Origin of the sequence: Streptomyces sp. NPDC102402 (assembly GCF_044765765.1) — a bacterium.
Classification (GTDB): Bacteria; Actinomycetota; Actinomycetes; order Streptomycetales; family Streptomycetaceae; genus Streptomyces.
Genome location: NZ_JBIWKR010000002.1, coordinates 848,386 through 960,765, shown reverse-complemented (window position 1 = coordinate 960,765; position 112,380 = coordinate 848,386). Strand labels below are relative to the sequence as shown.

102 protein-coding genes, 2 tRNA genes, 3 pseudogenes and 1 riboswitch (1 of these 108 only partly in view) are annotated in these 112,380 nt (G+C 71.2%); of the genes and pseudogenes, 46 read left to right on the top strand and 61 right to left on the bottom strand.

Going from position 1 to position 112,380, the window contains the following annotated elements; translation table 11 throughout:
• The 5 genes from ACIRJR_RS09305 to ACIRJR_RS09285 all read left to right on the top strand — a co-directional run.
• Positions 1–1,069, top strand: the 3' portion of a protein-coding gene (locus tag ACIRJR_RS09305) for a glycerophosphodiester phosphodiesterase (RefSeq protein WP_403776158.1). The gene continues 740 nt to the left of window position 1, outside the view; only the last 1,069 of its 1,809 coding nucleotides appear in the window; its start codon lies off the left edge, out of view; the stop codon is at positions 1,067–1,069.
• 61 nt (positions 1,070–1,130) lie between these two features.
• Positions 1,131–2,000, top strand: coding sequence for an N-acetylmuramoyl-L-alanine amidase (locus tag ACIRJR_RS09300; protein ID WP_403776155.1), 870 nt, complete (start codon positions 1,131–1,133; stop codon positions 1,998–2,000).
• Positions 2,001–2,003: 3 nt separating this feature from the next.
• Positions 2,004–2,210, top strand: coding sequence for a hypothetical protein (locus tag ACIRJR_RS09295; protein ID WP_403776153.1), 207 nt, complete (start codon positions 2,004–2,006; stop codon positions 2,208–2,210).
• Between the two features lie 27 nt (positions 2,211–2,237).
• Positions 2,238–2,549, top strand: coding sequence for a hypothetical protein (locus tag ACIRJR_RS09290; RefSeq protein ID WP_403776150.1), 312 nt, complete (start codon positions 2,238–2,240; stop codon positions 2,547–2,549).
• Between the two features lie 783 nt (positions 2,550–3,332).
• Positions 3,333–3,995, top strand: a complete 663-nt coding sequence (locus tag ACIRJR_RS09285) for an HAD family hydrolase (RefSeq protein WP_403776147.1) — start codon at positions 3,333–3,335, stop codon at positions 3,993–3,995.
• Here ACIRJR_RS09285 and ACIRJR_RS09280 read toward each other — a convergent pair.
• Entirely contained in the window at positions 3,976–5,202 is a 1,227-nt protein-coding gene (locus tag ACIRJR_RS09280; protein ID WP_403776144.1) for a helix-turn-helix domain-containing protein, read from the bottom strand. The two genes, ACIRJR_RS09285 and ACIRJR_RS09280, sit on opposite strands and share 20 nt — an antisense overlap.
• A 253-nt stretch (positions 5,203–5,455) precedes the next feature.
• On the opposite strand from ACIRJR_RS09280, the gene ACIRJR_RS09275 reads away from it, so the two are divergent.
• Positions 5,456–5,764 (top strand): hypothetical protein, encoded by a 309-nt coding sequence (locus ACIRJR_RS09275; RefSeq protein WP_403776142.1) that lies wholly within the window; start codon positions 5,456–5,458, stop codon positions 5,762–5,764.
• Positions 5,765–6,096: 332 nt separating this feature from the next.
• Here the strand turns inward: ACIRJR_RS09275 and ACIRJR_RS09270 are convergent, their stop codons facing one another.
• The 5 genes from ACIRJR_RS09270 to ACIRJR_RS09250 all read right to left on the bottom strand — a co-directional run bounded on the left by ACIRJR_RS09270 (position 6,097) and on the right by ACIRJR_RS09250 (position 10,082).
• Entirely contained in the window at positions 6,097–6,330 is a 234-nt protein-coding gene (locus ACIRJR_RS09270) for a helix-turn-helix transcriptional regulator (RefSeq protein ID WP_403776139.1), read from the bottom strand.
• 470 nt (positions 6,331–6,800) lie between these two features.
• The gene (locus ACIRJR_RS09265; RefSeq protein WP_403776136.1) at positions 6,801–7,682 is read right to left on the bottom strand and encodes an SDR family oxidoreductase; all 882 of its coding nucleotides are present in this window, start codon (positions 7,680–7,682) and stop codon (positions 6,801–6,803) included.
• The gene (locus ACIRJR_RS09260; protein ID WP_403776133.1) at positions 7,679–8,041 is read right to left on the bottom strand and encodes a DUF952 domain-containing protein; all 363 of its coding nucleotides are present in this window, start codon (positions 8,039–8,041) and stop codon (positions 7,679–7,681) included. Before ACIRJR_RS09260 ends, ACIRJR_RS09265 begins: the two co-directional genes overlap by 4 nt.
• Before the next feature lie 9 nt (positions 8,042–8,050).
• Positions 8,051–9,055: an NAD-dependent epimerase/dehydratase family protein gene (locus ACIRJR_RS09255; protein WP_403776131.1), complete on the bottom strand. Its 1,005-nt coding sequence runs from the start codon at positions 9,053–9,055 to the stop codon at positions 8,051–8,053.
• A gap of 73 nt (positions 9,056–9,128) precedes the next feature.
• Entirely contained in the window at positions 9,129–10,082 is a 954-nt protein-coding gene (locus ACIRJR_RS09250; RefSeq protein WP_403776129.1) for a LysR substrate-binding domain-containing protein, read from the bottom strand.
• Positions 10,083–10,337: 255 nt separating this feature from the next.
• On the opposite strand from ACIRJR_RS09250, the gene snpA reads away from it, so the two are divergent.
• The gene (snpA, locus tag ACIRJR_RS09245; protein WP_403776126.1) at positions 10,338–11,009 is read left to right on the top strand and encodes a snapalysin; all 672 of its coding nucleotides are present in this window, start codon (positions 10,338–10,340) and stop codon (positions 11,007–11,009) included.
• Between the two features lie 97 nt (positions 11,010–11,106).
• Here snpA and ACIRJR_RS09240 read toward each other — a convergent pair.
• From ACIRJR_RS09240 to ACIRJR_RS09230, 3 genes and pseudogenes are all read right to left on the bottom strand, one after another.
• A pseudogene (locus ACIRJR_RS09240) lies at positions 11,107–11,235 on the bottom strand (TetR family transcriptional regulator); the annotation flags it as partial.
• 59 nt (positions 11,236–11,294) lie between these two features.
• Positions 11,295–11,654, bottom strand: coding sequence for a DoxX family protein (locus ACIRJR_RS09235; protein WP_403776123.1), 360 nt, complete (start codon positions 11,652–11,654; stop codon positions 11,295–11,297).
• Positions 11,655–11,717: 63 nt separating this feature from the next.
• Entirely contained in the window at positions 11,718–12,212 is a 495-nt protein-coding gene (locus tag ACIRJR_RS09230; RefSeq protein WP_403776120.1) for a cupin domain-containing protein, read from the bottom strand.
• 81 nt (positions 12,213–12,293) lie between these two features.
• Here ACIRJR_RS09230 and ACIRJR_RS09225 point away from each other — a divergent pair, with 81 nt between their 5' ends.
• Entirely contained in the window at positions 12,294–13,145 is an 852-nt protein-coding gene (locus tag ACIRJR_RS09225; RefSeq protein WP_403776117.1) for a LysR family transcriptional regulator, read from the top strand.
• A 149-nt stretch (positions 13,146–13,294) separates the two neighbouring features.
• Here the strand turns inward: ACIRJR_RS09225 and ACIRJR_RS09220 are convergent, their stop codons facing one another.
• From ACIRJR_RS09220 to ACIRJR_RS09205, 4 genes are all read right to left on the bottom strand, one after another.
• Entirely contained in the window at positions 13,295–13,963 is a 669-nt protein-coding gene (locus tag ACIRJR_RS09220; protein WP_403776114.1) for a DUF6304 family protein, read from the bottom strand.
• Positions 13,964–14,041: 78 nt separating this feature from the next.
• Complete coding sequence (locus ACIRJR_RS09215; protein ID WP_403776111.1) at positions 14,042–14,638, bottom strand: GNAT family N-acetyltransferase; 597 nt, start codon at positions 14,636–14,638, stop codon at positions 14,042–14,044.
• 93 nt (positions 14,639–14,731) lie between these two features.
• Positions 14,732–15,775, bottom strand: a complete 1,044-nt coding sequence (locus ACIRJR_RS09210; protein WP_403776108.1) for a family 2 encapsulin nanocompartment cargo protein polyprenyl transferase — start codon at positions 15,773–15,775, stop codon at positions 14,732–14,734.
• Positions 15,776–15,867: 92 nt separating this feature from the next.
• Entirely contained in the window at positions 15,868–17,274 is a 1,407-nt protein-coding gene (locus ACIRJR_RS09205) for a family 2B encapsulin nanocompartment shell protein (protein WP_403776105.1), read from the bottom strand.
• Positions 17,275–17,542: 268 nt separating this feature from the next.
• Between ACIRJR_RS09205 and ACIRJR_RS09200 the strand changes: the two genes are divergently transcribed.
• A complete protein-coding gene (locus ACIRJR_RS09200) occupies positions 17,543–18,553 on the top strand; it encodes a questin oxidase family protein (RefSeq protein WP_403776102.1) in 1,011 nt (336 codons plus the stop codon).
• Between the two features lie 5 nt (positions 18,554–18,558).
• On the opposite strand, the gene ACIRJR_RS09195 is transcribed toward ACIRJR_RS09200, so the two are convergent.
• On the bottom strand, positions 18,559–19,947 hold the full coding sequence (locus ACIRJR_RS09195; protein ID WP_403776099.1) for an FAD-binding oxidoreductase: 1,389 nt from the start codon (positions 19,945–19,947) through the stop codon (positions 18,559–18,561).
• Between the two features lie 138 nt (positions 19,948–20,085).
• On the opposite strand from ACIRJR_RS09195, the gene ACIRJR_RS09190 reads away from it, so the two are divergent.
• The 4 genes from ACIRJR_RS09190 to ACIRJR_RS09175 all read left to right on the top strand — a co-directional run bounded on the left by ACIRJR_RS09190 (position 20,086) and on the right by ACIRJR_RS09175 (position 23,565).
• The gene (locus tag ACIRJR_RS09190) at positions 20,086–20,538 is read left to right on the top strand and encodes an RrF2 family transcriptional regulator (protein ID WP_403776096.1); all 453 of its coding nucleotides are present in this window, start codon (positions 20,086–20,088) and stop codon (positions 20,536–20,538) included.
• Between the two features lie 131 nt (positions 20,539–20,669).
• On the top strand, positions 20,670–21,866 hold the full coding sequence (locus ACIRJR_RS09185; protein ID WP_403776093.1) for a globin domain-containing protein: 1,197 nt from the start codon (positions 20,670–20,672) through the stop codon (positions 21,864–21,866).
• A 146-nt stretch (positions 21,867–22,012) separates the two neighbouring features.
• Positions 22,013–22,603, top strand: coding sequence for an N-acetylmuramoyl-L-alanine amidase (locus tag ACIRJR_RS09180; protein ID WP_386856236.1), 591 nt, complete (start codon positions 22,013–22,015; stop codon positions 22,601–22,603).
• Between the two features lie 29 nt (positions 22,604–22,632).
• Positions 22,633–23,565, top strand: coding sequence for a 1-aminocyclopropane-1-carboxylate deaminase/D-cysteine desulfhydrase (locus tag ACIRJR_RS09175; RefSeq protein WP_403776090.1), 933 nt, complete (start codon positions 22,633–22,635; stop codon positions 23,563–23,565).
• Here the strand turns inward: ACIRJR_RS09175 and ACIRJR_RS09170 are convergent.
• Positions 23,541–25,142: a Na+/H+ antiporter gene (locus ACIRJR_RS09170; RefSeq protein WP_403776087.1), complete on the bottom strand. Its 1,602-nt coding sequence runs from the start codon at positions 25,140–25,142 to the stop codon at positions 23,541–23,543. The genes ACIRJR_RS09175 and ACIRJR_RS09170 overlap by 25 nt on opposite strands.
• Before the next feature lie 35 nt (positions 25,143–25,177).
• Here ACIRJR_RS09170 and ACIRJR_RS09165 point away from each other — a divergent pair, with 35 nt between their 5' ends.
• From ACIRJR_RS09165 to ACIRJR_RS09155, 3 genes are all read left to right on the top strand, one after another.
• Positions 25,178–25,438 carry a UBP-type zinc finger domain-containing protein gene (locus ACIRJR_RS09165; protein ID WP_403776084.1) on the top strand — a complete coding sequence of 87 codons (261 nt, stop codon included), beginning with the start codon at positions 25,178–25,180 and terminating at the stop codon, positions 25,436–25,438.
• Positions 25,439–25,668: 230 nt separating this feature from the next.
• On the top strand, positions 25,669–26,082 hold the full coding sequence (locus ACIRJR_RS09160) for an anti-sigma regulatory factor (RefSeq protein ID WP_014154139.1): 414 nt from the start codon (positions 25,669–25,671) through the stop codon (positions 26,080–26,082).
• Positions 26,083–26,105: 23 nt separating this feature from the next.
• Entirely contained in the window at positions 26,106–27,041 is a 936-nt protein-coding gene (locus ACIRJR_RS09155) for an RNA polymerase sigma factor SigF (RefSeq protein ID WP_403776456.1), read from the top strand.
• Between the two features lie 156 nt (positions 27,042–27,197).
• On the opposite strand, the gene ACIRJR_RS09150 is transcribed toward ACIRJR_RS09155, so the two are convergent.
• Positions 27,198–27,647, bottom strand: a complete 450-nt coding sequence (locus ACIRJR_RS09150) for a hypothetical protein (RefSeq protein WP_403776081.1) — start codon at positions 27,645–27,647, stop codon at positions 27,198–27,200.
• Positions 27,648–27,796: 149 nt separating this feature from the next.
• Between ACIRJR_RS09150 and ACIRJR_RS09145 the strand changes: the two genes are divergently transcribed.
• Both ACIRJR_RS09145 and ACIRJR_RS09140 read left to right on the top strand, forming a co-directional pair.
• Positions 27,797–28,765, top strand: coding sequence for a diacylglycerol/lipid kinase family protein (locus ACIRJR_RS09145; protein WP_403776078.1), 969 nt, complete (start codon positions 27,797–27,799; stop codon positions 28,763–28,765).
• Positions 28,766–29,085: 320 nt separating this feature from the next.
• Complete coding sequence (locus tag ACIRJR_RS09140; RefSeq protein ID WP_003953983.1) at positions 29,086–29,343, top strand: WhiB family transcriptional regulator; 258 nt, start codon at positions 29,086–29,088, stop codon at positions 29,341–29,343.
• A gap of 221 nt (positions 29,344–29,564) precedes the next feature.
• On the opposite strand, the gene ACIRJR_RS09135 is transcribed toward ACIRJR_RS09140, so the two are convergent.
• A complete protein-coding gene (locus ACIRJR_RS09135; protein ID WP_403776453.1) occupies positions 29,565–31,031 on the bottom strand; it encodes a sensor histidine kinase in 1,467 nt (488 codons plus the stop codon).
• Between the two features lie 529 nt (positions 31,032–31,560).
• On the opposite strand from ACIRJR_RS09135, the gene nagB reads away from it, so the two are divergent.
• Positions 31,561–32,346 carry a glucosamine-6-phosphate deaminase gene (nagB, locus tag ACIRJR_RS09130; protein WP_403776075.1) on the top strand — a complete coding sequence of 262 codons (786 nt, stop codon included), beginning with the start codon at positions 31,561–31,563 and terminating at the stop codon, positions 32,344–32,346.
• A gap of 74 nt (positions 32,347–32,420) precedes the next feature.
• On the opposite strand, the gene ACIRJR_RS09125 is transcribed toward nagB, so the two are convergent.
• The 4 genes from ACIRJR_RS09125 to ACIRJR_RS09110 form a co-directional block, all read right to left on the bottom strand.
• Positions 32,421–33,944, bottom strand: coding sequence for a glycoside hydrolase family 3 protein (locus ACIRJR_RS09125; protein ID WP_403776072.1), 1,524 nt, complete (start codon positions 33,942–33,944; stop codon positions 32,421–32,423).
• 9 nt (positions 33,945–33,953) lie between these two features.
• Positions 33,954–34,826: a carbohydrate ABC transporter permease gene (locus ACIRJR_RS09120; protein WP_403776069.1), complete on the bottom strand. Its 873-nt coding sequence runs from the start codon at positions 34,824–34,826 to the stop codon at positions 33,954–33,956.
• Positions 34,823–35,839: a carbohydrate ABC transporter permease gene (locus ACIRJR_RS09115; RefSeq protein ID WP_403776066.1), complete on the bottom strand. Its 1,017-nt coding sequence runs from the start codon at positions 35,837–35,839 to the stop codon at positions 34,823–34,825. The genes ACIRJR_RS09120 and ACIRJR_RS09115 overlap by 4 nt, the downstream gene beginning before the upstream one ends.
• Before the next feature lie 123 nt (positions 35,840–35,962).
• Positions 35,963–37,261: a sugar ABC transporter substrate-binding protein gene (locus tag ACIRJR_RS09110; RefSeq protein ID WP_403776063.1), complete on the bottom strand. Its 1,299-nt coding sequence runs from the start codon at positions 37,259–37,261 to the stop codon at positions 35,963–35,965.
• A 285-nt stretch (positions 37,262–37,546) separates the two neighbouring features.
• Between ACIRJR_RS09110 and ACIRJR_RS09105 the strand changes: the two genes are divergently transcribed.
• The 6 genes from ACIRJR_RS09105 to ACIRJR_RS09080 all read left to right on the top strand — a co-directional run bounded on the left by ACIRJR_RS09105 (position 37,547) and on the right by ACIRJR_RS09080 (position 44,769).
• The gene (locus ACIRJR_RS09105) at positions 37,547–38,311 is read left to right on the top strand and encodes a GntR family transcriptional regulator (protein ID WP_403776450.1); all 765 of its coding nucleotides are present in this window, start codon (positions 37,547–37,549) and stop codon (positions 38,309–38,311) included.
• A gap of 286 nt (positions 38,312–38,597) precedes the next feature.
• Positions 38,598–38,765 carry a DUF3311 domain-containing protein gene (locus ACIRJR_RS09100; RefSeq protein ID WP_329238983.1) on the top strand — a complete coding sequence of 56 codons (168 nt, stop codon included), beginning with the start codon at positions 38,598–38,600 and terminating at the stop codon, positions 38,763–38,765.
• Positions 38,762–40,396: a monocarboxylate uptake permease MctP gene (gene mctP, locus ACIRJR_RS09095; protein WP_403776060.1), complete on the top strand. Its 1,635-nt coding sequence runs from the start codon at positions 38,762–38,764 to the stop codon at positions 40,394–40,396. Before ACIRJR_RS09100 ends, mctP begins: the two co-directional genes overlap by 4 nt.
• A gap of 148 nt (positions 40,397–40,544) precedes the next feature.
• Positions 40,545–41,048 carry a GNAT family N-acetyltransferase gene (locus tag ACIRJR_RS09090; RefSeq protein ID WP_403776057.1) on the top strand — a complete coding sequence of 168 codons (504 nt, stop codon included), beginning with the start codon at positions 40,545–40,547 and terminating at the stop codon, positions 41,046–41,048.
• 39 nt (positions 41,049–41,087) lie between these two features.
• Positions 41,088–41,224: riboswitch (cobalamin riboswitch) on the top strand.
• 132 nt (positions 41,225–41,356) lie between these two features.
• A complete protein-coding gene (locus ACIRJR_RS09085; RefSeq protein ID WP_403776054.1) occupies positions 41,357–43,753 on the top strand; it encodes a ribonucleoside-diphosphate reductase subunit alpha in 2,397 nt (798 codons plus the stop codon).
• Positions 43,753–44,769, top strand: coding sequence for a ribonucleotide-diphosphate reductase subunit beta (locus tag ACIRJR_RS09080; RefSeq protein ID WP_403776051.1), 1,017 nt, complete (start codon positions 43,753–43,755; stop codon positions 44,767–44,769). Before ACIRJR_RS09085 ends, ACIRJR_RS09080 begins: the two co-directional genes overlap by 1 nt.
• On the opposite strand, the gene ACIRJR_RS09075 is transcribed toward ACIRJR_RS09080, so the two are convergent.
• Complete coding sequence (locus ACIRJR_RS09075; protein WP_403776048.1) at positions 44,766–44,978, bottom strand: hypothetical protein; 213 nt, start codon at positions 44,976–44,978, stop codon at positions 44,766–44,768. The genes ACIRJR_RS09080 and ACIRJR_RS09075 overlap by 4 nt on opposite strands.
• Positions 44,979–45,059: 81 nt before the next feature.
• Between ACIRJR_RS09075 and ACIRJR_RS09070 the strand changes: the two genes are divergently transcribed.
• The gene (locus tag ACIRJR_RS09070; protein WP_403776045.1) at positions 45,060–46,034 is read left to right on the top strand and encodes a GlxA family transcriptional regulator; all 975 of its coding nucleotides are present in this window, start codon (positions 45,060–45,062) and stop codon (positions 46,032–46,034) included.
• Positions 46,035–46,057: 23 nt separating this feature from the next.
• Here the strand turns inward: ACIRJR_RS09070 and ACIRJR_RS09065 are convergent, their stop codons facing one another.
• The 9 genes from ACIRJR_RS09065 to ACIRJR_RS09025 all read right to left on the bottom strand — a co-directional run bounded on the left by ACIRJR_RS09065 (position 46,058) and on the right by ACIRJR_RS09025 (position 54,358).
• The gene (locus ACIRJR_RS09065; RefSeq protein ID WP_403776042.1) at positions 46,058–46,795 is read right to left on the bottom strand and encodes a D-Ala-D-Ala carboxypeptidase family metallohydrolase; all 738 of its coding nucleotides are present in this window, start codon (positions 46,793–46,795) and stop codon (positions 46,058–46,060) included.
• A 184-nt stretch (positions 46,796–46,979) separates the two neighbouring features.
• Entirely contained in the window at positions 46,980–47,618 is a 639-nt protein-coding gene (def, locus tag ACIRJR_RS09060; RefSeq protein WP_376377141.1) for a peptide deformylase, read from the bottom strand.
• A gap of 79 nt (positions 47,619–47,697) precedes the next feature.
• Positions 47,698–48,690, bottom strand: coding sequence for a hypothetical protein (locus ACIRJR_RS09055; RefSeq protein WP_103516132.1), 993 nt, complete (start codon positions 48,688–48,690; stop codon positions 47,698–47,700).
• 91 nt (positions 48,691–48,781) lie between these two features.
• On the bottom strand, positions 48,782–50,029 hold the full coding sequence (locus ACIRJR_RS09050; RefSeq protein ID WP_403776038.1) for an HD-GYP domain-containing protein: 1,248 nt from the start codon (positions 50,027–50,029) through the stop codon (positions 48,782–48,784).
• Positions 50,026–51,390: an HD-GYP domain-containing protein gene (locus tag ACIRJR_RS09045; RefSeq protein WP_403776035.1), complete on the bottom strand. Its 1,365-nt coding sequence runs from the start codon at positions 51,388–51,390 to the stop codon at positions 50,026–50,028. The genes ACIRJR_RS09050 and ACIRJR_RS09045 overlap by 4 nt, the downstream gene beginning before the upstream one ends.
• Before the next feature lie 208 nt (positions 51,391–51,598).
• Positions 51,599–51,919, bottom strand: coding sequence for a mycothiol system anti-sigma-R factor (rsrA, locus tag ACIRJR_RS09040; protein ID WP_403776032.1), 321 nt, complete (start codon positions 51,917–51,919; stop codon positions 51,599–51,601).
• Positions 51,916–52,572 carry a sigma-70 family RNA polymerase sigma factor gene (locus tag ACIRJR_RS09035; RefSeq protein ID WP_190174995.1) on the bottom strand — a complete coding sequence of 219 codons (657 nt, stop codon included), beginning with the start codon at positions 52,570–52,572 and terminating at the stop codon, positions 51,916–51,918. The genes rsrA and ACIRJR_RS09035 overlap by 4 nt, the downstream gene beginning before the upstream one ends.
• A gap of 302 nt (positions 52,573–52,874) precedes the next feature.
• Positions 52,875–53,492 (bottom strand): alpha/beta family hydrolase, encoded by a 618-nt coding sequence (locus tag ACIRJR_RS09030; RefSeq protein ID WP_403776447.1) that lies wholly within the window; start codon positions 53,490–53,492, stop codon positions 52,875–52,877.
• A gap of 50 nt (positions 53,493–53,542) precedes the next feature.
• Positions 53,543–54,358 (bottom strand): SOS response-associated peptidase, encoded by an 816-nt coding sequence (locus ACIRJR_RS09025; RefSeq protein ID WP_403776028.1) that lies wholly within the window; start codon positions 54,356–54,358, stop codon positions 53,543–53,545.
• A 75-nt stretch (positions 54,359–54,433) separates the two neighbouring features.
• On the opposite strand from ACIRJR_RS09025, the gene ACIRJR_RS09020 reads away from it, so the two are divergent.
• The 4 genes from ACIRJR_RS09020 (at position 54,434) to ACIRJR_RS09005 (ending at position 58,098) form a co-directional block, all read left to right on the top strand.
• Positions 54,434–55,147, top strand: a complete 714-nt coding sequence (locus ACIRJR_RS09020) for a M50 family metallopeptidase (protein WP_403776025.1) — start codon at positions 54,434–54,436, stop codon at positions 55,145–55,147.
• Between the two features lie 114 nt (positions 55,148–55,261).
• Positions 55,262–56,641 carry a 3-phosphoshikimate 1-carboxyvinyltransferase gene (gene aroA / locus ACIRJR_RS09015; protein ID WP_403776022.1) on the top strand — a complete coding sequence of 460 codons (1,380 nt, stop codon included), beginning with the start codon at positions 55,262–55,264 and terminating at the stop codon, positions 56,639–56,641.
• A gap of 4 nt (positions 56,642–56,645) precedes the next feature.
• Positions 56,646–57,662: a ribosome small subunit-dependent GTPase A gene (gene rsgA / locus ACIRJR_RS09010; protein WP_403776019.1), complete on the top strand. Its 1,017-nt coding sequence runs from the start codon at positions 56,646–56,648 to the stop codon at positions 57,660–57,662.
• A gap of 112 nt (positions 57,663–57,774) precedes the next feature.
• Positions 57,775–58,098 (top strand): multidrug efflux SMR transporter, encoded by a 324-nt coding sequence (locus ACIRJR_RS09005; RefSeq protein ID WP_104788939.1) that lies wholly within the window; start codon positions 57,775–57,777, stop codon positions 58,096–58,098.
• Here the strand turns inward: ACIRJR_RS09005 and ACIRJR_RS09000 are convergent.
• A complete protein-coding gene (locus tag ACIRJR_RS09000; RefSeq protein ID WP_403776015.1) occupies positions 57,990–58,628 on the bottom strand; it encodes a TetR/AcrR family transcriptional regulator in 639 nt (212 codons plus the stop codon). The two genes, ACIRJR_RS09005 and ACIRJR_RS09000, sit on opposite strands and share 109 nt — an antisense overlap.
• A 129-nt stretch (positions 58,629–58,757) precedes the next feature.
• Here ACIRJR_RS09000 and hisN point away from each other — a divergent pair, with 129 nt between their 5' ends.
• Both hisN and ACIRJR_RS08990 read left to right on the top strand, forming a co-directional pair.
• Positions 58,758–59,558 (top strand): histidinol-phosphatase, encoded by an 801-nt coding sequence (gene hisN / locus ACIRJR_RS08995; RefSeq protein WP_403776012.1) that lies wholly within the window; start codon positions 58,758–58,760, stop codon positions 59,556–59,558.
• A 303-nt stretch (positions 59,559–59,861) separates the two neighbouring features.
• Positions 59,862–60,263: a cyclic nucleotide-binding/CBS domain-containing protein gene (locus ACIRJR_RS08990; protein ID WP_403776009.1), complete on the top strand. Its 402-nt coding sequence runs from the start codon at positions 59,862–59,864 to the stop codon at positions 60,261–60,263.
• Positions 60,264–60,618: 355 nt separating this feature from the next.
• Here the strand turns inward: ACIRJR_RS08990 and ACIRJR_RS08985 are convergent, their stop codons facing one another.
• Positions 60,619–62,088: a catalase gene (locus tag ACIRJR_RS08985; RefSeq protein WP_403776006.1), complete on the bottom strand. Its 1,470-nt coding sequence runs from the start codon at positions 62,086–62,088 to the stop codon at positions 60,619–60,621.
• A gap of 157 nt (positions 62,089–62,245) precedes the next feature.
• Here ACIRJR_RS08985 and ACIRJR_RS08980 point away from each other — a divergent pair, with 157 nt between their 5' ends.
• Complete coding sequence (locus tag ACIRJR_RS08980) at positions 62,246–62,665, top strand: Fur family transcriptional regulator (RefSeq protein WP_403776003.1); 420 nt, start codon at positions 62,246–62,248, stop codon at positions 62,663–62,665.
• Between the two features lie 94 nt (positions 62,666–62,759).
• Here ACIRJR_RS08980 and ACIRJR_RS08975 read toward each other — a convergent pair.
• The 4 genes from ACIRJR_RS08975 to ACIRJR_RS08960 form a co-directional block, all read right to left on the bottom strand.
• A tRNA-Met gene (locus ACIRJR_RS08975) sits at positions 62,760–62,833 on the bottom strand.
• Between the two features lie 92 nt (positions 62,834–62,925).
• Positions 62,926–65,028, bottom strand: coding sequence for a sel1 repeat family protein (locus tag ACIRJR_RS08970; protein WP_403776000.1), 2,103 nt, complete (start codon positions 65,026–65,028; stop codon positions 62,926–62,928).
• Positions 65,029–65,240: 212 nt separating this feature from the next.
• Positions 65,241–65,314, bottom strand: a tRNA-Met gene (locus tag ACIRJR_RS08965).
• Positions 65,315–65,356: 42 nt separating this feature from the next.
• A complete protein-coding gene (locus ACIRJR_RS08960) occupies positions 65,357–68,284 on the bottom strand; it encodes a UPF0182 family protein (protein ID WP_403776445.1) in 2,928 nt (975 codons plus the stop codon).
• Positions 68,285–68,411: 127 nt separating this feature from the next.
• Between ACIRJR_RS08960 and ACIRJR_RS08955 the strand changes: the two genes are divergently transcribed.
• Positions 68,412–68,981: a PPA1309 family protein gene (locus ACIRJR_RS08955; protein WP_403775997.1), complete on the top strand. Its 570-nt coding sequence runs from the start codon at positions 68,412–68,414 to the stop codon at positions 68,979–68,981.
• 21 nt (positions 68,982–69,002) lie between these two features.
• Here ACIRJR_RS08955 and ACIRJR_RS08950 read toward each other — a convergent pair whose 3' ends face one another.
• The 4 genes from ACIRJR_RS08950 to ACIRJR_RS08935 form a co-directional block, all read right to left on the bottom strand.
• The gene (locus ACIRJR_RS08950; RefSeq protein WP_403775994.1) at positions 69,003–70,109 is read right to left on the bottom strand and encodes a PDZ domain-containing protein; all 1,107 of its coding nucleotides are present in this window, start codon (positions 70,107–70,109) and stop codon (positions 69,003–69,005) included.
• 203 nt (positions 70,110–70,312) lie between these two features.
• Complete coding sequence (locus ACIRJR_RS08945) at positions 70,313–70,483, bottom strand: hypothetical protein (RefSeq protein ID WP_014048224.1); 171 nt, start codon at positions 70,481–70,483, stop codon at positions 70,313–70,315.
• A gap of 127 nt (positions 70,484–70,610) precedes the next feature.
• The gene (locus ACIRJR_RS08940; protein WP_403775991.1) at positions 70,611–71,072 is read right to left on the bottom strand and encodes a molybdenum cofactor biosynthesis protein MoaE; all 462 of its coding nucleotides are present in this window, start codon (positions 71,070–71,072) and stop codon (positions 70,611–70,613) included.
• A gap of 112 nt (positions 71,073–71,184) precedes the next feature.
• A complete protein-coding gene (locus ACIRJR_RS08935; RefSeq protein WP_403775988.1) occupies positions 71,185–72,327 on the bottom strand; it encodes an SDR family oxidoreductase in 1,143 nt (380 codons plus the stop codon).
• Between the two features lie 191 nt (positions 72,328–72,518).
• Between ACIRJR_RS08935 and ACIRJR_RS08930 the strand changes: the two genes are divergently transcribed.
• Together ACIRJR_RS08930 and ACIRJR_RS08925 are read left to right on the top strand one after the other, a co-directional pair.
• Positions 72,519–73,979, top strand: coding sequence for a zinc-dependent metalloprotease (locus ACIRJR_RS08930; RefSeq protein WP_403775985.1), 1,461 nt, complete (start codon positions 72,519–72,521; stop codon positions 73,977–73,979).
• Positions 73,976–74,518 carry an NUDIX hydrolase gene (locus ACIRJR_RS08925; protein ID WP_403775982.1) on the top strand — a complete coding sequence of 181 codons (543 nt, stop codon included), beginning with the start codon at positions 73,976–73,978 and terminating at the stop codon, positions 74,516–74,518. Before ACIRJR_RS08930 ends, ACIRJR_RS08925 begins: the two co-directional genes overlap by 4 nt.
• A gap of 70 nt (positions 74,519–74,588) precedes the next feature.
• On the opposite strand, the gene ACIRJR_RS08920 is transcribed toward ACIRJR_RS08925, so the two are convergent.
• The 4 genes from ACIRJR_RS08920 to ACIRJR_RS08905 form a co-directional block, all read right to left on the bottom strand.
• Positions 74,589–75,344 (bottom strand): AIM24 family protein, encoded by a 756-nt coding sequence (locus tag ACIRJR_RS08920; protein WP_403775979.1) that lies wholly within the window; start codon positions 75,342–75,344, stop codon positions 74,589–74,591.
• Between the two features lie 18 nt (positions 75,345–75,362).
• Positions 75,363–76,043, bottom strand: coding sequence for an AIM24 family protein (locus ACIRJR_RS08915; protein ID WP_403775976.1), 681 nt, complete (start codon positions 76,041–76,043; stop codon positions 75,363–75,365).
• 11 nt (positions 76,044–76,054) lie between these two features.
• Positions 76,055–77,629: a TerD family protein gene (locus tag ACIRJR_RS08910; RefSeq protein WP_403775973.1), complete on the bottom strand. Its 1,575-nt coding sequence runs from the start codon at positions 77,627–77,629 to the stop codon at positions 76,055–76,057.
• A 106-nt stretch (positions 77,630–77,735) separates the two neighbouring features.
• Complete coding sequence (locus ACIRJR_RS08905; protein WP_403775970.1) at positions 77,736–78,359, bottom strand: M48 family metallopeptidase; 624 nt, start codon at positions 78,357–78,359, stop codon at positions 77,736–77,738.
• A gap of 179 nt (positions 78,360–78,538) precedes the next feature.
• On the opposite strand from ACIRJR_RS08905, the gene ACIRJR_RS08900 reads away from it, so the two are divergent.
• Positions 78,539–79,684: a ThiF family adenylyltransferase gene (locus tag ACIRJR_RS08900; RefSeq protein ID WP_403775967.1), complete on the top strand. Its 1,146-nt coding sequence runs from the start codon at positions 78,539–78,541 to the stop codon at positions 79,682–79,684.
• A gap of 61 nt (positions 79,685–79,745) precedes the next feature.
• Positions 79,746–81,407: an ABC1 kinase family protein gene (locus ACIRJR_RS08895; RefSeq protein ID WP_403775964.1), complete on the top strand. Its 1,662-nt coding sequence runs from the start codon at positions 79,746–79,748 to the stop codon at positions 81,405–81,407.
• Between the two features lie 27 nt (positions 81,408–81,434).
• On the opposite strand, the gene ACIRJR_RS08890 is transcribed toward ACIRJR_RS08895, so the two are convergent.
• The 5 genes from ACIRJR_RS08890 to ACIRJR_RS08870 form a co-directional block, all read right to left on the bottom strand.
• On the bottom strand, positions 81,435–81,638 hold the full coding sequence (locus ACIRJR_RS08890) for a hypothetical protein (RefSeq protein ID WP_403775961.1): 204 nt from the start codon (positions 81,636–81,638) through the stop codon (positions 81,435–81,437).
• 144 nt (positions 81,639–81,782) lie between these two features.
• On the bottom strand, positions 81,783–82,121 hold the full coding sequence (locus ACIRJR_RS08885) for a hypothetical protein (RefSeq protein ID WP_403776442.1): 339 nt from the start codon (positions 82,119–82,121) through the stop codon (positions 81,783–81,785).
• Positions 82,122–82,138: 17 nt separating this feature from the next.
• Positions 82,139–82,507, bottom strand: a complete 369-nt coding sequence (locus ACIRJR_RS08880) for a WhiB family transcriptional regulator (protein ID WP_403775958.1) — start codon at positions 82,505–82,507, stop codon at positions 82,139–82,141.
• A gap of 170 nt (positions 82,508–82,677) precedes the next feature.
• Positions 82,678–83,010 carry a hypothetical protein gene (locus ACIRJR_RS08875; RefSeq protein WP_403775955.1) on the bottom strand — a complete coding sequence of 111 codons (333 nt, stop codon included), beginning with the start codon at positions 83,008–83,010 and terminating at the stop codon, positions 82,678–82,680.
• Positions 83,011–83,177: 167 nt separating this feature from the next.
• On the bottom strand, positions 83,178–85,400 hold the full coding sequence (locus ACIRJR_RS08870; RefSeq protein ID WP_403775952.1) for an ATP-dependent DNA helicase UvrD2: 2,223 nt from the start codon (positions 85,398–85,400) through the stop codon (positions 83,178–83,180).
• Positions 85,401–85,626: 226 nt separating this feature from the next.
• Between ACIRJR_RS08870 and ACIRJR_RS08865 the strand changes: the two genes are divergently transcribed.
• From ACIRJR_RS08865 to ACIRJR_RS08850, 4 genes and pseudogenes are all read left to right on the top strand, one after another.
• A complete protein-coding gene (locus tag ACIRJR_RS08865) occupies positions 85,627–85,884 on the top strand; it encodes a mycoredoxin (RefSeq protein ID WP_403775949.1) in 258 nt (85 codons plus the stop codon).
• Positions 85,885–86,139: 255 nt separating this feature from the next.
• Positions 86,140–86,340, top strand: a complete 201-nt coding sequence (locus tag ACIRJR_RS08860; RefSeq protein ID WP_403775946.1) for a hypothetical protein — start codon at positions 86,140–86,142, stop codon at positions 86,338–86,340.
• A gap of 8 nt (positions 86,341–86,348) precedes the next feature.
• The gene (locus ACIRJR_RS08855) at positions 86,349–86,855 is read left to right on the top strand and encodes a DUF6879 family protein (protein ID WP_403776439.1); all 507 of its coding nucleotides are present in this window, start codon (positions 86,349–86,351) and stop codon (positions 86,853–86,855) included.
• Positions 86,852–87,274: pseudogene (locus ACIRJR_RS08850) on the top strand (Scr1 family TA system antitoxin-like transcriptional regulator); the annotation flags it as partial. The gene ACIRJR_RS08855 and the pseudogene ACIRJR_RS08850, both read left to right, overlap by 4 nt.
• A gap of 363 nt (positions 87,275–87,637) precedes the next feature.
• Here the strand turns inward: ACIRJR_RS08850 and ACIRJR_RS08845 are convergent.
• Complete coding sequence (locus ACIRJR_RS08845; RefSeq protein ID WP_403775944.1) at positions 87,638–89,311, bottom strand: recombinase family protein; 1,674 nt, start codon at positions 89,309–89,311, stop codon at positions 87,638–87,640.
• Between the two features lie 54 nt (positions 89,312–89,365).
• On the opposite strand from ACIRJR_RS08845, the pseudogene ACIRJR_RS08840 reads away from it, so the two are divergent.
• Positions 89,366–89,461: pseudogene (locus tag ACIRJR_RS08840) on the top strand (NrdH-redoxin); the annotation flags it as partial.
• Between the two features lie 80 nt (positions 89,462–89,541).
• Here the strand turns inward: ACIRJR_RS08840 and nudC are convergent.
• The 5 genes from nudC to ACIRJR_RS08815 all read right to left on the bottom strand — a co-directional run bounded on the left by nudC (position 89,542) and on the right by ACIRJR_RS08815 (position 99,686).
• Positions 89,542–90,489, bottom strand: a complete 948-nt coding sequence (nudC, locus tag ACIRJR_RS08835) for an NAD(+) diphosphatase (protein ID WP_403775941.1) — start codon at positions 90,487–90,489, stop codon at positions 89,542–89,544.
• A 45-nt stretch (positions 90,490–90,534) separates the two neighbouring features.
• Positions 90,535–91,929: a dipeptidase gene (locus ACIRJR_RS08830; protein WP_403775938.1), complete on the bottom strand. Its 1,395-nt coding sequence runs from the start codon at positions 91,927–91,929 to the stop codon at positions 90,535–90,537.
• Positions 91,930–91,939: 10 nt separating this feature from the next.
• Positions 91,940–95,452, bottom strand: coding sequence for a UvrD-helicase domain-containing protein (locus ACIRJR_RS08825; protein WP_403775935.1), 3,513 nt, complete (start codon positions 95,450–95,452; stop codon positions 91,940–91,942).
• Between the two features lie 60 nt (positions 95,453–95,512).
• Positions 95,513–98,875, bottom strand: coding sequence for an ATP-dependent helicase (locus ACIRJR_RS08820; RefSeq protein ID WP_403775932.1), 3,363 nt, complete (start codon positions 98,873–98,875; stop codon positions 95,513–95,515).
• Positions 98,876–99,275: 400 nt separating this feature from the next.
• The gene (locus ACIRJR_RS08815; RefSeq protein ID WP_403775929.1) at positions 99,276–99,686 is read right to left on the bottom strand and encodes an MGMT family protein; all 411 of its coding nucleotides are present in this window, start codon (positions 99,684–99,686) and stop codon (positions 99,276–99,278) included.
• Positions 99,687–99,901: 215 nt separating this feature from the next.
• On the opposite strand from ACIRJR_RS08815, the gene ACIRJR_RS08810 reads away from it, so the two are divergent.
• From ACIRJR_RS08810 to ACIRJR_RS08800, 3 genes are all read left to right on the top strand, one after another.
• Positions 99,902–102,652 (top strand): lysylphosphatidylglycerol synthase domain-containing protein, encoded by a 2,751-nt coding sequence (locus ACIRJR_RS08810; protein ID WP_403775926.1) that lies wholly within the window; start codon positions 99,902–99,904, stop codon positions 102,650–102,652.
• 77 nt (positions 102,653–102,729) lie between these two features.
• On the top strand, positions 102,730–104,322 hold the full coding sequence (locus ACIRJR_RS08805; protein ID WP_403775923.1) for an alpha/beta hydrolase: 1,593 nt from the start codon (positions 102,730–102,732) through the stop codon (positions 104,320–104,322).
• Positions 104,323–104,400: 78 nt separating this feature from the next.
• Complete coding sequence (locus ACIRJR_RS08800; RefSeq protein WP_403775920.1) at positions 104,401–105,921, top strand: alpha/beta hydrolase; 1,521 nt, start codon at positions 104,401–104,403, stop codon at positions 105,919–105,921.
• Between the two features lie 70 nt (positions 105,922–105,991).
• Here the strand turns inward: ACIRJR_RS08800 and moeZ are convergent, their stop codons facing one another.
• The 5 genes from moeZ to ACIRJR_RS08775 all read right to left on the bottom strand — a co-directional run bounded on the left by moeZ (position 105,992) and on the right by ACIRJR_RS08775 (position 112,212).
• Positions 105,992–107,170, bottom strand: a complete 1,179-nt coding sequence (gene moeZ / locus ACIRJR_RS08795; RefSeq protein WP_403775917.1) for an adenylyltransferase/sulfurtransferase MoeZ — start codon at positions 107,168–107,170, stop codon at positions 105,992–105,994.
• An 84-nt stretch (positions 107,171–107,254) separates the two neighbouring features.
• The gene (locus ACIRJR_RS08790; RefSeq protein ID WP_403775914.1) at positions 107,255–108,082 is read right to left on the bottom strand and encodes a spherulation-specific family 4 protein; all 828 of its coding nucleotides are present in this window, start codon (positions 108,080–108,082) and stop codon (positions 107,255–107,257) included.
• Positions 108,070–109,035 carry an NAD-dependent epimerase/dehydratase family protein gene (locus tag ACIRJR_RS08785; RefSeq protein ID WP_403775911.1) on the bottom strand — a complete coding sequence of 322 codons (966 nt, stop codon included), beginning with the start codon at positions 109,033–109,035 and terminating at the stop codon, positions 108,070–108,072. The genes ACIRJR_RS08790 and ACIRJR_RS08785 overlap by 13 nt, the downstream gene beginning before the upstream one ends.
• Positions 109,036–109,169: 134 nt before the next feature.
• Complete coding sequence (locus ACIRJR_RS08780) at positions 109,170–110,369, bottom strand: hypothetical protein (protein ID WP_403775908.1); 1,200 nt, start codon at positions 110,367–110,369, stop codon at positions 109,170–109,172.
• A 34-nt stretch (positions 110,370–110,403) separates the two neighbouring features.
• Positions 110,404–112,212 (bottom strand): DUF3492 domain-containing protein, encoded by a 1,809-nt coding sequence (locus ACIRJR_RS08775; RefSeq protein WP_403776436.1) that lies wholly within the window; start codon positions 112,210–112,212, stop codon positions 110,404–110,406.
• Between the last annotated feature and the right edge of the window lie 168 nt (positions 112,213–112,380).

The window sequence follows — 112,380 nt, the reverse complement described above, 5'->3', positions numbered from 1 at the left end:
CTGGTTCGCCGCCGGGTACCCGGACCTCCCGATCCCCACGGTCGAGGACCTCCTGGACCTGTTCGGTGGCCGCTACGTCCTCACCGTCGAAGCGAAGGACGCCGCCTCGGTCCCCGCCCTGGCCACCATGATCAAGGCCAGGCGCCTCGAGCGCTCGGTACTCATCAACAGCAACAGCACCTCGGTCATGAGCACCATCAAGACCAACGGCTGCTTGGCCCACCTGTGGCGGTCCGCCGCACAGATGGCCACCGACAACGCGGCCACCATCAAGAACACCGGCGCGGACCTCCTGGACCTCGACATCGCCGGGACGGACGCCCAGATCACCGCGGCGATCGCGCAGTCCTATCCGCTCGGCGTCTACGCCCACACCCTGACCCGCCGCCTCCAACGCGACCGGGCCCTGGCCCTCGGCTGCCGCGGCATCATCACCGACTACCCCGCCTACGTGTCCGGCGCCGTACCCCGCCGCACCGCGAGCACGTTCTCCACGGGCACATGGGGGCCCGGATACGTGCCATCCGGTGCAGTCCGCCCGGTCCTGGACGCGCAGGGCCGGATCCCGCTGCCGCCGCCCGCCTCCTCGGCGCCCGCCGACGCCGTGGTCCTCCTCGCCGGAGAGCTAGGTCCCGCACCCGCCACCGGCACCTGGGAAGTCAAGTTCAGCGTTCCGACGGCCGGGTCCGCCGGCTGGTCCCACCTGTCCCTGCACCTGGGAATCGACGACGACGGCACCGTTCTGTCCGGCTCCGACATCCGCCACAACGGCTACACCGTCCAGGTCAGTGCGACGCGGTCCCTGAAAATCTACCGGGACGACAAGACGGCCGGGACGAGCACCCAGCTGGCCAACACGGCGGCGGGCGCGGACATCCCCGCGAACACCGTCTACACGCTGCGCCTGGTCCTGACCGGGACGCAGCTCACCCTGTCCGTGCCCGAGCTGTCACTGACCACCACGGTCACGGACAGCACCCACCGAGCCCCTTGGTCCGTGTTCGTCGGACGGAACTACTCCGCGACCGCTGGCGGGCTGATCAACATCGTCAGCATCAGCACCCCCTGAACCGCTTACTCGAGCTGCCCCGCGCCGATCGGCCCGGGGCTCCTGCATGTCTGGAGACCTGATGGCCTGGTACCCGAGGGCTACGAAGTACGAGCTGCAGCCGGAGTCGGACAGCCAAGCAGCGATCCGGCCGACGCAGCTGATCGTCCACTCGATCATCGCCCCGTGGACCGCGAAGCGCGTCTACGAATACTGGCGCGACAGCACCAACCTGGAGAGCCACTTCGGTCTCGGCTACGAGGGCGACCTCGGCCAGTTCATCGGGACGGAGACCCGGGCCGACGCGAACGCCGGCGCGAACCGGCGCTCCGACGGAACTGGCGCGGTGTCCGTCGAGACCGCGTCGAACCTTCAGGGCACCGACCCGTGGACCGACGAGCAGGTCGAGGAGCTCATCAAGCTCGGCGTGTGGCTGCACCAGAAGCACGGCGTGCCACTGCGGATCTGCCGCACCCACGACGACCCGGGGTTCGGGTACCACTCGATGTTCTCCCAGTGGTCAACCTCGGGCACCGCCTGCCCCGGCAAGGCCCGCATCGCCCAGTTCAAGACCGTGGTGTTCCCGGGCATCGTCGCCCGCGCCAACGGCAAGACCACCGACACGTCCGAGGAGGACGACATGCCACTGACCACGGACGACCTCAAGCTGCTGTGCACCAAGGACGGGATCTGGCCCGCGCCGAAGGACGCCTCCGACTACGACCCGAACCCCAAGAACAAGGGGCACTACTGGGCGCTGGGCACGCACATCGCCGTGCAGAGCGAGGGCATCCGCGCGGTCCGCCGCGAAGTCGCCGCGAACACGGCGGCCATCACGACGCTCGCCGGGCTCATCGGCACCGGCGTCGACACCGCGGCGGTTGTCGCCGCTGTCGAGGCCGCCATCAAGGACGCCGTCATCACCGTCGACATCAACAGCCAGGAGGACTGACCCATGAAGATCAGCAGCGCTGCCAAGGCGGTCGTCGCCGGTCTCGCGGCCGGCGCGACCGCCGCCGCCACCGCCGTTCAGGACGGGGCGTTCACGACCGGAGAGGCGGTCACCACAGTGCTCGCCGTCCTCGGCGCTCTCGGCATCACGTACGCGGTGCCCAACCGCACGGCAGGGACCGACCGGGTCACCCCCGGCCAGGGGATCTGACCGCCCCTCGCACCAGGAGGCATGCACGTGGACGCTGCGACGCTCGGCGCCGTCGGAACCATCGTCGTCGGGCTCGCAGCGGCCGCGGCCGCGCTGATCGGACAGCGCGCGGGCGCCCGGGCCACCCACCAGGGCGCCGTCATGACCGGATACGGCGGGCTCGTCAACGAGCTCCAGGAGGAGCGCGCCGCGATGCGCACCGAACTCACTGCCGTCTACTCCGAGCTCGCGAGGGAGCGCGCCGACAAGGCCGCGCTGCATCTGCGCGTCGCCGAGCTCGAGGCGGGCATCGCCGACCGTGACCGACAGATCGCCGCCCTGGGAGGGACGACACCGTGACGACCCACCTCGAGCCCCGCCACCGCGCTGCGGGAATCCTTGCCAGGCGCTGGCGCTCGCTGGCCGTGACAGCGGTCCTCGCCGTCCTGGCGGGGGCGATCGTCCTGGTGTGGCTGCGGATCGATGCCGAGGCGCAACGCACCGCGAACGTGGCGGCCGAGGCCGACCGGCGTGGTGATGCGGTAGGCACCCTCGCCGGGGACGTGCGGACACTACGTGCGCAGATCCAGGCCGAGGGTGGGACCCCGGCGGCACCCGATCCTGCTGCGGCGGTCAATGACCTGCCGGACAGAGTCGAGGTACCTGTGCCGATCCCTGGTCCGTCTGGTCCTGCTGGCGCGAAGGGAGAGCGCGGCCCGGCCGGTCCGGCGGCGTCCCCTGTGCCAGGCCCATCGGGTGCAGCAGGCACGGACGGGGCGTCAGTGATCGGTCCTGCCGGTCCGGCTGGGCCACAGGGTGAACCGGGCCCGGCTGGCCCAGCCGGGCCTGCGGGCGAGGGCGGGAAGGACGGAAAGGACGGGGCGGATGGGCGCGACGGGCGGACCTGCCCTGACGGGTACAGCCTCCAGCCGCCGCCCGGTGACCCGGACGGGCTGATGTGCCGTCGTGATAGGGCACCCGCGCCCGACCCGGAGCCGAGCCAGGAAACCGCCGGGCCACTCGCCCTGGACCCGTTCCGCCGGCAGTACCCATGACGAACGAAAGATCCCCCTGCCCGCCCCTCGCCAGGGGCCGGGCAGGGGGATCTTTCGTGCGCCTGGATTCCCCCTCTACGATCACCGCATGATTCGTGCGGTTGTGTTCGATGTGGGCGAGTGTCTGGTGGACGAGACCAGGGAGTACGGCACCTGGGCGGACTGGCTGGGGGTGCCACGGCATACGTTCGCCGCGATGTTCGGGGCGGTGATTGCCCAGGGCCTGGACTACCGCGAGACGTTCCAGGTGTTCCGGCCCGGGTTCGACCTCTACGAGGAGAGGGAGCTCCGGGCCGAGGCCGGGCATCCGGAGCGCTTCGGCGAGGAGGACCTCTATCCCGATGTCCGCGACTCGCTCAAGGCTCTGCGCGCAGACGGGCTCTGGCTCGGCATCGCGGGCAACCAGACGGTGCGCGCTGGCCGAATCCTCCGGGAGCTATTCTCCCCGGACGTCGATCTGATCGGCACCTCGGACGACTGGGGGGCAAGCAAGCCCGACCAGGCGTTCTTCGACCGGGTCGCCGAGGTCGTCCCGGCCGGGCCTGCTGAGATCCTGTACGTGGGCGACCGTGTCGACAACGACCTACGCCCCGCCGTCGCGGCCGGGATGCGCACGGCCCTCGTACGCCGGGGGCCGTGGGGCACGATCCAATGGCACACCCCAGAAGCGCAGGAGCTCCCGACGTTCCGGGTAGAGAGCCTCCTCGAGCTGTCGCCACTGATCCAAACGTTCAACGCGCCAGCGCGCTGACGGTCGTTGACCACCCGTAGAGGCGCTCGTCCAGGGCACGCACACACGGCTCATGCTGGTGCGCGGTGAGGGACTGCCGAACATCACGGATCCGGTCCATGCCCGTCGCGTACCAAGTGCGCTCGAGCTGGTCGAGTGCCTGCAGCGCGTAGTCGCACGCCGCATCGGGGGCTCCGGCTGCAGCCTCGACGGCGGCCAGGTCGCCGAGGATCACCGACCTCTGTTTCTCCTCGGCGGCCGGCAGCTGCTCAAGCACAGCAGACAGGGTGGCGCGGGCCTGGGGCAGGTGGCCAGCGCGCAGTTCCGTGTTGCCGCGGAAGGCAGCCAGGCGCACCGGGCTGAACCAGTCCAGCCACTCGGGAACGGGGAGGTCCTCGGCTGCGGCCAGGAGGTCCTCGCCGTGGCCGATGAGGTGGAGGGCCGTCCGGTAGTTCCCGGCGCGGGTCTCACACTCTGCCTCCACTGCGTCCAGCCAGGTGAGCAGCAGGGCAGGGGCGGGCCCGCGTCTCGCGTACGTTCGGGCGGCGACCAGTCGTTGCACTGCGTCGTCCCGCCGTCCTTCCCAGGCAGGGATGAACGCGGTGTGCGCGAGGACCGCCGAGCCGAGCAGTTGGTCATCTGCCTCGCCCGCCGCCTGCAGGGCGCGCAGCAGCGTGGCGGCCGCGCGCTCCGGCTCCTGCAGGTCGAAGAACTCAATGCGGCCGGCGAGGAGCCAGCTCTCTCCCAGCGCTGCAGCTACCGTCACGCGGGTTTGGCCTGCCGTCTCCTGGAGCAGGGCACAGCCGAGCGTGGCGTGAGCGAGTGCGGCGGGGTGGAGTGTTGCCGGGGCAACAGACCAGTACAGGCGCCGGTGTGCCCGGGTCACCGATCCGTAGTCGGCTGCAGCTGTGGCCGGTTGCATGGCGGCTACGGACTGGACGGGAACCGTGGCCAGGCCGGCGGGCGGTGTCGCCCGCTGCTGTGCGCGCGGCTCGGAGGTGCTGTCATGCCCGGGCGGGCGGCGGAACCCGAGAGCCTCCATCGTCTGGCCCGTTGCCCGGGTGAGGGCGCCCTGCAGGTCCGCGTGCGGCCAGGGCGGGTTCTCCGACTCCCAGCGTCGCACCTGCCGCACTCCGACGCCCAGGGTGGCGGCAAAGGCGGTCTGTGTGCGGAACCCGGCGGCAAGCCGAGCTGCTTTCAATCGCGTGTTGCTGGCCGGTTGTGGCACGACGTACCTCCGTGTTGGGCAATCAGGCCAGTGTTGCAGTAGGCCCTATTCGAGGCTAGCTGTCACCCGTTCGAACGCATGAAAGTCCTGTTTTAGCGCGCGAAGAGTCCTCTGTAAGCCCTCGTTTCGGCAGGCCCTGAGGGCCAGTCTGAACGGACTGTTGGCGGGCCTGCCGAGGAGATAGCCCATGGGTGTGCGCACGATTCGGGATTGCAGAGTCGAGGCTGCGGGTGAGGTTTGGGAGGCGGTCAGGGTGCCGCGCAGCGCGGGCCTGGACGCTCTGGGCATCCTCGGCCGTCGGTCGGGGGCCGTCCTCGAGGACCCGCTGAACGCGGCCCTCTATTTCTTCATCCCCCGCGGGGCCGCAGTCGACTGGGACGTGGACGGTACCCGTGTGCTCGGAGAGGACGACCACCTGGTCGTCCCGCCGGACCGGCGCACTCAGGGGCCGGGCCCTCACTGGCGGATCTGCCCCGCCCCCGACGCGTGGACCACCGACCCCGCCGCGTTACAGGCCGCCCTGCAGGACGCCGTGTCCACTCGCGTGGGACACAGCCGATGACCGCCCGCGCCCGGGCTGCGGCCTACACCTCGCCGGAGTGCCGTGCCGCCGTCGGTTGGCCCGAGGCTCACAGGCACTGCGCGGGGAACGGACAGATCGTCGCGGGGGCGGCAGTGGCCGAGCGGCTGCGCTGCGCCTGCACTTGCCACGGGGAGGCGCGCCGATGAGCGACACGAAGCCGCAGCAGCCCAAGCGGCCCGAACAAGACCCGGTGCTCGCCGATCTGATCTGGTTGCAACGCACTCGCGAGCGGCGCCTCACGGACGCGCGCCGCACCCAGTGAGCTCCCTGTCCGTACCCGAGGTCGGCGGCGGCCGGGGTGCGGGCAGGGCCTATTCCTGGACGAGGTCGGACACGGTCATCTCGAGAGCTCGGGCGATCAGGAGCAAGTCACTGAACCGCGGGTCACTGGTGCCTCGCTCGATGCGCTGCAGGGTGCGCCGGTCGATACCGGTCATCTCCGCGAAAGCTTCCTGTGTCTTGCGCGCTCCGGAGCGTAAGACCCGGATGCGTTCCCCCAGGTCCCGACGCTGTTGATGGATCTGTTCCGGGAGATCGCGGGGCACTCGACAAAACTCTGACCTGCGTGATCTCGTGTCAGCGTCAGGCCTGACGCATTCTCGGGATCCCCCACATCGACCGCCCGTCCGCCGAGCACCCCCGGCGGGCGGGCGGTCTCTTGCCGTGCAGACCCGCACGCGTGGGAGAAGTGGGAGACCGGTTGGGAGATGATCATGGCTAATCGTTGCGGGCGAATGCTAGATACTGCTAGATAGAGCCAGATAAGGGTAGGGCGTTCATGCAGGTCAGCGAGATATGCGCAGGTCAACTAACCGCGCAGACGGCACCCCCGTGGAACGACAAGATCTTCTGGGAGACCAAGAAGGCCTGATCTCCGGCCAGGAGGTACGACCCGCGATTCCGCCGGTCATGCCGCCTGCCTGTCCGCACCCGGTCCGCGGGACGCCGAGCAAGGCGTCCCGCACGGACCGGGTGCGGTCTTCTTTCCCGGCGGCGAAGCCCCGGCACGCCCGGATCAGGCGTCCACCAGCAGGTGGCGGTAACTCTCCGGGTTCTTCCTGAGGTAGGCGGCCAGGCTCTGGGCCGGGCGGCCCGTCAGCGTGGGAACGGCGTCCGAGACCCTGTCCAGCTCACCGGCGGCGATCGCCTCGTACGAGGTGACCCAGCCGGCCACCTCCCACTCCTCGGCTCCGTGGTGGGCTCGTGAGGCGTAGGCCTCCTCCCGTGTCTCGGGGACGTATCTGATCTCGCGTCCGGTTCGGCGGCTCAGCTCGACGGCGGCCTCCGCCAGCGTGATCGCCTCGGGGCCCGTGAGGTCGTACGTCACGCCGTCGTGGCCGGTTCCCTCGTCCAGCAGAACGGCTGACGCCGAGTCCGCGATGTCCTCGTGGGAGACGGCCGAGACCCTCCCCTCGCCTCCGGGGCCGCGCAGGACGCCGTCCGCGCCGGTCATCGCGGGCAGCCCCGCCAGGTACCAGCCGTCCCGCAGGAAGGTGTGGCGCACTCCCGTCATCCTGATGTGCGCCTCGGTGTGCCAGTGGTCCCGGGCGAACGTGAACGTCGCGTCCGGTGCCGCACCCAGGAACGACACGTACACGACGCGTTCGACCCCCGCGGCGAGGGCGGCGTCCACAGCCGTGGTGTGCTCCAGCACCCGGTCCGGGCTCTCGTGCGCCGAGACGAGGAACAGCGTGTGAGCGCCGTCGAGTGCGCGGCGCATGGACTCCCCGTCCCCGTACGCGGCGGGAGGCGCGGCGGCCGTGCCGGGGAGCCTGGGCAGCCGGTCGGGGTCCCGGCCGAGGAGGCGAACGGGGACACCGGTGCGGGCCAGCCGCGCGGCCACCCGGCCGCCGACCGCTCCGCTCGCTCCGGTCACCGCGATGAGTGGGCTGATCACCGGGACACGCCCTCCTCACCCGCGGCGCGCGCGGTGTGCTCGGCCAAGGTGCGCACCTCCACGACCGCGTCGGCGGGCAGCGGTCCGTAGAGGTGCGGGAACTCCTCGCCGCCGGGCTTCATGGCCTCGTACCGCACGGGCGCCGGGAGCCGTCCCGCGTCGATGACCAGGACCACCAGGCCCTCCTGGCCGGATCCGTACAACGCCCGGGCGACCGCCGGGAGCTGATGGGGCAGCGAGCAGTGGATGAAGCCCTCCTCCCGCAGTGTCCGGCCCTTCGTGGACATCTCGTACGTCCCCGCTCTGCGGGCGGCCTCCCACAGGGACTCTTCGGTGAGGTGCAGCAGCTGTTCGGTCATCGGGCCACGCTACGGGCTGCCGGGCGACGCGAGGAGCTTCGCCTCGGTCCGCGCGTCGAGACCGACGGCCGGCCGGTCGGGCCGCTGCGGGGCCGCGCCTCCCAGACCGCGCAGCCAGGCCCACGTGTCCGCGACGGTCTCACCGACCGGTCTGCACCGCAGCCCGGCGGCGTGCGCCTTGGTGACATCGCCCTGGTGCAGGGTGTCGTGGAGCTCTCCGGCGGGCAGCCAGACCGGCAGGTCCGTCCACGGCTCGACACCCGCCGCGAGGAGCACCTCGGGGTCGGTCCAGCGCAGGCGGGTACGGGAACCGGTGACACGGACACAGGCGTCCAGGAACTCGCCCATGGTCGCGTGCCCGGGATGGCTCACCGTGTTGTACGCGCCCGACAGGCCGTCGGCCGCGGCGTCCAGCAGCCAGTCCGCCAGATCGCGGGCGTCGATGTACTGGAGGGCGGCATCCGGTGGTCCCGGCGCGACCATGTCTCCGCCCCGGGCCGCACGGCCCAGCCACCACGGCAGCCGGCCGATGTTCTCCCGGGGACCGAGGATCAGCCCGGCCCGCGCCAGCAGCGCCCGCTCGCCGAAGGCCTCCAGGGCCGCGAGCTCCCCTCCGCGCTTGGCCAGGGCGTACGAGACGTCGGGGCCGTCGCCTGGAGAGGCCCCGGCGACGAGCGGGCCGTCCTCCCCCAGTCCGGCGGGAGCGGGGTACTCGTACACGGATCTGCTGGAGACGTAGCTGAAGTGCCCCGCCCTGCCCGACAGCAGCCGGGCGGCGTCCCGCACGGCCGAAGGTGCGCCGCTCCAGGTGTCGACCACCAGGTCCCAGGCGCCGTCGGCCAGCTCCGCGAGCCCCGCGGCGCCCGCCGTGCGGTCACCTGTCAGGGCCCGCACCCCCGGCGGTGCCGCGTGGCGGCCCCGGTGCAGGACGGTGACCTCCCACCCGCGTCCGAGGGCGGCGTCGGCGACCGCACGCCCCACGAATTCCGTACCGCCCAGGATCAAGAGCCTCATGCGGTGGTCCTGCCCGTCGTGAGGTGCGCGGGAAACCGGACGTCGCTCTCGGCAGAACGGGGAACTCCCGGGCTCAGGACGTGTACGCGAGGGGGCTGCTGTGGCGCAGCAGCCACCGGTGGTACTGCTCGGCCCGCCGTGCCGCGTCGCGGTAGGCCGTCTCCAGTTCCTCGTACACGGCGTCCATGTCCGCTCCCGGCCTGGAGACCAGCAGCAGCCGCACCGCCAGCGGGTCGCCGCGCAGCGGGCGGATCGCCATGTCGTCGCGCGGGCCCGAGGTCGGCTGGCACGGGGCGACCGCTTCCCCGAGGACGACGAGGGAGGCCGCCGTGAGGTAGTCGCCGTGCAGCACGGGCGGATCGAGACCCGCGGCACCGAGGACGCGGCGCACCCCGTCCCATTCGCCGTCCACCGAAGGGTCGACCATCCACCGGTCGCCCGCCAGGTCCCCGAGGTCGACGACCGGCCGTCCGGCCGCCGGATGGTCCCGGGCCAGGGAGATGAACTGCGGTTCGCGTTCCACGAGTACCCGCTGGGCGAGCCCGCCCGGAACGGGGAGCGGCGAGCCTTCGACCTCGTGCACGAAGGCCACGTCGAGCCGGCCGGCCGCCACCGCTCCGAGCAGCGCCCGGGCCGAGACGTCCACCCGGAGCGAGATGTCGGTGCCGGGCATCCTCACCCGGAGTCCGCGCAGCCACCCGCCGATGACCCGGCTCGCCGTCGATCCGATCCGCAGGCGGGGGCCACCGGACCGGGCCGCTTCTGCCTCCGCCAGCGCCGCACCCACCAGGGCGGACATGCCGTCCAGCAGGGGGCGGGCGCGGCTGAGGACGGCGCGGCCCAGCAGGGTGGGCCGGCAGCCGGTCCTCTCCCGGCGGAACAGCTCCGCCCCCAACGTCCGCTCGATCCGCTGGAGCTGAGTGGTCAGGGAGGGCTGGCTGACGCCCAGGCTCCGCGCCGCCCGGTGCAGGCTGCCCGTGTCCGCGATGGCGCAGAGCGCCCTGAGGTGTCTCACCTCGAGCTCCATGACGGCGAGGGTATGGCTGTTCGCACGTCGAGCACCAGATGTCCCAACCCCACCAAACAGGGACGGTTCAGGGGGTGTCGGGGCGACCGGAACGTGCTGATTCCGTGCGCCTTCCGCCGGACGATAGGGCGGCGCTATCGCCGGTTGACATCATCCGCTGCGGCCCGGCCGGGCCGAGACTCTGTCCGTACCCCCCACCCGTTCCCCGTCCGGCTCCCCGGGCGGGGTTCTTCGGACAGGCAGGAGACACCCCCCATGAGACACCCCAGGACAGCCGTCATGTCGGCCGTGGCCGGTCTCGGACTCGCACTCGCCGCCGCTCTGGGCACCGCGCCCGCAGTCGCCGCCGCCCCGGCTCCCGTGTCCTCCCAGGCCACGGCCCAGGCAGGCTTCGCCGCGTACGCCGGCTCGAGCGAGAACGCCGCCGCCAACAAGGCCTTCTTCGACGCCGTCATGAAGTCCGTGGCCGAGAAGCGGGCCGCGAACCCTGGCGCCCAGGCCGTCACCGTGGTCTACAGCACCACCAACGCCCCCAGTTTCCGTGGCCAGATAGCGAGCAGCACCAGCATCTGGAACAGCTCGGTCAGCAACGTCAAGCTGCAGGAGGGCTCGAACGCGGACTTCGCCTACTACGAGGGGAACGACTCCCGGGGCTCGTACGCGAGCACCGACGGGCACGGCAGCGGCTACATCTTCCTCGACTACGCGCAGAACCAGCAGTACAACTCGACCCGCGTCACCGCCCACGAGACCGGGCACGTGCTCGGACTGCCGGACCACTACACCGGGCCGTGCAGCGAACTCATGTCGGGTGGCGGCCCCGGCACCTCCTGCACGAACGCCTACCCGAACGCCACCGAGCGCTCACGGGTGAACTCCCTCTGGCAGAACGGCCTCGCGGCCGCCCTGGCCCGCGCCACCTCCTGACAGCCGCACCACGTACCAGGAGCTGTCGGTAAATCGGGTGCAGGCGTGACGACGGCCTGCACGACCCCTCTGGGTTGTGCAGGCCGATCAGCTGTTCCTCGTCCTCGAAGCGGCGGTGGATCGTACCGACGACGACGCCGGCGCGCTTGGCGACACCGGCGATCGTCATTTCCTCCGGGCCGGATTCGGAGGCGGTCTCCTCGGCCGCCCGCAGCGCACGGGCCATGGACACCCCCTCCCCTCCCCTCCCGTCCCCTCCACGCACTGCGTCCGCGGCGGCTTCGATCACAGCCCGGTGGACAGCCGGACGGCCACGGCCGCCGCGGCGATGAGGGCGGCGTTGAGCGCGATCCGGCGGTCACCGCCGGTCAGGTGTACGGCGATCGCACCGATCTGCAGGAGGACGAAGCCGCCGGCCGCGGCCGTCGCCAGCGAGGGCGCGATGCCTGTCAGCGGTGGCAGGACCAGGCCGGCCGCACCGGCTGTCTCGACCGTCCCCAGCGCCCTGAGGGCAGGCAGGGGCATACGGTCGACCCAGGCCATCATCGGGCGGAGCTGATCGCGGCCGCGGATCACCTTCAGCGTTCCGGCATAGCAGTAGAAGAGGGCGAGCGGCCCGGCGACGATCCAGTAGGCGATCTTCATGGTTCCCGTTCATGGGCCACCGGGTTCGCGGGGGCCCGTCGATGACGTCGATTGCGTTCGGCTTCAGGTGAGTTCGGTGGCGGGCTCGGTCGCGTAGCGGCTCATCACCTCGGTGCGGGCCTGTCGCGTCGGCGTCCGGCCGTCGGCGAATGCCTCCTGGAGGTCCCGGAAGTAGTGGACGTACAGGTCGGGAGTGAAGGTGCTGAGCATGACCGCGGGCTCGTCGGTCAGGTCGGCGAAGGTGTGCGGGGCGCCCGGCGGAACATCACGAGCGTCCCCGCGGTGGCGTCGTGTTCCTCGTCCCCGACGGTGAAACCGCGCCGTGCCGGAGAGGACGTGGAAGCCCTCGTCGTGCTGGGCGTGGCGGTGCCGCGGCGGTCCCTGGGTACGCGGGGCGAGGCCGGACTCGGCGATCCAGAGGCGGTGCCCGGTGTGCCTGCCGTCCTCCAGGACGCGCATGCGCGTGGTGCCCAGAACGATCGTCTCGCCGTCGCCGGGACCCACCACCGATACGGCCGGGCCGCTCCGCCGCCCGCTGGTCCTCGCTTCTTCGGTCATGCTCACGAGTGCACCGCCGGGGCCCCGCCTGTGTCCAAGACCCATTCCGCGTAGCCGATACCTCATGGGTATCGTTGCAGCATGGAGCTACGGACCCTGCGCTACTTCGTGGCGGTCGCCGAGGAACTCCACTTCGGCCGGGCCGCCACCCGGCTGCACATGAGCCAGCCGCCGCTGAGCCGGGCGGTCAAGCAGCTGGAGGCCGACGTCGGAGCCCTGCTCCTCGTCCGCTCACCCGCCGGTGTCACGCTCACGCCGGTGGGTGCGGTGCTGCTCGACGAGGCGCGGGCCCTGCTCGACCACGCCGACCGTGTGCGTGTGCGCGTGTGCGCGGCGGCCGGTGCCGCGACCATCACCGTCGGCATCCTGGGAGACGGCACCGACCCGGGAGTGTCCAGGCTGGCCGCCGCCTACCGCCGGAACCACCCCGGCATCGACGTCCGCATCCGGGACACCGACCTGACCGACCCGACGTGCGGGCTGCGTGCCGGGCTGGTGGACGTGGCTCTCACCCGGGCGCCGTTCGACGAGACCGCCCTGGCGGTGCGTGTGCTGCGAACCGACCCCGTCGGCGTGGTCCTGCGCGCCGACGATCCGCTGGCCCGCCGCGACCGGCTGCGACTGGCCGACCTGAGCGACCGCCGCTGGTTCCAGTTCCCGCAGGGCACCGACCCCGTCTGGCAGAAGTACTGGAACGGCGGCAGGCTGCGCGAGGGTCCCGTGGTGCGCGCTGTCCAGGAATGCCTGCAGGCCGTGCTGTGGAACGGCACCGTCGGTCTGGCGCCGTTCGGTCACGACCTGCCCGGCGAGTTCACCGTGGTGCCTCTGACCGACATGCCGCCGAGCCGCGTGGTGGCCGTGTGGAACGAAGGAGACACCAACGCGTTGGTCCGGTCCTTCGTCGAGATCGCGACAGACGCGTACCGCCGCTGAGTGGCTGCGACCGGTGCTGCCGCGTCCGGTGAGGACCGAGTCCCGCAAGTGGTGGCCTTCCGCTGCCCCTCCTGGCGTGCAGGGCGGGGGCCGGGCGGACCGACAGCGTCCGCCGGGGCGGATGCGCGGGCCCCGCCGGGCAGGAGCCGTCAGGCGAGCTCCAGGGGGAAGGCGCCGCGATGACCGGTGCCCGCGCCGTGCGCCGGGCGCGGTTCGAACTCCCGGCAGCTCCATATCTCCTGGACGAATCCGGTGCGCCGGTCCCACAGGCCCGCGACGTCCTCCGCGTCCGCCACGTCCCGGTAGGCGTCCTTGGCGCCACGGAAGCAGGCGAGGCCACCGGACAGGCCCCGGACCGGGGCCGGGAAGTAGTCGGAGAAGGCGCAGGCTATACAGGTCTGCAGGTGCATGCCCGGGGGCAGGATCCGCTGGATCGTGGCCAGCGCGGCGGCGAAGTCGCCCTCGGCGCGGTTCGACTCGTAGACCGCGCCGTCCAGATGGAGGGCGAGGTAGAGATCCGGGTCCGCCCTGCGCAGGGACAGCAGACAGCCGAGTGTGGCCTGGCGGACCACGCCGGACACGAGGACCGGGATCGGGAGGTCCCACTCCAGCACGCAGTCGTCGAGCACGCCGTCGACCAGGTCGAACAGGCCGTCCGCGGCCGGCGCGCCCGCCGCTGGGCCCAGGCTGTCGAAGCTCTCGCCCTCGAAGTCCGTGCCCCGGACGCGGATACGGAGTTGCTGTCCGTCCGTGGTGAGAACGACGGCCTCGGAACCATGTCGGTCCCGGTACCAGCCTGCCCACGACTCATCTGTCATGAGCAGGGACTGTAGCCCGTGCCCCGGGGTCCCCCCGGGGGCACCCTCCCCTTCCGGGCCCCGGTGACCCGGGCACGCTCATCCGCCCTGCGGCTCACGCCACATGGGCCACATCGGCGGTCCGCCGGGAAGGTCCACGGTCCGCCCCGTGAAGGTGAAGCCGAGGCGCTCGTAGAGACCGCGGCTGCGCGCGCTGCTCGCCTCCAGATAGGCGGGGGTCCCCTCCCGGTCGCACCGGTCCAGGACCCCCCGCATCAGCGCCTCGCCGATGCCCTCGCCCTGACGCTCCGGAGAGACGCCGATCATCAGCAGGTACGCGTGGGCCCGGTCGTGGGGATGGACGGCGCCCGTCAGTCTCCCGACCAGCTCGGCCCGCTCGTTGCCGGGGTCCGCGGTCTCCCTCATGAGCGCGGGGGTGTCGTCGTCCTCCTGAGGTGCGCCCGCCGGCACGGAGAGCCAGAGAGCCGCCGCCGTACCGTCCTCCAGCAGGTCGATACGGCCTCCTTCCAGCGTGATGTCGGCGAAGACCCCGAGGAACTTCCCGTGGACCGCGCGCCGGTGCTCCTCGTCCGGGAAGACCCAGCTGCTCACCGGGTCGTCGTGGAACGCCTCGTCCAGAATCCGTACGACCTGATCCCTGTCCCGCCCGTCCGCCTGCCGCACGCGTACGCCCATGACCGGCCCCGCCCCTTCGTCCCGCGGTGGTGATCCCAACCGACGCACGGAATACTAGAGTTGGGTCTCGGAGCCGGTCACAGGCGGCCCGCTTCAGTGCGTTCTGCGGGTGACGAATTCGGCCAGTGCCAGGAGGTCCCCGGCACCGTCCGGCGCGGGCACGGCACGGGACAGATGGTGGACGGCCCGGGCCATCCGGTCCGCCGCGGCGGTCTGGGCCCAGTCCCGGCCACCGGCCCGGTCGACGGCGTCGGCCGCGCTCCTCACCTCCCCCGGAGTGCTCATGGTCCCCCGGTAGAGCGTCGCGAGTTCGGCGGCGGCCGGGGTGCCCGAGGTGAGCGCCGCCACCACCGGCAGGGACTTCTTGTGGGCGGCCAGATCCGCCCCGACCGGCTTGCCCGTGCGGGCCGTGTCCCCCCAGATACCGATCAGGTCGTCGATCAGCTGGAAGGCGAGGCCCGCCTCCCGGCCGAAGCCGTCCATGGCCCGGACCTCCCGCTCACCGGCCCCGGCGTAGAGCGCGCCCAGGGCGCAGGCGCAGCCGAGCAGGGCTCCCGTCTTGGCCATGGCCATGGCCAAGCACTCGTCCAGCGTGACGTCGTCGGGCCCACGCTCCTCCAGGGCGCAGTCGGCCTGCTGTCCCGCGCAGAGCTCGATGACGCAGGCGGAGAGCCGGACCGCGGCCTCCGCGGACGCGGGGTGCGGGTCCTCCGCGAGCAACCGCAGGGCGAGGGAGGACATGGCGTCCCCGGTGATCACGGCGTCCGGCACCCCGAACACCGCCCAGGCCGTGGGCCGGTGCCGCCGGGTGGTGTCCTCATCGATGACGTCGTCGTGCAGCAGGGTGAAGTTGTGTGCCAGTTCGACGGCGACGGCCGCCCGTATCGCCGCCTCGGGGTCGCCTCCCAGGGCGCGGGCGGCGGCCAGGACGAGTGCGGGTCTGATGGCCTTGCCGGCCTCCCCGGACGCGGGGGTGCCGTCGGCGTTCTGCCAGCCGAAGTGGTACATGGCGACCCTGCGGATCGCCCCGGGCAGCGTCTCGACGGCTGCGCGGAGGTGCGGATCGACGGCGTTACGGGTGTGCTCGAGCAGCGCGGCGGCCTTACGCCCCTCCATCGCGGCATCCGTACTGGTCATGGTCACGGTCACTCCTTCCGGGCGCCACGGGGCACCTTGGTCGCGGCCTCGGCCTGCCGGGCCCGGGCGGTCGGCGCCCGGGCCCGGGAGCGTCACCGCCAGCGGCTCACCTCCACGTTCTCCAGGACGCCGAGGGCGTCGGGCACCAGGACGGCGGCGGAGTAGTAGGCCGTCACGAGGTACGAGACGATCGCCTGCTCGTCGATACCCATGAAGCGGGCCGAGAGGCTCGGTTCGATCTCGTCGGGGATGCCGCTCTGCTGGAGTCCGATGACTCCCTGGTCCGCCTCACCGGTCCTCATGCAGATGATCGATGTGGTGCGGGCGTCGGTGACCGGGATCTTGTCGCACGGGAAGATCGGCACACCTCGCCAGGAGGACACGCGGTCCCCCCCGACCTCGACGGTCTCCGGCACCAGGCCCCGCTTGCTGCACTCGCGGCCGAAGGCGGCGATGGCCCGCGGGTGGGCGAGGAAGAGCTTCGATCCGCGCCTTCGCGAAAGGAGTTCGTCCATGTCGTCGGGTCCGGGCGCCCCGTCGTGGGGCTGGAGCCGCTGCCCGTAGTCGCAGTTGTTGAGCAGGCCGAACTCCCGGTTGTTGACGAGCTCGTGCTCCTGGCGCTCGCGCAGCGCCTCGACCGTGAGCCGCAACTGCTGCTCGGTCTGGTTCATCGGCTGGTTGTAGAGGTCGGCCACCCGGCTGTGGACCTTCAGCACCGTCTGGGCGACGCTCAGTTCGTACTCACGCGGCGCCGACTCGTAGTCGACGAAGGTGTGCGGGACCACGCTCTCCCCCACGTGGCCCGCCGACAGGTCGATCTCCGCCTCGCCGTACTTGTTGGTGCGCTGGTGCGGGATGGCGAGGAGCCCCGCGAGGTGGTCGCGGAGCGAGTCCGCGCGGGCCGCGAGGTTGAGCACGTCCGACCGGCGCAGGGTCAGCAGCGTGCAGGCGGTCACCGCGCGCGCCGTGTACTCCCAGCTCGCGTCCCCGTCGATCAGGACGTGGTCGCCGAAGTAGGCGCCGTCGGCCAGGACTCCGAGCACGGTCTCGTCGCCGTACGGCCCGGTCCCGATCTTCTCGATCTTGCCGTGGGCCAGGAGGTGGACGCGGTCCGCCGCGTCGCCCGCCGTGGCGAGCACCTCTCCGGCGGCGACGTCGCGCTGTTCACACCTGCGCGCCAGTTCGGCCAGCACCTCCTCGTCGCCGAAGTCGCGCAGCGCGGGGAGTTCACCGAGCTCGGCCGGGATGACCGTGACCCGGTCGCCTGTCTGGACGAAGGTCACCCTGCCGTCCCCGACCGAGTAGCTCAGCCGGCGGTTCACCCGGTAGGTGCCACCCTGCACCTGTACCCACGGCAGCATGCGCAGCAGCCACCGCGAGGTGATCTCCTGCATCTGCGGGGCGGACTTGGTCGTCGTCGCGAGGTTCCGCGCAGCCGCTGTGCCGAGACTCTGCTGCGGCGGTGACTGCGTGTCGCGAACCTCTTCACCAACGGACATCCGACATCCTCTCGATCATGGGCTGACCTGCGAGAAGCACACTTCCAGCCCGAGGACACCGCGCGCTATTACACAAAAGAGTGTGACTATTCGGGCGTGGGACGGGAACGTTGCCCGCATCCGGGCACCCGCATACGGACCGGCGCAAACAGTGCGAGACGGTCACGGACACGGGCGGCCGGGCCCTGGGACCTAGGTCTTCGGCCCGTCCCGGATACCGGACCTCCGCCCGTTACGGCTCCGCGGACGGCCGCCTAGCGTTCCCGCCATGGATACGACAGGCACCCTCGACGAGGCACTCCAGCGGTTGCACGCCTCCGGACCCGAGCGCCTCGGCAGGCTCACCAACCACGCGCCGATGGCCGTCGAGGCCCTCGCGGCCAACGGCCGGCCGGAGGCCGTGCACCGCTGGCTCGACGGGTACGCCTCCCGGCTCGAGGAGTTCCCGTCCGCCGTGGAGCCGGTCACGGACGCCGACTGGCGTTCGGCGCTGGGCGATCCGCGCCGCGCCGCCGACTGGATCGTCTACTTCGGCCGGGCGCTCGCCGAGCGTCCCTGGCGCGAGGTGCTCGCCCTGTGGTGGCCCCGCCTCCTGCCCGGCATGTACGGCGGATCGACGCACCCAGTGATCCGCGTGGGCCACGCCGTGCGCACGCTCCTGGCCGGCGAGAGCACCGGGCCCCGGCTGGACGAGCTCGCGCACGGCCTCGGCTACTGGGCGGCCCGCCACCGATCCGTCACCGGCCTCGCCCCCGTGGCGGGTGCCGACAGCGCCGGCGCGGCCCTCGACGCGGTACGGCCCATCGCCGAGCGGAAGGGCGGCTTCCCGGACCGGCTCGGCAACGTCACGAGTGAACCGGTGTGGGCGGCCTCGGTCACGGACCCGGACGAGGCTCACCGCCGGCTCACCGAGCTGGTCCGCGCGGCCACCCACCGGTACGCCACCCACGGCCACGGCGACGAGACGATGCTGGTCCACGCGGCCACGGCGCCCAACGCCGTCCTGCGGACCCTCCCCGCCCTCCCGCGGGACCTGTGGGTGCCGAGCCTCCGGGCCGCCTGGACCGCCTCGGCGGCCGTGACGGCCATGTACGCCCCCGACGCCCCCGTGGCTCCTGTCCCGCCGGGCCAGGTCACCCCCGACGAGGTCTTCGAACGGGCCATGGCCCACGGCGACGAACACGTCATCAAGCTGACCGACACGGCCCTCGACGTCGGTGACGGGCAGGCGCTCGCGGCGGCCCTGCGGGCCATCGGGCTCATCGAGCCCATGCGGTAGGGCGGTCAGCCCGACAGCGGGGCCCCCGACACGACGACCTTGCCCGGGTTGAGAATCCCGTACGGGTCAAGGGCCGCCTTGACGGCCCGCTGCATGGCGAGGTTGACGGGGCCCACCTCGCGGTCCATGCCGCCCATCTTCAGCAGGCCCACGCCGTGCTCACCGGTGACCGTACCGCCGAGGGCGATCGCCGCGTCCAGGATGTCCTCGAAGGCGAGCTGTGCGCGGGCACGGGCCGCCTCGTCCCCCGGCTCGGTGATGATCAGGGGGTGGAGGTTGCCGTCACCGGCGTGGGCGATGTTGGCGATCAGGACGTCGCGCTCCCCCGCGATCTCCTCGACACGGGCCAGCATCCGGGGGACCTGGGACCGCGGCACGACCACGTCCTCGGTCAGCACGGGCCCCAGCCGTTCCAGGGCGGGATAGGCGAGGCGCCGGGCCCGGAACAGCGCGTCCGCCTCCGCCTGGTCGGTGGAGACCTCGGCCCAGGCGGCACCGGCCTCCGCGAAGCAGGCCCGTACGGCCTCGGCCTCGGCGTCGCCGGCAGCGCCCGGAGTGTCCACCCGCCCGAGCAGGATCGCGTTCGCGTCCGCCGACAGGCCCATGTTCTTCCACTCGTCGACGGCCTTCAGGCAGTGCCGGTCGAGCAGTTCGAGCGCGGAGGGCACGATGCCCGCCGCCGTCACCCTGCTGACCGCGTCGCCCGCCGCGACGACGGAGTCGAAGAAGCCCGCCACCGTCCGCTCGGCGGGTCGCGCGCCGCGCAGCCTCACGGTGATCTCGGTGATCACGCCGAGGGTGCCCTCGGAGCCGACGAACAGCCCGCACAGGTCGTAACCGGCGACGCCCTTGGCGGTCTGCCGCCCCAACCGCACGATCTCGCCGAGGCCGTTGACGGCCTCGATTCCGAGCACGTAGTCACGGGTCACGCCGTACTTGACGCAGCACATGCCCCCCGCGTTGGTGGCCGTGTTGCCGCCGATGGTGGACCAGGGCGAGCTCGCCGGGTCCGGTGGGTACCAGAGGCCTTCGGCGGCGCAGGCGGCGCGCAGATCGTCGTTGACGACGCCCGGCTGGACGACGGCGAGGCGTTCCACCGGGTCGATGCGCAGGATCCGGTTCATGTCCTCGAACGAGAGGACGACGGCGCCGTCCACCGCGTTGGCCCCGCCCGACAGCCCCGTACCGGCACCGCGCGGGACCACCGGGATCCGGTGGTCCGCGCAGTACGCCACGACGGCCCGCACCTCGTCGGTGTTCTGGGGGCGCACGACGGCGAGGGGCAGCCCCGCCGGGGCCCACTCCGCCTCGTCGCGCGCGTAACGGCCCAGGCTGTCCGGGTCTGTGATGACCCTGGCCGCCGGTATCCCGTCGGCTGCGTTCGGATTCGGCACGGCCGCTGACCACCTTTCTCACGCCACACGTGCCCCGCATCCGTCACGGAGCCGCACCCCCCATCATGGCCCTCCCCCTCGAACCGAGGACGGCCACCCTAAGTTGCATCTGGAATGCAACTTACCTAGGCTGCGGCCATGCGGCTGACGCGATTCACCGATGTGGCACTCCGGGTACTCATGCGCCTGACCGCCACCGCGGAGGGCGAGGACCCGCCGACCACCCGCGAGGTGGCGGCCACCATGCAGGTGCCTTACACCCATGCCGCGAAGGTCGTCGCCCGCCTCCAGCACCTCGGCCTGGTCGACGCGCGACGCGGCCGGGGCGGAGGCCTCTCCCTCACCACCGCCGGGCGGTCGGCGTCGATCGGCGCCCTGGTGAGACAGCTGGAAGGACCCGGCGAGGTCGTCGAATGCGAGGGCGGCACCCCGTGCCCCCTGCGCTCCGCGTGCCTGCTCCGCTCCGCGCTGCGCCGGGCCGAGGAGGCGTTCCACGCCTCGCTCGACCCCCTCACCGTCGCCGATCTCGTCTCCTCACCCACCGGCCCGCTGCTGCTCGGCATCAGCCGCGGCCGGCCCGCACCCGGCTGATCAGCCGCAGTCCGGCCGGACCCGCCTCGCCGCGCCCACGGCCGGGCACACCCGGTCCGAAAATACGCATCCGATATCCCAATTAACGACCGCGTACGCGCGGTCCGCCCTCCCTACCGAGGAGTCGCCCCATGCTCTCCGACACGTCGACCGCCACCGTCCGAGCCACGCTGCCCGCGGTGGGGGCGGCCGTCGAGGACATCGCCGACCTCTTCTACAGGAAGTTGTTCGACGCCCACCCGGAGCTCCACCGGGACGTGTTCAACCGGGGCAACCAGGCTTCCGGAACCCAGCGCAAGGCGCTCGCCGGGTCCATGGCCGCCTTCGCCACGCACCTGGTCGAACACCCCGGCACCCGGCCCGACGTGATGCTGGCCCGCATCGCCAACAAGCACGCCTCGCTGGGCATCACCGCCCCGCAGTACGCGATCGTGCACACCCACCTCTTCGCCGCGATCGCCGAGGTGCTCGGCGACGCGGTCACCCCCGAGGTCGCCGCGGCCTGGGACGAGGTCTACTGGCTGATGGCCAACGCCCTGATCGCCGCCGAGGAGCGGCTCTACGCGCAGCAGGACGTGACGGCGGGCGACGTGTGGCGCGAGTGGACGGTGACCTCCCGCACCGAGGACACCCCCGACGTCGCCACCTTCCTGATCACCCCCGCCGACGGCGCACCGGCACCCGCCTTCCGGCCGGGTCAGTACGTCTCCGTCCAGGTGGAACTCACCGACGGGGCCCGCCAGATACGCCAGTACAGCCTCACCGGGGCGCCCGGCCCCGGCCCGCGCTCCTTCTCGGTCAAGCGGGTGCGGGGCGGCGGGGGCCCGGAGGGTGAGGTCTCCGCCCACCTGCACTCGGCGCTGCGCGCGGGCGGCCGGCTGCGCGTCTCGGCACCGTACGGCGACCTGGTGCTCGACGGCTCCGACGCCCCGCTGCTCCTCGCCTCGGCCGGTATCGGCTGCACCCCGATCCTGGCGATGCTGGAGCACCTGGCCGGCAAGGGGCACCGTTCATCCGTCACGGTGGTGCACGGTGACCGGTCGCCCGCCGACCACGCGCTGCGCGCCCGCCACGAGGCACTCACCGGCGAACTCCCCCGCGGATCGTCCCACTTCTGGTACGAGGCCCCGGAGCCCGGACACCCCGCCGAGCGCACCGGGAGGGTCCGCCTGGACGGGCTGGAGGTCGCGCCGGGTACCCGGGCCTACCTCTGCGGCCCGCTGCCCTTCATGCGTTCGGTCCGCACCCAGCTCCTGGACAGGGGTGTGGCTCCGGCCGACGTCCACTACGAGGTGTTCGGCCCCGACCTCTGGCTCGCCCAGGACTGAACACGGCCCGCCGTGGCCACGTACGGAGTGTCCGGATCGAATCGCACACGACGCGAACAGTGCCCGAACAGGTTTGACGGAGCCTCCTGTTCCGGTACAAGCGCTTTACGGGACACACGCTCCACCCCGTGACGAAGGAGTTGGCCATGTCCTCACCGATGTCCGCGAGCAGCTTCCTCAAGGCCCTGAAGGACGAAGGGCTCACCGTCGTCCAGGTGGGCGACTGGCGTACGCACAACCGCAACCACAAGGGCCCCTGGGGGCCGGTGCACGGAGTGATGCTCCACCACACCGTCACGAAGGGCACCGCCCGCACGGTCGAGATCTGCCGGGACGGGTACTCGGGGCTGCCGGGTCCTCTGTGCCACGGCGTGATCGCCAAGGACGGCCGGGTCCACCTGGTCGGCTACGGCCGCGCCAACCACGCCGGTCTGGGCGACGACGACGTCCTGCGCGCCGTCATCGCCGAGACGCGCCTGCCGTCGGACAACGAGTCCAACACCGACGGCAACCGGCACTTCTACGGCTTCGAGTGCGAGAACCTCGGCGACGGGAAGGATCCCTGGCCCGCGGTCCAGCTGGAGGCCATCGAGAAGGCCGCGGCCGCGGTCTGCCGCTTCCACGGCTGGGACGCCCCCTCGGTCATCGGGCACCGGGAGTGGCAGCCCGGCAAGGTCGACCCGCGCGGCTTCTCGATGACGGGCATGCGCAACCGCATCCACGACCGGCTGAAGTAGGGCGGTGCGGGGCGGCACACAATGAAGGCATGGACGACGCACTCGACCTCTCCCGGCTGCAGCCGGTGCTCCCGTCACCCCTGCGGCCGGCGGAGGACGAGCGCTTCGCGCGCCACGGCGTGGCGCTGCTGCTCAAGCGCGACGACCTGATCCATCCGGACCTGCCCGGCAACAAATGGCGCAAGCTCGCCCCCAATCTCCGGGCCGCCGCGGGCCGCACGGTGCTGACCTTCGGCGGGGCGTACTCGAACCACCTCAGGGCCACGGCCGCCGCCGGACGCCTGCTGGGCTTCCCCACCGTCGGCGTGGTGCGGGGGGACGAGCTGGCCCACCGTCCCCTCAACCCGTCCCTCGCGCGGTGCTCGGCCGACGGCATGCGTCTGCACTTCGTGGACCGCGCCACCTACCGCGCGAAGACCTCCCCGGACGTCCTGGAGAGCCTGCTGAGCCTCTTCGGGGACTGCGTGGTCGTCCCGGAGGGCGGCAGCAACGCTCTCGCCGCACAGGGCTGCACAGAGCTCGGCCGCGAGTTGCGCGGCGAGGCCGGAACCGTGGCGGTCGCCTGCGGCACCGGCGGCACCCTGGCGGGGCTGGCCGCCGGACTCGGCCCGCGGCAGCACGCCCTGGGCGTCCCCGTCCTGCGGGGCGGCTTCCTGGGAGACGCGGTGCGCGGCCTCCAGCGGGAGGCGTTCGGCGGCCCGGCCGGGAGGTGGTCGCTGGACGAGCGCTTCCACTTCGGCGGTTACGCCCGCACGCCCCCGGAGCTCCACGCCTTCGCCGACGACTTCGAGGACCGGCACGGCCTGCCCGTCGAGCGGCTCTACGTGGCCAAGCTCCTGTACGGGCTGACCGTGCTGGCCGGCGAGGGCGCCTTCGCCCCGGGGTCCACGGTCACCGCGGTCGTCACCGGCCGCCCCGAACCGGCCGCCGGAGACGGTCACGCGTCGTCCGACTCCCGGTAGGCGGCCGCCTCCTCCAGGTCCAGCCGCCGCAACAGGGCACGCAGCATCTCGTCGTCGATCCGCCGTGCGTCCCGGAGCTGCACGAAGACGGCCCGCTCGGCGGCGATCATGTCCCTGGCCAGCCGGCGGTAGGTGTCGTCCGCCGACTCCCCGGTGACCGGGTTGGGCGCGCCGAGCCTCTCCCACACGGCGTTGCGGCGGCGCTCCATGACGGCGCGCAGCCGTTGGACGAGCGGGTCGGGGAGTTCGTTGCGCGGGTCCTCCAGAAGCTCCGCGAGGCGCGTGTCGGCCGCCGTGGAGGCCTCGCTCTGCGCCTGCGCCTCGGCCAGCGTGTCGGCGCGCGCGCTGCGCTCCGGGAGCTTCAGCACCCGCACCAGGAGGGGCAGGCTGAGGCCTTGGACGACCAGCGTGCCGATGACGGTCGTGAAGGTCAGGAACAGCACCAGGTTGCGCGCGGGGAAGTCCTCCCCGTCGTGCATGGCCACGGGGACGGAGAAGGCGATGGCCAGGGAGACGACGCCCCTCATCCCGGCCCAGCCGACGATCAGGGTCGAGTTCAACGCGGGCGCCCCCTCGCGTTCCCTGATCCGCCTGAAGAGCCAGGGCGGCAGATAGGTCGCCGGGAACACCCAGACGAAACGCACCACGACCACGGCCACGAACACGAGTACGGCGTAGCCGAGGGCCTCGGCCACACCGTACGAACCCAGCCCCCTGAGCACGAACGGAAGCTGCAGCCCGATGAGCGCGAAGACCGCGGACTCCAGGATGAACGCGACCATCTTCCAGACCGCCGCCTCCTGGAGGCGCGTCGCGAAGTCGACCTGCCAGGAGCGGTGCCCCAGGTAGAGGGCGACGACGACCACGGCGAGAACCCCGGAGGCGTGCACCCGTTCCGCGGCCGCGTAGGCGACGAAGGGGATCAGCAGCGACAGGGTGTTCTGGAGCAGTGCCTCCTTGAGGTGCGTGCGCAGCCAGTGCAGCGGCACCATCAGCAGCAGGCCGACGACGATGCCGCCGCCCGAGGCCAGGAGGAACTCACCGATCCCGGCGCCCCAGCTCATGCCCTCGCCGACGGCTGCCGCGACGGCCACCTTGAAGGCGGTGATCGCGGTGGCGTCGTTCACCAGGGACTCACCCTGGAGGATCGTGGTCACCCGTCCGGGCAGACCGACCCTGCGGGCGATCGCGGCGGCCGTGACGGCGTCGGGCGGGGCGACGACCGCACCGAGCACCAGGGCGGCGGTGAGCGGCAGATCCGGCACGAGGAGATAGGCCAGCCAGCCCACGGCGACGGTCGCGAAGAGCACGTACCCCACGGAGAGCAGGGCGACCGGCCGCAGATTGGCCCGCAGGTCGAGGTACGAGCTGTCGACCGCCGCCGTGTACAGCAGCGGCGGGAGCAGCAGGGGCAGCACGACGTGCGCGTCCAGCGTGTAGGCCGGGACCCCCGGCAGGTACGAGGCCAGCAGGCCCGCGGCGACCAGCAGCAGCGGTGCGGGGACCGGGGTCCTGCGGGCGGCGCCCGCGACCGCCGCGCTGACCGCGATGAGCGCCACCAGCGGCAATGCGTCCATCTCACCGTCCTCACATCCGACGTAACGTGGCCATCATGAGCGAGTGCCTCCACGTATCCGAACTGCCGCGCCCCGAGCCCGTCCCGCTCGACGACACCTGTCCCGAGTGTCTGGCCGCGGGCACCCATCCCGTGCAGCTGCGACTCTGCCTGACGTGCGGGCACGTCGGATGCTGCGATTCCTCGCTCCTGAAGCACGCCACGGCGCACTTCGAGGCGACCGGGCATCCGGTGATGCGCAGCTTCGAATCCGCGGAGAGCTGGCGCTGGTGCTTCGCGGACGGTTCGATCGTCTGACGCCTGGGTACGTCAAACCGGCGCCGGTTCTTCGCAATTGACCGCCGCAGACCCCTAGCCACTGTGTGTACTCATATGCCTACCATGAGTAACTATGAGGTTGCGGTCTCGGCGACACGGCATCATGGGTCGCGACAGCGTCGCCGAGCCACAGGACCGACGACGGACCGCATGGCCCCGGGGACTCGTCCCGGAGCCTCGAACGAGTTTGTGCCACCTTGGAGGTGAGGGTGTCCCAGATCGCAGGCGAGCCCGGGAACCAGGACTTCGTAGAGGTCCGGCTGCCCGCTGCGGGTGCCTACCTGTCCGTGCTGCGTACGGCCACGGCCGGCCTCGCAGCACGCTTGGACTTCACTCTCGACGAGATCGAGGATCTCCGCATCGCGGTCGACGAGGCCTGCGCGATCCTGCTCCAGCAGGCCGTGCCGGGCTCCGTCCTCAGCTGCGTGTTCCGCCTCGTCGGCGATTCCCTCGAGGTGACCGTCTCGGCCCCCACGACGGACGGCCGCGCACCGGAACGCGACACCTTCGCCTGGACGGTGCTCTCCGCACTGGCCGGCAAGGTCGACTCCACGGTCGCCGACGACCGTACGGTCAGCATCAGCCTCTACAAACAGCGCGGCGCGGGACCCGGGCCGGCGTGAGCGACGGGAACGGGGACGGTCCTGTGCGGGACGAGACGATCCGGTCGGGGGCGGTGCGCCCGGCGGCCCTTCCGGAGCAGCAGGCCCGGCCCCATCCGGAGGGCGGGGCGGACGGTGCGGACGGAACGCAGGGCCGTCCGGTGGCGGCGGAGCAGTCGCAGGCGGAGCGGGCGGGCCAGATGAGCGAGCACGGGCACCACGATCCACACGACCGCAGCGGAGCGCGTGCGCTCTTCATCGAGCTCCGGGAGCTGCCCGACGGCTCGGCGGAGAGGGCCGAGCTGCGCAACCGGCTGGTGCGGATGCACCTGCCGCTCGTGGAGCACCTGGCCCGAAGGTTCCGCAACCGCGGGGAGCCGCTGGACGACCTGACCCAGGTCGCCACGATCGGCCTGATCAAGTCGGTGGACCGGTTCGACCCGGACCGCGGCGTCGAGTTCTCGACGTACGCGACCCCCACGGTCGTCGGCGAGATCAAGCGCCACTTCCGGGACAAGGGCTGGGCGGTCCGGGTGCCCCGGCGCCTCCAGGAGCTGCGGCTGTCACTGACCACGGCCACCGCCGAGCTCTCCCAGCAGCACGGCCGCTCCCCCACCGTGCACGAGTTGGCGGAGCGCCTGGGCATCTCCGAGGAGGAGGTGCTGGAGGGGCTGGAATCGGCCAATGCCTACAGCACTCTCTCGCTGGACGTCCCGGACACCGACGACGAGTCGCCGGCGGTCGCGGACACGCTGGGATCCGAGGACGAGGCACTGGAGGGCGTCGAGTACCGGGAGTCGCTCAAGCCGCTGCTGGAGGACCTCCCGCCGCGCGAGAAGAGGATCCTGCTGCTGCGCTTCTTCGGCAACATGACCCAGTCGCAGATCGCGCAGGAGGTCGGCATCTCCCAGATGCACGTCTCCCGCCTCCTCGCCCGCACGCTGGCCCAGCTGCGCGAGCGGCTGCTCGTCGAGGAGTAGCCGCCGGACGACGCCCCGGGGATGCGGCAGAGGCTGCCGCCGGGCGACGCCCCGGGGATGCGGCAGAGGCTGCCGCCGGGCGACGCCCCGGGGATGCGGCGGGGACTGCCGCCCGACCACGTCCCCGGGAGCCGGTGGGACGAACAGACCCGGACGTCAGGCGTCGGGGGTCGTCCGCGGCCCCCGGATGCCCAGCGCCCGCGTGGTGGCAGGGTCGAGCACCAGCACGAGCGCCGTCACGGCGACGGCGGCGAGGACGATCCCGGTGGGGATCAGCGCGCCCTGGGCCCGCAGCAGCGTCCAGGCCACCGGCAGCGCCATGAGCTGGGTGATGAGTGCGGGACCCCGGCTCCAGCTGCGCCGCCGCAGCAGCCCGCGAGCGGCGAACAGCGGGATCAGGCCGAGCGCGACCAGCGTGAGTCCGCCCATCTCGGCCTGCTGGATGTTGTCGGGGCTCCCGAAGAGACCGACGGCCAGCATGTAGATCCCGCCGACGACGAGCGCGGCACCTTCGAGCGCGTTGAGTGCGGCCAGGGCGGCGATCCGGCCCGGCTTCTCCGGGCCGGCCGAGGGCGACGGAGAGGGCGTGTTCTGCTGAGTGCTCACGTCCTTCAGATTCGCATCCCGCCCCGCCGATCGCGAAGCCGGGGCCGCGGCGGACGCGCCACCGGGAGCCCGTCACTCCGCGTGACCGGCCGTGGACCCACTGGATCAGGACTTCAGGGCGCTTCCGCGCGGTAGGTACTCTGGCGGACATGCGCGCACTCCTCGTGGTCAACCCAGCTGCCACCACTACCAGTGCGCGGACCCGCGACGTACTGATCCACGCCCTGGCGAGCGAGATGAAGATCGAGGCCGTGACCACGGAGTACCGCGGCCACGCCCGGGACCTGGGGCGACGGGCCGCGGACTCCGACGACATCGACCTGGTGGTCGCCCTCGGGGGCGACGGCACGGTCAACGAGGTGGTCAACGGACTGCTGCACGCCGGCCCCGATCCCGAGGGCCTGCCGAGCCTCGCCGTGGTCCCCGGCGGCTCCACCAACGTCTTCGCCCGGGCCCTGGGCATCCCCAACGACGCCGTCGAGGCGACGGGCGCCATCCTGGACGCCCTCGCCGACCGCAGCGAGCGCACGGTGGGCCTCGGCCTCGCGGCCGGGACTCCGGGTACGGCGGACGAGGCCGTCCCGGGACGCTGGTTCACCTTCTGCGCGGGGCTCGGTTTCGACGCCGGCGTCATCGGCCGGGTCGAACAGAAGCGCGAGCGGGGCAAGCGGTCGACGCACGCGTTGTACGTGCGCCAGGTACTCCGTCAGTTCATGGACGATCCGCACCGGCGCAACGGGCTCATCACCCTGGAGGTGCCCGGCCAGGACCCGGTCACCGACCTCGCGCTGTCGATAATCTGCAACACCGCACCCTGGACCTACCTGGGGAACCGTCCCATATACGCCTCCCCGAAGGCCTCCTTCGACAGCGCCCTGGACGTCCTCGCCCTGAAGCGCCTCTCGACCCCGGCCGTGACCCGGTACGCCACCCAGCTGCTCACTTCCAGCCCCGAGAAGGGCCCGCACGGCAAGCACGCCGTCTCCCTGCACGACCTCACGGACTTCACCTTGCATTCAAAGGCCCCACTGCCCTTCCAGATGGACGGTGACCACCTGGGGCTGCGTACGAGCGTGACGTTCACAGGCGTACGCCGTGCACTGCGTGTGATTGTGTGAGTGGAAGCGGCGAAAGTCCTTTAACTCGAACGTTTGGGCTGGCCCCCACCCCTTAGAAGTACGGCTGTGACCTAGTCGACACCGAGGAATCAAAAAAAACTTTCCAGAAGGGGTTGTATCCGCCGCCGAGGTTTGCGAATCTCTACATGGCGATCGGGACGGCCCGCAACATCGGCCTCCACTGAGAGCCAGAACCCCTCCTCACCACAACAGGACCACATCCAGTTCATCTGGGCGTCGGACCTTCGTCTGTGGAGGGATTCGTGAAAGCGTTCACATTCACAAGCATCAGCATGTAATACCAAGGAGAGGTAGCAGCCATGGACTGGCGTCACAACGCCGTTTGTCGTGAGGAAGACCCCGAGCTGTTCTTCCCCATCGGCAACACCGGTCCTGCGCTGCTGCAGATCGAGGAAGCCAAGGCCGTCTGCCGTCGCTGCCCCGTCATGGAGCAGTGCCTGCAGTGGGCGCTCGAGTCCGGCCAGGACTCCGGCGTCTGGGGTGGCCTCAGCGAGGACGAGCGCCGCGCAATGAAGCGCCGCGCCGCTCGCAACCGGGCGCGTAACGCCAGCGCCTGACCGACGCCCCCCGCACGACGAGCCTCAGCCCGGCGGCGCGTACAGAGCGTACGCACAGCCCCGCCTTCGAGTCGCAGCGCGCAGTACCCCCGAAGCGCATCGCACCGTGAGCACCACGCAGTGGGCCCGGACCGTCACCACGGTCCGGGCGCACTGCTCTGTGTCGACGAGTTCACGAAGGTTGACGGCAGTTCACGACGGCGGCCGGGTGACCGGCCCCGCTACTTGTCGTTCCGTACGGGGACGTCCAGCACCACCTGCGTGCCGCGCCCGGGTGCCGGAACCATCCCGAAGGTCCCGCCCAGTTCACCCTCCACCAGGGTCCGCACGATCTGGAGTCCCAGATTTCCGGCCCGCTGGGGATCGAACCCCTCGGGCAGCCCGCGCCCGTCGTCCGTCACGGTGATCAGCAGCCGCCCCTCGGCCGGCGACCCGCCGCGCACCGCCGCCACCTCGACGGTGCCGTGTTCCGCGACGGTGAACGCGTGCTCCAGCGCGTTCTGCAGCACCTCGGTGAGCACCATCGAGAGCGGAGTGGCAACCTCCGCGTCAAGGATCCCGAAGCGCCCCGTGCGGCGGCAATCGACCTTCCCGGGCGAGATCTCGGCGACCATCGCGATCACCCGGTCGGCGATCTCGTCGAACTCGACCCGCTCGTCCAGATTCTGGGACAGCGTCTCATGGACGATGGCGATCGAACCGACGCGCCGCACGGCCTCGTTGAGGGCCTCACGGCCGCGCTCGGAGTCCATCCGGCGCGCCTGGAGACGCAACAGGGCGGCCACCGTCTGGAGGTTGTTCTTCACCCGGTGGTGGATCTCCCGGATGGTGGCGTCCTTCGTGATCAGTTCCCGCTCACGGCGCCGGAGTTCCGTGACGTCCCGGAGCAGCACCAGCGAACCGATGCGCACCCCCTTGGGCTTGAGCGGGATCGCGCGCAGCTGGATGACTCCGCCCGCGCCCTCCACCTCGAACTCCCGCGGCGCGTAACCGCTCGCAACCTTGACGAGCGCCTCGTCCACCGGGCCGCGCGACGGGGCGAGTTCGGCGGTCGTCGCGCCGAGATTGTGGCCGACGAGGTCCGAGGCGAGTCCGAGCCGGTGGTAGGCGGAGAGACCGTTGGGGCTGGCGTACTGCACGACCCCGTCGGCGTCGAGCCTGATCAGCCCGTCACCCACGCGCGGCGACGCGTCCATGTCGACCTGCTGGCCGGGGAACGGGAAGGACCCGGCGGCGATCATCTGGGCCAGGTCGGAGGCGGACTGGAGGTAGGTGAGTTCCAGCCTGGACGGCGTGCGCACGGTGAGGAGATTGGTGTTCCGGGCGATGACCCCGAGGATCCGGCCCTCCCTCCGTACGGGGATGGACTCCACCCGGACGGGCACCTCCTCCCGCCACTCCGGGTCCCCCTCGCGCACGATGCGGCCCTCGTCCAGGGCGGCGTCCAGCAGCGGCCGGCGGCCGCGCGGCACGAGGTGGCCGACCATGTCGTCCTGATAGGAGGTGGGGCCCGTGTTGGGCCGCATCTGCGCCACGGACACGTAGCGGGTCCCGTCGCGGGTGGGCACCCACAGGACGAGGTCGGCGAAGGACAGGTCGGAGAGCAGCTGCCACTCCGAGACCAGCAGATGGAGCCACTCGAGGTCGGTGTCACTGAGGGCTGTGTGCTGGCGGACCAGATCGTTCATGGAGGGCACACGTGCGAGCGTACCTGTGGAGACGAGCAGGTTCCGAACCGTTCGGCCCGCGCACACGTGACACTGTGAGGGGGCGGACCCGTAGGGGAGAATGTCCACGCACACGGATGGACACGCCCTAATGGTCTAGTCCACAATGCACCACGTAGGGGTACGACGGTCAAAACCTGTCCCCTGCGCGACAGACCTCCGCTCTCCCCGCACAGGAGAGCGGACCGAGGTATCCGGCGCTCTCTGCCCTGACTGCGCCGGTGCCTCCAGTGGCCGGAGGCACCGCACACCGCCGGCCAGGTAGCTCCGGGCTGCGGTGCCGGACGGGCTGAGGGTCCCGTCCCGGCGCCGCGGCCCGCGGGTGTTTCCGGGGGCGTTCCCCCCTCGCGGACGGAGCCGTCCGCCGACAGGGCGACAAGCTGTGACGCACACGCGGACGGTTCACCTCCGGGCCGCCTCGTTCTGCTAGATTGGGCCCATAGATTGGTCTATACCACATGACGCCACTCTCCAGATCGGCAGGCACAGCGTGGAAGTTGTCATCGTCCCGGACGCCAAGGCAGGCGGCGAACTCATCGCGGAGGCCATCGCGGCCCTGCTGAGCCGCAAGCCCGACGCCCTGCTCGGCGTTGCCACCGGCTCGACCCCGCTGCCCGTCTACCAGGCCCTGACGGCGAAGGTCCGTTCCGGCGCCGTGGACGTGTCGCGCGCCCGCATCTGCCAGCTCGACGAGTACGTCGGACTGCCCGCCGGGCACCCCGAGTCCTACCGCTCGGTCGTGCTGAGCGAGGTCATCGAGCCGCTCGGACTGTCCGAGAAGTCCTTCATGGGCCCGGACGGCACCGCCGAGGACGTCCAGGCGGCCTGCGAGGCGTACGACAAGGCGCTCGCCGAGGCCGGCGGAGTCGACCTCCAGCTGCTCGGTATCGGTACCGACGGGCACATCGGTTTCAACGAGCCGTGCTCCTCGCTCGCCTCCCGGACCCGCATCAAGACGCTGACCGAGCAGACCCGCGTCGACAACGCGCGCTTCTTCGACGACGACATCGAGCAGGTGCCCCGCCACGTCATCACCCAGGGCATCGGCACCATCCTGGAGTCCCGCCACCCGATCCTGCTGGCCACCGGCGAGGGCAAGGCGGAGGCGGTGGCCAGGACCGTCGAGGGCCCGGTCGCCTCGATCGTGCCGGCGTCGGCACTGCAGCTGCACCCGCACGCCACGGTCGTGGTCGACGAGTCGGCCGCCTCGAAGCTGAAGCTGGCGGACTACTTCCGCGCCACCTACGCGGCGAAGCCGCGGTGGCAGGGCCTGTAGAGCCCTCCCCGTACGCGTGAGGGCCGGGCCACCGCACAGGTGGCCCGGCCCTCACGCTTCACGCCTCCGGGGGCTCAGGCACCCGTGCCCGTGATCGCCTCCGCGGCGGCGACGCCGCACACCCGGGCGGCGCCGTAGGTGGCGATGTGCGGCGCGCCCCGGGGCGGCGCCTCGGGCAGACCCATCTCGACCACGACGGTGTCGGGTCGGGCCGCCAGCACGGCGTCCAGCGCCGCGCTCATCCACGCGTGGCGGTGGACGTCACGGACGACGGCGACGATGCGCCGCTCCCCCGCCGCCCTCAGCACGTCGTCGGCCGGCGACGCGCTGCCGGCGCCGTAGGTGTCCGTCTCGGTCCCGGGCAGTATCCGCGACAGCTCGGCCGCGACGCCCCAGGGCGTCTCGGCGCCGACCGCGATGTTGGCGACCGGGGTGAACGCCGCGACGTACGGCGGCTCGGTGAGCGGCTCGGCGGTCCCCGTGACGGTCACGGCCCGGCGTGCCGCGACGAGTCCGATACCGGCTCCGGCGCCGGGCGCGGTCCCCTCCTGCATGTCCGCGCCCGGCTCCGGGGCAGCCCCCCTGACCCTCTGCGTCCAGGACGCGAGGGCCCGTACGCGTGCGGCCGCGTCCGCCAGCCGCTCCTCGGGCAGTTCACCGCTCCGTACCGCCGCCACCAGCGCGTCGCGCAGCCGCAGCACGGTCTCCTCGTCGGCCAGCCCGCCGCCGACACAGATGGCGTCGGCGCCCGCGGCGATCGCGAGGACGGATCCGCGCTCGATGCCGTACGTGCCCGCGATGGCGTCCATCTCCATGCCGTCGGTGACGATCAGCCCCTCGTAGCCCAGCTCCTCGCGCAGCAGGCCGGTGAGGATCTGCGGGCTCAGGGTCGCCGGACGCGTCGGGTCGAGTGCGGGAAGCAGGATATGTGCACTCATCACTGATTTGGAACCCGCCGCGATGGCGGCCCGGAAAGGCACCAGCTCACGGGCGTGCAGGGTGTCCAGGTCCACATCGATGCGGGGCAGCGAGTGGTGCGAGTCGACCGCGGTGTCGCCGTGCCCGGGGAAGTGCTTGGTGCAGGCGGCGACGCCGGCGGCCTGGAGCCCCTCCACGTACGCGGCGGTGTGCCGGGCCACGAGCCCGGTGTCGGCGCCGAAGGAGCGCACGCCGATGACCGGGTTGGCCGGGTTGGAGTTGACGTCCGCGGACGGCGCCCAGTTGAGGTTGACCCCGCATTCGGCCAGCCGGCGGCCGAGCTCGCGGGCGACGGCCCTGGTCAGGTCCAGGTCGTCGACGGCGCCGAGGGCGAAGTTGCCGGGGAAGGAGGAGCCGCTGCCGACCTCCAGCCGGGTGACGTCGCCGCCCTCCTCGTCGATCGCGACGAGGACGTCGTCCCGCTCGGCCCGCAGCCGGGCGGTGAGCGCGGCGAGCTGCTCGGGAGAGTGGATGTTCCGGCCGAACAGCCCGACGGAGGCCAGGCCTTCGCCGACCCTGCGCAGGAGCCAGTCGGGGGCGCTCGTGCCGGTGAAGCCCGGCTGGAGGACGGCGAGCGCGTCGCGGGTGACGGTGTCCGTGGTGGATACGAGGGTGGTCATGGGGCTGCGTTATCCCTTCACGGCGCCGGAGGTGAGCCCCGTAGCCATCTTCCCCTGGATGATCATGAAGAAGATGACGACCGGGATGGAGATGAGCGTGGACGCCGCCATCAGTGCGCCGTAGTCCGTTCCGCGCTCCGTGGTGAAGGTCATCAGCCACACGTTGAGCGTGTACTTGGAGTTGTCGTTGATCAGGATGTACGCGAAGAGGTACTCGTTCCACGCGTTGACCAGCGCGAAGATGGACGCGGCCGCGAGGCCGGGCGCCAGCAGCGGGAAGATGACCCGGCGGAAGGCCCCCATGCGGGTACAGCCGTCCACCATGGCGGACTCCTCGAGCTCCACCGGGATGTTGATGACGAACCCGCGGATCATGATGGTCGCGAACGGCAGCGTGGACACCAGGTAGACGACGATGAGTCCCCAGTACTCGTCGATGCCGCCCAGGGCGTTGAGCTGGAGGTAGATCGGGATCAGCATCGCGGTCGGCGGCAGCATCTGGACGAGGATCATGATCATCATCAGCGCCTTCCGCCCGAAGAAGCGGAAGCGTCCGATCGCGAGCGCCGCGAGGGTCGCGATGATCATCCCGCCGAGGACGGCCGTGACCGAGACGATGAGGCTCGACTGGATCGCCGTGGCGAAGTTGTCCTGCTTCACGGCGCGCGCGAAGTTGTCGAACGTCAGGGAGGACGGCCACAGCGTCTGGTCGTACGACCTGATCTCGTGGTTGGGGCGCAGCGAGCTGACGATCAGCCAGTAGACCGGGAAGGCCATGAGTGCGGCCGTGACCAGCGCCAGGACGTTGTATCCGAGGCGGTGCCGCTTGCGGTCGGGCCTCAGGACCTGGGCAGGCGCGTTCGTGGGCGTGGAGGCGCTCATTCGACCTCTCCCGTCTTGATCAGCTGGCGCAGGTAGTACACGGCGACCCCGGAGAGCATCAGGACGGTGATCAGAGCGATCGCGCTGCCCTGGCTGAAGGAGGTGGACTCGAACGCCTTCGAGAAGGAGTAGAGGCCGAGGGTCTCGTAGTCGGGCTCGGGCTTGTTGCCGCGCAGCAGCCAGATCTGGCCGAACACGTTGAAGTCCCAGATGACCGAGAGCGTGGCGACCATGATGAAGACCGGCTTGATGACCGGCCACGTCACATAGCGGTAGACGCCGAACGCGCTCGCCCCGTCGAGCGAGGCCGCCTCCTCGAGCTCCTTGGGGACCTGGGTGAGGGCCGCGTACATCGTGATCACGACGAACGGGATGGCCCCCCAGACGACCAGGAGCGTGATGATGCCGAAGCCCTGCCAGGGGTCCAGGAACCAGTTGTGGCCGAGCCACCGGTCCTCGTTCCCCGTGATGTCGGCGAGCAGGGTGTTGATCAGGCCGTAGTCGGAGTCGGAGAGCCAGCGGAAGACCGACGCGGCGACCATGAGCGGCATGGACCAGGCGGCGATCAGGGCCACCGTGAGGACGATGCGGACCCAGGCGGAGACCCGGAGCATCATCAGGGCGATCAGGAGTCCGATGCCCATGGTCAGCGCGACGCAGACGGTCATGAAGACGACGGTCCGGCCGACGACCGACCAGAACTCCGGGTCACCGAGGATGTTGGTGAACTGCTCGAAGCCGACCCACGGGGTCTCGCCGTTGCCCCAGAGGGCCGCCCGCCCCAGGTCCTGGAAGGACATGATCACGGTCTTGATCAGCGGGTAGACGTAGACGGCGGCGATCGCCAGGATCGCCGGCAGGATCAGGAAGTAGGGAAGGAGTTCCCCCTTCTTCCTCCGCCTCTTCGGGCGTGGCCCGGCGGCTTCCTGCCCGGAGGGCGAGCTCCCGGTCTTCTCCGGGACACGCGGTACGGGGACCGGTGGACCGGCGGCCTTGGTGTCGGCAGCAGTCACGTGACTGACCTTCCATCGGGACTCCAGGGGTCTCCACCCTGGAGTCACGGCGTTCTCAACCTAAGAAAGGGACGGGGGCCCGGTGTCGGCCGGGCCCCCGCCTGGAGAGCCGAAGGCTCGTGACTACTTGTTGATCAGCTCGTTGATCTTGTCGTCAGCCTTCTTGGCGGCGTCGGCCACCGAGGTGCCCTTGAGGATCTCCAGGAGCATGTTCTCCAGGACCTCCTCCTTCTCGACGGAGGTCCAGCCCGGCGCGATCGGCGTGAACCAGGCGTCCGGCACGGCGTTGGCGACGGCGGCCGTCTCCGGCTTGGACTTCAGCGGCTCGAGCTGCTTCTCGTTGTTCGGGAGGATGTTCTTGGAGGTGAGGACCTCCTGCGACTTCTCGCTGGTGAAGAGCGAGACCCACTCCTCACCCAGGTCGGCGACCTTGGACTTGGCGGTCACCGCGAGGTCCGAGCCGCCGATGAAGGACGGGAGGGCCTTGCCGTCCGGACCGGGCATGCCGGCCGTGGCGATCTTGCCCTCGAGCTTCGGGTTGCCGTTGTTGGCGCCGTCGACGACGGAGCCGGCCTCCCAGCCGTTGCCGTAGAGCAGGGCCGCCTTCTCGTTGGCCATGACGTTGGCGTGGTCCTGCTCGTCCTTGGTCTGGTCGGCCTTGTTGTACTTCTTGACCAGGTTGACGAAGTGCTCGATGCCCTTCTGGGACTCGGGAGCGGAGAGGTTGCCCTTCCACTCCTTCGTGCCCTCGTCGTACTCGGCGATCGAGCCGCCGTAGGCCGCGACGTAGGACATGGCCGCGTACCAGTAACGGCCCGGCAGGTAGAGGGACGAGAAGCGCTTGTCCTTCTTGTTGTACTCGGCCGAGACCTTGTCGAGCGCCGTGAGCAGCTCGTCCTCGGTCTGCGGGAGGGCGTCGCTGCCGGTGCCCTTCTTGAACATGTCCTTGTTGTAGATCGCGACACGGGCGCCCGCGTAGTAGGGCACGCAGAACTGCTTGCCCTCGAAGGTGCAGGTGTCCTTCAGACCCTTGATCCAGGTGTCCGAGTTGTCGTACTTCTTGGGGTCGATCTCGGCCAGGGCGCCGTTGAGGATGTACTGCATGGTCTCGGTGTTGCCGAGCTCGACGACGTCCGGGAACTTGTCGCCGCCGAGGGCCGTGTCGAGCTTCTTGGCCTTGTCCGCCCACTGCTGGTACTGGACGTCGACCTTGACCTTGGGGTACTTCTTCTTGAACTGCGCGTTGACGTCCTTGACCAGTTCCGGCCAGGTGCTCTGCGCGTCGACCATGAGCCAGACCGTCAGGCTCTCGGTACGGTCCTTCGGGTCCTTCGAGGCGTTGTCACTACTGTCCCCACCACACGCCGCGATTCCGGTCATCATCGCTGCGACGCCTACTGCCGCAATGAGCTTGCGCTTCATGCCACACCCTCCTCAGGGATACCAGCAACCCCCCGCCCACCGCGAAGACGTACGCCGGCGCTACCTGTGGGGCTGGGACCTGGTCTTTAATGGTTTAGACCAGTACCGGGAGCTTGGCCTAGACCTTTAGGGGTGTCAAGGGTGTATAAGAAGTGCACTCGCGTCCGTTATCGGACCGACACCTGAGGGAGGGCGACGAGCCGTGACCGGACCGTGCCACCATGTGAGCCGCGACAGACGGAGGAGCCGGTGACGGCAGCAACGCAGCAGTCGGGAAGGCGGGCCATGGGCGCCGACGGGGACAGAGTGACGAGCGAGACCGGTGCGGGTGCGCGTACGGCACGCGTCCCGAAGTACTACCGGCTCAAGCGCCATCTCCTCGACATGACGGGCACCATGCCGCCCGGCACCCCGGTGCCGCCCGAGCGGACCCTGGCAGCGGAGTTCGACACCTCGCGCACCACGGTGCGCCAGGCCCTCCAGGAACTGGTGGTCGAGGGCCGGCTGGAGCGCATCCAGGGCAAGGGCACCTTCGTGGCCAAGCCGAAGGTCTCCCAGGCCCTGCAACTCACCTCCTACACAGAGGACATGCGCGCCCAGGGACTGGAACCCACCTCCCAGCTGCTGGACATCGGGTACGTGACGGCGGACGACACGCTCGCCGGGCTGCTGGACATCACCACGGGCGGGCGGGTGCTGCGGATCGAGCGGCTCCGGCTCGCCAGCGGTGAGCCGATGGCCATCGAGACCACGCACCTCTCGGCCAAGCGCTTCCCCGCGCTGCGCCGTTCGCTGGTGAAGTACACCTCGCTCTACACCGCCCTGGCCGAGGTGTACGACGTCCGGCTCGCCGAGGCCGAGGAGACCATCGAGACCTCGCTCGCGACGCCGCGCGAGGCGGGGCTGCTCGGCACGGACGTGGGCCTGCCGATGCTCATGCTGTCCCGGCACTCGATCGACGGTGGCGGTGAACCGGTGGAGTGGGTGCGCTCGGTCTACCGGGGCGACCGGTACAAGTTCGTGGCCCGCCTGAAGCGTCCCACCGACTGAGACGTCTCTGGACCTCCGGCGCGCGACCGATCCCCCTGTCCCCCCAGGGGGATCAGTCATTTCGGGCGACACCGGACCGTTGCAGGACCGCAATGCGGACGGGGGGTGACGGTGACCGGGCCTCTCGCCTAGATTTCCTGCGCATTACACCAGGTGATCAGCGAGGGGACGGAGTCGCCACATGTCAGAGGAAACCGATGCGCACCCACCGACAGCAACGACAGCACCGACGGTGACACCCGCCAGGGTGGTCATCGCACTCTGCCTGATCGCCCCGTTCGTGGCGATGCTCTGGGTGAGCTCGTACGCGAAGGTCGAACCGACCTTCATCGGCATCCCGTTCTTCTACTGGTACCAGATGCTGTGGGTGCTCGTCTCGACCGCGCTGACCATGATCGCGTACAAGCTGTGGCAGCGTGACCAGCGCGCCCGCAAGGGAGGTGCGTCCGCGTGAAGGACGGCGTCAACGGCGTAGCACTCACCGTATTCATCTTCTTCTTCCTGGCCGTCACGGTCATCGGATTCATGGCCGCACGCTGGCGCAAGGCCGAGAACGAGGCGAGCCTCGACGAATGGGGCCTGGGCGGGCGGTCGTTCGGCACCTGGGTCACCTGGTTCCTGCTCGGCGGCGACCTCTACACGGCGTACACCTTCGTCGCGGTGCCCGCGGCGATCTACGCGGCGGGCGCGGCCGGCTTCTTCGCCGTCCCCTACACGATCCTCGTGTACCCGCTGATCTTCACCTTCCTGCCGCGCCTGTGGTCCGTCTCGCACAAGCACGGCTACGTCACCACCTCGGACTTCGTCCGGGGCCGCTTCGGCTCGAAGGGGCTCTCGCTGGCGGTCGCCCTCACCGGCATCCTCGCCACGATGCCGTACATCGCGCTCCAGTTGGTCGGCATCCAGGCCGTGCTGGACGTCATGGGCGTCGGCGGCGGCGAGAACACGCACTGGTTCATCAAGGACCTGCCGCTGCTGATCGCGTTCGCCGTCCTCGCCGCGTACACGTACTCCTCGGGGCTGCGCGCACCCGCGCTCATCGCGTTCGTCAAGGACGGCCTGATCTACCTGGTCATCGCGGTGGCCATCATCTACATCCCGATAAAGCTCGGCGGCTTCGACGACATCTTCGCCAAGGCGGGCGAGGCCTTCTCCGCGAAGAACGACGCCGCCGGCAAGCCCGTCGCGGGCCTCGTCCCGGGCGACATGGGCCAGTGGGGCTACGCCACGCTGGCACTCGGCTCGGCGCTGGCGCTCTTCATGTATCCCCACTCGATCACGGCGACGCTCTCCAGCCGCAGCCGTGAGGTGATCCGGCGCAACACCACGATCCTGCCGCTGTACTCGCTGATGCTCGGTCTGCTCGCCCTGCTCGGCTTCATGGCGATCGCCGCCGGGATCAAGGTCGACAACGGCCAGCTCGCGATTCCCCAGCTGTTCGAGAACATGTTCCCCGACTGGTTCGCCGGCGTGGCCTTCGCCGCGATCGGCATCGGCGCCCTCGTGCCCGCCGCGATCATGTCGATCGCCGCCGCGAACCTCTTCACCCGCAACATCTACAAGGACTTCATCAAGCCCGACGCCACCCCGGCCCAGGAGACCAAGGTCTCCAAGCTGGTCTCGCTGCTGGTGAAGGTCGGCGCGCTCGCCTTCGTCCTGACCATGGACAAGACGGTCGCGATCAACTTCCAGCTGCTGGGCGGCATCTGGATCCTCCAGACGATGCCGGCGCTGGTGGGCGGCCTGTTCACCCGGTGGTTCCACCGCTGGGCACTGATCGCGGGCTGGGCGGTCGGCATGATCTACGGCACGGTGGCCGCCTACGGCGTCGCCAGCCCGACCCAGAAGCACTTCGGCGGGTCCTCCAAGGAGATCCCGGGTATCGGCGAGATCGGCTACATCGGTCTCACCGCGTTCGTGCTGAACGTCGTCGTGGTGGTCGTGCTGACCTTCGTCCTCAACGCGGTGAAGGCCCCGGCAGGCATCGACGAGACGTCCCCGTCCGACTACACCGCGGACGTGGGCGACCCCGGCGTCCAGGAGAAGCTCCCGCCGGCCACGGTGGGCGCGCCGGGAGGTCACTGACCCACGGCGGCTCCCGAGCCCGAGGAGGCCCCGGCAGGGCGAACAGAACCCCTGCCGGGGCCTCTTCGCGCGACCGGCCCCCGACGGTCCCGGTGCCACGGCCGAATCGGGGGAGCGCCGGTCCGGCACTCTGCGGCACACTGCGCCCATGGACGTATCGATCAGACCGATCCGGGCCACGGAGCACCAGGAGCTGGGCGAGATCACCGCCCAGGCGTATCTCGGTGACGGGCTTCTCGACTTCGGCGCCGAAGATCCCTATCTGGAACAGCTCCGCGCCGTGGACCGCCGGGCGGCCGAGGCCGACGTGCTGGTCGCGGTGGGGGCCGACGGCGACGTGCTGGGCGGTGTCGCCTACGTCCCTCCCGGCAGTCCGTGGGCCGACATCGCCGGGGAGGGCGAGGCGGAGTTCCGGATGCTGGCCGTCTCACCGGCCGCCCGTGGACGGGGAGCGGGCGAGGCGCTCGTACGGGCCTGCGTCGACCGGGCGCGGGCCGCGGGAGGCCTCTCCGGGATCGTCCTGTCGACGCATCCGGCCATGCACGGCGCCCACCGGATCTACCGGCGCCTGGGCTTCGCGCGCTCCCCGGAACGGGACTGGAGCCCACTGCCCGGCCGCCCTCCACTCCTCACGTACCGTCTGGATCTCTGACCTTCGCGACACAAGATGTGGGGGCTTCTTCAATCAGCAGCCCCCACATGTATGCTCGACCTCGCTGTCGTCGCAGGGGAATCCGGTGCGAATCCGGAACTGTCCCGCAACGGTGTGATCGGTGCGCTTTTCCGCACCGCGGAGTCCGAGGACCTGTCGACAGCGCGTCCGGCTCGACCGAACCGGACGACGAGACGTCCGGGCTTCGCGGAGAGCCGGTGGACGCCGCGCACCGTGCTGCCCTCTCCGGGTGCCGTGTCCGGCTGCCCCGTATCCGCAGGCCCTGAGCCCAGCGAGGGATAGCCCCAGTGACCATCGCGCCAGCAGACCCGGTTTCAGCCGCGGAACTCGAAGGCCGCACGACCGACGCGCCCGGGACCGCACTCCTGCGGACCCTGACCGGTCTCACCGCCGATCTGCCCGACACCGACCCCGGACGGGTCGCCGCCGCCGCGCTGCGCGGCCGCAACGCGCGGTCGGACGAGGCAGAGCTGAGGTCGCTGGCCACCGAGGCCGCCGCCGGCCTGATCTCCGAGGACCCGGCCTACTCCCGGCTGGCGGCCCGGCTCCTGACTCTGGCCATCGCGGACGAGGCGGCAGGCCAGGGCGCCGTCTCCTTCTCCGCCTCGGTCGCCGTCGGACACCGCGAGGGCCTGATCGCCGACCGCACGGCCGAGTTCGTCACCCTGCACGCGGACGCGCTGGACGCCCTGGTCGACCAGGCGCTCGCCGACGGAGCGGACGACCGCTTCGGCTACTTCGGGCTGCGGACACTGCACAGCCGGTACCTGCTGCGTCACCCGCTCACCCGTGAGGTCGTCGAGACCCCGCAGCACTTCATGCTGCGTGTGGCCGCCGGGCTCGCCGAGGACACCTCCGAGCACGCCCTGGGCGAAGTCGCCGCGCTGTACGGCCTGATGAGCCGGCTCGACTACCTGCCGTCCTCCCCCACCCTGTTCAACTCCGGCACCCGGCACCCCCAGATGTCCTCCTGCTACCTGCTGGACTCGCCCAAGGACGAGCTGGACTCGATCTACGACCGCTACCACCAGGTGGCACGGCTCTCCAAGCACGCGGGCGGCATCGGTCTGTCGTACTCCCGCATCCGCGCCCGGGGTTCACTCATCCGGGGCACCAACGGGCACTCCAACGGCATCGTCCCGTTCCTGAAGACGCTGGACGCCTCGGTCGCCGCGGTCAACCAGGGCGGCCGGCGCAAGGGCGCGGCAGCCGTGTACCTGGAGACCTGGCACGCGGACATCGAGGAGTTCCTGGAGCTCCGCGACAACACCGGCGAGGACCAGCGGCGCACGCACAACCTCAACCTCGCGCACTGGATCCCGGACGAGTTCATGCGCCGCGTCGACGCGGACACCGAGTGGTCGCTGTTCTCTCCCGCCGCGGTCCCCGAGCTGGTCGACCTGTGGGGCGAGGAGTTCGACGCGGCCTACCGGGCGGCGGAGGCCAGGGGACTGGCCCGCAAGACCATGCCGGCGCGTGAGCTGTACGGCCGGATGATGCGGACGCTCGCGCAGACCGGGCAGGGCTGGATGACGTTCAAGGACGCCTCCAACCGAACGGCGAACCAGACCGCCGAGCCGGGCCGCGTGGTGCACTCCTCGAACCTGTGCACGGAGATCCTGGAGGTCACCGACGACGGCGAGACGGCCGTCTGCAACCTGGGTTCGGTCAACCTGGGCGCCTTCGTCGAAGGCGGCTCGATCGACTGGGAGCGGCTGGACGCCACCGTGCGCACCGCCGTGACCTTCCTGGACCGGGTCGTCGACATCAACTTCTACCCCACCGAGCAGGCCGGGCGCTCCAACGCCCGCTGGCGGCCGGTGGGCCTGGGCGCCATGGGCCTCCAGGACGTCTTCTTCCAGCTGCGCCTGCCCTTCGACTCCCCGGAGGCCCGCGCGCTCTCCACGAAGATCTCCGAGCGGATCATGCTCGCCGCCTACGAGGCGTCCTGCGGCCTCGCGGAGAGGTCCGGCCCGCTGCCCGCCTGGTCCGAGACCCGGGCCGCCCGTGGTGTGCTGCACCCCGACCACTACGACACCGAGCTGAACTGGCCGGAGCGCTGGGACGCCCTGCGCGCCAGGGTCGCGAAGAGCGGGATGCGCAACTCACTGCTGCTCGCCATCGCGCCGACGGCGACGATCGCCTCGATCGCCGGGGTGTACGAGTGCATCGAGCCGCAGGTCTCCAACCTCTTCAAGCGCGAGACGCTCAGCGGCGAGTTTCTCCAGGTCAACGGCTATCTCGTGGCGGAACTGAAGAGGCTCGGCGTCTGGGACGCCCGCACCCGTGAGGCACTGCGCGAGGCGAGCGGCTCCGTCCAGGGCTTCGCCTGGATCCCCGATGACGTGCGGGCGCTGTACCGCACGGCGTGGGAGATCCCGCAGCGCGGCCTGATCGACATGGCGGCGGCCCGTACGCCGTTCCTCGACCAGAGCCAGTCGCTCAACCTGTTCCTGGAGACGCCGACGATCGGCAAGCTCTCCTCGATGTACGCGTACGCCTGGAAGCAGGGGCTGAAGACGACGTACTACCTGCGTTCGCGCCCGGCGACCCGGATCGCCCGCGCGGCGTCGGGCAAGGCCGCCGCCTCCGCCCCCATTCCCGTACAGCAGGCTTCGGCGCCCGACGCGGACGCGATCGCCTGTTCCCTCGAAAACCCCGAGTCCTGCGAGGCCTGCCAGTGATGAGCTCCGACAACGCCAAGAACCTGCTCGACCCGGGCTTCGAACTGACCCTGCGCCCCATGCGCTACCCGGACTTCTACGAGCGCTACCGGGACGCGATCAAGAACACCTGGACGGTGGAGGAGGTCGATCTCCACTCCGACGTCGCCGACCTCGCCAAGCTCTCCCCCGGTGAGCAGCACATGATCGGCCGGCTGGTCGCCTTCTTCGCCACGGGCGACTCGATCGTCTCCAACAACCTGGTGCTGACGCTCTACAAGCACATCAACTCGCCCGAGGCGCGGCTGTACCTGTCGCGTCAGCTGTTCGAGGAGGCCGTGCACGTCCAGTTCTATCTGACGCTGCTCGACACCTATCTGCCCGACCCGGAGGACCGCGCGGCGGCCTTCGACGCGGTCGAGGAGATCCCCTCGATCCGCGAGAAGGCGCAGTTCTGCTTCCGCTGGATGGACTCGGTCGAGAAGATCGAACGCCTGGAGACGAAGGCCGACCGCCGCCGCTTCCTGCTCAACCTGATCTGCTTCGCCGCGTGCATCGAAGGACTGTTCTTCTACGGCGCGTTCGCCTACGTCTACTGGTTCCGCTCGCGCGGTCTGCTGCACGGTCTGGCCACCGGTACCAACTGGGTGTTCCGTGACGAGACGATGCACATGAACTTCGCCTTCGAGGTCGTGGACACCGTCCGCAAGGAGGAGCCGGAGCTCTTCGACGACGAGCTCCAGCAGCAGGTCACCGACATGCTGAAGGAGGCCGTCGAGGCGGAGCTGCAGTTCGGCCGGGACCTGTGCGGTGAGGGGCTGCCCGGCATGAACACCGAGTCGATGCGCCAGTACCTGGAGTGCGTCGCCGACCAGCGGCTCACCCGGCTCGGTTTCCCGGCGCTCTACGGTTCGGAGAACCCCTTCTCGTTCATGGAGCTCCAGGGGGTGCAGGAGCTGACGAACTTCTTCGAGCGGCGGCCCTCCGCGTACCAGGTGGCGGTGGAGGGGTCCGTCGGCTTCGACGACGACTTCTAGACCCTCGCCCAGGACCTCACGTGGGGGCGCCGTGCGGCCGTGACCGGCCGCGCGGCGCCCGCCGTCTCGGGGGATCGCACCTCCCCGCCCCGTTGCGCCTCTCTCAGCGCGCGGTCGATCCGGCGCTCCCTTGCGAGCCCGGCCAGCGCGGGAAGCAGGACGAGGGTGAAAAGTGCGGCTATGGACAGGTAGCTCATGAATGTGTTCATGGCTCCACTGTCGCCCCTCCGAAGCAATCAGAGCAGTGGCAGGACTGTCGCACAGCATCGAATTACTGCCACACTGGCGTCATGCTGAACAATGTCGCCGTCCTGGTGCTCGACGATGTCCACCCCTTCGAACTCGGGGTGCTGTGCGAGGTGTTCGGACTCGACCGCTCCGAGGACGGCCTGCCGGTGCAGGACTTCGCGGTGGTCTCGGCAGAGGGGCGGGCCCTGCGCACCCACGCCGGATTCACGATCAGCACCCCGTACGGACTGGACCGCCTGGCGGAGGCGGACCTCGTCGCCGTGCCGGCCGGCAGCAGCTTCACGGACAGGGAGTACCCCGAGGAGGTCCTCGAAGCCCTGCGCCAGACCGTGGCGCGCGGCGCGCGGGTGCTGAGCGTCTGCTCCGGGGCGTTCGTCCTCGGTGCCGCCGGACTCCTGGACGGCCGCCGCTGCACCACCCACTGGCGGCACTCGGGGACACTCTCCCGGCGCTACCCGAAGGCCGTCGTGGAGCCTGACGTGCTCTACGTCGACGACGGTCCGGTCATCACCTCCGCCGGCACGGCCGCGGGGATCGACGCGGCCCTCCACCTGGTCCGCCAGGCGCACGGGCCCGCCGTCGCGAACGCGATCGCCCGCCGCATGGTCGTCCCCCCGCACAGGGACGGCGGCCAGGCGCAGTACGTGGAGCGTCCACTGCCCCGCACCCGGTGCGACACGGTCGGCGGCACCCTGGCCTGGATGGAGCGCCATCTCGACCAGGAGATGACCGTCGAGCAACTGGCGGAACGGGCCCACATGTCGCCGCGCACCTTCGCCCGCCGCTTCCAGCAGGAGACGGGCACCACGCCCTACCGCTGGCTGCTCCGTCAGCGCGTACTGCTGGCCCAGCACCTGCTGGAGACGTCGGACGAGACCGTGGACATGGTGGCGGGACGGACCGGCTTCGGGAACGCGGCGGCACTGCGCCACCAGTTCGTACGGTCCCTGGGCACGACCCCGAACGCGTACCGCCGCACCTTCCGGGGGCCCTCCGGCCTGACCGAGGTGGCCTGAGAGGAGAGCCCCCGGAGCGGGCGTCAGATACCGCAGCCGGAGGCCGACCAGAAGTGGCTCGGTCCCTGGTTCACGTGGATGTGATCGCTGTGGCCGGCGTAGCCCGGGCCGAGGATGCCGTTGAAGCCGTGGTTGCGGGCCTGCTTGGCGATGGTGCACAGCGAGTGCGGCCCGGCGCCGAGGTCTACGGCGTCGCCGTACAGATGGCGGCTGTTCGTCGCTCCGCCGACCGCCGAGTTGCAGGAGGTGGAGCGGAAGCCGCTGGTGACACGGATGGGCTGGTCACCCAGAGCGTGGCGCAGTGCCTGCAGCTTCCACATGCTGCTCAGCGCGTTGGCCTTGGCCGTGCCGGCGGCTACGGCTCCGCCCGCCCAGGTGCTGTTGCACGTGTTGAGTTCGGGATAGGTGAAGTTGACGGGGGTGCAGTCGTCGTCCTGCAGCGCGTAGAGCTTGGCCTGCGTGGCCGGTCCGGCGATCCCGTCGGCGGCGAGGCCGTACGCGGACTGGAAGCGCTTGACCGCGGCCGTGGTGGCGGGGCCGTACGAGCCGTCGATGGCCAGGACCGAGTTGTATCCGGGATATCCCGCCACCCGGATCTGGAGTTGGGTGACGTCGTTACCGGTGGCGCCGGACGACAGGGTGCGGGTCCAGGTGAAACAGCCGTCGGCCTGCGCGGTGCCGGCCGTGACGACGGCTCCGCCGATGGCGAAAGACATGGTCATGACAAGGCCGAGCAGCAGATGTGCGGTACGTCTGAGCATGGGGATCTCCCTGCACGGTGAGGCGTAGAGGTGAGCGTGGGGACGAGCCTGGCGGACGGGTCGACGCGCGTCAACCACGCGCCGGAGAACACCCGCCGACGAGATCCCTCCGGCCACCCCCACCGGGCACGACCGGGGCATGGGAAAGGGCCCCGCCTTCGGCAGGGCCCTTCTTCGTGCACGCTCAGTCGTTGGGGACGACCTCGTAGCGCGGGGTGCCCTCGGCCATCTGCTTCAGCGCGTCCTTGCGGTCCCGCTTCGAGAGGCGGTCGATGTACAGGTAGCCGTACAGGTGGTCCGTCTCGTGCTGGAGGCAGCGCGCGAAGTAGCCGCTGCCCCGCACCTTCACCGCGTTGCCACGGGCGTCCTGCCCGCGCACGACCGCGTAGTCGGGACGCGCGAGCGCGGCGTACGCCGTCGGCACGGAGAGGCAGCCCTCGTTGGAGTCGTCGAGGTTGCGCTGCTCCGGCGCGAGGTCCTCCAGCACCGGGTTGCAGATGGCTCCGACGTGCCGCACCCCGTCGTCGTCCGGGCAGTCGTAGACGAAGACCTTGCGGTCCACACCGATCTGGTTGGCGGCCAGGCCCACGCCCTCCGCCGTCCGCTGGCTCGCGAACATGTCGTCGATCAGCTGCGCGAGCTCGTCGTCGAACTCGGTGACGTCACTGCACTCCTTGTGCAGGACCGGGTTGCCGACCACCGTGATCGGGCGGGAGGTGCCGCGCTCGCGGTGCGCCGCCTCGCGCGCCTCGCAGTCCTCGGTGTCCACGAGGAATCCCTCGTCGTCCACACCCGCCTGCTGGTCAGTCTCCTGCTGCGACATGTCCGCCGTACGCCTTCCTGCGACCTGAACCCGTGAGTACCGCACCCGCATCGGTGCCCGTACAGCCTACGGGCACCGGTCAGCAGACTTCTTCCAGATCCCGCCACTCACGGCTGTCCGGGCTGTCCGCGACCCAGCCGTCCAGCAACCCGCGCACCAGACCGGCGGGGGCCGCTATGCCGCACTCGCGCTCCGGCACCCACAGGTCGCCGGCGGTGCGGTGCCCGAGGGGGCCCGGGTGGCCCGGCTCGCTGTGGTCGTGCGGATCCTGGTGCTCTCCGTCGCCCTCGTCGCTCTCCATCCGGCTCTCCGAGCACGCGCGGCAGAGCAGCCGCACCGAGGACGACCAGTCCTCGGCGGCGAAACCGGCATCCGAGGCGAGCTGCTCCAGCGCGTCCCGGTCGTCCTCCGTGGCGGCCTCCAGCAGCACCACCCAGGTGGGGACGGGAGAGGGCGCCCACAGCTCGATCTCGTCGAAGACCGGGTAGGACGGGCCGGCGGCCGTGACCCGCTCGCCGTTCGGAACCCCGTCGTGCAGGACGACCTCGCCCCAGCGCCGCCCCGAGGACGGCAGCGGGATCGACAGCACCTCCATCCGTGCCGGATCGAGCCTGCGTCCCCACACGACCTCGGCCTCGCCCTCGGGCGAGAGCCGCACGGCCGCGCTGCCCAGCTCCATGCCCGTGGGCTCGCTGTTGGCCGCGGCGTTGTGCTGCCCGGTGCCCGGCACCTTCAGTCCGTACGCCTGCCAGGCCCGGCGCGCCAGCGGCCAGTCCTGGAGCGCGGTGGCCGCGATCCCGACGTTCCACCAGTCCGGGGCCCCGGACTCACGGTCGAGCAGGGCGACCGCCCGCAGACCCGCGGCCCTCGCCTGCTCCCAGTCGTGCCGGAACTTGTGCAGCAGCGCCAGATTGAACCAGGACTCGGAGAGCCAGGGCTCCAGGTCCGCCGCGCGCGTCAGCAGCGCCCCCGCGTCCTCGTACCGGCCGTCGCCGATCAGCGTGAACGCGCGGTCCGTGGCCTGCCGCCAAGAGGCGGACGGCCTATGCCGTACCTTCCCGAAGATCCTCACGATTCCCGCCTGTCCCGACTGGACACCCTCGTTTTCCGCTCTCCTTCGCATCCAACCATGCCCGGCCGGACGCCCGCTCATTACCCATGGGTTACCCAGCCCCGGCCGGGGCCGGGCCGCCCCGCCCCAGGACTCTGGCCAGCGCCTCCACCACCTGTGGCTGGTAGTCGCGGCCGGTGCCGAGCCTGAGCTGCTCCAGAGCCCCCAGGGGCCCCTTGACGCCTTCCCCGCACAGGTCGTCGTACGCGTTGACCGCGCGGACGATCCTGGCGGCGGTCTGCTGATCCCGGTACGGATCGGCCTGCTGCTCCACCACCCGGGCGACCGCGGGGTCCACGCCGGTCTGACGGACCACCGCTCCCCCCAGCAGCGCGATCCTGCGCTGCTCCGCGGCCGGGAGGACGGCGGTCGCCCCGTCGGCCACCGGGTCGACGAGCGAGAGCTGGCCGATGTCGTGCATCAGCGCCGCGTACTCCAGCACGGTCAGCTCGGGACCCGCCAGCCCCAGCTCCCGCCCGACGGCCGTCGAGAGGTCGGCGACCCTGCGGGCGTGCCCGTGCGGGGTGTAGCCCGCGATCTCCGTGGACCGGGCCAGCGACGCGATGGTCTGCCGGTAGGTCGTGTGGACCGCGGCGTACCGGCGGAACGACACCTGGGTGAGCAGCAGCGGCACGCACAGGACGGGCAGCGCCCACAGTCCCGCGACGGCGACCCCGAGCGCCATGACCGCGCCGGTCGCGCAGACGGCCGAGCCGATGCCGCTGAGCGCGCGGAGCTCGTCACGGAGCTGCGGGCCGTACGGGCGGGCCGTGCCGGCCGCCAGCGCCGCGAGGACGGCGTCGCACAGCGCGGTGAGCATCAGCAGGACGAGCAGGAAGAGTGCGAAGTACGGCCCTTCGCCGAACCAGCGTTCCGACCGGCCCGAATGATGCAGCGGCTGGAAGCACAGGGCGGCGAAGGCCACGGCCAGGATGCGGCGCGCCGCCTGGTCGGGCCCGGGGCCGCTGCCGCGCGCCATGTGCGGCACGGAGGCCAGCAGCTGCGCCGCGACGACGACGGTGACCACCTGGAGGACGCCGTGCGTCGTGTCCTGCCCGGCGCTGTGCCCCAGCAGTGCGTACGCGAGTGCTCCGGCCGCCCCCAGGGGCGCGGGTTCGCGCTCACCGGGCAGGGCCCCCCAGCGGGCCAGCTCACCGACGGCGACCAGGATCCCGAAGGCGAGGGCGTGGCCGGGCTCGACGACTCCGTTCCACAGGGTGTGCCCCAGCGCGACGGCCGCGAGGACCAGCGCGGCGCAGCGGACCGCGAGGGCGGCCGGAGACGGACGGCCCGGGGTCACCGGGGCTGTCCCGGCCGGCGGTCCGCGTTACCCGCGGCGGGTGGCCGGGTCGCCGCCCGCTGGCGTGGCAGCCCGGCCGGCTCCTCGTCCGAGGTGACCGTGTTGGCCGCGGCGGACCAGCCGTGGCGGTCCAGGGCACGCGCCAGCGCCAGCACCATCCGCGGGTCGAACTGGCTCCCCGCGCAGCGCCTCAGCTCCTCCACGGCCGCGGGGACGGGCCGCCCGCGGCGGTAGGAGCGCGTGGACGTCATCGCGTCGAAGGCGTCCGCCACGGCGACGACCCGGGCGAATTCGGGGATCCTGTCGCCGGCGAGGCCGTACGGGTAGCCGCTGCCGTCGAGCCGTTCGTGGTGGTGCAGGATCGCGGCGCGTGCCTCGTCCAGGAAGCCGATGCCCCGGACGATCTCGTGGCCGTACTCCGGGTGCAGCTCGATGACACGGCGCTCTTCGGGGGTGAGCGGCCCGTCCTTGCGCAGGACCCGTGTCGGGACGCCGAGCTTTCCGATGTCGTGCAGGATGCCGGCGAAGCGGAGCGCCTCCGTACGGCTCTCCTCCATGCCGAGTTCACGGGCGATCAGCTCCGAGGCGTGTCCCACCCGCTCGCTGTGCCCGCGGGTGTATCCGTCCTTGATGTCGACCGCCTGGACGAGCGCCCTGATGGTCGCGCGGTGGGCGGCGTGCCGGCGGTGGTACTGCCCGAACACCCAGCAGGAGATGTACATCGGCAGCAGGACGACCAGCGCGGCCGGCGGCCCGTAGGAGCTTCGCCACAGGACGGCCATCATCAGCCCCGCGAGCGCGTGCACCAGGTGCGGTCCCACGGAGCGGGACAGCAGCCCGCGCCAGGCGTGCCGCACGGCCACCCGCTCGGCCGTGACGAGGATGCCGCCGTCCAGCGCGGCCAGTACGAGGCTGAAGACGAGCGCCGTCACGCAGACCGGGAGGAGGGCGTAGGGGAGGTCGGGAACGCTGCCGCCCGAAGGGCCCCCGAGTGTGGCCGGGCCGCCCAGGAGCGCGTACGTCCACGAGGCCGCCCCCACGGTCAGGGCGAGCTGGGCGGCCCGCCAGACGCGGCGGGCCGCGACGGGCGGCCGGTCCACACGGCCCGCGAGGGCGCCGGGCACGGCGACGAGAACGGCGGCGGACGGCGGCAGGAGGAACGCGGCGGCGAGCAGCAGCGGGAAGAACGATCCGGCGCTGACCGGCACGGCGCTGCCGAAGGCGCGGCGGCGGCCGGGCAGTTCGCAGACGAGGTGGAGCGCGGCCAGGAGGCCGAGCGTGCCCCACGGGGTGGCGGCCCCCGGTGAGAGTGCGGGAAGCGCGCAGAGTGCGGCGCAGACCGCCGCGCACAGGATGTGCAAGCGCGCCGCCCCCGGTGTGCCCCTGCCTCTCACCCGAACCGCCCGCCCCCAGCCTGGTCAATGGAGGCGCCAGGCTAGCGAGCGGGAGGTCGGCCGGGGTCCGAACAGGCCTGATTAGCACATTCGGGTGACACGGCAGGGGTTCAGCGGCACGGCCCAGGGGGTCGGTTCCCCCTGAGCGGCCCGTCACCCGGACGGGTGAAAACCGTCACTCGGCGGTGGCGGCCGGACGGTCTGCGCCGCCCAGGGCCACGTCCTGCTCGGGCACGGACTGCCCCGAACGGATCAGGTCGATCCGTCCCATCACCTTCGAGCGCAGGTCGGCGGGGACGTCGTCCTGTCCGCAGCAGCGCTTGACCAGCTTCTTCACGGCCTGCTCGAGGCCGTACTTCTCGAGGCACGGGGAGCACTCCTCGAAGTGCACCTCGAACTTGGTGCAGTCACCCTCGGGCATCTCGTGGTCGAGGAACTCGTAGAGATGATCGAGAACCTCTGAGCAGTCCGTCTCGTGCGGCTCTCCACAGCTCATGAGGCCGAGCCTTTCCTGTCGTCCGACTCACCGGCTCCGGCCGGGACGAGCCCGCGCTCACGCGCGTAGTCCTCCAGCATGCCGCGCAGCTGACGGCGCCCCCGGTGCAGCCGGGACATCACCGTACCGATGGGTGTCCCCATGATGTCCGCGATCTCCTTGTAGGCAAAGCCCTCTACGTCGGCGAGATACACGGCGATGCGGAACTCTTCGGGGATCGACTGCAGAGCGGACTTCACATCGGAGTCCGGCAGGTGGTCGAGCGCCTGGGACTCGGCCGAGCGCAGACCCGTCGACATGTGCGACTCCGCACGTGCCAGCTGCCAGTCCTCGATCTCCTCTGCCGCGCTCCGCTGGGGTTCGCGCTGCTTCTTGCGGTACGAGTTGATGAAGGTGTTGGTGAGGATGCGGTACATCCACGCCTTGAGGTTCGTCCCCTCACGGAACTGGTGGAAGGAGCCGTACGCCTTCGCGTACGTCTCCTGGACCAGGTCCTCGGCGTCCGCGGGGTTGCGCGTCATGCGCAGCGCGGCCGAGTACATCTGGTCGAGATACCCGAGGGCGTCCCGCTCGAAGCGCGCGTTGCGCTCGGCGGTCGTCTCCTCCGCACGGCCGTCGTCGGTCCCTGTGTCGGTCCCAGTGACCGGACCCACCTCCTCCAACGATGTGGCGGACCCGAAACCGGACCCGCTCGCCTCGGAGAATAGTCGACCTTGCTTCCGCTCGGGCTGTCGATCGGCTCCGCCCGGGGCGCGCGCCGGAGTGCTCTTGGCCGCGTGAAGCACCGTCCACTCCAGCTCTGCGGCGTTCGAGCGGCTCGGGCAGATGGTCGAACCCATGCGACGGACTCCCTCTCCACGTACGACGTTGTTGTACCGACATCCCCCACAACAGCCACCCCGCACGGCGCATTCCCGGGGCCTGCGGGGCGTCCGGGGTGAGAGGGGGCGCGTGGTCAGGAGAGCGCGTCCAGCCATCCGGCCACCGCGCCCGTGAGGGCCTCCAACGCCTGATCCTGGGTCAGCGGCGCCTTCTTCGGCACGGCGAATCCGTGATCCGCGTACGGCACCCCGACAAGTCCGTGCTCTCCCGGGGGGAACTCCTCCGGGCGCCCGAACGGGTCGCGGCCTCCCTGGACCACGAGGGTGGGCACGCCCGTGCCGAGCAGTTCGTCCGCACGGGACTTCTCCGGCCTGCCCGGAGGGTGGAGGGGGAAGCCCAGGGCGAGGACGGCACGGGCGCCCAGCTCCGCCGCCGTGCGGCAGGCCACCCGGGCCCCCGCACTGCGTCCCCCGGCGACGACGGGCAGGCCGGGCACGGTCAGCGCCGGCCACAGTCCGCGCCAGCCGGTGTCCAGGGTCCTGGGCGCCGGTGCGAGCTTCTTGCCGGCCACCCGCCAGGGCTGCTCGACGAGGGCCACGGTCACCCTGTGGCGCGGCAGCACCGCGGCCAGCGCCTGGAGGTCCCGGGCCTCGATGCCGCCTCCGGCACCGTGGCCGACGGCGAGCACCAGGCGGGCCCTCGCCGCGGGGATCCAGGTGATCCTGGCCTCCCCGGCGTCCGTGGCGGCCATCTCGGTCTTCGGCGTCCCTGTCGTACGGCTCACGGACCCATCCTGCCGCCTCAGAAGAGTGTGCCCACCTCAGGCGCGGCGAGCTCGTCCAGGAGTTCCGGACCGTTGTTGCGCACGTTGCTGACCGCTGTGGCCACCGGATAGGCCCGCATCAGCCCGCCGGGCGGCGGCTCCAGCAGCGCCTTGAGCTCCTCGACGTCGGTGCGCGACGGGTCGAGCCAGTCGTCCCAGCGGTCCGGGGTCAGCATCAGCGGCATCCGGGGGTGGATCTCGGACAGCGAGGCGGGCCCCTCGGCGGGGGCCACCGCGAGGGGGGACGTCTCCGCCTCGGTGGTGATCACCGAGCAGGTGACCCACCAGGCCTGTGGATGGTCGTCGGGGAGTGTCCGGTCGCGCCAGAACTCGTACAGACCGGCCATGGCGAAGACGGAGCCGTCGGCGGGGGTCACGAAGTACGGCTGCTTGCGCGGCCGCTTCTTCCTGCCCTTCTCCTCCAGCTGCCGCTCGTCGGCGCCGGTGACCCACTCGTAGTAGCCGTCGGCGGGCAGGATGCAGCGCCGGGACACGAAGGGGCGGCGGAAGGACGGCTTCTCGTGGACCGTCTCGGCGCGGGCGTTGATCATCCGGGCGCCGCCCTCCGGCGACTTCGACCAGGACGGCACGAGCCCCCACTTCAGGGCGCGCAGCTGGCGAACCGGCCGTTGATCGTCCGCGTCCTTCACAGGACGGTCCAGGACCGCGTAGACCTCCTTGGTGGGCGCGACGTTCCAGTCGGGCTCCAAGGTCTCCGTGGGTTCCCACTTCTCCACGCCGAAGAGCCCGGTCAGATCCTCCGGCCGCCGACTCGCTGCATACCGTCCGCACATGAGTGCCAGACTGCCACGACCCGCCACCCGAGTGGACAGAAGATCCCTCGACCACCTCAAGGAGCCGCCCGCACCATGGACAGCACCGATCTGGGCGATCTGTGGGATCGCGTCTTCGGCACCCAGCCCGCCCCCGAGCAGTGGCTGGTGGTCGTCACGGCCACCGCGGCGCTCGTCGCGGTGGTCCCGAACCTCATATGGCGGCTCTCACGCAACGCGATCACCATCGCGCACGAGGGCGGCCACGGTCTGGTCGCCCTGCTCACCGGGCGGCAGCTCTCCGGCATCCGGCTGCACTCGGACACCAGCGGCCTCACCGTCAGCCGCGGCAGGCCCACCGGCATCGGAATGATCCTCACGGCGGCGGCGGGCTACACGGCGCCTCCACTGCTCGGCCTGGGCGGTGCCTGGCTGCTCACCAACGGCCGGATCACCCTGCTCCTGTGGCTGGCCACCGCGCTCCTGGCCGTGATGCTGGTGATGATCCGCAATCTGTACGGGGCGCTCACGGTCATCCTCACGGGGACGACCTTCCTGCTGGTTTCCTGGCTCACCTCGGCCGACGTCCAGTCGGCGTTCGCGTACACGGTGGTCTGGTTCCTGCTGCTCGGCGGCGTGCGCCCGGCCTTCGAGCTGCAGTCGAAGCGCAGGCACGGCGGTGCCCCCGACTCCGACGCGGACCAGCTCGCGCGGCTGACGCACGCGCCGGCCGCGATCTGGCTGTTCCTCTTCCACGCGGTGTCGCTCTGCTCGCTGATCGGCGGCGGACGCTGGCTGCTCGGACTCTGAGGTGTGCGGGCGGGCACTCGTGGGCACCGGCCCTGTACCACCCTTGTATTACGCCCCCATTTCCTCCTTTTTGTTCAGGATCTGGGTTTGCGCTGAGCCACTAAAGTGAGGGGCATGACCGAAAGTTCCGTGCACCCCGCCCTCTGGCCCGCCCCCCTCGCGACCGGGGCCGTCGACGCGACCGTCACCGTGCCCGGATCGAAGTCGGTCACCAACCGCGCTCTCGTCCTCGCCTCGCTCTCCTCCGAGCCGGGCTGGCTGCGCCGCCCGCTCCGCAGCCGCGACACCCTGCTGATGGCCCAGGCCCTGCGCGCGATGGGCGTCGGCATCGAGGAGGGCGTCGGCCCGGACGGCTCGGGCGAGGCCTGGCGCGTGATCCCCGCCGGTCTGCACGGTCCGGCCCGGGTGGACGTCGGCAACGCGGGAACCGTGATGCGCTTCCTGCCGCCCGTGGCGTGCCTCGCGGACGGCCCGGTCCACTTCGACGGCGACCCGCGGTCCTACGAACGTCCGCTGCACGGCGTGATCGGTGCCCTGAAGTCCCTGGGAGCCAGGATCGACGACGACGGCCGGGGGACGCTGCCCCTGACCGTCCACGGCGCGGGCGCGCTGGACGGCGGCCCGGTGTCCATCGACGCCTCCTCGTCCTCCCAGTTCGTCTCGGCCCTGCTGCTGTCCGCCCCCCGGTTCAACCAGGGCGTGGAGGTGCGCCACACCGGATCCGCACTGCCGTCCATGCCCCACATCCGGATGACCGTCGACATGCTGCGCTCGGTCGGCGCCCAGGTCGACGAGCCCGAGTCGGGCGGTGAGCCCGACGTCTGGCGCGTCTCCCCCTCCGCCCTGCTGGGCCGCGACCTGACCGTGGAGCCCGATCTCTCCAACGCCCAGCCGTTCCTGGCCGCCGCCCTGGTGACCGGCGGCCGGGTCACCGTCCCCGACTGGCCGCTGCGGACCACCCAGCCGGGTGACGCGCTGCGCGCGATCTTCACCGCAATGGGGGGCGCGTGCGAGCTGACCGAGCGCGGTCTCACCTTCAGGGGCTCGGGCAGGATCCACGGCATCGACATCGATCTGAGCGAGATCGGTGAGCTGACGCCGGGCATCGCGGCTCTCGCCGCCCTCGCCGACTCCCCGTCCACCCTGAGCGGCGTCGCCCATCTGCGGCTGCACGAGACGGACCGGCTGGCGGCGCTCACCAAGGAGATCAACGGCCTCGGCGGCGACGTCACGGAGACCGCCGACGGCCTGCGCATCAACCCCCGCCCGCTGCGCGCCGGCACCTTCCACACGTACGACGACCACCGGATGGCGACCGCGGGCGCGATCATCGGCCTCTCCGTCGCCGGGGTGGAGATCGAGAACATCGGCACCACGGCCAAGACCCTGCCGGACTTCCCGGAGATGTGGACCGGCATGCTCGGGGAACCCTCCGGCGCCGTGGGCGTCTCACCCGGGGTGCTCGGCGCCGCCCCGGCGAGGCGCGGAGCCTGAGGACATGCGCCGCTACGGGAAGAACCCCGACGAGGACGACATCCGCGTCCGGCCCAACCCCAAGGGCAACCGGCCCCGCACGCACACGCGTCCCAAGCACGAGGACGCCGAGGACGGCATGGTCCTCACCGTCGACCGGGGCAGGCTGACGTGCCTGGTCGAGGACCGCACGGTGGTGGCCATGAAGGCCCGCGAGCTGGGCCGCAAGGCCGCCGTGGTGGGCGACCGGGTCTCCCTGGTGGGTGACCTCTCCGGCGACAAGGACACCCTGGCGCGGATCGTGCGGATCGGTGCGCGCACGTCGGTGCTCCGCCGCACGGCGGACGACGACGATCCGTTCGAGCGGGTGGTCGTCGCCAACGCCGACCAGCTGGCCATCGTCACGGCGCTCGCCGACCCGGAACCACGCCCGCGCATGATCGACCGCTGCCTGGTGGCGGCGTACGACGGCGGGCTCACCCCGCTCCTGGTGCTGACCAAGTCCGACCTCGCCTCGGCCGACAAGCTCCTGGAGGCCTACACCCCGCTGGGTGTCCCCTACGTCGTGACGAGCCGCGAGGAGCTGGAGAACGGCGACGCCGCCGACCGGGTCCGCGAGCTGCTGAACGACCGGGTGACCGCCTTCGTCGGGCACTCCGGGGTCGGCAAGACGACCCTGGTCAACGCCCTGGTACCGAAGGACCGGAGGCGTACGACCGGGGTGGTCAACGCCGTCACGGGCCGCGGCCGGCACACCACCACCTCGGCGCTCGCACTTCCGCTGCCCGACGGCCGCGGCTGGGTGGTCGACACCCCGGGCGTGCGGTCGTTCGGGCTCCACCACGTCGACCCCTCCCGGGTCATCAACGCCTTCCCCGACCTCCAGCCGGGTACGGAGAACTGTCCGCGCGGCTGCACCCACGACGGCCAGGAGCCGGAGTGCGCCCTGGACGCCTGGGTCGCGGAGGGACACGCCGACCCGGCGCGGCTCGACTCCCTGCGGAGGCTGCTCTCGACCCGGGAGCGGCGCGAGGGGGACTGAGACGCGGCGGCGGATGCCGCCCGACTCGCGCACGTTTGCGGCCCCCCAGGGCCGGTAAGGGCATAATCGCCCGAGCAGGACGTAGCGTCACCTATGTGGGAGGCACCGGACGATGGCGTGGTTGCTGGTCGTGGTCGCTGGACTGCTCGAGACCGGCTTCGCCGTGTGCCTGAAGCTTTCGCACGGATTCACCCGTCTCTGGCCGACCATCGCGTTCTGCGCGTTCGCCCTCGGGAGCTTCGGCCTGCTCACACTGGCCCTCAAGAAGCTCGACGTAGGCCCCGCGTACGCCGTGTGGACGGGCATCGGGGCCGCGGGGACGGCGATCTACGGGATGGTCTTCCTCGACGACGTGGTCTCCGCGCTCAAGCTGGTGTCGATCTCACTGGTGATCATCGGCGTGATCGGCCTGCAGCTGTCCGGTTCGGCGCACTGAGCCGCGGGTTCCGACGGCACCAGCGCGTAGGAGAGGGCGAGCCTGAGCGCGATCTCGCAGGCCGGCACCAGCTTCGCCGGGTCACGCGGCACGGGACCCCGCTGCAGCGCGGCGACGGCCCGGTCCCGGACGAGCACCAGCAGTTCGGCGGGCGTGGGAAGTGCGGCCCCGGCGTCCCGCCCCGCGGGAGCAAGTGCTCCCGGTCCGGGTAAGCGGTCGCCCCAGACGCCCGTGAGCAGCGCCTTGACGAGCACGTCCGCGCGGGCCGCCCGGACCGTCCAGCGGGCGAGTTCCGCGAGCCCTTCCCCCTCGGCCCGGCCGAGTGTCTCCTCCACACCGTCCAGACAGGCGTCCACCGCGCGCCTGATCAGCGCGTGGGCCAGACCGCCCTTGCTGCCGAACTCGTTGTAGAGGGTCTGCCGGGAGACCCCGGCGGACGCGGCCACGTCGACCATGCGCACGGCGGTCCAGGGCCGCGTCGACAGCGCCGAGTGCGCGGAGTCCAGCAGTGCTTCTCGCGCCGATGGCATCGTCGCCTCCCACGCCGGGGGCCGGGGACCTGTGGTCAGGGTTGACGCGCCCAGGAGCACTGTCAAGGGTCCGACGGCCCCGCGCGGGGCCGTGTAGCCCGGGCGGGTGGCTGTGGATACTGTGACGGCATGCCCGACTACCACGATGATCTGCGCCTGGCCCATGTACTGGCGGACGCCGCCGACGCGGCGACGATGGACCGGTTCAAGGCTCTGGACCTCAAGGTCGAGACCAAGCCGGACATGACGCCGGTGAGTGAGGCCGACAAACACGCGGAGGAGCTGATCCGCGGGCACCTGCACCGGGCCCGCCCCCGTGACGCGATCCTGGGCGAGGAGTACGGGATCGAGGGCACGGGCCCGCGGCGCTGGGTCATCGACCCGATCGACGGCACGAAGAACTACGTACGGGGTGTCCCCGTCTGGGCGACGTTGATCTCCCTGATGGAGGCGGGCGAGGACGGCTTCCAGCCCGTGGTCGGCGTGGTGTCGGCACCGGCGCTGAACCGCCGCTGGTGGGCGGCGAAGGGCGCCGGGGCCTTCTCCGGCCGCAGCCTGACGTCCGCGACCCGGCTGCACGTGTCGAAGGTCGAGCGCATCGCGGACTCCTCGTTCGCGTACGCCTCGATGACCGGCTGGGAGGAGCAGGGCCGGCTCGACGGTTTCATGGACCTCACGCGGGCCTGCTGGCGCACCCGGGGCTACGGGGACTTCTGGCCCTACATGATGGTCGCCGAGGGGTCGGTGGACATCTGTGCGGAGCCGGAGCTCTCCCTGTGGGACATGGCGGCGAACGCGATCATCGTCCAGGAGGCGGGCGGGCGGTTCACCAGCCTCGACGGCGTCTCCGGGCCCGGCGGCGGCAACGCGGCGGCGTCCAACGGGCTGCTCCACCACGAGCTGCTCGGCTATCTCAACCAGCGCTACTGAGACCCGGTCCCGGTCTCCGCGGCCTACGTCACCGAGCGCGGCAGAGGACCGGCCGGCCGGGAGTGCCCCCGGTCCGGCCGCGTGCACGCGGCCGGACCGGCCGGATGGCTGCCGTCGGGAGCCGCGTGTGCGGCCACCCGCGGTACCGGGATCCGTCCGGCGCACCCCGCGGTGCCCGGGGCGCCGGGGCCTTGTCGAGTTCCCTCCGAGGTGCCACTCTGAGAGTCCCCCCATTTGTGAACTTGTGAATCGGCTCACGAAGACCGCTCCACAGGTCACTTCACGAAGGAGGTGGCTCCTTTCATGCTCGTCCGTGACGCCATGAGCACACTGGTCCTGACCATCGGACCGGCCCATACGCTCCGCCAGGCGGCCCGGCTGATGTCGGCCCGCCGCATCGGAGCGGCTGTCGTCCACGACCCGGACACCTGCGGCCTCGGCATCATCACCGAGCGCGACATCCTCGACGCGGTGGGCTCGGGCCTGGATCCGGATGTCGAGACCGCGTCCACCCACACCACCACCGATGTCGTCTTCGCCTCCCCCGCCTGGACCCTGGAGGAGGCCGCGGAGGCCATGACACACGGGGGCTTCCGGCATCTGATCGTGCTGGACGGCCATGGCCCCGTCGGCATCGTCTCGGTACGCGACATCATCCGGTGCTGGGTCCCGGTGCGGCGGCGGGCGGCCGAAATGGTGCTCTGACCGCGAGCGGGCACCCCGACGGAAGCGGCGGCCCGCCCGTCGCACCCAGGGCCCACCGGGCAGGACCGGCTGCGGTCGGGACCCGCCGCACCCCGGGCCCGGCACGACGGCGGGCCGGGCGCCCCCTGAAACGCCCGAGGGACATCCGGCCCGCCGTCGCCGACAGGCGTCCGCGCCAGGGCCTCTCGTCTGGACCATGCCGGGCTCGCGCGGCCCGGCACCGCACCACTCCCCCGGACTCCGTCCGGGGTACCCCCGCGGCGTTGCCGTCAGTCGCCGGCGACTTCCTCGTCCGCCTCGCGACACACGGCACCGGACCCCGCGCCGCGATCCGGCCTGATCCGAACGGAAACCCCTAGCCGCGCAGGGCCTGGACGGCGGCGTCGAGCCGCTTGCCGAAGTCTCCGTCGGCCCGGCGGAAGTTGCCGATCGCGCGCTCGGCGATGTCGTCGCGCGAGACCTGGGAGATGAACCCGGCCAGGTTGTCGATCAGCCGGCCCTTCTCGTCCTCCGACATGAGCCGGTAGAGGTTGCCCGCCTGCACGAAGTCGTCGTCCTCGGCGTGGCTCGGGGCCTCGTGGCCGGCGGTGCCACCGGTGACGGGAACCGGCTGCCAGAGCGGCCGGCCGGTCTGGACGGGGCCGCCGAAGCTGTTCGGCTCGTAGTTCCTGGCGCCCTTGTGGCGGCCGTCGTACAGGTGGCCGTCACGGCTGTTGGTGCGCGCCTCGGTGGCGTGGGGGCGGTTGACCGGCAGGTGGTCGGCGTTGACGCCGACGCGGTAGCGGTGGGCGTCGCCGTACGCGAAGAGACGGCCCTGGAGCATCTTGTCCGGGGACGGGCCGATGCCGGGGACGAAGTGCGCCGGGCTGAAGACCGACTGCTCGACCTCGGCGAAGACGTTCTCGGGGTTGCGGTTGAGCTCGAGCTTCCCGATCTCGATCGGGGGGTAGTCCTCGTGGGGCCACACCTTGGTGAGGTCGAACGGGTTGAAGCGGTACGCCGCCGCCTCGGCCGCCGGCATGACCTGGACCTGCACGGTCCACGTCGGGTAGTCGCCCCGCTCGATGGACTCGCGCAGGTCGCGCTGGTGGCTGTCCGGGTCCACGCCGGAGAGGCGGACGGCCTCCTCGGTGGTGAGGTTCTCGATGCCCTGGTCGGTCTTGAAGTGGTACTTGACCCAGAAGACCTCGCCGGCCTCGTTGTTCCACTGGTAGGTGTGCGAGCCGTAGCCGTTCATGTGACGGTACGACGCCGGGATGCCCCGGTCCCCGAACAGCCAGGTCACCTGGTGCGTGGACTCCGGCGACAGACCCCAGAAGTCCCAGACGTTGTCCGCCTCCTGCGAGCCGGTGTACGGGTCGCGCTTCTGGGTGTGGATGAAGTCGGGGAACTTGATGGCGTCCTTGACGAAGAACACCGGGGTGTTGTTGCCGACGAGGTCGTAGTTGCCCTCTTCGGTGTAGAACTTCAGCGCCCAGCCGCGGGGGTCACGGACCGCGTCGGCGGAGCCGAGGCTGCCCGCCACCGTGGAGAACCGCAGAAAGGTCTCGGTCTGCCTGCCGGCCTCCGAGAGGAACTTCGCCCGGGTCCACCGCGAGACGTCGCGGGTCAGGGTGAACGTGCCGTAGGCGCCGGCGCCACGGGCGTGCACCACCCGCTCCGGGATGCGCTCGCGGTTGAAGTGGGCGAGCTTCTCGAGAAGCGCCTGGTCCTGGACGAGAACCGGCCCACCGGGGCCGGCGGTCTCGCTGTTCTGGTTGTCGGCAACCGGAGCGCCGGCCTCCGTGGTGAGCGGTCCCTGAATCACGTGTGCCTCCTGCGTCATGACCCTGCACGGCGTCGCGCCCTGTGCGGTCCGTTCTCGGCCGCAGCCTGCCCTTGGCCGATATGCATCGATCCTACATTGGATTTAGTCCAATGTAGGCTGACATCTAAAGTCACACCTATTCGGGACTCGGTCGTCCCACTGTTAGGCTGACCCCATGAGTGACCTCCTGGAACGACTTCGTGGACGCGGCTGGCGCATGACGGCCCAGCGGCGCGTGGTGGCCGAGGTTCTCGTGGGGGACCATGTGCACCTGACGGCGGACGAGGTGCACGCGAGGGCCGTCGAACGGCTGCCCGAGATCTCCCGCGCCACCGTCTACAACACGCTGGGCGAGATGGTGACCCTCGGCGAGGTCATCGAGGTCTCCACCGACCGGCGTGCGAAGCGGTACGACCCCAACGCCCACCGCCCTCACCACCATCTGGTGTGCGGGCTGTGCGGGGCGATCCGGGACGTGCACCCGTCGGGCGACCCACTGGCGGACCTGCCCGCCGACGAGCGCTTCGGCTTCACCGTCTCGAACGTCGAGGTGACCTACCGGGGCGTCTGCCCGAGCTGCGCCGCCACGGCCTGAGGAGGCGCCCGCCGCCGCCCCTTCGGGGGCGGCTTTGCGCGGGCATACGACAGAGGCCCGGATCCTTGGAAGGATCCGGGCCTCTGTCTTTCAGTAGCGGGGACAGGATTTGAACCTGCGACCTCTGGGTTATGAGCCCAGCGAGCTACCGAGCTGCTCCACCCCGCGTCGTTGTGAGTGCAACAGTACGGCACCCCGGCCCGCAGGAGCAAATTCATTCCCGGGACACCCGTGCGGCCCCCCGCACCGGCCGGCCGTCGTCACGCGGTGAGCTCCTGATGCAGCGCCTCCAGGAGCCGAGCCGCTCGCTCCGCGACCTCAGCCGGACCCAGTTCGACCGCCCGGGCGCACCAGCGCTGCCCCTCGGTGAGCTCGCCCCTGCGGGCGGCGAGCAGGGCCAGACGCAGGGCCGCCCGGCCGTGCCCGTCGTTGGCGGCGCGGCTCCACCACAGGGCCGCCTCACGCTCGCTGCCCTCCCGGGCGAGCAGCAGGCCGAGGTTGAACGCCCCGTTGCTGCTGCCCGACTCGGCGGCCTCGCGGTACCAGCGGGCGGCGTTGGCCATGTCGCCTCGCGCGGCCGCGAGCATTCCGGCCCTGACCTGGGCACGGCGGTGCCCCTGCTCGGCGGCCCTCTCGTACCACTCCTCGCACTCGGTCTTCTCCGGCATCGGCTCCCCCAGGGCGGGAGGCCCGGGGGCCGGCTGGCGCAGGTCGAGGACACCGGCCAGCCGGAAGGCCGCCTCGGCGCTGCCGCCACCCGCGGCGCAGCGGAGATGGCGCTCGGCCTCCCGCTCCTCGCCGTCCCTCAGCAGCGCCATGCCGACCTGGAGCGCGGCATCGGTGTGCCCGGCCGCCGCCGCCCGCTGGTACCAGCCGAGTGCCGTGCGGTCCTCGTCCCGTCCGGCGTGCAGGATGCCGAGATTGAAGGCGGCGTCCACGCTGCCCGCCTCGGCCGCCTTGGAGAACCACGGCTCGGCCCCGGTCGCGTCGCCCTCCTGGAGCAGCAGGACGGCCAGCGCGTTCGCCGCCTCACGGTGCCCGGCGTAGGCCGCACGGCGGTACCACTGCTCCGCCTGCGGGATCCGGTCCTGAGCCGCGCAGAGAAGACCGAGGTTGTACGCGCCGTTGACGTCACCGGCGTCCATGGCGGCCCGGTACCAGCGCTCGGCGGTCTGCTGCTCGCCCCTGGCGGCGTGCAGCGCGCCCAGCGCGTTGGCGGCGTTGCCGTCGCCGTCCTGGGCGGCACGCAGCCACCAGACGGCGGCGCTCTCCTCGTCGCCCGCGTCGCGCAGCAGGAAGCCGAGGGCGCAGGCCGCGCGGGCCTCGCCCTCCTTGGCGGCGGTGAGGTACCAGCGGCCGGCCTCCTTCAGCTCACCGCGCTGTTCGAGGATCGCGCCGAGATGCAGGGCGGCACGGCGGTGGCCGCGCGCGGCGGCCTGGCGGTACCACTGCTCGGCCTCGCCGACCCGTCCGGAGTCGGGGCCCGCGACGGGGCTGTCGCGCTTCACCGGCGCACCGGCGTCCAGCCCGGGGCGGCTCTCGCCGACGACGCGGCCCAGCCCGAAGGCGTCGTGCGCGTCACCGACGGCGTTGCGCTCGATCGTCCGCGCCAGGCGGTACGCGGCCTCCCGGTGGCCCTGCTCCGCGGCCGCGCGCAGCCAGCGCTCTGCGCCCGCGTCGCCGCGGTGCTCCAGCAGATCGGCCAGTGCGTACGCGCCCAGCGCGTGGCCCTGTTCGGCGGACTGGCACAGCCAGTACTCGGCACCGGGCTCGTCGCCACGCTCACGGAAGTGGCGCCCCAGAGCGTGCGCGGCGGCGGCGGAGCCGGCGACGGCGGCGATACGCCACCACCCTGCCGCCTCGTCCGCGTATCCCCTCTGGTGGAGCAGCACACCGAGGTTGTTCGCCGCGGCACGGTCTCCCTCGGCGGTGGCGGCACGCAGGTAGGCCTCCGCGCCGTCCAGGTCGCCGCGGCGCAGCAGGAGGGCACCCAGGACGCTCATCGACGCCGCGTCACCGGCTTCCGCGGCTCGACGGTGCCGGGCCTCGGTCTCGTCGGCGTGGTCCGCGGTGTCGGTGGTGTCCGCACCCTCGGCGGTGTCCGTGCCCCTGGCGGTGTCCGCGGCCCTGGCGGCGTCCGCGCCCCCGGCGGTGTCCGCGGCTTCAAAGGCGCCGCCGCTCTTGGCGGCGCCGACCGTGCCGTTGACACCCGCGGCCAGGATCGGGGCCTCGTGCGCGCCGTCGGCGGTCCCGGCCAGGGCAGCGGCGAATGCCGCATCTGCCTCGTTTTCCGCCGTCCGGCCGCGTCGCTGCACAAACCGCCCTGTCTCCAACAGAGTTGCCCTGTCCCCCATAAATACCATCGTCGCACCACCTGCAACCCGCGTACACCTGGTATATCGCGGCCAGTGAGGTCACTTCAGCGTTTTGTCGACATGCCCACAGAGAGACAAGTGAAACACGGCTGGGTCCAACTGGTGCCCCGCGAACCGCACTTCACTCCGACAACTTGAGAAAACGCCTCATGACATGACAAAGGCCCGGATCCCAAAGGATCCGGGCCTTCACCTTTCAGTAGCGGGGACAGGATTTGAACCTGCGACCTCTGGGTTATGAGCCCAGCGAGCTACCGAGCTGCTCCACCCCGCGTCGTTGTGTTCAAACCGTACCACGACGCGGGGTGGACCTTTCTCAGCTGCCCTGGTCGCCGCCCTCCGGCTTCCCGGTGCCCTCCGTGCCCGGCGATCCGCCGCCGGACTTGGGCTGGGCCGCGGCGGCCCGCTCGAGCGCCTCCTGCAGGTCCGACTGGGCCTTGCCGTAGGCCTCCCAGTCCTGCTCCTTGAGGGCCGCCTCACCGGCGGTGTACGCCTCCTGGGCGTCCGCGATGGCCTTCTTCAGCGCCGCTTCCCCGGTGGCCGGCGGCTCCGTGGTGTCGCCCGGTGGCTCGGTCGGCTCCGTCGGCGGCGTGGTCGGGTCGGAACCCTCGACCCCGAAGACCGCGTTGAGCGCCTCCCCGAGACTGTTCTCGAAGACGATCTTCGATCCGTACGAGGCGGCCACCTTGCGCAGCAGCGGGTAGTTCTGCGTGCCACCGCGCGTGTAGACCGGTTCGATGTAGAGGAAGCCCCCGTCGAGCGGCACCGTCAGCAGGTTGCCGTACTCGATGTCCGAGTCGGTGCCCTTGAGGTTCCTCACGAACTCGGCCACGTCGTCGTTGCCGTTGAGCTCACTCTGTACCTGGCCGGGGCCCTTCACGGTGGTGGTGACTCTCAGCAGTCTTATCGTGCCGTAGTCCTTGCTGGCCGCGTCCGCGTCCACCGCCATGAACGCCCCGAGGTTGGGCCGCCCTCTCGGGGTGAACGTCGTGGTCAGCGAGAACTTCTGCGTGTCCTGACCCGGCATCTTCATGCTCAGGTAGTACGGCGGGACGGCCCCGGGCTCCTTGTTGGTGGGGTCGTCCGGCACCTGCCAGGCGTCACTGCCGCTGTAGAACTGCGCCGGGTCCTCGACGTGGTAGCGCGTGAGGAGCTCCCGCTGGACCTTGAACAGGTCCTGCGGGTACCGCAGGTGGTCCATCAGGTCCTGCGGGATGTCGCCCCGCGACTTCACGGTCCCGGGGAAGGCCTTGCGCCACGTCTTGAGCACCGGGTCCTCGGTGTCCCACTCGTAGAGCGTGACCTTGCCGGTGTAGGCGTCGACGGTGGCCTTCACCGAGTTGCGGATGTAGTTGACCTGGTTCTGCTGGGCGACGACCGCACGCTGGTTGGTGGTCAGCGAGTCGGCGGTGGTGTCACCGAGCGTCGTACGCGAGGCGTACGGATAGCCGTTGGTCGTGGTGTAGGCGTCGACGACCCACTGGATGCGCTTCCCGACGACCGCCGGATAGGCGTCGCCGTCGATGGTCAGCCAGGGGGCGACCGCCTCGACGCGCTCCTTGGGGGTCCGGTTGTACAGGATGCGTGATCCCTCGCCGATGGCCCCGGAATACAGGATCTGCGGCTCGCTCATGGACACCGCGTAGGCGGCGCGGTTGAACGCGTTGGAGAGACTGACCCCGCTGTCACCCTTGTAGCTGGTGGTCTTCTCGCCGTCCTCCTCGTAGTCGAGCTCCTTCTGGGGCCCGCCGACGATGGAGTACTGCTCGGTCTTCTCGCCGTAGTAGATCCGCTGCTCGTACTCCCCCAGCTCGCCGGTGGTCGGCAGGCCCGACTCCGTGAAGTCCGGGGAGCCCGCCGGGTTGGTGCCCGTCGTGGTGCCCCGGGCCGCGATGGCGCCGTAGCCGTGGGTGTACGTGAAGTGGTCGTTGATCCAGTTCCGCTTGGGAAGGCCGTCGAGGTTCAGCTCGCGCAGGCCGATGACGGTGTCCTGCTCCTTGCCGTCCTCACCCTTGTAGCGGTCGACGTCCAGCGTCCTGGGGAACTGGTAGTAGTTCCTCCGCTGCTGGAGCTGCTGGAACGCCGGGGAGACGACGTTCGGGTCCATCACCCGGTAGCTCGCCGCGTCGCTCGCGGAAGCCCTGAGCTTGGCCTCGTCCGTCGTCGTGCTCTTGCCGGAGTAGTCGTCCACCTGTGCGTCGTCGATGTCGTAGGCATCACGCGTCGCGTCGATGTTCTTCCGGATGAACGGTGCTTCCTTGGCCTGCTCGTTGGGCTGGACCTGGAACTTCTGCACGATCGCCGGGTAGAGACCGCCGATGAGGATCGCCGACAGCACCATCAGCCCGAAACCGATCACCGGCAGCTGCCAGGTGCGCCGCCAGAGGGTCGCGAAGAAGAGCACGGCGCAGATCACCGCGATGCAGAACAGGATCGTCTTCGCCGGCAGATAGGCGTTGGCGTCGACGTACCGCAGGCCCGTCCAGTTGTCCGTGGCCTTGAAGTCGCTCGACTTCACCGCCAGGCCGTACCGGTCGAGCCAGTACGCCACGGCCTTCAGCGAGACGAAGACGCCCAGCAGCACGGAGAGATGGCCGGTGGCCGCACCCGTCGCCCGCGCGCCGGGGCTGGTAACCCGCAGCCCCCCGTAGAGGTAGTGGGTCACGGCCGCCGCGATCAGCGACAGCACCACGGCGGCGAAGCCGAACCCGAGCAGGAAGCGGTACCACGGCAGGTCGAAGGCGTAGAAGGAGACGTCCAGCTTGAACTGGGGGTCCTTCTGCCCGAACGACACGCCGTTGACGTACATCAGCCATGTGCGCCACTGGCCCGACGCGGAGGCGCCGGCGATCAGCCCGACGAGCGCGGTGACCGCGAGCAGCACCCACTTCTTGTAGGGGGCGACGCTCATCCGGTACCGGTCGAGGCTCTGCTGCTCCAGTGACATCGCGCTCAGCGGCGGCCGGAGCCGGTGTGCGAGCCAGATGTTCACACCGATGGCCACGGCCATCAGCAGTCCGAAGACGAGGAACAACCCGATCTTGGTCCACAGAGTGGTGGTGAAGACGGAAGAAAACGCGACCGACCTGTACCAGAGCCAGTCCGTCCAGAACCCCGCGAACATGACGAAGGCCATGGCGAGGACCGCCAGGACACCCAATGTCATGAGCAGGGTACGGACGCGCCGGGACGGGCGGCCGACTCTGATCCGTGGCCCGGTCGGGCCTCCGCCGCGGTCCGGCATCTGGAAAGCCAACGTGCGCACCTCGAAGTTCGCGGTCGTGTGAAGCAGGCCCAGCGATCGTAGAGCCCACCTATGCAACTTACTGAGGCTTTACCTAGTTCCCGTTCCCGGGGCAGAAGGAGGCAGGATGTCGAGCATGCCCAACGTTTCTCCCTCAGGCCCTCCGATGGCCGCGAGCCCACTCACCGTCGCCGTCCTCGAAATCGACGCGTACGCCGCCACACTCGGCTGGGACCAGCCGGCCCGGCTCTTCGCCCTCGTCGACACCGCCCGGCTGCGTGCCCACGAGCCGGGGCTCGCCGCCCAGCTCGGAATCGACGACTCCGCATCCACCGCCGCCACCCTCACCCCCGTCGAGCAGGAGGAGCTCCCCGCGGGCACCGCGCTGGACGAGTTCCTCGCCACGATCGCCTGGCCCGACGCCGTGGTCGGCTGTGCCATGACCGTGGAGCGGATGATGCTGCCGCCGTCCGCGGAGGCCTCCGTGCCGGACGGCCTGACCGACGCCCAGCTGACCAAGTGGGTGTCCGGGCACCCGGACCGGCAGGAGGTCCGTATGACCGTGGCGGTGCTGCGGGACGGGGCGCGGGACTCCGCCGTCCGCCTGCGGGAGAAGGACTCCCCGACCGAGGTCCTGACCGGTGCGGGGCTGGTCCCGGGGCTGGCCGAAGCACTCGCGGCCACCTTCGAGTCCTGACCCCTCGCGCGGGGGCCGGCCTCAGTCGGTCGAGCAGCTCGGCAGGCCGGCCGTGTCCCCCGCGCGGATCTTCTCCAGGGACCTCTTGGCGTCGTCGAGGGTCTTCACCCTCACCAGGGTGAGGCCGTCGGGGGTGTCCGACGCCGCGGCGGCACAGTTGTCGTCCGGCGTCAGGAAGTAACCGGCGCCCGCGTCACGGGCACCGACCAGCTTCATGTTGATCCCGCCGATGGGGCCGACCTTGCCGTCGTCGTCGATGGTGCCGGTGCCCGCGATGAACTTGCCGCCCGTCAGCTTTCCGGGCGTCAGCTTGTCGATGATGCCGAGCGAGAACATGAGGCCGGCGCTCGGGCCGCCGACGTCGGCGAGCTTGATGTCGATCTCGAACGGGAACGTGTGGTCCGTCCCTGCCTGGATCCCGACGATCGCCCGGTCCTCCGAGGGGTTCGAGGGGTCCTTGGGCGCCTTCCGCGTGGTGAGGGTGACGTCCTGGGAGCCCGTGGGCTCCTTGCGCGCCTTCTCGGCGGCCGCCGCGGCCTTGGCGGGGACGACGGTGAAGACGACGTCCTCGCCGGGCTCGTGCTTCGTGACGAGCTTCGCGACGTCCTCCGGGCGCTCGACCGCCGTACCGTCCACGGCCTTGATCACATCGCCCGCGTGCAGCTCTCCCTCGGCGGCGCTGTCCTTCACGACGGTGGAGACGACCACACGGGAGGTGACGGGGATCTTCAGCTCCTCCAGGGCGGCCACCTTGGCGCTCTCCTGGGACTGGCTGAACTCCTCGGCGTTCTCCTGCGTCGACTGCTCCTCCGTCTTGCCGTCCGGGTAGAGCGTGTCGTGGGGCACCACCACGCTGTCGTGGGCCAGCCAGCCGTAGACCGCCTCGACGATGTTCATGTCGTAGTCCGCGCCGGTGACCCGGACCGTCGTCATGTTGAGGTTCCCGGACGTCGGGTACGTCTTGTGCCCGCTGATGTGCAGCACCGGCTCGCCCCGGGCATCACCGAGGGTGTTCACCGTCGGCCCGGGAGACATCTCGGCATACGGCACGCGGAGCAGCACGCCTGCGCAGAGCAGCGCGATCAGGATGAGGGTGGAGGCGAGCATCGTCGCGGTGCGGCGTGGCATGGAACGACAGTACGGGAACGGCCTGTCAGTGCACCGTCGGGGCCGGTCCGTACGGGGCGGACGGCATGGGGGGTCCGGCAGGAGCGAGGGGCGTCACGGCCCGCTCGCCGTGCGGAGCGCGCTCGACGGTTCGCTCGCCGCGCGGACTGTGCCCGCGGGGCCGATGCGGTACGGAATTGGCAACTGCGTACAGCTGCGGAGTCTCAGACGGCCTCGGAACCGGAGTGCGATTTCTCCATCGCTTCACGGAACCTGGCGTAGCCGGCGAGTTCGGTGACGTCACCGGTCGTTCGGTTGCGGGCTGCCCACCCTCCCCATATCGCCGCGCCGAGCGCGGCTATGAGTGGAATCAACAGCCAAGCGAGTGCTGCCATCACGACCTCCCTGCCCCATGAGCGACCGCAACCGCCGATCAGAAGATTAACCACCTGCAGGACCAACGCTCACGGCAGGGGTGCGGTTACGCAAATCGGGGCTGATGCCCCCTGGGACGGTTTGCGCTCAGCAGGCGCCGACCCACTCCTCCGTGCCGTCGGAGAAACGCTGGTGCTTCCAGATCGGGACCTCGTGCTTGAGGTCGTCGATCAGCTTGCGGCAGGCGTCGAAGGCCTCACCCCGATGGGCGCAGGACACGGCGACGACCACGGCCAGATCGCCGACGTCCAGTTCACCCACCCGGTGGACGGCGGCCAGTGCCCGCACCGGGAACTCCGCCACCACCTTCTCGGCCACCCTGCGGAGCTCGTCGCCGGCCGTCGGATGGCAGGAGTACCCGAGGGAGCCGACGTCCTGGCCGTCGTCGTGGTTGCGCACCGTGCCGACGAAGAGGGCCATGCCTCCAGCGGCGTCGTCCCCGACCGCGCGGAAGATCTCGTCGACGGAGAGCGGTGTGTCACGGATGTCCAGAAGCCTGATGGGGTCCTGGGCCGCCTGCTCGCCGGGGTGGTCGTGGGTGCGTGCCATGAGGCCATCGTGCCGCACGGCACCGGCTTCACGGAATAGCGCTTTCGACCGGTGGCGCGCCGGCCCGCTTGGAGCCTCCTACCAGGCGGGGCCCGGGCGGACCGCGGCCGGCCTAGAAGCGGCGGCGTGCTTTGCGGGCCCGCCGGACCAGCGCCGCCGTGCCGAGCAGTGCGACGGTCGCCCCGGCGGCCCCGGCCGCGGTGGCGTCCTTGCGGCCGAGCCTGCGTCCGGCGACCGTGTGGCGCCCCTCCACCTCTTCCAGGAGAGCCGCCAGGACCTCCTCGTTGGTCCACCGGGGGCGCCATCCCGCGTCGTGGAGCCGGCTCACACTGACCACCCAGGGGTGCATCGTGTAGGCGAGATCGCCCGCCGGCGACGGGGTGAGACCGATCCGGTGCAGCCTGGCGGCGGCGCCGAGCGCGACGGCGGACGGCAGCTCCATGCGCCGCACCCCGGAGAGCTCCTCCACCTCCTCCTGTTCGAGCCAGCCGTCGCAGCCGACCGCGAACTCGCCCTCGATCTTCTCGAGCGCGGCGTACTCCAGGGCGCTGACCAGGTCGTCCACATGGCAGAACTGCCAGGCGGGCCGTGAACCGGCGACGACGAGGAGCCGGGGGGACTCGAAGTACCGGGTGAGCGCCGTGTCCGTGCCGCCGACCAGGACGGTGGGGCGGACCACCGTGACGTTGAGGCCGGGGTGCGCACGGGGCGCGCGGCGGCCCAGTCTCTCGATCTCCAGCAGGTCGCCGACCCCGGTGGCCTCCGCGGTGGCCCGCAGCTCGGCGTCCTCGGAGAGCGGGATGTCGTTGTCGGGCAGAGCTCCGTAGACCATCGCCGAGGTGCACAGCACGACCCGGTGGACGCCCACGGCCGCCGCCGCTGTCAGCACGGTCTGCGTGCCCCGTACGTTGTACGCGGTACGGGCGGCGGGGTCGGTCTCCAGGTCGAGGTCGAGCGCCATGTGCACGACGACGTCCGCGCCGCGCAGCTTCTCGGCGATGGCGGGGTCCCGTACGTCCAGGACGTGCCACGTCGCCTCGGAGACGTCCCCCCGGCGCTCGTCGATGGCGATGACCTGCTTGATCGCGTCCGATGCGGCGAGGTGGGCGGTGAGCAGCTCACCGACGCCGGTCGCGGCACCTGTGACCGCGACGACGGGGCCGCGGCTTCGGGAGAGATTTTTCGTGGGCTTGCTTTCGGGCGAGGGGTCGGCCAGGTTTCGCGCTGCGCGAACCTGCGGATCTGGGGAACTCACCGGGCGTCTCCAGCGGTTGTCTTCAGTACGTACCCGAATGACGCGTACGTACCAGGTGGCGTCCATCCTGCCGCAGGCCGGGAGCCGGCGGAGCACTGAGGCCCCAAGCGGTCTTTGGTGTCTACGCTGGATGGTGATGTCGGGCAGTCGCCGTCGGTTCGAGCCGGCGGCCCTACGAGCCGAGGAAACCCGTGAGTGACACCCCATTCGGATTCGGCCTTCCGCCGGAGGAGCCGGAAGACGGCGACGAAGGCAAGAAGAAGGACCCCACCGGTGGTGGGCAGGGCTCGGGCGGGCCGGCGAACCCGTTCGGCTTCGGGCCCGGCGCGGGCGGGGACAACCCGTTCGCCGCGATGTTCGGCTCGATGAACCCGAACGACCTGGGTGCGGCCTTCCAGCAGCTCGGCCAGATGCTGAGCTACGAGGGCGGCCCGGTCAACTGGGACATGGCCAAGCAGATCGCCCGCCAGACGGTGTCGCAGGGCACCACGGACGGCAGCAAGGACGCGAGCGTCGGTCCCGCGGAGCGGTCCTCCGTCGACGAGGCACTGCGGCTCGCCGACCTCTGGCTGGACGGCGTGACGTCGCTGCCGTCGGGCTCCGTCTCCACGGTGGCCTGGAGCCGCGCCGAGTGGGTCGAGGCCTCCCTGCCCGCGTGGCAGCAGCTGGTGGACCCGGTCGCCGAGCGCGTCGGCCTGGCCATGGGCGATGTCCTGCCCGAGGAGATGCAGGCCATGGCCGGCCCGCTGATCGGCATGATGCGGTCGATGGGCGGCGCCATGTTCGGCCAGCAGATCGGGCAGGCCGTGGGCGTGCTCGCCGGCGAGGTCGTCGGATCGACCGACATCGGCCTCCCGCTGGCGCCGGCGGGCAAGGCCGCGCTGCTGCCGCTGAACGTCGAGCGGTTCGGCAAGGACCTGAGCGTGCCGCAGGACGAGGTGCGGCTGTACCTGGCGCTGCGCGAGGCGGCCCACCAGCGGCTCTTCGCACATGTCCCGTGGCTGCGCTCGCATCTCTTCGGCGCCGTCGAGGCCTACGCCCGAGGCATCAAGGTCGACACCAGCAAGCTCGAGGACGTCGTCGGCCAGTTCGACCCGTCGCAGCCCGAGCAGCTTCAGGACGCTCTTCAGCAGGGCATGTTCCAGCCGGAGGACACTCCCGAGCAGAAGGCGTCGCTGGCTCGCCTGGAGACCGCTCTGGCCCTCGTCGAGGGCTGGGTGGACGCAGTGGTCCACGAGGCCGCGAAGTCCCGGCTGACCTCCGCGGACGCGCTGCGCGAGACCATGCGCAGGCGCCGGGCCTCCGGCGGTCCCGCCGAGCAGACCTTCGCCACGCTCATCGGGCTGCAGCTGCGGCCCCGCCGGCTGCGGGACGCCTCGCGGCTGTGGGCCTCGCTCACGGACGCCCGGGGTGTCGACGGCCGCGACGGCCTGTGGGAGCACCCCGACATGCTGCCGACGGCCCACGACCTGGACGACCCCGACGGCTTCGTCCATCACGAGCAGCTGGACTTCTCCGAGCTGGACAAGATGCTCGGTGAGGCCGCGAAGGGCACGCAGAAGCCCCCCGCCGAGGGCGACCGGGCCAGGAGCGAGGACGAGGAGCCCGGGGACGGGCCGAAGACCGAAGGCAAGGACGACACCGGTCAGTGAGCCTGCACGACGACGCCGTCTCGGTACTCAGTGGCTACGCCGGGGCCGACGCGCAGCAGGCCGCGCTGCGCAAGACGTATCTGGACCATCTGGCCGCGCATCCCGACGGCATGTGGAAGGCGTGCGGAGCCGGGCATCTGACCGCCAGCGCGCTGGTGATCGATCCTGAGCGCGGCAGGGTCCTGCTGACGCTGCACAGGAAGCTGCGGATGTGGCTGCAGATGGGCGGGCACTGCGAGCCCCAGGACACCTCCCTGACGGCTGCGGCCCTGCGTGAGGCCACGGAGGAGTCGGGGATCGCCGGGCTCACCCTGCTGCCCGGCGGGCCCGTACGGCTGGACCGGCACCCCATCCCGTCGCCCTGCCACTGGCACCTCGATGTGCAGTACGCGGCGACGGCGTCGGCCGGGGCTGTGGAGCAGATCAGCGAGGAGTCCCTCGATCTGCGCTGGTTTCCCTACGACGAGGTGGCAGGGGTGGCGGACAGCTCGGTCGTACTGCTTCTGGAAGGCACCCGCGCGCGACTGGATCGCGGCTAGACAGCAGGTGAGGGGCGGTTTCCCATGGAAACCGCCCCTCAGCCGCCGATCTCCGCGGGCCTGCGGAGGCTCAGTTCCAGGCGTTGTTCTGGTTCTGGCCCCTCGCACCCTGCTGGCCCACACCGAACTGGGCCGCGGCGCCCTGGCCGATCTGCGCGTTCTGCGGAGGCAGCACCTCACTCGGCTGGACGAGAGCGAAGCCCTGGCCCAGGAAGCTCAGCTCCCAGCCCTCCCCCGTGTTCCCACGGCGCCGGAAGACGCCCGAGGAGTGGGTCTGGGCCTGCATCTGGACCCTCAGTCCGCTCGACCAGGCGACGATCGCGTCCGCGTCGACATTGACGTACTTCTCCGGGGTGACCTGCATCATCAGCGGCTGTCCGGAGGTCATCAGCGCGACCTTGCCGTTGCCGGAGATGTTGAGCTGGTACTTGCCGGTGCCGGAGATCCCGTACTGGCTGTCCACCGCGATGACCTCGGTGTGCAGCGAGGAGTCCAGGGCGAGCACGTAGGCGCTGTCGACCGTCATGCCCTCGTGGTCGACGTCGATCACGTGGACGTACTGGGCGAGGTTCGCGAGGTAGACCGTGCCCTGGCCGGAGCAGCGCATCAGGTCGAGGCCCTCGCCCGTGTTCCTGCGTGCGCGGCGCTGGCCGTGCGACTGGTACTCACCGTCGAACTCCATGAGCCCCTGGTACGCGACCATGGCGCCCTTACGGGCGAGGACGTCGTCATGGCCCGTCAGCGCGACCCGCAGGAGCTGCGGGTTCTGCACGGTGTAGCGGTCCTGGGACTGTTGTTCGGTGTGGCTGAAAAGCGGACTCTGCATGATGTGTTCCTCCCCCGCTCAGTTCCGGACGCGCAGGCGGTCGGTACTGTCCTCGCTCGGCTGGACGACGACGATGCCCTGACCGGAGAAGGCCATCTGGTAAGCCTCTCCACTGCCGCGGCCGATGAGCGAGCTGGCCTTGAAGCTGCGCTTGCCCTTCACCTTGAGGTTCGGGGACCACGCCACGAGTGCGTCGGGGTCGACGTACGTCTCGTCGTCGCCCCTGCCGCAGTCGACGACGATCGGCGTGCCGCGCGAGGTGATGGCGACCCATCCCGTCCCCTGGACCATGACGTTCCACAGGCCCTGGCCGGCGAATTTGGCGAGGCCCTTGACCCGCTCCACACCCCAGGTGAGGTGGCCGTCGAAGGCCAGGAGATTGGTGCCGTTGACCGAGAGCGAGTCGTTGTTCAGATTGATGACGACCACATCGGCACCGTAGTCGGCGAGGTAGAGCAGTCCGTCGCCGGCGCACTTCATCAGGGGCGCGCCCTCACCGGTGATCCACTGGGAGGCGATCTGGCGGACGGCGGGCGGGTTGGGTTCGTACTGGATGAAGCCCTCGTAGGCCACCATCGAGCCTGTGCGCGCGTAGAGGTCCTGGCCGGTGGCCATGGCGACCTTGAGCATCGTGCGGCCGTGGTTCTCCATGCGGGCCGTGACGGGGGTCGGGGCGAAGCCCGCGAGTTGCTGGTTCATGACGGGCTCCCTCAGACCTCGTAGGGCTGGACGACGACGAAGTTGCCGGGTGCTCCCCGGAACTGGAGGTTGACGGTCTCCCCGCTGTGGCCCGGGTAGGCGTTGCGGCGCAGCCTGACCTGGCTGGAGAGGATCACCTGGGACGCGGCCGACCACGCGACCACGGCATTGCAGTCGGCGAAGGTGGTCGGGGTGACCGGAAGGACGACGGGCACGCCATGGGTCTTGACGACGACGGTTCCGGTGCCCTGGAAGAGCATGGTGAACAGAGCGCCGCCGGGAATGCCCTGCCCTTCGATCCTGCGGACCTCGTACTGCAGGGACTCGTCGAAGGCGAGGACGCTCTCCGCGGAGACGCAGATGCCGTCGCCCTGCAGCTCGATGGGGTGCAGATGGGCCCCTTCCTCGGCGAGGAAGACCTGGCCGCGGCCGGTGCAGCGCATCAGCTGCATCTCCTGGCCGGTGGCGTTGCCGACCATGCGGCCGGCGAACCCCGCACCCTTGTAGCCGAAGTCGACCTTGCCCTGGTACATCACCATGCTGCCCTGACGGGCCAGCACCGGCGTACCCCCCATCGTGAGGTCGACGCGCATGAGCTGCTGGTTCTGTGAAGTCCAGCGCTGCCCGGTGGCCGCCTCCTTGTAGGGCTGAAGGGCGGCCTGCAGGCCTGCGCCGCCCGCCGGAACACCCTGGGGAACGCCTTGCGGCATCCCGGGCTGCGCGCCTGGCGGCTGTTGGCCGAACGGCGGCGGGGGCTGTTGGCCGAACGGCGGCGGGGCCTGGCCGAACGGCGGGGCCACCGGCGGAGCACCCTGTCCCGGGACCTGTCCGAACTGCGGCTGCTGGGGCGGCTGCCCGTACGGTGCGGGGGCCTGCGGCGGCGGCGACAGCGGAGCCGCGAGCGTCGGCGCGGCATGCACCGGCTGCTGCTGCTGCGCGGGAGCGCCGAAGGCAGGAGCCGGCTGCGGAGCGACGGGAGCGCCGAAGGCAGGGGGTGCGGAGGACTGGGCGGGGGGTGCGAACGAGGGGGCGGCCTGGGCCGGCGCGGCGGGCTCCTCCTCGGCGACTTCGCCGCCGAAGTTCTTGAGCAGCGCGTCGAGCCCGCCGTCGAATCCCTGGCCGACCGCGGCGAACCGCCAGACGTCCTTCAGGTAGAAGTCGCCGAGCATGACCGCGCGTTCGGTGGTGAACTCGGAGCCGGTGAAGGCGTACTTCACCACTTCCTCACCACCGGCGACGATCCGGATATAGCCGGGACCGACCTGCGACATCTGCCCGGCACCATCGAGCGTCGCGGTGAAGGACAGCTTGTGGATGTTCGCCGGAATGCGGTCGAGGGTGACGCGGAACGACTCGGTGTCACCGGCCTGCGCGCCGAGAAGCTGAATGGACTCCTCAGGCGATTTCGGCTGATTGAAGAAGATGAAATACCGGTCGTCGGAGAGCTGCTCGTTGGCGTCGAGACCGAAGCAGCTGATGTCGAACGTCAGGCCGGGGCCTGCGATCTGCACACCTACGTACAGATCCGTCCCTGACGTGAGATCACTGATCTTGGCCTTGTGGCCGCGTTGGAATTCCCTGGCCATGCGTAACGACCGTCCCCCATCCCGAAGGTGAATGCGTCGCGTCAGGCTAACCGCAAACCACGACAATGAGCCAAGCCGGTACAGACCCGGTACAGAATCGGCGAGGTCACTCCTCGCGGGCGCCCGGCAGATGCGGAAGCCGGTCGGCGGCCACGACCCCTTCGAGATAACCACGCGCGCGCTCGGTTCGGGAGTACGTCTCCAGCAGCCGCCAGAAGCGCGGACCGTGACCGGGAACCAGCAGGTGCGCCAGCTCGTGGAGGAGGACGTAGTCCAGAACGTACTCCGGCATGCCCTGCAGCCGGTGTGACAGGCGGATGCTGCCCTCGGCCGGAGTGCAGGAGCCCCAGCGGGTGTTCTGATTGGTCACCCACCGCACGGAGGCGGGCCGCGCCCGGCCCCCCAGGTACTGGCCGGAGAGCCGCTCGGCCCGGTCCGCGAGCTCGCTGTCACCGATGACGCGCTTGCTCTCCTGTGCGGCGAGTTTGTCGAGCATCACGCCGACCCAGCGCTGCTCCTCGGCCTCCGACATCCGGGCCGGGATGAGCACGATGGTGCGATCGCCCTCCCGGTACGCGGAGACCGTTCTGCTGCGCCGGGCGCTTCTGCGGACCTCGACCGCGCTCGACACAGATACGCGGGGCTGCTGGATGGCTGCGCTGCGCTGCCGGCGTCCGGCGCTGCGCGCGGGGGTCTCCCCGGCGAGACCGGGAGACGAGTCGGCGGGCACGACACGACGTTACCCGCTGGCGGCGGGGGAAGTCCCGCCTCCTCGACGGTTCAACGTTGATCCACTTCTCGGTCCGCACCATTTGAACGACTAATACCCCAGCCTGTGGATAACTTTCGGCCCGTTCCGCCGTCACGTTGCATTCTGGCAACAGATCCGACACCGACCTGGGAGAAGTCATGCATCCGATGCTGAAGCCCGCACTCCGCCGGGCCTGGCGTGGACGGAACACCGTGCAATTCGGCGTGACGCCGGCGCACGCGGTGACGCTGGGGCCGATGGATATCGCGACCGGCAGCTTTCTGGAACTGCTCGACGGAACGCGCGGACTTCCCCTGCTCCGCGAGGAGGCCAGAGCTCTGGACCTGTCGGACCGTCACGTGGACATTCTCGTATCCCGTCTTACGGAGGCGGGTCTGCTGGACGATCCGGATGCGGGTGGTCCGGAAGCGGATGCCTTACGCCGTCGGGCCGAGACGCTCGAACGGCAGCGCCCGGACGCGGCGGCCCTCTCCGTCGTTCACCCGGCGCCCGGCGGCGGGCTGCGCAGGCTCGCTGCCCGGCGCGCGATGCGGGTCCAGGTGCGCGGCGCCGGCAGGGTCGGGGCGGCGATCGCAGCCGTGCTGTCCGGATCGGGAGTGGGTCACGTGGAAGTGCTCGACGGCGGCCGCGTCGAACCCTGGGACGTGGCCCCGGGCGGGCTCCCGGCCTCGTCGGTCGGTGAGCGCCGGGACACGGCGGCCCGGCAGCTCGTGCGCAGGTCCGCGGCCGGGGGGCCTCCCCGGCCGGGCGGATCGGGCTCGGCTCCGCCGGGCGCCGAACCCGCGCTTTCCCTGATCGTGGCGGCTCCCAGGGACGGCCTCTCGGTCTATGCCCCCGATCCGGATGTCGCCGCCCCATGGGTCGCTTCGGGTACGCCGCATCTCTACGCGGGAGTGATCGAAGCCACCGGAGTGGTCGGACCGCTGGTGCTCCCCGGAGGCACCGGCTGCGCCGGCTGCCTCTCCCTGCATCGAGCCGAGGCCGACCCCCAGTGGCCGAGGATGCTCGCGCAGTGGAGGTCCGGACGTCGCACGTGCGTGCAGGCCTGCGACCTGGGTCTGGCGACAGCGGTGGCCGGTCTGGCCGCGTCCCATGCGCTGTCCTTTCTCGACGGGGAGCTCCCCGCCTCCACGGGCGCGCGGTGGGAGGCCGCCATGCCTCTGCTCGACTGGCGGTCGGAGCGGCTGCGGCCCCATCCCGACTGCGCCTGCCGTGCCGCCGGGCACACTGAGGCGGAGCTCACCTCCACGGCCGGCGCCACGCAGGACACAATGGCCGGGTGACCGTAGGCGGAGCGGAGCCGGATACTCGCGCGGCACGGCAGTCTGGGAACTGGAGGGGCACATGTCTGATCTTCCCCGGAAGGCGGTCACCCGTACCGCGAAGCTCGCAGCTCTGCCGCTCGGCTTCGCCGGCCGCGCCACGTGGGGTCTGGGCAAGCGGATCGGCGGGAAGTCCGCCGAACTGGTGGCCCGCGAGGTCCAGCAGCGCACGGCGGATCAGCTCTTCAAGGTGCTCGGTGAGTTGAAGGGCGGCGCGATGAAGCTCGGACAGGCGCTGTCCGTATTCGAGTCCGCGCTGCCCGAGGACGTCGCGGGTCCCTACCGCGCGGCGCTGACCAAACTGCAGGAAGCCGCACCCCCGATGCCGACCCGCACCGTCCACGGGGTGCTGGCGGAACGTCTCGGCGAGGACTGGCGCGAGCTGTTCGCCGAATTCGAGGACCGGCCGTCCGCCGCTGCCTCGATCGGTCAGGTCCACCGTGCGGTGTGGCACGACGGACGCGATGTCGCCGTGAAGGTGCAGTATCCGGGTGCCGGTGAGGCCTTGCTGGCGGACCTCACCCAACTCAGCCGCTTCGCAAGGCTACTCGGCCCGCTGGTTCCCGGAATGGACATCAAGCCACTCATCACGGAGCTGCGCGACCGGGTGTCCGAAGAGCTGGACTACGGACTGGAGGCCCAGGCCCAGCAGGAGCACGCGGCGGAGTTCGAGGACGATCCGGACGTGGTGGTCCCGGGAGTGGTGCATCAGTCCGAGCAGGTGCTGGTGACGGAGTGGATCGAGGGAATACCTCTGTCGGAGGTGATCGCCGACGGCACGACGGAACAGCGGGACCGGGCGGGCCAGCTCCTGGCGCGTTTCCTGTTCTCGGGACCCGCGCGCACCGGCCTGCTGCACGCGGACCCTCATCCGGGCAACTTCCGCCTGCTCCCCCCGGCCGACACGGCTGCCGGGGACACCGGTCGCGTCAGGGACACCGGTCATGTCAGGGACACCGGTCATGTCAGGGACACCGTCGGGCTCCACGGAGACGCCGACGGAACCGACGAACTCGACAGGCCCGACGGTGATTCCGGCCTGTGGCGCCTGGGAGTCCTGGACTTCGGCACGGTGGACCGGCTTCCGGGCGGTCTGCCGCAGACCATCGGCGATGCCCTGCGGATGACTCTGGACGGGGACGCCGACGCCGTCTACGCGATGCTCCGCAAGGCCGGCTTCGTGAAGGAGTCGATCGAACTCGAACCGGACGCCGTGCTCGAGTACCTGCTCCCCATCATCGAGCCGGCGCAGGCGGACGAGTTCACCTTCACCCGCTCATGGCTGCGCAGCCAGGCAGCCCGGATCGCCGATCCGCGCTCCCCCGCACACCAGTTGGGCAAGCAGCTGAATCTACCTCCGTCGTACCTGCTGATACACCGCGTCACTCTGAGCACGATCGGAGTGCTGTGCCAGCTGGGCGCGACCGTCCGGCTGCGGGACGAACTGGAGTCCTGGCTGCCCGGGTTCCTCCCGGCCCACGAGGAGCACGAAGCCGGGCACGACGCCGGGCACGACGCCGAGGGGTCCGAGGCGAAGAGGTCCGACGCGCAGGCATCCGGCGGGCAGGCGCGGGAGTCCGACGCGAAGGCGCAGGAGTCCAAGGCGCGGGAGTCCGACGCGCAGGCGCGGGAATCCAAGGCGGACGAGGGCAGCACGCACGACGGTGCGGCGGTCGAGGTGTAGAAGACGGTCCGCCCCTGGGGCCCCCGGTCACCACCACGCGGAGTCGAGTCGCCCCTCGATCGACCTGATGTGCGTGCGCGCACAGGCGTCACAGACGTACCTGCGCCTGCCGTCCTCGACGGAGCAGAGCCAGGTCGCGGGTGGGGCGTCCGACTCCGCCGCGGTGCCGCAGCGGGCACACCTCACGGGTCCGTCGGCCGGCTCCCGGGGGTGATGAGTCTCCTCGTCCACCTCGCGACGATAACGCCGCGGGCCGAGCGGCGCGCGCCACAACGCACCGCGGGGCCGGCCTGTTCGGGCCGGCCCCGCGGAAGGGGAGGGTGGCTGCCTGAGGGGCGGAGCGGTTGCCCGGCAGCGGTAGTGCTGGTGGAGCCGTCAGTGCATGACGGCCATGGCGAGCGCGCGGCGGGCACGCATCGAAGCGCGCTCCGCACGACGCTGCATCCGCCGGGCGGACACCAGGCGGACTGCCTGACGCCCCTCCTCCGCCTCCCTCATGCGGTCGTGCATATGCGCACGAGCCAGAGCTTCTGGGATGAGTTGCATTTCGCGGGTCCTGTTCTGACGCGAGTCGTTCGCGCCGATGATGGTGACGTCCGGGGTCGCGGAGCCGACGGGCTCCCGCGTGGTGGTGGTCATTGGTGCCTGATTCCGGGGGTCATGAGTCTGGGGACGGTCGATGGTGCCGATGCGCTTCGTTCGTGTGGGAGCCATGGCTCCCAGGCCGGGGGTCACGCCGCGACCGGGTTCTTGCGCGGACGGCCACGCGGACGCTTGCGGGCGACGACGACGCCCTGGACGAAGAGCTCGCCGCCCCAGACGCCCCACGGCTCGCGCCGCTCCTTGGCTCCGGCGAGGCACGCCTCGACCAGCGGGCAGGTCCGGCAGAGGGTCTTGGCGTACTCGACGTCGGCCGGCGACTCCGCGAAGAAGACCTCCGGGTCGTAGGAACGGCAGGGGACGGCTACGCCGAGGTTCTCGATGGCGTCATCGAGCGCGGTGAGCGTGGTGAGGGGGGTCAAGGTGGAGTCCTCCGTGAGGCCGGGCGGGGAGATCGTGTCGGAAGGCGGAACGGACGGGGCGTGCGTCTCGAGTTGCACGGTGGCGTTGTCCTCGTCTGGTCGTGCCGGCCTGTTGGCCGGTTGGCGGCTGGTACCAGGTCCTGCTGTCCCGAGGCTCCTTCGACTCGTCTCGTCCGTTCGGACAAAACAAAAGGGCCGCGGATCCCGAGTGGGGTTCCGCGGCCCTGAAGGCGCCGGCCTGATTGGGATCAGGCTGGATCACTCCAGGGTTCAGGCCCACGGAAGGCCCACATCGTGTGGTGCTGCGTCGTCTGCTGCTTCTTGGCTCCGGCACCGGCTGCGGCTGCCGCAAAGGCATAGGCCGAGGCCCGTCCCTTCACTACTGCTGCTGCCGGCGCCTCGGTCGGTCGCTCATTGCGTTCCCGCACGGGCAGGCTCGCCAGGAACAGCGGGCTGACCATGGAAACGCCGGACACACCGGTGCCATGAAGCGAGAGCGCCGAAGAGCGGGTGAGGCCGAGAGAGCAGGTGGAGACGACCGACGGATCGGTCATTTTGATGGTGTTGATGATGCTGATCACGACAATCGCCTCCTCTCGGCGTCTCAAGGGACCGGCCGGGGCCGATCCTGCGGTATTCGGATAAGTACAGCACGGGGTCAGGGCTTCAGAGAAGTCGCTGTTCCCGTGGTTAAGAACCTATGGTGATTGCTGCTGCGGGCGCAAACTATTTTTTCGACAAGTTTTTCTCACACGTCGCCGTCGCCCGGCTCCGGCTCCTGACCCACCGTCCGACCTGCGCAGATGGCCAGGACGTCGGCCCCGAACCTGGTCAGCTTCCGGTTTCCGACACCGGCGATGACGACCAGCTCGCCCTCGGTGCCGGGCGCCCTCTCGGCGATCGCCATCAGTGTCTTGTCGGTGAAGACGCACCAGGCGGGCTGGCTGATCTCCTTCGCCCGGTCCGCGCGCCACTCGTGCAGCCGCTCGTACAGCCCCTCGTCCATGTCCGAGGGGCAGTCCTCGCAGCGCATCAGTTTCATCTCACCGGCCTCGGTGAGCGTCCTGCCGCAGACCCGGCACCTCACCGGGCCCCGCCGCTCCGGCCTGGCAGGCTTCTCCGTCCCGCCGCCGCCCGTGCCCGCGCGGGAGCCCCGGTCGATCCCACCTCCCCCTCCCGTACCGCCCCGTGCGCCGAGTGCGGCCGAGCCGGGCCGCAGTCCGTTGAGGAAGCGGGTGGCCCTGCGGTTCCCGCGGCCACCGGGCGACCGGGACAGGGCCCAGGACAACGAGAGGTGGAAGCGGGCCCGGGTGACACCGACGTAGAGCAGCCGGCGCTCCTCCTCGACCTGTTCGTCCGTCTTGGCGTAGGCGATCGGCATCATGCCCTCGGTGAGCCCGACGAGGAACGCGGCGTCCCATTCGAGGCCCTTGGCCGAGTGCAGCGACGCCAGGGTGACCCCCTGGACCGCGGGTGCGTGCTGGGCGGCGGCCCGCTCGTCGAGCTCGGCCACGAGATCGGAGAGCGTCGCTCCCGGCCTGGCCTGCTCGAAGTCCTCCGCGAGGCGTACCAGCGCGGCGAGCGACTCCCAGCGGTCCCGCACCGCTCCCGAGCCGGTGGGCGGCTTGGAGGTCCATCCTTTGGTGGAGAGCACCGCCCGCACCTCGGAGGGCAGGTCGTCGGCGCCGTCGAGCAGGGAGTCGTTGCCTCCGGCGCGGGCGGCGCCCCGCAGGGCCACGCCCGCCTCCCGCACCTCGGGCCGGTCGAAGAAGCGCTCGGCGCCGCGCAGCTGGTAGGGCACGCCCGCGTCGGCGAGCGCCTGCTCGTAGACCTCGGACTGGGAATTGACCCGGTACAGCACGGCGATCTCGCCGGCCGGCACCCCGGCGGCGATCAGGTCACGGATCCGGCGCGCGGTGCCCTCGGCCTCCGCGGGCTCGTCCGCGTACTCCGTGTAGACGGGTTCGGGTCCCTTGTCCCGCTGTGAGACGAGCTCCAGCCGGTGTTCGGCCGCCTTGCCCCGCGCCTGGCTCAGCAAGCCGTTGGCCAGGTGGACCACCTGAGGTGTCGAGCGGTAGTCCCGCACCAGCTTGACCACCGTGGCGTCCGGATGGCGGGTTCGGAAATTCAGCAGGTGGTCGGGGGTGGCTCCGGTGAAGGAGTAGATCGTCTGACCGGCGTCACCGACCACGCAGAGATCGTCCCGGTCTCCCAGCCAGAGGTCGAGGAGCCTCTGCTGGAGCGGGCTGACGTCCTGGTACTCGTCGACGACGAAGTGCTGGTACTGGCGGCGCACGTGATCGGCGATGTCGTGCCGGTCCTGGAGGATGCCCACGGTCAGCAGCAGCACGTCCTCGAAGTCGATCACCGACCGGTCACGCTTCAGCTGCTCGTACATCGCGTAGATCTGGGAGAGCTCGGCCGGATCACGCGGGGCGTCCCGCTGGGTCTTCGCGACCGCGGCAGGGTAGTCGGCGGGCACCGTCTGGGTGACCTTGGCCCACTCGATCTCACTGGTGGCGTCCCGGAGCTCGTTGCGGTCGAGCCGGATCCCGCAGCGGGCCGCCGCCTCGGCGACCAGCTGGACCTTGCGCTCCACCAGACGCGGGAGCTCTCCACCGACTGCTTTCGGCCAGAAGTACTGGAGCTGGCGCAGGGCCGCGGAGTGGAAGGTCCGGGCCTGGACACCGGTCGCGCCGAGCTGGCGCAGCCTGCCCCGCATCTCCCCGGCCGCCCGGTTGGTGAAGGTGACGGCGAGCACGGTCGTCGGCTGGAGGATCCCGGCCCGCACCCCGTAGGCGATGCGGTGCGTGATCGCCCGGGTCTTGCCCGTACCGGCTCCGGCCAGCACGCACACCGGTCCGCCGAGGGCCGTCGCGACCTCGCGCTGCTCCGGGTCGAGCCCGTCGAGCACGGCGTCCGCGGAGTCGGGGACCGGCGGGAAGAGGGTGGAACGCGTTGCTGCTGTCACCCTGCCATGCTGCCAGGTCGCGAAGGGTCGCCGGGGCGGTTGTCCACAGGGGCTGTCGATCGTCGTACCGGTGGAGCCGGCTGCCCGCCGGTCAGGGGCGGGACCGGGAATGGTCGTGGGGTCGCGGACGTTCCCTCCATGCGGGAAGGCGCGTGGACATACGTGTCACGCGTCTCCGGCGAGAGCTTTCCCAGTGGGACATACGAGACGAGGGAGCACCGACGACATGCCGGGCACTGTGACGATGTACAGCACCACGTGGTGCGGCTACTGCCGCCGGCTCAAGGGCCAGATGGATCGCGAGGGCATCGCGTACACCGAGGTCAACATCGAGCACGACCCGGATTCGGCGGCTTTCGTCGAGAAGGCGAACGGCGGAAACCAGACGGTCCCCACGGTTCTGGTAGTTCCCGCCAGCGGTGGCGAGAACCACGTCATGACGAACCCGAGCCTCGCACAGGTGAAGCAGGCTCTCGCGCTCTGATGCTCCTCTAGCGCCGCCCCCTCTGGTCAAGGTCACCGGAGGGGGCGGCGCTATACATATGGGACGGAACGCAGCCCTTACGCCCCCGCGCGGCTGGTCGGTAGCACTGATCGGCCATCAGTAGGCCGCGCGACCGCCGCCCGCTGCCTGCCGCATCCCGGTTTCCTGTTCCGGAAACTCGAAGCCCTTGCGCCCCACCCTGCTTGATCGGGAGCATCGAGCAGGACATGACGGGGAAGGCCAGGGAGGGAACCTGTGAAGGTCACCAAGCTCGTGAGCACGTGCGACATCAAGGACTGCCCGACCATCTACGCCACGGACAGAGACACCCTCCTGGTGCAGGGGGAGACTCCCGCAGATCATGGACTGGAGATCCCCGCCCACGAAACCATCGTGGAGATCCCGACGCAGCTTGTATTCGACCTGATCCGGAAGGGTCTCCGTGGTGACGGCTAAGGGCCTATATAGGTGAGCTGTTCGATACCTTCGAGCGGGAGGCGTTCCGGCTGGAGACTCTTGCCGACTACAGCCAGTCGGGAAATGTGGACGCCTACCAAGCGTTCCTCGCAGGGCAGCCACAGCCAGTCGACTACAACGAATCCTGGTTGTCGGAAGTGCGAGCCCACACGGGCAGGGGTAAACGCATCTACCGCGTGCACGTCCTGTCGCGACCCCTGACCCCGTATCTGCGTTTCGAGCTGGGCTGGGGGTACTGCAAAAACTCCACCGGCGGTGAAGAGTTCTTCATTCTCGACACCACGGGACAGACCAACCCGCTGAAAGACGCGGAAGATTTCTGGCTATTTGATGAAGGAACGGCTGTGGTCATGCATTACGACCACGCCGGAGCTATCACAGGACGGGAGACCATCCCCGATGGCCGGGCCCAGGAATTCGTCACCATCCGGGATACGGCACTAGCGCACGCAGAGCCGTTCTCCGCTTGGTGGGAGAAGCACGGCGGTACGTGAACAGAGGGCAACTGGGGGCAGCACTGCGGGCTCTGCGGCTGGCATCCGGAAAGGAAGCCAAGGTCGTCGCCCGCAGTGCTGTTATGTCTACGAGCAAGCTCAGTAAAATCGAGACGGGGAAACTCGCTCCATCGCCGTCTGACGTGGAGCGCATCCTTACAGCTATCGGGGTCTCGGAAGAGGTCAAGGTCGAGTACCTGGACGCAGCCAGGGCGGCAGCCGCAGAAGCCACAGCTTGGCACCTGGTCCGCCGCATGGGGGTACACAAGGCCCAGGAACAGACGAGATCGCTAGAATCGCAGATGACCGTGCTGCGCCTCTTTCAGCCGGCCTTGATTCCCGGGTTGCTGCAAACACCGGAGTACATCCGAGCGATTCTTTCTCGGCATGCACGTTCGCCCACCCCATGGCGGCGAACTCGACACGGTGGCGGTAATCGAAACGAGAGTCTCGCGCGCGGCGCTGGTACCCCTCCTGGAGCACGGCGGCGTAGTCGCCCTCGAACTGGAACGGCTTACGTCCCACGGTGGTAGTCCCTTCCTGTGCGGCGCACGGGGTGCGCCAGTGACCCCCGCCGGATGGCGGGACATGTGCCTCCCTTTCTTCGCGGGGGGTGGACCGGCCATGGCTGGCACGGTCTCTTCACAGGGGCGCCCAAGGCTTGAAGCTCGGACTCGGTCTCGTGCAGTCGGGAGCGACGGCGGCGACCTGGCAGGCATCGTACAGGGCGCAGAAACAGGGAAGGCCCCCATGGGCGGGGGCCCTGCCTCAAGCATCCTCAGTCAACGTGTAGAGCGTCCTCTCTGCGTCCTCTCTGCGTCCGCTCGCTCCTCCTCGAACTCTTCCCAGCGACTGACGATCTCGTACATGGCACCGGTGAGCGTCGGAGGCTTCTCGGCGGGGGCGTTGCCGAATCCCCAGAGGGGTTCGATGGGCTCCATGACCTGAGACCTCTTGGTCCGCACGTCCCGCCACTGCGTGCCTTGTTCCCGAAGATTGTCGATCAGGTCCCCGGGGTCGATGGCGAGAACGTCGGTCCCGAAGTACGCCTTCACCTTGTGCTTCTTCAGGAACTCCCGGCGCTCATCAACACCGGACTGCTGCCACCACTCCGCGTAGCTCTCCCCCGTGCCCGTCCACACAGTCACCGGCTTCGGTCCATCCTGGCTGGTGATCTTCTCTCGCTCCTGGGCAAGGCTGCCGACCCGAGAGGCGTACGCTACAGCGCTCATCTCGCCCTGCTGGAGTTCCTTCAGGAGCTGGTTCATCTTGCCGTCGATGACAGCCAACTTCGCCGCACGACTGTCGTCGATGGTCGTCGTCGATTCCATCCGTTCGAGATGCCCGATCTCCCCAAGCAGGGACGACACCAGCCACGGGTACAGATCCTCGGCCCAGAAGGTCTGCTTCGGGCACGCCTTGATGCCCTTGCTCTTGTTGCCGTGGCAGCGGTACCGCTCGCGCTGCCCCTTGGCCTGGTTGCCCTTGACGTAGTACATCGGGCTTCCACACAGCAGGCAGAAGGTCACACCGACCGTCGGAGATGTCGAGCCCTTCGGCTTTTTGTACTTCACCGAAGCGACTGCTTCGGAGAGCGTCGTCCACTCCGATTCGTTCAGCACCGGCTCGGACCGCATGACGGGTGAGCCGTCGTCGTTGCGGACCACTGTCCCGTTGGCTCGAACGTACTCACCAAGCAGCGACCGACTCGTCAATACGGACTGGACCGTTGTCGCCGTCCATTTGCTTCCGCGTGGCTTCGGGTCTGCCAGTCGAGTCGTGCTCTCCCCCGCAGCGGCACGGATGCGAGCGATGTCCTGTGCCGTAGGAGTTCCTTGCTCGTTCAGCCAGTCGGCAAGGGCCGAGAAGCTGGGTTTCTTGACGAAGCGCCGGATCATCTCGATCAGGATCGGGCCGTACTCCGGGTCGAGTTCGAGACTGAAGCCTCCGTCGGTCTTGACCGACCTGCGACCGAACGGTACGAGACCGCCCGGCCAGCGGCCAGTCTTGCGCATGGTCTCCCGGGAAGCCTTGTTTCGGGCCTTGATCGCGTCCAGCTCCGCCTCTGCGACCACGGCCAGGATCTTGGCGATCGTCTTGCCCCACGGCTTCGAAAGGTCGAACCCCTCCTCGCAAGAGATCAGGCCCTTGCCGTTCGCCTCACACCACTCGATGACGTCCGAGAGATGGCGCACCGACCGTGCGATGCGGTCGATCTTCAAGATGACGATGTGGTCGAACTGGTCCTTCCTGTTGTTCAGCCAGTCGCCCAAGGACGGGCGCATCCATGGTGAGATCGAGGCCGACACATCGATGTCGACGGCGAAGTCGACCAGCTCCATCTCTTCGGCATCCGCCCGCTTACTGATGCGGGTGCGCTGCGTTTCCTCGCCCGTCTGGTGCTCGTTGCTCACTGACAGACGGACCACGCCGAGAGCCCTGGGCTTGTCGCTCACGAACTCCCCCTCCCCGGACATGGGGCGGCCCTCCCTGGCCACCCTCATTAGGAGGGAACTCTACAGACCGTGCTGACGGTTCTCTTCCCCGACGGTTCGACGCTGACGAACCCCTCGTTGGCCCAGGTCAAGCAGAAGATCGGTGCCTGAGCGGCTCCGTTCATGACGAAGGCCCCCGCCGAGCTCGGCGGGGGCCTTCGTCATGAACGGAGTGGACGGGGTGGGCGGGGTCAGGCCGCGCTGCCCGGCCTGGGGAGCGGCTTGCCGTACCAGAGCTCGATCAGACGCGCCGCGATCGAGACGCCGAAGGGCGGCAGCACCTCGCCCGAGTCGAAGGCGGCCGTCAGGTCCTCGCGGGAGAACCAGCGGGCCTCCTCGATCTCCTCACCGTCGACGGTGATCTCCGAGGACACGGCACGCGCCATGAAACCGAGCATCAGGCTGGAGGGGAACGGCCAGGGCTGGCTGGCGACGTACTCGACCTCGCCGACGGTGACGCCGGCCTCCTCGAACACCTCGCGGGCCACGGACTGCTCGATCGACTCCCCCGGCTCGACGAAACCGGCGAGGGTCGAGAAGCGGCCCTCGGGCCAGTGCACCTGGCGTCCCAGCAGGGCACGGTCCTGGTCGTCCGTGACCAGCATGATCACCGCGGGGTCGGTCCGCGGATAGTGCTCCGCCCCGCAGGCCTGGCAGCGGCGGATGTGACCGGCGGCTGCGATGACGGTGCGCTCGCCGCAACGCGAGCAGAAGCGGTGCAGCCGCTGCCAGTTCTCGAGTGCCACGGCGTGCACCATCAGTCCGGCGTCACGCGCGCCGAGGAGCAGCCCCGCCTCGCGCAGTCCGGCAGGGCGTGCGGACTGGTCCATGCGGCCCGGCAGCGAGTCCTTCTGGAGCGCGAAGTACCGCACGCCCTCCTCGTCGGTGCCCAGGAAGTAGCGGTGGGTCTCGGTGACCGGTGCCTCGAAGGCAGGGGTCATGACGAGCTCGGTGCCGCCGTCCGGGGTGTCGTCGACGAGCGCCTGGCCCCCGGACACCACGAACACTCTGGTCGTCGGGTGGCTCCAGGCAGCGGCGAGCCACGCCTCGTCGAGCCGGTGGTGCGCGGCGCGGTCGATACCGCTGGGCGCGGTGAAACCGATGGGACGGTCCGTGGTGGCGTTGTCGAAGGTGCTCACAGGTGCTTCCTACTCCCCCGGGGGTGGATCGGGCGTTCAGAGGATTCAGCGGAGTGCGTCGGCCAGCTCGCCCCACAGATGGGCGGCGGTCTCCACGCCCTTGAGGAGAAGGTCGAGCTCGACCTTCTCGTCGGGGCCGTGCCAGCCGTCGGACGGTACGGAGACACCCAGGAAGAGGACGGGTGCGCCGAGCACGTCCTGCAGGTCGGCGGCGGGTCCCGAGCCTCCCTCGCGGGTGAAGAGGATCTTCGTCCCGAAGGCCGTACCCATGGCGCGGGCCACGGCCCGGAGGGCGGGGTGGCCGAGGGGCGTCAGACAGGGGCGGGTCGCGGGGGCGAAGGTGATGCGGTGGCGGACACCGGCCGGGATCCGGGCCTCGGCCCAGGTGCGGACCGCCTCCTGGATCCGCTCCGGGTCCTGGCCGGCGACCAGCCGGAAGCTCAGCTTCACCAGGGCGGACGAGGGGATGACGGTCTTGCTGCCCGCCCCCTGGTATCCGCCGCCGATGCCGTTGACCTCGGCGGTGGGGCGGGCCCAGATCCGCTCCAGGGTGGAGTAGCCGGCCTCGCCCGCGGTGGCCTGCGAGGAGGCGGTCCGCAGCCAGGCGGCCTCGTCGAAGGGCAGCTCGGCGAAGAGGGCCCGTTCGGCCTCGGTGAGTTCGGCGACCCCGTCGTAGAAGCCGGGGACCGCGACCCTGCCCTCCGGATCGTGGAGAGCGGCGACGAGACGGGCTAGCGCGGTCGCGGGGTTCGGGACGGCACCGCCGAAGGACCCGGAGTGGATGTCCTGGCCGGGCCCGTACAGCTCGATCTCGCATTCCGCGAGACCGCGCATCCCCGTGCAGACGGTGGGGGTGTTCTCGTCCCACATGCCCGTGTCGGAGACGATCACCACATCGGCCGCGAGTCGGGCGGCCCGCTCCTCGGCCAGCGCGCGGAAGTGCGGCGAGCCGGACTCCTCCTCGCCCTCGACCAGGAGTTTGAGGTGCACGGCGGGGGTGGTGCGGCCGGTCGCGGCGAGGTGTGCGCGGACACCGAGTGTGTGGAAGAACACCTGGCCCTTGTCGTCGGCCGCGCCGCGTCCGTACATCCTGCCGTCGCGGATGACCGGCTCGAAGGGGTCCGTGCTCCACCCGTCCTCGCGGGCCGCGGGCTGCACGTCGTGGTGGCCGTAGACCAGGACGACCGGTGCGTCCGGATCCTCCGAGGGCCACTCGGCGAAGACCGCGGGGGCTCCGGGCGTCTCCCAGATCTCGGTGACCGGGAACCCGGTCTCCCCGAGCTTGCCCGAGAGCCACTGCGCACTGCGCCGTACGTCCTCGTGGTGCTCCGGCTGAGCGGACACCGAGGGGATGCGCAGCCACTCGGCCAGGTCGTCGAGGAAGGCTGTGCGGTGCTGCTCGGTGTACGTACGGACGGCGCTGTCCGGGGTGTCGCTCATGCTCATGAGCCTATCGGCCCTGCGGAGGTGGCTCGTCCAGCAGGAGCCTCTCCAGCTCCTCCCGGCCCGGCAGCCCGCCGGGACGTGAGGTCTCCCCCGTGCGGACGTAGAGGAAGGTCGCGGTGACCGCTTCCAGGGGCAGGCCGTGCAGTTCGGCCCAGGCCAGCCGGTAGACGGCGAGCTGGAGCGGGTCGGCCGTGCGGTGCCGGGTGGTCTTCCAGTCGACGATCTCGTAGGTGTCCCCCGTGCGGTAGACGGCGTCGATCCGGCCGCGGATCACCCGGCCCCCGAGCGTGATCTGGAACGGGGTCTCCACGCGGTACGGGGTGCGCCGGGCGTACGTGGTGCGCTCGAAGGCTTCCTTGAGGTCGGCGAGGTCGCGCTCGTCGGCGATCTCCGCGTCGTCACCGTCGCCTCCGGGGAGTTCGTCGGGGCCCAGCATGGGCAGCGGCACCTCCTCGAACCGGGACTCGACCCAGGCGTGGAAGCGGGTGCCCCGCCGGGCGGCGGGCTGCGGGGGGCGGGGCATGGGGCGGGCGAGCTCCCGCGCGAAGCCCTCGGGGTCGTCGGCGAGGTGCAGGAGCTGGGTGGCGGAGAGCGTGGCGGGTACGACGACGTCGTGCACGGTCGCGCGGGCACGGCGCAGCTCACCCGCGAGGGCGTCGAGGTCGCGGTCCCAGGAGGCGAGCGTCCGGTTCTCCTCCGGGGTGAGGCCGGCGTCCGCAGGCGTACGGGCGGCCGGGACGTGCGGTGCGGGGGCGGCTGGGTGCGGGGGCGCGGCGTCCGGGGCCGCGGTCCGGTCCCCGCCGTCCGGGAACGGATCGTCGTACGGGGCGTCGGCGTCGTCGTACGGGAGCCCGCCCTCGTCGTACGGAGGCTCGTCGTACGGAGGCTCGCCCTCGTCGTACGGAGGCTCGTCGTGCGGGAGCCCGTCCTCGTACGGCGCCCCGCCCCTGGGCTTCCCCGGAGCCCGCGCGGGCTCCTCGTACACGTCCGGTACGTCTGCGGCCGCCATGGCCTCCAGGTGGGCGAGCACCGTGTCCCGGGCGGCGCGGCGGCGGGCCATGGCGGTGCCGTCGAGCGGGAGCGGCCATGCCTGCTCGGCACCCTGCTCCCGGAGCGCCGGGTTCTCCTCGCCCTCCTCCGGCTCCGCCTCCCAGACCTCGATCTCGCCGTGTCCGGCGGCGCAGTGCTCGTACAGCGCGTCCAGGAACGCCGAGGGACCGCGCGGCTTCTTCTGGGACGTCCCCCACCAGTGGCCGGAGCCGAGCAGCAGGCTGCGGGGGCGGGTGAAGGTGACGTAGCCGAGGCGGAGCTCCTCGGTGTGCTGGTGCCCCTTCATCTCCTCCTTGAACGCCTTGAGGCCCTTGGCGTCGAAGGAGTGGAGGGCGGGGAGTGTCGCCGCGTCTCCGCGCAGGGCGTGCGGGAGGACGTGGGACTGCGAGGTCCACGCGTCCCGGGACCGCGTGCTGGGGAACTGGCCGGTGACGAGACCGGGGACGGCGACGACGTCCCATTCCAGGCCCTTGGACTTGTGGGCGGTGAGGACCTTCACCGTGTTCTCCCCGCCGGGCAGGGCGTTGTCCAGCCCCTTCTCGTACTGCGCGGCGGTGCGCAGGAAGCCGAGGAAGGCGAGCAGGGACGCCTCGCCGTCGACCGCGGCGAAGCCGGCCGCGACGTCCAGGAAGTTGGCGAGGGTCTCACGGCGGCGCGCGGCCAGGGCGTGCGGCGACGCGGAGAGCTCCACTTCGAGGCCGGTCGTCGCGAGGACGCGGTGCAGTACGTCCATGAGCGGGTCGGCCAGCGAGCGGCGGAGGTCGCGGAGCTCGGTGGCGAGGTGGGCGAAGCGGACGCGTGCCTCGGCGGAGAACGCCAGCCCGTCGTCCTCGGACCCGCCCGGCTCCAGGAAGGTGTCGAGGGCGTCGGCGAGCGAGATCACCTCGGCGGGGTCGACGCCCTCGACGGCTTCGGCCAGGCGCTGGTCCGGGTCGGTCCCGTCGTCGCCGGGGGTGGCGCGGTGGACGAGGAGGCGGGCGCGGCGCCCCAGCAGGGCGAGGTCCCGGGGGCCGATCCGCCAGCGCGGTCCGGTGAGCAGCCGGACCAGGGAGGCGTTGGCCCCGGGGTCCTGGAGCACCTCGCAGACGGCGACGAGGTCGGCGACCTCGGGGAGGTGCAGCAGCCCGGACAGGCCGACGACCTCGACCGGGACGTCCCGGGCGACGAGGGCGGCCTGGATGCGGGGGAAGTCGCCCGCGGTCCGGCACAGGACGGCGATCTCGCCGGGCGCCGTGCCGGTCCGCACGAGGTGGGCGAGCGAGTCGGCGAGCCACTCGATCTCCTCCGCGTGGGTGCGCAGGAGGGCGACGCGGACCGTGCCGTCCCGCTCCGCTCCGGGTGCGGGGCGCAGTGCTTCGACACCCTCGTGCATGGCGCGCAGGGGTTGGGCGAGGCCGTTGGCGAGGTGGAGGAGGCGGCCTCCGCTGCGGCGGTTCTCGCTGAGGGAGTAGCGGGTGGCCGGGGTGCCGTCGGCGTGCGGGAAGTGGTGGGGGAAGTCGTCGAGGTTGGCCACGGAGGCGCCGCGCCATCCGTAGATCGCCTGGCAGGGGTCTCCGACCGCCGTGACGGCGTGGCCCGCCGTGCCGTGCCCGCCTCCCCCGCCGAAGAGCGCGGCGAGGAGCAGCCGCTGGGCCACGGAGGTGTCCTGGTACTCGTCGAGCAGGACGACCCGGTACGCGTCGCGGAGGGCGGCGCCGACCTCCGGCCGGGTGAGGGCCAGCTCGGCGGAGAGGGCGATCTGGTCGCCGAAGTCCAGCAGATCCCGACTGCGCTTGGCCGCCCGGTAGCGCCCGGTCAGTTCGAGGAGTTCGCGGCGGGCACCGGCCGTCTCGGGGATCTTGCGCAGGTCGGCGTTGGTGAGACGGGCCGTCTCCAGGGCCTGGAGCAGGTCGGTGTCGTGCTCGGCGAGCTGCTCGGGGCGTACGAGGTGTTCGGCGAGTTCCGCGTCCAGGGCCAGCAGGTCGCTGACGAGGGTGGGGAAGGAACGGGTGAGTGCGGGGTAGGGGCCGGGTGCCTCGCGCAGCACCCGGGCCGCGAGTTGGTAGCGGGTGGCGTCGGCGAGGAGCCTGGTGGTGGGTTCGAGGCCGATCCGCAGACCGTGGTCGGTGAGGAGCCGGCCGGCGAAGGCGTGGTAGGTGGAGATGCCGGGTTCGCCCGGGGGGTTCTCCGGGTCGATGACGTCCGGGTCGGTGACGCCGGCCGCGACCAGGGCCTTGCGGACCCGCTCGGCGAGCTCACCGGCGGCCTTGTTCGTGAAGGTCAGGCCGAGGACCTGCTCCGGGGCGACCTGTCCGGTCCCCACCAGCCACACCACTCGGGCGGCCATCACCGTGGTCTTCCCCGAGCCGGCTCCGGCCACGATCACCTGCGGGGCGGGCGGCGCGGTGATGCAGGCCGTCTGCTCGGGGGTGAAGGGGATCCCGAGGAGCTCCTTGAGCTGCTCGGGATCGGTGAGGCGGGAGGTCACTCCAGAGAGGCTAACCGGACGCACCGACAGAGCGGACCCGCGCGGAATCCGCCGGGAAGATCATTCGACGATCTGGCGGCCCTCGGGCTGGGCGCTGCACGACGCCTTGAAGGTGCAGTGGGTGCAGTGCTGGCCGGTCGTGGGGGTGAACCGTTCGTCCAGGACCCGTCCGGCGGCCGTGGCGAGCAGGTCGGAGACCCATTCCCCGGAGAGGGGTTCCTGTGCCTGGACCTTCGGCAGGGCGTCGCCTCCCTCCTTCTTCGGGGCGGGCTGGCGCAGCTGGACGAGTTCGGCGCCTCCCGCTTCCGGGCGGCGCCCGTCGAAGACCTCGTCGACGGCGCCTTCCCTGACTGCCAGCTGGTACACGGCGAGCTGGGGATGGGTGGCGACCTCGTCCCTGGTCGGTGCTCCCTTGCCGGTCTTGAAGTCGACGACGTAGGCCCGGCCCTCGGTGTCCTGCTCGACCCGGTCCATGGAGCCCCGGATGCGCACGGCGTACTCGCCCGCCTCGAGGGTGACGTCGAAGTCGTGCTCGCTGGCGGCGGGGGTGCGTCCGGCGCGGTCCATGACGTGCCAGCGCAGGAAGCGCTCCAGAGCGGCGCGCGCCTGGTCCTTCTCCTGCCGCGACTTCCAGGGCGCGTCGAAGACCAGCCCGTCCCATACGGAGTCGAGGCGTTCCATCAGGACGTCCAGGTCGGCGGCGGTCCGTCCGGAGGCCACCTCGTCGGCGAGGACGTGGACCACGTTGCCGAAGCCCTGCGCCGCCGTCGCCGGGGCGTCGGCCTTCACCTCACGGCCCAGGAACCACTGGAGGGCACAGGTGTTGGCGAGCTGGTCGAGCGCGCTCCCGGAGAGCGCGACGGGGCGGTCCCGGTCACGCAGCGGGACCTCGGAACGGGTCGGTTCGTGCAGCCCCCACCAGCGGTACGGGTGGGCCGCGGGCACCAGTGGCCGGTCCTCGTCGTCGGTGAGCGCCGCGAGCCGGGCGAGCCTGCGGGCCGCGGCGTCGCGCAGTGCCTCCGAGGCCCTGGGGTCCACGGTCGTCGCCCGGAGCTCGGCGACGAGCGGGGCGACGGCGAGCGGGCGTCGGGGCCGCCCGGTGATGTCGCGGGGCTCGACGCCGAGTTCGGTGAGGAAGCGCGAGGGCTGGTCGCCGTCGTCGGCGGGCGCCTTGACCGCGGTGACGACGAGGCGTTCACGGGCCCGGGTCGCGGCGACGTAGAAGAGGCGGCGCTCCTCGGCCAGGAGCGCCCCCGGGGTGAGCGGTTCGGCCAGTCCGTCGCGCCCGATCCGGTCCGCCTCCAGGAGCGATCCCCGGCGGCGCAGGTCGGGCCAGAGTCCCTCCTGTACCCCCGCGACGACCACCAGGCGCCACTCCAGTCCCTTGGAGCGGTGCGCGGTCATCAGACGGACGGCGTCGGGGCGCACCGCGCGCCGGGACAGGGTGTCGGCGGCGATGTCCTGGGCGTCGACCTCCTCCAGGAAGTTGAGTGCGCCGCGCCCCCCGGTGCGCTCCTCGGCCCGTGCGGCGGTGTCGAAGAGGGCGCACACCGCGTCGAGGTCCCGGTCGGCGTTCCGGCCGCCCGCGCCGCCGCGCAGTGCCGCCCGCTCCAGCCGGCCCGGCCAGGGGGTTCCGTTCCACAGGGTCCACAGGGCCTCCTCGGCGGTGCCGCCGCCCTCGAGGAGTTCGCGGGCCTTGCGCAGGAGCGCGCCGAGCCGCTGGGCTCCGCGGGCGTAGGCCGGGTCGTGCGTGACCAGCCGCTCGGGCTCGGCGAGGGCCCGGGCCAGCAGTTCCCCGGACGGCGGCGGTACGCGGTTCCCGGCGGCGCGCTCCTCGTCGCGCAGGGCGCGTCCGAGACGGCGCAGGTCGGCCGCGTCCATGGAGCCGAGCGGTGAGGTGAGGAGGGTCATGGCGGTCTCGGTGTCGAGGCGGCCGGGTGCCACCGCATCGCTCCCCTCGCCGGCCTCGTCCTCCGGGTCCTCGGGCGCGGCGGGGCGCAGCGCCGCCGTGGCGACGGTGCGCAGCGCGGTCAGGAGCGGGGCGACCGCCGGCTCGTGGCGCAGCGGCAGGTCGTCACCGTCGACCTCCAGGGGGACGCCTGCGGAGGTGAGCGCCCGGCGCACGGCGAGGAGGGAACGTCCGCCGGCGCGGACGAGCACCGCCATGTCCCTCCAGGCCACGCCGTCCTCCAGGTGCGCGCGCCGGAGGACGTCGGCGATGTTCTCCAGCTCGCTGGAGGGCGTCGGGAAGGTGTACGCCTCGACGCGGCCGCCGCCGCGGACGGGGGACAGTTCCCGGTGGGCGCGGACCTTGTCCGAGGGCAGACGGGTGAGCGGCATCCGGCGGGTGAGCAGCCGGGTGGCCTCGAGCAGTTTCCCGCCGGAGCGGCGGGAGGTGGTGAGGACTCCGACGGGTGCGGGCGCGCCGTCGGCCCGGCGGAAGGTGTCCGGGAAGTCGAGGATGCCGTTCACGTCGGCGCCCCGGAAGGCGTAGATCGACTGGTCGGGGTCGCCGAAGGCGATCAGCGTCCGGCCGCCTCCGGTGCCGGGCGCGGCGCTCCCCCGGTTCCCGGCCAGCGCGTGCAGCAGCCGCACCTGTGCGGGGTCCGTGTCCTGGTACTCGTCGACGAGTACCAGGTCGTAGCTCCGGGCCAGTTCCGCTGCCACCTCCGGCCGTTCGGCGAGCAGGACCGCCCGGTGGACCAGTTCCGCGTAGTCGAGGACCCCCTGGGCGTCCAGGACGTCCAGGTACTCGGCGAGGAACTGTGCGGCGGCGCTCCAGTCCGGGCGGCCCGTACGGCGGGCGAACGCGGCCAGCGCGTCCGGGCCGAGACCCAGCTCACGGCTGCGGGCCAGCACCGCTCGCACCTCGTCGGCGAAGCCCCGGGTGGTCAGGCAGGCCCGCAGTTCGTCGGGCCAGCGGACGTGGGCGAGCCCGGACCGCTCCAGGCCGAGCTGCCCGGCGAGCAGCTCACGGACGGTGACGTCCTGTTCGGGGCCGGAGAGCAGGCGCAGCGGATCAGCGAAGAGATCGGCGTCCTGGTGGGCCCGGACCAGGGCGTAGCAGTAGGAATGGAAGGTGGTGGCCTGCGGCCCCCTGGTCCCGCCGAGCCGGGCCGCCATCCTGTCGCGCAGCTCGACCGCCGCCTTGCGGCTGAAGGTGAGGACGAGGATGCGGGCGGGGTCGGTCCCCCGGGCCACGCGGTGCGCGACCGTCTCGACCAGGGTCGTGGTCTTGCCCGTGCCCGGTCCGGCGAGGACCAGCAGCGGGCCGTCGCGGTGATCGGCCACCGCGCGCTGCGGCGCGTCCAGGAGAGGGGGCTCCACGGAGCCCGGCGGCGTGCGCACCAGCCGGTACGCGCCCGGAGCCCGCCGCCGTGCCTGACGGTGCGGGCTGTTCCGGGTGGTGGAGGAGGAGCTCACGTGGATCGCCGGTCCTGGTGGGTGTTCTCGGTCTGCGCGGTGGCCTGGTGGGTGTTCTCGGTCTGCGCGGTGGCCTGGTGGGTGTTCTCGGTCTACGCGGTGGCCTGGTGGGAGTTCTCGGTCCGCGCGGTGGCCTGGCCTGGTGGTGACGGCCGTCCTGGTGCGGCGGGCGGAGCGGGGGGCCGGTGGGGGACGGCCGGTCGTGACGGAAACGGACGGGGAGCGGAGTGTGCCGCGTGTGGACGACGCTACGCCAGCGACAGGCCGGACACCGGGCTGTGGACCGCGTCCCCCGTCACACGGGGACTCCGGCCGCGTCCCGCCGGAGGGCACCGATACGCCGGTACGTCCTGCTCACCGGCCAGGCGCCTGTGCCGGAGGGGCGCGATGGCGGAAGCTGTCAGGTGTGAGCTTCCTCGCCCGGACCGCCGGTCGCGCCGTCCCATCGGGCGCGCTTCATGTCGAGCCGGGGAACGTGCCCGTCCGCTTCGCGCGGGGCCCCGCGCAGCGGCGTGCCCTCCTCGCGGTAGTGGCCGAGCGCCCGCAGTTCGTGACCGGGAAGCAGCAGCCCGTCGGCCCGCACCACACGCCACCAGGGCGCCGCGGAGCCGTAGAGGGCCATCACCCGGCCCACCTGTCTCGGCCCGCCGTCCCCGAGCCACTCCGCCACGTCCCCGTAGGTCATGACGTGGCCGGGCGGGATCAGGTCCGCCACGTCCAGGACCCGCTCGGCGTATTCGGGCAGCTCGGAGGCCGCGGGGGTCACGGGCGCGGCATCCGTCCGGCCGCCGCTCGTCCGGTCTTGGCTCATCCGTCCCATCCTGCCGTACGGCACCGACAACGGGCCTGCCCGATGTCACCCTGGTCACACACCCAGCACGTGGGGGCGAAGCAGCGTATGTTGCGCATCGCGCCCGCGCAATGCACCCTGATGCCCCCCTCTGTCTGCAGGCCGTGCCACCATCATGCGGGCGGTGACCGGTGATACGAGAAAACGAAGATCCATCAGAGGCTAAGGAGCAGGGCGTGCAGCCACCGAAGGCGGCGGACGCCTCTGACGCCGAGCCGCGCCCCGAAGCGCCCGGCACCCCCGGCTCACCGGAGGCCGAGGACGCGGGGAAGACCCCGGAGTCCTCCCGGGAACACCTCGCCGGCTCGACGCTCGCTTCGTCCGAGGCGGCGCTGACCGACCGCGTCTCCGGTGACGAGCCGCTGCTGCCCGCCCGTGTGCACCGCCCCTCCGACCTGCTGAGGCTCCTCGTCGGGGTCCTCGCGATCGCCCTGCTCCTCTCCGTCGCCGCCTTCGCTCAGGGGACCACCACCGGCCTCGAGGACGACATCTCCAAGGGGACCGACCAGGCCCCCGATCTGCTGATCAAACTCGCCGGCCTGGTGTCCAGCATCGCCGTCCTCCTCGTGCCGGTCGCCTTCGCGATCGAACGCCTGGTCAAACGCGACGGGCTGCGGATCGCGGACGGTGTGCTCGCCGCCGTGCTCGCCCACGGGGTGACCCTGGCCACCGATCTCTGGGTGGCCCGGTCGGCCTCCGGGACGATCAGGGACGCGCTGACCCAGCCCCAGCCGGGGGACGCGCTCACCGACCCCGTGCACGGGTATCTCGCACCCGTCATCGCCTACATGACGGCCGTCGGGATGGCCCGGAGGCCTCGCTGGCGGGTCGTGCTGTGGGTGGTGCTGCTCCTGGACGCGTTCGCGATGCTCGTCGGCGGCTACACCACACCGTTCTCGATCGTCCTCACGGTGCTGATCGGCTGGACCGTGGCGTACGGCACGCTGTACGCGGTCGGCTCGCCGAACGTCCGCCCGACCGGCCAGCACCTGATGGCCGGTCTGCGCCACGTCGGCTTCCGCCCGGTGGCCGCGATGCGCACCGAGGACGCGCCCGACAGCGTCGACCAGAGCGACCGGGGCCGCCGCTATCTGGTCACCCTGGAGGACGGGCCACCGCTGGACGTGACGGTCGTCGACCGTGAACAGCAGGCCCAGGGCTTCTTCTACCGGGTGTGGCGCAGGCTCACCCTGCGCAGCATCACCCAGCGCCGTTCCATCCAGTCGCTGCGCCAGGCCCTGGAGCAGGAGGCGCTCCTCGCGTACGCGGCCATCGCCGCCGGGGCCAACGCGCCCAAGCTGATCGCCACGTCCGAGCTCGGACCCGACGCCGTGATGCTGGTCTACGAGCACATCGGCGGGCACTCGCTGGACGCGCTGGAGGACGAGGAGATCACCGACGACCTGGTGCGGGGTGCCTGGCGGCAGGTGAAGGCGCTCCAGTCGCGGCGGATCGCGCACCGCAGGCTGACCGGCGACGCCATCCTGGTGGATCGTTCCGGCACGGTGTTCGTCACCGATCTGCGGGGCGGTGAGATCGCGGCCGGTGACCTGGTCCTGCGCATGGACATCGCCCAGCTGCTCACCACCACCGGGCTGCGCGTGGGCGCCGAACGGGCCGTCGCCGGGGCACTCGCCGTGCTCGGGCCCGACGCCGTCGCCGACTGCCTGCCGCTGCTCCAGCCGATCGCACTGAGCCGGTCCACCCGGGCGACGCTGCGCAGGCTCGCCCGGGAGCGTTCGCAGCGCGAGCGGGAGGCGGTGCTGGAGGCCTCGCAGGCGGCGAAGCAGACCAAGGCGGAGGAGCACGACGCCGCGGCGGCCAACGACCGCAAGGCCGCCCGCAAGTCCATGCGCACGGAGAAGCAGGCCGAGAAGCGGGCGATGGACGACGCCCTGGAAGAGGCCCGCGAGGAGGACATGCTGGCCCAGATCCGCCGCCAGGTGCTGCTCATCAGACCGCAGGCCCCGGTGGAACCGGTCCGGCTGGAGCGCATCAAGCCGCGCACCCTCTTCAGCTTCATCGCGGGTTCCATCGCCGCGTACTTCCTGATCTCGCAGGTCACCCAGGCTGACTTCGGCACGGTCGTGGAGCAGGCGGAGTGGGGTTGGGTGGCCGCGGCGCTGGGCTTCTCGGCCCTGAGTTACGTCGCCGCGGCGATGAGCCTGCTCGGGTTCGTGCCCGAGCGGGTTCCCTTCGGGAAGACCGTGCTGGCGCAGGTGGCCGGATCGTTCGTGAAGATCGTGGCGCCGGCGGCGGTCGGCGGTGTGGCGCTGAACACCCGCTTCCTGCAACGCGCCGGGGTGCGCCCGGGGCTCGCGGTCGCGAGCGTGGGCGCCTCCCAGCTGTTCGGTCTCGGCTGCCACATCGTGCTGCTGGCCCTCTTCGGATATCTGACGGGTACGGAGAAGACCCCGGACTCGCTCACCCCGTCGAGGACCGTCATCGCGGGTCTGCTCACGGTCGCGGTGCTCGTGCTGGTGGTGACCGCGATCCCGTTCCTGCGGAAGTTCGTCGTCACCCGGGTGCGGTCGCTGTTCGCGGGTGTCGTGCCGCGCATGCTCGACGTGGTGCAGCGGCCGCAGAAGCTGGTCACGGGCATCGGCGGCATGCTGCTGCTCACCGGGCTGTTCGTGCTCTGCCTGGACGCGTCGATCCGCGCGTTCAGCGGTCCCGACGTCCCCCAGCTCAGCTACGCCAGCATCGCGGTCGTCTTCCTCGCGGGCAACGCCCTCGGGTCGGCGGCGCCCACCCCGGGCGGTATGGGCGCGGTGGAGGGCGCGCTGACCCTGGGACTGATCGCGGTGGGTCTGCCGAAGGAGGTCGCCGCGCCGGCGGTGCTCCTGTACCGCGTGATGACGCTCTGGCTGCCGGTGCTTCCGGGCTGGATCTGCTTCAACCAGCTGACGCGCAAGGGCGAGCTCTAGAACGTACGGGCGAGTCCACGCCACCCGCATGGACCGCGCCCCGCGCGTTCCCCCGCACCCCGCCGCACGATGGGGCCATGAGGACTTCTCCCGCCCTGCGCACCGCCGCCCTCGCCGTCACCGTGCTGCTGCCCCTGGCCGCCTGCTCGGACGACGGCGACGACGGAGGGACGGAGCAGGGGAGGCCATCGGCCGCCTCGACGGCGTCCCCCACGGCGACTCCGGAGGCTCTCTCCTCCCAGAAGCTCGACTGGCGGCCCTGCCCGGCCCCCAGCGAGGCCCAGGGCAGCGGCACGTCCCCCTCGCCGCTCCCGGGCGGGACGTCCTGGCAGTGCTCCTTCATGGACGTACCCCTCGACTACGCGGATCCGGACGGCCGGACCATCGAGCTGGCACTCATCCGTGCCACGGCACGGAACAAGGACCGGCGGATCGGATCGCTGATCTTCAACTTCGGCGGACCGGGCGCCTCCGGCGTCGCCACACTCCCCTCCTTCGGCACGGACTACGACGCCCTCCGGACCCGCTACGACCTGGTGAGCTTCGACCCCCGCGGGATCGGCCGCAGCGAGGGCGTCGAGTGCTCGGACGACGAGACGCTCGACGCGCGGTACGAGAAGGACGGCACCCCGGACGACGCCGATGAGGAGAAGGCGTTCGTCGACGACCAGAAGTCCTACATCGCGGACTGCGAGGAGAACTCCGGGGACGAGCTGCCCTACGTCGGCACGACGAACGCGGCGCGGGACATGGATCTGATGCGCCAGGTGCTCGGCGACGACAAGCTGTACTACTTCGGGATCTCGTACGGCACCGAACTGGGCGGCGTCTACGCGCACCTGTACCCGAAGAACGTCGGACGGGCCGTGCTGGACGCGGTCGTCGACCCCACCGAGGACTCGCTGCAGTCCTCACTCGGCCAGGCCGAGGGCTTCCAGCTCGCGCTGGACAACTTCACCGCCGACTGCGCCGGGCGGGACGACTGCAAGCTCCCCGGGGCCACCTCCGAGGAGGTCCAGGAGTGGATCGCCGGCCTGCTCGCGAAGCTGGAGAAGAAGCCCGTTCCAGGACTCGGTGAACGGGAACTGACGGAGACCCAGGCCACCACCGGTATCGCCTCTGCCCTCTACTCGAAGGAGACCTGGCCGCTGCTCGAACAGGGCCTCGACGAGGCGGACGGCGACAACGGCGGCCTGCTGCTCGCGCTCGCCGACTCGCTGAACGGCCGCTCCGAGGACGGGCGCTACGACAACTCGAACGCGGCCAACGCGGCCGTCAACTGCGCGGACTCCAAGCAGCGGTTCACCCTGGAGCAGACCAGGAAGGCGCTCCCCGAGTTCCGCAAGGCCTCCCCCGTGTTCGGCGACTACCTCGGCTGGGGCCTCATGGCCTGCACGGGCTGGCCGGTCGCGGGCGCCTGGGACACCCCGGACGTCAGCGCTCCCGGCTCGGCCCCGATCCTGGTCATCGGCAACACCGGGGACCCGGCGACACCGTACGCCGGGGCGAAGGCGATGGCCGCCGAGCTCGGCAAGGGCGTCGGGATCGAGCTCACGTACAAGGGCGAGGGCCACGGGGCGTACAACGGCGGCAGCACCTGTGTGCAGAGGGCGGTGGACGGCTACCTGCTCGCGGGGAAGGTGCCCGAGTCGGGAACGGTCTGCGGGTGACCGCTCGTTGGACGGCCGGACATCGGTGACGCCAGGGCCGCTCGGGCGTCGCCTTGGGCGCGGGGGGACGGAGCGCACATGCGTGTACGTGGACGGGCGGGCGCGGCGCTGACCGGAGCGGCCCTGCTGGTGACCGCCGTCCTCAGCGGGTGCGACGCCGGGCCCGCTGCCCCGCGGTCGTCGAAGGGGGCGTCGCCTGGCGGCCCCACCGCGTCCCGGCCGCTGGACTGGACACGCTGCGACGCCCCCGAGGGCGGCACCGAGCCGGGTACGTCCTGGCGGTGCGCGACCCTCGACGTACCACTGGACCACGCGGATCCGCAGGGGGAGACGATCGGCATCGCCCTGATCCGCAGAGCGGCCACGCAGAAGAGCCAGCGGCTCGGCTCCATGCTCTTCAACTTCGGCGGTCCCGGCGGCTCCGGAGTGGACATCCTGCCGCGCGCCGCCTCCTCCTACAGGGAGCTGAACACCCGCTACGACCTGGTGGGCTTCGACCCGCGCGGGGTCGCGGCGAGCGCGGGGGTCCGCTGCCGCGGCGACAAGGAGCAGGAGAAGGCCTACCGCGAGATCGACATGACCCCGGACACGCCGGCGGAGGAGGCCGCGTTCGTCGCGGACGGCACGGCCTTCGGCGCGGGCTGCGAGCGTCACTCCGGCGCGGTACTCCCGCACGTCGGCACGGCGGACGCCGCCCGGGACATGGACGCGATCCGCCGGGCGCTCGGGGACGGGAAGCTGTCGTACTTCGGCATCTCGTACGGCACGGAGCTCGGCGGGACCTACGCGCACCTCTTCCCGGAGACCGTGGGGAGGATGGTGCTGGACGCCGTCGTCGACCCGACGGCGGACACGGTGGGCCACGCCCGCAACCAGGCGACGGGTTTCCAGCGGGCCCTGGAGAACTACCTGAGGGACCGCGGCCAGGACCCCGCGGCGGGCACGCGGCGGATAGCGGAGCTGCTGGAGCGGATCGACGGGGACCCGCTGCCGACCGCCTCGGGGCGCGAGCTCAACGAATCGCTCGCCGTCACCGGCATCGTGAACCCCCTCTACTCCCCGAGCGGCTGGCCCTCCCTGACGGCCGCGCTCGACGAGGCCGAGAACAGCGGCAGGGGCGACCGGCTGCTCCGGCTGGCCGACTCGTACAACAACCGCGACGGGAACGGGCACTACGGCACCCAGAGCCACTCGCAGCGGGCGATCTCCTGCGCCGACGCGAAGGCGAGGCCGACGGCGGCCGAGGCGCGGGCGCTGCTCCCCGAATTCAGGAGGCTGTCGCCGGTCTTCGGCCCGTTCCTGGCGTGGGACACGGCCGGCTGGTGCGCTGGATGGCCGGTCGAAGGGGAGCGCGACACCCCGGAGGCGAGTGCCCCCGGCGCCGCTCCGGTCCTCGTCATCGGCACGACCGGCGACCCGGCGACACCGTACGAGGGCGCGCGGCGGATGGCCGACGAGCTGGGTGAGGGCGTCGGCGTCATGCTGACCAACAGGGGCGAGGGACACGGCTCGTACGGCGAGAGCGCGTGCGTGACCTCACTCGTCGACGCCTACTTCCTGCGGGGCGAGGTCCCCGCGGACGGGCGCACCTGCTCCTGACCTCGCGTCACGCACGCGAAGGGGCCGGCTCCGTCGCCGGAACCGGCCCCTCGTACATCGCACCGCGGGTCTAGTAGACCGGCTTCTCGGGCTCGACCTGGTGGACCCAGCCGATGACGCCGCCGCCGACGTGCACCGCGTCGGCGAAGCCCGCCGACTTGAGGACCGCGAGGACCTCGGCACTGCGGACGCCGGTCTTGCAGTTCAGGACGATGCGCCTGTCCTGCGGAAGGTCCTGGAGGGCGCTGCCCATCAGGAACTCGTTCTTCGGGATCAGCCGGGAGCCCGGGATCGAGACGATCTCGTACTCGTTCGGCTCGCGGACGTCGATGATCTCGATCTTCTCGTCGCCGTCGATCCACTCCTTGAGCTGCTTGGGAGTGATCGTGGAACCGGCCGCCGCCTCCTGGGCCTCCTCGGACACGACGCCGCAGAAGGCCTCGTAGTCGATGAGCTCGGTGACGGTGGGGTTCTCGCCGCAGACCGCGCAGTCGGGGTCCTTGCGGACCTTGACCTGGCGGTACTGCATCTCCAGCGCGTCGTAGATCATCAGACGGCCGACGAGCGGGTCACCGATACCGGCGAGCAGCTTGATGGCCTCGTTGACCTGGATGGAGCCGACGGACGCGCAGAGCACGCCCAGGACACCGCCCTCGGCGCAGGACGGGACCATGCCGGGGGGCGGCGGCTCCGGGTAGAGGCAGCGGTAGCAGGGACCGTGCTCGGACCAGAAGACGGACGCCTGGCCGTCGAAACGGTAGATCGAGCCCCAGACGTACGGCTTGTTCAGCAGGACCGCGGCGTCGTTGACCAGGTAGCGGGTGGCGAAGTTGTCCGTGCCGTCCACGATCAGGTCGTAGTCGGCGAAGATGCCCATCACGTTCTCGGCTTCGAGCCGCTCCTCGTGAAGGACGACGTTCACCAGGGGGTTGATCCCCTGCACGGTCTCCTTGGCCGACTGGGCCTTGGACTTGCCGATGTCGGCCTGGCTGTGGATGATCTGGCGCTGCAGGTTCGACTCGTCGACCTCGTCGAACTCGACGATGCCGAGCGTGCCGACACCGGCCGCGGCCAGGTACATCAGGGCCGGCGAGCCGAGGCCGCCGGCGCCCACACAGAGCACCTTCGCGTTCTTCAGCCGCTTCTGCCCGTCCATCCCGACATCCGGGATGATCAGGTGGCGGGAGTACCTGCGGACCTCATCGACGGTGAGCTCGGCAGCCGGCTCGACCAGGGGTGGCAGCGACACAGGAACCTCAACAATGCAGGTGGTCGGTTTCTACGTACTTCATCTACGTACGGTTGTTCTCCCGTAACACTGCCACGCCGCTCCTCATTCCGAGATACCGGGTCCGATCCGCGAGACGAATTCGTCCCAGTAGCTGGGCCGTGCCGCGAATGGGTCGGTTTGCCCCTTCCCGCCGTCCCGGTCGGTGAAGAAGATCGTGCCCGCGCCCTGCCAGCGGGCGATACGCATGGCCTCCTCCAGGTGGGTGCGCGGGACACCGTGGACGAAGTGGGCGAAGCGGCCGGGTTCGTAGGCGGCGGTCCACTCCGCCACCTGCGACCAGCGGTAGTCGGCCCAGGCCCCCCGGAAGGTGACCAGTTGGTCCGCGGCCTCGGCGTATCCCGGATGCGGGTGGGTGCCGTGGCCCAGGACGAGGCGCCCGCCCTCCTCGTCCGCGCTGTCGCTGTCGGCCAGCAGGGCGGCGAGGGTGCTGCTCAGCCGGCGGACGGCAGGGAGCCCGTCGCGCTCGGCGGGGCAGCGGTCCAGGTAGAAGCCGCCGACGCGGTACCAGTCGAGGTAGGACCGGGCGTCGGCGACCAGCTCGCCGAAGGGGCGGGCGCCGAAGGCCAGATCGATGTGACCCAGCAGTCTGCCTCCCGCGGCCCGGACGGTGTCATCGGGCACCTCACCGTGCACGGCCCGCTCACGGGCGTTGCGCAGCCGCCCGGCGGCCTCCAGGCAGTGCGGGTCGGGCCGGGCACCCGGCCCGTTGTCGATGTTGAGGACCGCCCAGTGCAGCGGGGTGCCCGGCCTGCTGAGTCCGGCCCATTCGGCGGGCGCGACCAGCGGATGGGCGTATCCGGGCACCCCGACGCCGAGTCGCTCGGCGCAGGCGGTCCTCGGCGTGGCTCCGGTGCTGGTCAGATGCGGCACGCCGCCTCCATCCAGATGTCGGCGAGGGACTCCTCCAGATTGATCCTGGGGCGCCAGCCGAGCCGGTCCCGCGCAGTGCGCACATCAGCCTGCTGCCAGGCACCGCAGCCGTCCGGGTAGGGGGAGGGCGTCGCCGCGAGGTGTTCGACGACCGACTCCGCGGAGGCGCGGGGGGCCCCGATGGGGAGCCGTGCGGGGGGCGCGTCCAGCTCGTGGAGCGCACCGGCGTATCCGGCGACCCTGGCGAGGATCGCTGCCGCGTCGCGCAGCCGTACGGCCCTGCCGGTGCCGATGTTGACCACGCCCTGGGCTGCGGAGAGCGAGGCCGCGTGCACGGCGCGCGCCACGTCGCGTACGTCGACGAAGTCGCGTTGCACCCCCAGGCCGCTGAGCTTGAGCTCGGGGTCGCCGGACTGCATGGCGCGGCGCATCGTCTCGGCGAGCCGGCCGAGCGGGGAGCCGGCCGGGGTTCCCGGCCCCACCGGTGAGAAGACCCGCAGCACGACGGCGTCCAGACCGGAGCCGAGGACCAGCTCCGTGGCGGCGAGCTTGCTGACGCCGTACGGACCGCCGGGGCGGGGCACCGCGTCCTCGGCCGTCGACGAGCCGGGCTGCGAGGGCCCGTACTCGGAGGCGCAGCCGACCTGGACGAGCCGTGCGCTGCAGCCGCTGCGACGCATGGCCTCGCAGACGGTGGCGACGGCGACGGTGTTGTGACGCGTCAGGTCCCGGGCACCACCGCGGGTGGCGCCCGCGCAGTTGACGACGACCCCGGGGTGGACGGCGTCCAGGAAGCGGGTGAGTGCCCCGGGGCTGCCGCCCGCGAGGTCGAAACGCACGTCGGCGTCGTCTCCGCGGCCGAGTGCCGTCAGGTGCACGGCGGGGTCGGCGAGCAGGCGGTCGGCGACGAAGCGGCCGAGGAATCCGTTCGCTCCGAGCAGCAGAACCCTCATCGCGCGCCCCCTCGGTGCCGACGGCGCGCTGCCGGAGCGGGGGATTGGGGGGTCATGTCCGGTGTCTCCTTGAGGAAGGTGTGTGCGGTACGGAAGACCCGCGGCGTCGGCTCCGCGGGGTGGGACGGGCCCGGCTAGGCCGAGGCGTGGGCGGACGCCCGGGTGAGGGTGACCGATGCGTGGATCAGCAGCCCGAACGCGGCGATGCCGCACGCGAGGACGGGCACGCCGGCGGGGCCGGCCGCGGCGACGACGGCGTCCACCGGCCGGGCGAGGAGGCCGAGGCCGGGCAGCCGTCCGGCGAGGACCAGGAAGGTGGCCGCCACTTCGACGGCGCAGGCCGCCGCGAGTCCGGTGGCGGCGGGTTCCGGAAAGCCGTGGACGGCCAGCAGGCGGGCCAGGAAGAGCAGGGCACCGAGCGCGACCGGCCCCACCGGACTGCTGCCCGGGCCGGGCTGTCCGAGGCCGGCGAGGTACAGCAGCGCGGTCAGCGCGCAGAGGAAGAGCGCGAGGACCCCGAAGAGCAGCGGGCGTACACCGGCGCCGAACTCCGACAGCGCGTGGGACCCGGCGAGCCGGTGGCGCGCGTGGCCGGCGAACAGGTGGGCGCACCAGGCCGCGGGGGCGAGGGCGAGCGCCAGCCCGAGAAGGGGTCCGGGTGCGGCCGTCCAGCGGCCGTCGGGACCGCCGCTGATGACCTGGGCGAGCAGGTCGTCGCCGTACACGACGTAGCCGAGGAGCCAGCAGACGTACGGCGTGACTCCCCCGGTGCCGTCCGGGGCGCGCAGCGGGCCGCCGCGCAGGCAGAGGCGGAGCCCGAGGACGACGAGCAGGGCGCCGACGGCGGTCACCGCGAACCGGGTTCCACCGCCGAGCACCCCCTCGGTGGCCCTGAGCGCCCCGACGGTCGCGAGGCAGGCGGCCCCGGGCAGCAGCGCCGAGAGCGTCCATCCGGCCCGCGCTTCCCCGCCGGGGTACGGCGGTCGTCCGGGGGCGCGGGGGGCGTGCCTGCGCGCGCCGGGGGCGCGGGCGTAGAGCTCCTCTGCGAGCGAGAAGACGTCGCGGTGCCGGTAGCGCGCGGCGGTCCGGTCGGTGAGTCCGTGGGCCTCCAGGCCGGCGGCGATCTCCAGGGGGTCGACGGCACGCTCGCAGAGGTCCCGGTGCCGGTGCATGAGCACCTTCACCGGGTCCGCGGGGCCGCGCCCGGCCGCCGGCCCGCGGGCGGGGCGGTAGGCGATCTCGGGCGCCCGGACGGCGGACCGGACCGTCCCGGGCCCCGCGTCCGTCGCCTCTGCCCCGGCGTCCGGGTCCGGGGCGTCGGTCGGTCTGCCCATCGGGGCTCCTCCGTGGTCGTGGCCGCTGGTCTCGTCACGCATCGCCGTCCCCCGCTCCGCGTGCGCCCGCGCACACGCCTTCCGCGCCGATGGCCCAGCTCGGTACCCGGGACGCACCCGCGGAGCCCGGCGCGGGGAAGCCGGCGGTGACGGGTTCCGGGGGCAGCTCACCCAGCACATGGGCCTCCGGGGGCGTGGCGAAGGGGCGCGGCGGGCCGTCCGGATCCCAGGTGGTGGCAGGGACCGTCCGGCGGGCCGGCGCGTGGCCGGCCAGGTCCAGGTAGATGCCGCGGAAGGCCGCGAGGTTCTGCTCGACGGTGAAGAGTTCGAGCGCCCTGGCTCGCGCCGCCGCGCCCAGGCGCGCGCGGCGCTCGGGGTCGCGCAGGAGCTCGACGCAGGCGTCGGCGAGCGCCCGCGGATTGCGCGGGGGCACCACCAGTCCGGTGCCGCCGACGACCTCGACCACGGCTCCCACATCCGTCGAGACAGTGGCCCTGCCGCAGAACATGGCTTCCACGAGGCTGATGGGAAAGCCCTCGACGACGCTGGACAGCACGACGACGCCACCGGCGGCGTAGGCGTGCGCGAGGTCGGGCACCTCGGGGCCGCCGATCTCCTCGAAGGTGACCGGGCTGTCGCCCTCGGCGTAAGGGTCCGGGGCCTCGTCGGGGAAGAGCTGGGCGGCGAGTGCCCGGCAGCCGGCCAGGTAGGTGTCGCCCTCACGCTCGTGGACCGGCGCTCCGAAGATCCTCAGCCGGGTGTCCGGCTCGGCCCTGCGCACCTCCGCGAAGGCGTGGAGCAGGGCGATCAGGTCCTTGGCCGGTTCGATCCGCCCGATCCACACCAGGGTGGCGGGACCGCCCGCGTCATGGCCCTCCCCCACGGCCCCGAACCGCTCCGCCTCCATGCCCGGGTAGACCGTGCGGAGCTTGTCCCGGCCGGCGCCGAACCGCTCCTGCCAGCGGCGTACGTGGGTGTTGCCGGGGGTGATCACCGCGGCCTGCCGGTACACCTCGGAGGCCAGCAGACCGTGGAAGTTGGCCAGCAGGGCGCGCACCGGCGCACCGAGCGCCGCCCCGGACGACACGAGGTAGTGGGCACGCAGAGGCACGCCGTGCTCGGTCACCAGCAGCGGCACGCCGAAGAAGCGTTTGGCCAGGAGTCCCGGAAGGGCCGCCGCACCGCCCGACGCCGCGTGGCAGACGTCGACCGCGCCGAGGCCGTCCTCCTCGTACCAGTCGAGGGAGAGCGGGCGCAGGGCGCGCTCCAGCTCCGCCACGAAGGCGAGGTAGTCGGGGACGGTGGCGCTGTGGACGGTCCGCCCGGTGCCCGGAGCCCGGCAGGCCGACTCCACGATGCGTACGGTCGCCTCGGAGCGCAGGGCGGTCCGCAGCCCGTCGCGCTCCCGGGCCAGTTCGGCGAGGCCGTAGAGGCCGTCGGCGAAGGGGCCGGACACCGCCCCGGCGTCCGCTCCGCCGGATTCCGGTCCGGCTTCCGCACGCGCGCAGACCGCTCCGACGAGCGCCGTCACGTGCGCCGTGAAGCGCCGTCGGTCACGCCGTCCGTAGGAGCGCCCCAGGCCGGTGGCGAGTCTGCCCGTCAGGCCCCTGGGGCGGCCGGGGTGCCGGGGGCCGTCCTCGTCCGTCCACATCGGAGCCGTCCGTACCCTGGCGACCCGGTCGGGGAGCCTGACCCAGCCCCGTCGCTCCTGGTCGGCCGAGCGGCTGAGCGCGAAGAGGTCGAACTCGTGCTGGGGAAGACCGCGCACCAGGCGGTCGCACCAGAGTCTGGACTCACCGGTCGCATACGGATAGCCACCGTCCGTGAGGAGTCCGATCCGCACGAGCACACCCCCGATCTCCCTTGTGGGCGGCCGCCGTTGATCGGCGGCTCACAGCGGGACGACCGTATGCGGACAGACAGGTGGTGGGGGGGGGGGGGGGGGGGGGGGGGCCCCCCGCGGGGGGGGGGGGGCGAAAAAAAACAAAAAAAAAAGCAGAGGTTTGTGTGG

Excerpts from the sequence above, each read along its gene's own strand:
- ACIRJR_RS09205 (WP_403776105.1), bottom strand. The coding sequence starts at position 17,274 with ATGTCCGTTGGTGAAGAGGTTCGCGACACGCAGTCACCGCCGCAGCAG.
- ACIRJR_RS08920 (WP_403775979.1), bottom strand. The coding sequence starts at position 75,344 with ATGCAGAGTCCGCTTTTCAGCCACACCGAACAACAGTCCCAGGACCGC.
- ACIRJR_RS08955 (WP_403775997.1), top strand. The coding sequence starts at position 68,412 with ATGTCGAGCATGCCCAACGTTTCTCCCTCAGGCCCTCCGATGGCCGCG.
- ACIRJR_RS08785 (WP_403775911.1), bottom strand. The coding sequence starts at position 109,035 with ATGAGGGTTCTGCTGCTCGGAGCGAACGGATTCCTCGGCCGCTTCGTC.
- ACIRJR_RS08815 (WP_403775929.1), bottom strand. The coding sequence starts at position 99,686 with ATGAGCCAAGACCGGACGAGCGGCGGCCGGACGGATGCCGCGCCCGTG.
- ACIRJR_RS09140 (WP_003953983.1), top strand. The coding sequence starts at position 29,086 with ATGGACTGGCGTCACAACGCCGTTTGTCGTGAGGAAGACCCCGAGCTG.
- ACIRJR_RS09005 (WP_104788939.1), top strand. The coding sequence starts at position 57,775 with ATGGCGTGGTTGCTGGTCGTGGTCGCTGGACTGCTCGAGACCGGCTTC.
- rsrA (WP_403776032.1), bottom strand. The coding sequence starts at position 51,919 with ATGAGCTGTGGAGAGCCGCACGAGACGGACTGCTCAGAGGTTCTCGAT.
- ACIRJR_RS09250 (WP_403776129.1), bottom strand. The coding sequence starts at position 10,082 with ATGGAGCTCGAGGTGAGACACCTCAGGGCGCTCTGCGCCATCGCGGAC.
- ACIRJR_RS09170 (WP_403776087.1), bottom strand. The coding sequence starts at position 25,142 with ATGGACGCATTGCCGCTGGTGGCGCTCATCGCGGTCAGCGCGGCGGTC.
- ACIRJR_RS08985 (WP_403776006.1), bottom strand. The coding sequence starts at position 62,088 with ATGACGCAGGAGGCACACGTGATTCAGGGACCGCTCACCACGGAGGCC.
- ACIRJR_RS09100 (WP_329238983.1), top strand. The coding sequence starts at position 38,598 with ATGCTCTGGGTGAGCTCGTACGCGAAGGTCGAACCGACCTTCATCGGC.
- ACIRJR_RS09295 (WP_403776153.1), top strand. The coding sequence starts at position 2,004 with ATGAAGATCAGCAGCGCTGCCAAGGCGGTCGTCGCCGGTCTCGCGGCC.
- ACIRJR_RS08885 (WP_403776442.1), bottom strand. The coding sequence starts at position 82,121 with ATGGCTCCCACACGAACGAAGCGCATCGGCACCATCGACCGTCCCCAG.
- ACIRJR_RS09225 (WP_403776117.1), top strand. The coding sequence starts at position 12,294 with ATGGAGCTACGGACCCTGCGCTACTTCGTGGCGGTCGCCGAGGAACTC.
- ACIRJR_RS09070 (WP_403776045.1), top strand. The coding sequence starts at position 45,060 with ATGCTGAACAATGTCGCCGTCCTGGTGCTCGACGATGTCCACCCCTTC.
- ACIRJR_RS09200 (WP_403776102.1), top strand. The coding sequence starts at position 17,543 with ATGGATACGACAGGCACCCTCGACGAGGCACTCCAGCGGTTGCACGCC.
- ACIRJR_RS08830 (WP_403775938.1), bottom strand. The coding sequence starts at position 91,929 with ATGAGCGACACCCCGGACAGCGCCGTCCGTACGTACACCGAGCAGCAC.
- ACIRJR_RS09105 (WP_403776450.1), top strand. The coding sequence starts at position 37,547 with ATGGGCGCCGACGGGGACAGAGTGACGAGCGAGACCGGTGCGGGTGCG.
- hisN (WP_403776012.1), top strand. The coding sequence starts at position 58,758 with ATGCCCGACTACCACGATGATCTGCGCCTGGCCCATGTACTGGCGGAC.
- ACIRJR_RS09030 (WP_403776447.1), bottom strand. The coding sequence starts at position 53,492 with ATGGCCGCCACGGACGCCGGGGAGGCCAGGATCACCTGGATCCCCGCG.
- def (WP_376377141.1), bottom strand. The coding sequence starts at position 47,618 with ATGTCGCAGCAGGAGACTGACCAGCAGGCGGGTGTGGACGACGAGGGA.
- ACIRJR_RS08800 (WP_403775920.1), top strand. The coding sequence starts at position 104,401 with ATGCGTGTACGTGGACGGGCGGGCGCGGCGCTGACCGGAGCGGCCCTG.
- ACIRJR_RS09120 (WP_403776069.1), bottom strand. The coding sequence starts at position 34,826 with ATGAGCGCCTCCACGCCCACGAACGCGCCTGCCCAGGTCCTGAGGCCC.
- ACIRJR_RS09230 (WP_403776120.1), bottom strand. The coding sequence starts at position 12,212 with ATGACCGAAGAAGCGAGGACCAGCGGGCGGCGGAGCGGCCCGGCCGTA.
- ACIRJR_RS09080 (WP_403776051.1), top strand. The coding sequence starts at position 43,753 with ATGAGCTCCGACAACGCCAAGAACCTGCTCGACCCGGGCTTCGAACTG.
- ACIRJR_RS08865 (WP_403775949.1), top strand. The coding sequence starts at position 85,627 with ATGCCGGGCACTGTGACGATGTACAGCACCACGTGGTGCGGCTACTGC.
- ACIRJR_RS08915 (WP_403775976.1), bottom strand. The coding sequence starts at position 76,043 with ATGAACCAGCAACTCGCGGGCTTCGCCCCGACCCCCGTCACGGCCCGC.
- ACIRJR_RS09255 (WP_403776131.1), bottom strand. The coding sequence starts at position 9,055 with ATGAGGCTCTTGATCCTGGGCGGTACGGAATTCGTGGGGCGTGCGGTC.
- ACIRJR_RS09065 (WP_403776042.1), bottom strand. The coding sequence starts at position 46,795 with ATGCTCAGACGTACCGCACATCTGCTGCTCGGCCTTGTCATGACCATG.
- ACIRJR_RS09180 (WP_386856236.1), top strand. The coding sequence starts at position 22,013 with ATGTCCTCACCGATGTCCGCGAGCAGCTTCCTCAAGGCCCTGAAGGAC.
- ACIRJR_RS09135 (WP_403776453.1), bottom strand. The coding sequence starts at position 31,031 with ATGAACGATCTGGTCCGCCAGCACACAGCCCTCAGTGACACCGACCTC.
- ACIRJR_RS08980 (WP_403776003.1), top strand. The coding sequence starts at position 62,246 with ATGAGTGACCTCCTGGAACGACTTCGTGGACGCGGCTGGCGCATGACG.
- rsgA (WP_403776019.1), top strand. The coding sequence starts at position 56,646 with ATGCGCCGCTACGGGAAGAACCCCGACGAGGACGACATCCGCGTCCGG.
- ACIRJR_RS08900 (WP_403775967.1), top strand. The coding sequence starts at position 78,539 with ATGCATCCGATGCTGAAGCCCGCACTCCGCCGGGCCTGGCGTGGACGG.
- ACIRJR_RS09145 (WP_403776078.1), top strand. The coding sequence starts at position 27,797 with ATGCGCGCACTCCTCGTGGTCAACCCAGCTGCCACCACTACCAGTGCG.
- ACIRJR_RS09025 (WP_403776028.1), bottom strand. The coding sequence starts at position 54,358 with ATGTGCGGACGGTATGCAGCGAGTCGGCGGCCGGAGGATCTGACCGGG.
- ACIRJR_RS09165 (WP_403776084.1), top strand. The coding sequence starts at position 25,178 with ATGAGCGAGTGCCTCCACGTATCCGAACTGCCGCGCCCCGAGCCCGTC.
- ACIRJR_RS09110 (WP_403776063.1), bottom strand. The coding sequence starts at position 37,261 with ATGAAGCGCAAGCTCATTGCGGCAGTAGGCGTCGCAGCGATGATGACC.
- ACIRJR_RS08945 (WP_014048224.1), bottom strand. The coding sequence starts at position 70,483 with ATGGCAGCACTCGCTTGGCTGTTGATTCCACTCATAGCCGCGCTCGGC.
- ACIRJR_RS08940 (WP_403775991.1), bottom strand. The coding sequence starts at position 71,072 with ATGGCACGCACCCACGACCACCCCGGCGAGCAGGCGGCCCAGGACCCC.
- aroA (WP_403776022.1), top strand. The coding sequence starts at position 55,262 with ATGACCGAAAGTTCCGTGCACCCCGCCCTCTGGCCCGCCCCCCTCGCG.
- ACIRJR_RS09300 (WP_403776155.1), top strand. The coding sequence starts at position 1,131 with ATGGCCTGGTACCCGAGGGCTACGAAGTACGAGCTGCAGCCGGAGTCG.
- ACIRJR_RS08960 (WP_403776445.1), bottom strand. The coding sequence starts at position 68,284 with ATGCCGGACCGCGGCGGAGGCCCGACCGGGCCACGGATCAGAGTCGGC.
- ACIRJR_RS08910 (WP_403775973.1), bottom strand. The coding sequence starts at position 77,629 with ATGGCCAGGGAATTCCAACGCGGCCACAAGGCCAAGATCAGTGATCTC.
- ACIRJR_RS09215 (WP_403776111.1), bottom strand. The coding sequence starts at position 14,638 with ATGGGCGTACGCGTGCGGCAGGCGGACGGGCGGGACAGGGATCAGGTC.
- ACIRJR_RS09285 (WP_403776147.1), top strand. The coding sequence starts at position 3,333 with ATGATTCGTGCGGTTGTGTTCGATGTGGGCGAGTGTCTGGTGGACGAG.
- ACIRJR_RS09185 (WP_403776093.1), top strand. The coding sequence starts at position 20,670 with ATGCTCTCCGACACGTCGACCGCCACCGTCCGAGCCACGCTGCCCGCG.
- ACIRJR_RS09075 (WP_403776048.1), bottom strand. The coding sequence starts at position 44,978 with ATGAACACATTCATGAGCTACCTGTCCATAGCCGCACTTTTCACCCTC.
- ACIRJR_RS09210 (WP_403776108.1), bottom strand. The coding sequence starts at position 15,775 with ATGACCAGTACGGATGCCGCGATGGAGGGGCGTAAGGCCGCCGCGCTG.
- ACIRJR_RS08895 (WP_403775964.1), top strand. The coding sequence starts at position 79,746 with ATGTCTGATCTTCCCCGGAAGGCGGTCACCCGTACCGCGAAGCTCGCA.
- ACIRJR_RS09190 (WP_403776096.1), top strand. The coding sequence starts at position 20,086 with ATGCGGCTGACGCGATTCACCGATGTGGCACTCCGGGTACTCATGCGC.
- snpA (WP_403776126.1), top strand. The coding sequence starts at position 10,338 with ATGAGACACCCCAGGACAGCCGTCATGTCGGCCGTGGCCGGTCTCGGA.
- ACIRJR_RS09175 (WP_403776090.1), top strand. The coding sequence starts at position 22,633 with ATGGACGACGCACTCGACCTCTCCCGGCTGCAGCCGGTGCTCCCGTCA.
- ACIRJR_RS08780 (WP_403775908.1), bottom strand. The coding sequence starts at position 110,369 with ATGGGCAGACCGACCGACGCCCCGGACCCGGACGCCGGGGCAGAGGCG.
- ACIRJR_RS09125 (WP_403776072.1), bottom strand. The coding sequence starts at position 33,944 with ATGACCACCCTCGTATCCACCACGGACACCGTCACCCGCGACGCGCTC.
- ACIRJR_RS09220 (WP_403776114.1), bottom strand. The coding sequence starts at position 13,963 with ATGACAGATGAGTCGTGGGCAGGCTGGTACCGGGACCGACATGGTTCC.
- ACIRJR_RS08950 (WP_403775994.1), bottom strand. The coding sequence starts at position 70,109 with ATGCCACGCCGCACCGCGACGATGCTCGCCTCCACCCTCATCCTGATC.
- ACIRJR_RS08805 (WP_403775923.1), top strand. The coding sequence starts at position 102,730 with ATGAGGACTTCTCCCGCCCTGCGCACCGCCGCCCTCGCCGTCACCGTG.
- ACIRJR_RS09090 (WP_403776057.1), top strand. The coding sequence starts at position 40,545 with ATGGACGTATCGATCAGACCGATCCGGGCCACGGAGCACCAGGAGCTG.
- ACIRJR_RS09235 (WP_403776123.1), bottom strand. The coding sequence starts at position 11,654 with ATGAAGATCGCCTACTGGATCGTCGCCGGGCCGCTCGCCCTCTTCTAC.
- ACIRJR_RS08970 (WP_403776000.1), bottom strand. The coding sequence starts at position 65,028 with ATGGTATTTATGGGGGACAGGGCAACTCTGTTGGAGACAGGGCGGTTT.
- ACIRJR_RS09020 (WP_403776025.1), top strand. The coding sequence starts at position 54,434 with ATGGACAGCACCGATCTGGGCGATCTGTGGGATCGCGTCTTCGGCACC.
- ACIRJR_RS09000 (WP_403776015.1), bottom strand. The coding sequence starts at position 58,628 with ATGCCATCGGCGCGAGAAGCACTGCTGGACTCCGCGCACTCGGCGCTG.
- ACIRJR_RS08990 (WP_403776009.1), top strand. The coding sequence starts at position 59,862 with ATGCTCGTCCGTGACGCCATGAGCACACTGGTCCTGACCATCGGACCG.
- ACIRJR_RS09260 (WP_403776133.1), bottom strand. The coding sequence starts at position 8,041 with ATGACCGAACAGCTGCTGCACCTCACCGAAGAGTCCCTGTGGGAGGCC.